Origin of the sequence: Catenulispora sp. GP43, assembly GCF_041260665.1 — a bacterium.
Classification (GTDB): domain Bacteria; phylum Actinomycetota; class Actinomycetes; order Streptomycetales; family Catenulisporaceae; genus Catenulispora.
In genome coordinates this window covers 338,893-428,669 of record NZ_JBGCCT010000005.1, presented here as the reverse complement: position 1 = coordinate 428,669, position 89,777 = coordinate 338,893, and the positions used below count along the sequence as shown (strand labels likewise).

Genomic DNA, 89,777 nt, shown 5'->3' with positions numbered 1-89,777 from the left:
TCTGGGGGGGTTTTGTGGGCCCCCCCGGGGGCGGCCCGGGGGGGCCCCCGTCCGGGCCCCGGCCCCGGGGGGGCCCCGGCCGGTGCGCGGGGCCCCCCACCGCAAAGCACGCGCACACCCACCGCGCGTCACCGCATCAGCGCGCAGCCGCTCCCGCCGTCGCCCGCTGCGCCACATGGCACGCGGCCTCGTGCTTCGGAGCAAGCTCCTGCAACACCGGCGTCTTCTCGTGGCAGATGGCCTCGGCCACCGGGCACCGGTCGCGGAAACGGCAGCCGGGCTTGGGGTTCACCACCTTCGGCGGCTCCGCCTTCGCCGTCTCCGCGTCCACCGACAGCGGAGCGCGCGGGTCGGGCACCGCCGACAGCAGCAGCTGCGTGTAGGGATGCTTCGGGTCCTGCAGCACCGACTCCGTCGGTCCGGCCTCCACGATGTGGCCGCCGTACATCACCATCACGCGGTCGCTGACGTAGCGGGCGCTGGCGATGTCGTGCGTGATGTACAGGAAGGAGACGTCCTCCGTCTCCCGCAGGTCCGCCATCACGTTCAGCAGGCCGATGCGGATCGAGACGTCCAGCATCGAGACCGGCTCGTCGGCCAGGATCAGCTTCGGCCGGTACGCCAGCGCCTGCGCGAACCCGATGCGCTGGCGCTGCCCGCCGGACAGCTCGTACGGATACCGCTGCAGGATCTCGGCGGCCGGGTTCAGGCCGACCGCCTCCACCACGCGCTCGGCCTCCTGCTCGCGCTGCGCCGCCGACAGCTCCGTGCGGTGCAGCTTCAGGCCGCGCTCGATGCCGTGGGAGACGCGGTAGGCCGGGTTCAGCGAGGCGAACGGGTCCTGGAACACCATCGGCACGTCGCTGCGGTAGCCCAGTTGCGCCTTGCGGCCCCGCAGCTCGCTCAGGGGCTTGCCCTCGAAGACGATCTGGCCGGAGGTCGGCTTGTAGACCTGGGCCAGCAGCCGGGCGATGGTCGACTTGCCGCTGCCGGACTCGCCGACCAGGGCCACGATCTCGCGCCGGTTGATGGTCAGGTTCACCTGGTCCACGGCGTGCAGGTTGTTGCGGGAGAAACCGCCGCCGATCCTGAAGTGCCGGGTCAGGTCGACCGTCCGCAGCAACGGGTCGCTCTGGGTCCGCACCGGGTTCTGGCTCACGACTCGACCTCCACGCTCACGGGCACCGGCTCGTGCAGCAGGCACCGGGCCTGGACGGAACCGACGGTGTACAGCTGCGGCGCGTCCACCTTGCAGCGGTCCATCGCCACCGGACAGCGCGGGTGGAACCGGCAGCCCGAGGGGGGCTTGCCCAGGTTCGGGGGCGCGCCGGGGATGCCGGTCAGGCGCTTCTTCTCGCCCCGGATCGAGGGGAAGGCGTCCAGCAGGCCCTGGCTGTAGGGGTGGGCCGGGGCGTCGAAGACCGACCGGGTGGCGCCCAGCTCCACGACCTGGCCGGCGTACATCACCATCAGCCGGTCGGAGAAGTGGCTGACCAGGGACATGTCGTGGGTCACGAAGATCACCGCGAAGCCCAGCTGCCTCTGCAGCTCCTTGATCTGCGCCATCAGCGAGCGCTGCGCCACCACGTCCAGGGCGGAGGTCGGCTCGTCCATGACGATCAGGTCCGGGGTGAACAGCAGCGCCATGGCGATCATCGCGCGCTGGCGCATACCGCCGGAGAGCTGGTGCGGGAACGACTTCAGGTGCACCGGGTCGATGCCGACCAGGTCCAGCACCTCGGCCGAGCGGACCCGGATCTGGGTCTCGGACCACTTGGCGTGCGCCTTGATCGCGTCCTTGAACTGCCTCCCGATGGTGTGGACCGGGTTCAGGGCGTTCATCGCGCTCTGCATCACGACCGAGAAGTCGCGCCAGCGCATGGTGTTCAGGGACTTGGCGGTCATCGCGACCATGTTCTGGCCCTTGAACCAGACCTCGCCGCCGGTCACCGAGGCCGGCGGGTTCAGCAGTTGGGCGATGCCGAACAGCATGGTGGACTTGCCGCAGCCGGACTCGCCGACCACGCCCAGGAACTCGCCCTGGGCCAGCGTCAGGTCGACGCCGGACACGGCCTCCACCGGGCCGTTGGAGGTGGCGTACTCCACCCGCAGGTCCCTGACCCGCAGCAGGGCTTCGGAGCTCGTCGGCTCGGGCATCAGCTCACTCATTTCCAGCACCTCCGCCGGCGATCGCGGCGGTCCGCACGGACCCGGGACGGCGGCGCGTACCGAGCTTCCTGCCGCGCTGCCTGCGCACGGGGCGCAGGGCCGGGTTGCTGATCTCGTCGAAGGCGTAGTTCATCAGGGCGAAGGCGACGCCGAGGACGGCGATGCCGATGGCCGGCAGGATGGCCCACCACGCGGTGCCGGACTCCAGCGCGGACTGCGAGTCGGCCCAGTAGAGCATGGTGCCCCAGCTGTCCGAGTTCGGGTCGCCCAGGCCCAGGAACTGCAGGCCGGCCGCGGCGAGCACAGAGTACAGGGCGGCACCGAGGAAGTTGGCGATGATCAGCGAGGTCATCGTCGGCAGCATCTCGAAGACGATGATGTAGGACCGGCGCTCGCCGCGGACCCGCGCCGACTCCAGGAAGTCGCGGTTGCGCAGCGACAGAGCCTGGGCCCGCATCTGGTTGGCCCCGTAGGACCAGCCGGTGACCACCAGGACCGCGATCATGATCGTCAGAGTCGGCTTGCCGGCGTACGCGGACAGCACGATGACCAGCGGGAAGGTCGGGATGACCAGCACCACGTTGGTGACGAAGGAGATGATGTCGTCCGGGATCCCGCCAAGGTAGGCGGCCGAGACGCCGACCAGCACCGAGACGATGGTCGCCAGTCCCCCGGCCACCACCGCGATGATCAGGGGTTCGCGGGCGCCGTAGACGAACAGCGCCCAGATGTCCTGGCCCAGCGAGGTGGTGCCGAACCAGTGCGCCCCGGAGGGGGTCAGCCGCGGCGTGAACCTGGCCGGCGCGGTCGGGTCGGACACCGAGGTGAACAGCGACGGGAACACCGCCATCACCAGGAGCACGAAGAACATGCCGAAGCCGACGTTGGCCTTGCGGTTGCTCAGGAACGAGCGCCACACGCCGCCGCGGCCGCGGCGCCGCCCGGGCGCCGGAGTGCCGGCCGGGGCCTGCGGGGTCGCGGAGTCCGCCGATGTCAGGGTCGTCATACGCTCCTCACCCCTTCGCCCGGGTACGCGGGTCCAGCCACACGGTGACCAGGTCGCAGATCAGCAGGGCGCCGAGCACCGCCACCGTGAACAACATGAACAGGGTCTGCATCATCGGGTAGTCGATGCTGTTGACCGCGTTGTAGAGCTGGTAGCCCAGACCCGGGTAGTTGAAGATCTTCTCGACCAGGATCGCGCCGGTGAGCACGAAGCCGATCGACATCGCGAAGCCGGACAGGTTGGGCAGGAAGGCGTTGCGCGCGGCGTAGTTCAGCATCACCTTGCGGTCGGACAGGCCCTTGGCCCGGCCCATCCGGATGTAGTCCTCGGCCAGCGTGGTGATCATGTTGTTGCGCATGGTCAGCACCCAGCCGCCGATCGAGGTGATCAGCAGTGTCAGCGCCGGCAGGGCCGCGTACTTCACGACGCTGCCGACGAAGCCCGGCGAGAAGCCCGGCACGATCGAGGTGTCGTAGTTGCCCGAGGACGGCAGCCAGGTGTTGTCGATCGTCATGAACAGGATCAGGAACAGCCCGACGACGAAGTACGGCAGCGCGCTGGTGACCACGAAGACCGAGGGCAGCACCGAGTCCACGACGCCGCCGCGGCGCCACGCCGCGATCGTGCCGATCAGCGAGCCGAGCAGGAACGCCAGCACCGTGGTGACGCCCACCAGGCCCAGCGTCCACGGGAGCGACTCGCCGATCAGTTTCGACACCGGCGTGCCCAGCGAGCTGCCCAGGGACACGCCCCAGTTGCCGGTGACCATGTTGCCGAGGTAGTCGAAGTACTGCGAGAACATGTTCGCGTGCGGCTTGTAGCCGAACGAGGTCAGGATCTGCTCCAGCTGGGCGTCCGAGACCCGGCCCTTGGTCTGGGCCCGCAGGGTGTTGATCGGACTGCCGGGCATGAAGTGCGGCAGGAAGAAGTTCAGTGTGAGGGCGGCCCAGAGGGTGAGAAGGAAGAACCCTACTCGGCGCAGAAGATATCTCAACCCTCTGTCCTTTCGTTGACTTAACGTATGCGCGGGGGTGGCGGGGAACAGCGGCGTCCGGGGGTACGGCTCCGGACGCCGCCTTCGGTCCCGCTCAGACGCGGGGCGGTCTCGCGGTTACTGGGCCGGCTTGTAGTACAGGTGCAGCAGCACCTGCTCGTTGTCCGGGAAGTTGTACGCCGAGGGCTGCGCGTACGGGTTGTCCGCCGTCGGCCAGCCGCCGAAGTTCTTGGTGTTGTACTGGAACCAGTCCGCGGACTCCGTCACCGGGATGAACGGCAGGTCCTGCAGCATGTGCGTGCTGATCTGCTTGATCATCGAGACCTGCTGGTCCTCGGAGCTCGCGGTGGCGTACGAGTCGAGCAGCTTGTCGACGTCGGGGTTCTTGTAGCGCTCGAAGTTGCCCGCCGACGCGCTCTGGCCGATCGGCGCGGTGTTCGCCGAGTGCAGCCACGCGCGCAGCTCGGTGTAGGGGGACGGGCCGGCGGAGGGCTGGGAGCCGTAGGCCAGGTCGAAGTCGCCCTTGTAGAGCTTGTCGAAGTAGGTCTGGTTCGTCAGCGAGCTCTCGGTGAGGTTGATGCCCAGCGGCTTGAGCTCGTCCTTGATGATCGCGATCGAGGCGTCCCAGTCGGTGTAGCCCTGGATCGAGATGATCGTCAGGTTCAGCGGGTTGCTCGGGCTGTACCCGGCGCCGGCCAGCGCCGCCTGGGCCTTGGCCATGTCGGGCTTGTCGTAGCCGGCCGCGGAGATCGCGCCCGCGTCGTTGAACTTGGTGAACGTCGGGGTGACCACGCCGCTCTGGTTGCCCGGCAGCTGCTGGCCGTCCTCGCCGATCGCCGAGACCTTGGCCTTGTCGATCGCGTAGGCGATGGCCTGGCGGACCCCGAGCTTGCTGGTGGCCGCGTGCGAGGGGTCCAGGTTCGGGATGATCGAGACGTTCAGGACGGGCGGGGACCAGGTGTGGTTGTCCTGCGACTTGCTCAGGTAGAAGGACTTGATGCCGGTGATGAACTGCGAGCCCCACTGCGCCTTGCCGCTGGCCAGGTCCTGGTTCGCCGGGCTGTTGTCCAGGTAGGCCGGGTACTCCAGCTTGGTCACGTAGGGCTTGCCGGGCTGCCAGAAGTTCGGGTTGGCCGTGTACTCCATGTTGTTCGGCGTGCACTTGACCGTGTAGGGCCCGGAGCCGATCGGGTCCGGGTCGGTCCAGGTGTCCGGGTGCGCGGCGGCGTCGCCGGTGGACCAGATGTGCTTGGGCACGATGCCGACCAGCGTGGCGAAGGTGTAGAAGTACACCTGCGCGTTCTGCTTGAAGGCCATGGTGACCTGGTTGCCGGTGGCCGTCACACTGGTCAGGCCGGCCGCGGACCACAGCGAGTAGTTGTCCAGCGCCGGGGTCTGCTTCATCAGGTTGTACGTGTAGGCCACGTCGTCCGCGGTCAGCGGCTGGCCGTCACTCCACTTCACCCCGTCGCGGATGGTGAAGGTGATCTGCGTCTTGTCCGCGTTCCACTGGTAGCTCGACGCCAGCATCGGCGTCTCCTTGGCGTCCTGCAGGATGTTGGTGTAGATCAGCGGCTCGTAGACGAAGCCGAGGGACTCCAGGTTGAAGCTGGAGTTGTACGGGTTGAACGAGCACGGCCAGGTCTGACCCTGCTCGTTGGAGATGGTGAGCGTCCCACCCTGCTTGTAGCTCGCGGCGGTCCCCGTGGACGAACCGCCGGCCGAGCTGGCCGCGGTGGAGCCGCCGCTGTTGGAATCCGAGGTGTGCTTGGTGCTCGCGCACGCGGATGCCGCCAGGCCTATGGAGACGGCGATCGCAAGGAGTGACGATTTCCTGCGCCTCATGCTGGGGTTCCTTTCCGGTAACTGCGGGATGTGGCGCCCGTGGTTGGCTTCGTGGTGTGGTGCCTTGCTTTTGTCGGTGGTGCGAACTGCTGTGGTGCGGTGTGCTGTGACGCGGTGTGCTGTGCTGCATGGTGCTGTGGTGCGCTTGCCGGTCGTGCGAAGTCCCTGATCGTCACAGAGAAGCAATGCCGTGTCATCAGGGGGATTTTGAGGTCGTGGAGGTTTCCAGAGCGGCCCGGGCCAGGGCCAGCGCGCCGGCCAACGGCGCGTCGAAGGGGAACGCGGCCTGCACCAGCTCCGGCGGGAACGGCACCGCGGCGTCCAGCGCTCGGCGCAACGGCGCGTAGAGCACGGGCCAGGACCGCACCATGCCGCCGCCGACCGCGATCCGCGCCGGGTCCACGGCGATGGCCAGGTTCACCAGATGGAACGCCAGCTCGTCGGTGAACTCCCGCAGGACCTGAGCGGCACGGGGGTCCTGGCTCACCGCGGCGAACAGGTCCTTGGCCCCGGTGGCGTCCGGCAGCAGTTCCTTGGCCCGGGCCAGCAGCCCGATCCCGCTCACCTGGTCCTCCAGGATCGACCGCTGCCCGGCCGCGACGCCGACGTCGGCCAGCGCCCGCAGGTTGTAGCCGATCTCCCCGGCGGCGCCGTTGCGCCCGGCGATGACCTCGCCCTTGGTGACGATGGCGACGGCCAGCCCGGTCCCGAGGTTGAGATACAGGCCGGGATCGGCGTCCTTCAGCGCGCCCTCGACGGCCTCGACCCGGGCGGCGGCCTTCACATCGGTCTCGACCCGGACCTCCGAAGCGGGGAACGCCGCCTGGATCTCCTTGGCCAGCGCCAGATCGGCCCAGCCCGGGATGTTCGGGGCCAGATCGACCCCGGAGTCCCGCGGGATACCGATGGTCGACACCCCGACCGCGACCGGCTCGCGCCCCGGCGCCACCCGGTCCAGCAGCGCCCGCGCGGCGCGCAGACCGCGGCCGAGCGAGGCCCGGCCGCCCTCGGCAGCGTGGGTCGGGACGGTGGAGGCCCCGAGGCGGGGGCCGGGCGTGGGCTCGGCGACCGCCATCGCGGTCTTGGTGCCGCCGAAGTCGATTCCCAGCACAACGGGCGGGTGCAAGCGTCCTCCTCAGAGGGTGTCGTGCCGTGCGGGTGGGGCTTGGGGGGGTGCTCGGGTGAAGCGGGGATGAAGCGCCGTGCGAGTTCGTCAGTAAAGTAAACTAAATATTGTCGCGACGGAAGGGGTCCGAGGGCGCGCGCGGGTAACCTTTCGGCAACGCCGGGATGGGGATCAGACGGGCGTTCGATGGCATTTCGGACGGCCGCGGGCAGCAAAAAACGTGACGTCCCCGGACCAGGGGGACGCCACGTTCGCCGCGGGCTCAGGACTCCTGGTTAATTGCTAGGGCTCCAGCACCATGAGCACCATCGCTACTCCCCCAACACCGGCAGCAGCTTCGCCGCGTCCGGCGTCCCGAGCCCGGTCACCGGATCCCACCCGGCCGTCGCCGGGTATCCCGGCACCGTGCTCGACACCGTGTTGTTCCCGGTGGTCACGTCGAAGAAGTACGTCCCGTAGTCCGGTCCGGACGCCAGGCTGTACAGCTTCGGCTGGATCAGACCCAGGTCGTGTCCGGCCATCTGGTCCGCGATCGCGACCAGGCCGGCCCACTGCGGGCAGGAGGAACTGGTCCCGCCGATCACGTACCAGCTGCCGTCGTTGACGTCCGAGCCGCCGTTGTCGCCGGGCGCCGTGTCGTAGATGAGGACGCCGGTGCCGGCAGAGGCCTGATACGCGATGTCCGGGACGCCGCGCATCGCGCCGATCGGCGTCGAGCCGGCCGGCAGCGTGTCCTGGTACGAGGGCCGCGCGAAGAGCGAGCTGTAGCCGCCGCCGGAGTCCGTCCAGCCGACATCGCGCTGGCCGGGGTACTTGCTGCACAGGCCGCCGGGACTGGTGCTGTCGACGGTGGTCCCGGTGGCGCCGTCGGTGCACAGGTAGGTGCCGCCGACCGCCGTCACCAGGGGGTCCGAGGCCGGCCAGCCCACGCTCGGGGTGTCAAGGGCCGCCGGGTTCTTGATAGGCGTCTTGGCGTTGTTCTCCGTGCCGCTGTCGCCGGAGGAGGACAGGAAGGTCACGCCGGCGGTCGTGCCGCTGATGAAGGCGTGCCGCAGGTTCTGGATCGCGTTGCCGTGGAAGTCGGGCTCGGCGGTGCTGAACGACTGCGAGACCACGTCCGCCAGGTGGTTGTCGACCAGGTACTGCTCGGCGTTCATCATCTGCGGCAGGCCCTGCACGCCCTGCGTCTCGGCGACGCTGGTGGACATCAGGATGATGTTCGCGCCCGGCGCGGTGGCGTGCGCCCACTGCGTGTCCAGGGCGACCTCCTCGGCCCAGGCGTTGCTGTCCTGCTGGCCGGTGCCGTGCGAGCCGGAGGGCGGCTGCTTGATAGGCCGCTTACCGTCCCACTGGTCCCACTCGAAGGTCGGCATCCCGGGGGCGCAGGTCACGTTCGGCATCCCGCACATCAGCGGCAGGCCGAACTGCTTGCTGAAGTTCTCCAGGTCGCTGGCCACGGTGTCGTACCCGAACGAGTCGATGATCGCGATCGTCTTGCCGTGGCCGTCGTTCCCGGCGTTCAGCAGCGGGCTGATGTCGTACGAGTTCTGCATCGACGTCGGCGTGAAGCACCGCCGGCCCACGGCGTTGCACGCCGCCTGCGTGGGCGGCAGGACGCCGGTGGCGACCTGGACGGAGTCCTGGGCGTTCGGCTGGACGACCGGATACCCGGCCGAGCCGGCCGAACCCGCGGATCCCGCCCCGGACAAGGCGAAGGCGGCTCCGGCCGCGGCCGCGGTGGCCGCGATCAGCAGCCGCCGTGCGGGGCTCTGCGCGAGAGCGATACGTGTCACTCGATGGTCCTCCTGACGCTTAGGGATGTGGCACCTACTGCGCAGTGACGAGGACACGGGCGGTGCGGGCGGGCCGCCGCACCGGTCGGGTGGGAGCCGCCGCGCCGACCCGGGTGGCAGGATCGCCGTCGGCCAATCAATCAAGCCGCTAAAGCGATCGCCGTCAAGAGCCGCGGCTGTCAGTAGCGCCCCCTAGCGTGAACTCCGTTGCCGCCGGAGCCACACGGAGAACACGAGGAGGGGCCGTGTACCGCCAAGGAGACGTGCTGATCGTCCCGGTCACGGAGAACGCAGTACCCGAAGACGTACGCGCCGCCGGACCGAAGCCGCGCCGCCCGCGCGAGTCCATGATCCTGGCGCTCGGGGAGAGCACCGGCCACGCGCACGCGCTGGTCGCCACCCGGGACGAGGGCGACTTCTACCCCGCGCCCAGCGAGAGCGAGGCCGCGTTCGCGTTCCTGCCGCTGGGCGGCAAGGTCGTGCACGAGGAGCACGGCACCATCCCGCTGCCCCCGGGCTGGTTCAAGGTGGTGCGCCAGCGTGAGTACGAGCCGCGGGCGCTGCGCTCGTTCCGGGTGGTGGCGGACTGATGACATCCCCCGCGACCCCCGCGACCCCCGCGACCGACATGACCACGCACCCCGACCTGACCGCCGACGGCATCGTCGCGGTCGCCGCCGCCGCACACGGCTCCTGGCGCGCCATCGCCTTGTCCACCGAGGCCGCGGACCGGCAGGCCGCCGAGGAGGAGGTGCTGCGGCTGTATGCCGAAGCGCTGCCCGACGCGCCGCCGCCGGAGATCATCTGGTGCCGCTCTCCGCTGGAGGCCGCCCGGCTGGTGCTCTCCGACACCGCGCGCCTCGGCGCTCCGGCCCGGGACCGCATCAGGGACCTGGCCTGGTCCCGGAGCCGGGCCCTGCTCGCCGAGCGGCTCGGCCCGCGCGAGTTCGGCCGGGTCTGGCAGGCGTCCTGCGGCCAGATCGCACCGCTGATCAGCACCCTGATCACGCGCATCGCCGCGGCCGTCGAGGAGCAGGCAGAGTCCGAGGACTCCTCGGAGCGCACCGCCCTGCGCATCGCCCTGACCCACGCGGTCCACGGGCCGTTCGACGCCGCCTGGCTCCCGCTCTACGAGGCCGCCGGCATGGCCTCGGGCCTGGGCCTGGGCCGGATGGCCCGCTCGGCGGGCTGGTGGTGGCCGTTCGAGAACGCGGTCATCCTCACCGAGCGCCCGCTGGCCCTGCGTCTGGACGACCAGGACCGCCTGCACCGCGGCGACGGCCCGGCCGTGGTCTGGTCCGACGGCTTCGCCGTGTACTCCTGGCGCGGCACCCCGCTGACCGAGGAGTTCGGCAAGCGCCTGGCCGCGACCACGCCGGAGTCCATCCGCGCGGAGGAGAACGCCGAGCTCCGCCGGATGATGGTCGAGCACTACACGCCGGAGCGGTTCCTGAGGGACTCCGGCGCACAGCCGCTCCAGCAGGACGAGGCCGGCAAGCTCTGGCGCATCGAGATGGGCGACGACGAGTCCATCGTCATGGTCGAGGTGGTGAACTCCTCGCCGGAGCCGGACGGCACCTTCAACGTCTACTTCCTGCGGGTGCCGCCCAGCACGCAGACCGCGAAGGCCGGTGTCGCCTGGACCTTCGGGCTCACCGAGGACGAATACCAGCCGCTTCAGCAGACCTGACCGGCACAGGCGTCTCGGCGGGGATCCGCGACAGGACCCCGCCGGCGAACGTCTCGTAGAGCCCAAGCTCCGGCATGTGCACATAGCCGATGTGGCAATCGCACTGTGTCAGAGGGCAGACGCGCGCACGCAGGGCCCTGCGATATGAACCGTTGTAGAGATTCCCGATGCGTTCCGTCGGATCGGTGCGCGGGACGAAGTGACAGCGGTAGACCTCGCCGTCGCCGTCGACCGAGATGACCGATTCCCCGGCCCGGCAGGCGTGGCCCCGCGAGGAATGCGGAAAGCGCGAGACCGGGAACAGCGGATCGATCTCGGTCCAGGGCGCGGCTTCGTCGTCGGTGTAGCTGTGGCCCTCGGCCGCGTTGACCCACAGGTAGACGTCGTCGGGCAGGTCCGCGCGCAACCGCCGCGCCGCCTCCAGATGCTCGGGCAGCCCGACGATCCCCGCGCTGAACCGCACACCGCTGTCCCGAAGTTCGTGGCACCGGCCGAGGAACCGCTCGTACGGAACCTGGTCCGGGTGGTACGTGCACCACAGCGCCAGCGAATCCAGGTCGGCGCCCACCGTCCACGCGGTCCGCGAGCTCAGGTTGGTCTGGATCGCCACCTCGGCGACGTGGTCGAGGCGGCTGAGGACAACCAACGCGCGCTGGTACCAGCTCCGCGTCAGCCCCTCTCCCCACGGCGTGAACAGCACGCTGATCCGGTCGTCGGTCTGCGCGCTCACCCATGCCACGAACCGCTCCAACGCCGCGCGGTCGGCCCGCAGCGTCTCCGGCGAGTCGCGGCGCTTGGCGAAGGGGCAGTAGCCGCAGTCGTAGTCACAGCTGGCCAGCGGGCCGCGATAGAGAATCGAGAGGTCCATCAGGGCCCTACCTCAGCTCGTAGGCACGCATCGCGGCGCGCACCGGCTCGGAGAAGAACATCGGGCCGACCGAATCCGACCAGGCCAGGCCTTCGTCCGTGAGCCGCAGCCGGCCGTCCGGTGCCGACGCCAGGAACCCGCGATCGCTCAACAGCTCCAGCTCGGCCCCGAACCGCTCCGCCGCGTCGCCCCGCTCCATCCCGTCCGCCTGGAGCAGCGACTGGATCAGGAACCTGCGAGCCTGCTCGTCCGCGTCCAGCCGGTACCCGACCTCGGCCCGGCTGAAGTCGCCGGTCGCGACGTACTCGTCGATGATCCCGCGCACTTCCGATGCCGAGACCGCGTAGTCGAAGGAGTAGTGCAGCGAGGCGGTGTACGACCGGGCGCCGCACCCCAGCCCGATCATGCCGTCCGTCTGGCACGCGTAGTCCTCGCCGCCCTCGACGGCCGGGGCGTCCAGGCGGCGGAACATCCGCATCGACACCTGCTCGTAGCCGTTCTCCAGCAGCAGATCGCGGCCGGAACGGTACAGATCCAGGCGCTGTGCGTCCCATTCGGCGTCATGGCCCAGGTTCAGACGGCCGAGGCCGGTCAGCGGCCGGACATAGAGCGGATAAAGGTAGATCTCCTCGGGCGTCCAGCGCAGTGCCGTCCGCAACGAGGCCTGCCAGGACTGGCGGGTCTGGCCGTCGATGCCGTAGATCAGATCGACGTTCAGCACCGGGATGGCCGCGTCCCGCACCGCGTCCAGGGCGGCGAAGACATCGGCCGCCTTCTGCGGCCGCACCGCCGATCGCGCCTCGACGTCGTCGAAGCTCTGCACGCCCAGGCTGAGCCGCGTAGTCCCGCGCTCGGCGAGCACCGCCAGCCGGTCCGGGGTCGCGGTGGCCGGCGAGGCCTCGACCGACAGCGGAATGGCGCCGAGGCCGACCCCCATCACCTTCTCAGCGATGTCGAACAACCGGGTCAACTCATCAGGACTCAGATACGTCGGGGTCCCTCCGCCGATCGCCGCATTGGCGAAGCGGGGCGCTGTACCGGATTCGTCCAGGGCCGCGCGGGCCGCGATCGCCTGACGCTCCAAGGCGTCCAGGTACGCCTCGGTCAGCGATGCGGACGCTCCGGTCCGGGTGAACAGGTTGCAGAAACCGCACCGGACTTCGCAGAACGGGACATGTGTATAGAAGGACAACGCATCACGCGCCTCGCCCCGCCACACGTCGGACAGCAGGGGCTTCGGTTCGAGCGGGCGGTAGGAGGTCTTGTGCGGGTAGGCGTAGACATAGGCCTCATAGGGACGGTCCAGCATCAGCCCTCGTATCCCTTCGGCAGCACGAAGTCCGCGTACGGCACCGTCCACACCACGTCGTGGCCGATGCGGTGCCCGACATGGCCGTCCTCGCCGTAGGCGGTCCCGTGGTCGGAGCAGACGATGGTGAAACAGGCCCGGCGCGCCGCCATCAGCGTGAACAGTCGCCCGATGTGCGCGTCGACATACCGCAGAGCTGCGGCATGAGACGCCCGCGTGTCACCGGCTCCTGCATCCTTGGTCGCGCCGTCGAGGTAGAACCAGTTCGGCTGGTGCAGCGCCGGGACGTTCACGAACAGGAACAGCGGCTGGTCCTCCGGCTGCGCCGCGACCACCTGCTCGACGACCCCGATCTGGTTGGCGAAGGAGTCCGGGTCGGCCACCCCGGTCGCCGCCGACCAGTACGCCTCGTCGAAATAGCCCGGCAGCACCTGCCCGAGCCGGCTCTCGGGGTTGAAGAACCCCACTCCCCCGACGCAGACCGTCCGGTACCCGGCCTTGCCCAGCCCGGCTACCAGGTCCGGCTCGTCGAACACCCAGGTGTCCTCGGCCGTGGTCTCGCTGCCGCCGAAGCGTGCGGCGAACAGCCTCGGATGCCGGCCCGGCGCGTCCGGCGTCGGCAGGAAGCCGGCGAAGAACGCCGAATGCGCGGCGAAGGTGAACGAGCCCGGCGTGTGCCGGCGCTCCCAGCCGCGCGGCAGCACCCGGGCCAGGTTCGGCAGCCGGCCGGCGGCCAGCTCTTCGACGGCGACGTCGTAGCGGAGGGTGTCGAGGGTGACGAACAGGAGGTCGTGGCTCCCGATGATGTCTTTCATGGTCATGGTGCGAAGCGGCCTGTCAGTGAACGTACTTGGGCGTGGTAGGTACCGACGGCTTCCCCGGGGGTGCCCGGAAGTCCCATCAGGTTCGGCAGGAGGTCGCCGTAGGCGTTGATCTCGCCGATCCGGTCGAGGCCGTCGGCGCCGGGCAGCACGTCGATCCCGAGGCAGTGCACGCCCGGGAAGCACACCGCCGCCGACTCCACGATGTCCAGGATCCGGTGCCACCGCTCCTCCCCGACCAGCGCCCGGAACCGTGCCAGATCGCCGCGTTGCCCGCCGAGGTGCAGGTTGGTCATCGGGGACGTGCTCGTCCGCACGACCGCGTGGGTCGCCCGGCCGCCGACGGTGACCACGCGCAGATCGCAGGACCGGCCGGCGATGCTCAGTTTGCGGACCCACTGCTCGGCGTGGAGGCCGTCGCCGGCGAGGACGCCCAGCAGGTCGTCGATGTCGGCATCGCGAAGGTAGGTACGGACCCGCAGCGAGTTGTAGAGCTCGATACCGGCCTCGGTACGCACCAGCTCGGCCGACGTCACCGCGCGCCGACGCGGCCCTCGCACCGTCAGTGCGACGACGCCGGAAGCCGAGGAACCGTGCCGGATCTTGATGAAGGCGGACTCCGTACCGTCGGTCGCGGCGGCAGGCGGCACCGGGACGCCGGCCTCGGTCAACAGCGCGTGCGTCGCCTGCTTGTCGAAGGCCGTGGCGACTTCCTGAGCCGTGAACAGCCGGGCCGCACCGGCGATGTCGATGGCGTGTTCCAGCTTCTCCAACGCGGTCGTAAAGCCCTGATACCACCGGCGTGTGCCCTCGACCCGATACATGTCGACCGGCTCGTCCGAGCCGTGCAGCAGCCGGGCCACCTCGGCGTCCTCACCCGGGGAGTCGACGCGGACCAGCTCACCGGCGTGGAACTCGGCGTTTCCGCGCAGGACGTCGAGCCACGCGACGACGCGCGGCTCGGGCAGTCCCGCTTCGCGGACGGCGTCGGCGAAGAGCGTCACCCGGCGGTTGTCCGGGTTTCCGACCACCGCGAACCGCGACGGGACCACCGGGTTGTGCGAGACCGTCATTCGGCCACCGCGATGTACCGGCGCCCCCGGCCGGCGTCCTGCCCGTCGGACAGGTCGATCTCGACGCCCGGCCAGGCCTGCCGCAGCCGCGTCTGCATCGCCGAGGAGAGATAGTGATGGTGCAGGTCCAGGGTGCGCAGATGATCGAGCGGCTGCCCGGCCAGCAGCGCCGCCGCGCCCTCGTCGCCGAGCGCCCCGAGCGCGAGGTCCAGCGACTCCAGCTGCGCCACGATCGGCGCCCGGGCGACCGCCGCGGCGATCTCGTCCTGGATCACCGAGTCCTTCAAGCCCAGGTACCGCAGGCGGGGGAAGCGGCCTGCTTCGAGGAACGGGGCGAGGTCCTCCACTGCCGCGTCGCCGCCGTAGTTCGGGTCGCCGAGGTAGATCTCCAGGTGCGTCAGCTCGGGGAATTCGCATTCGGCCAGTGCGCGGACCGTGGGCGCGGGCAGGCCCCCGGACTGCAGGACCAGCTTGCGCAGCCCGGCGTGCTTCGCCGGCTCGATCAGCGGCTCGGGGTCCGCACCCCGGGCCATGCCTTCCGGCGTCCCGCGGACCCAGAGCTCGGCCAGGTTCGGGAAGGCGTTCAGCAGCGGATTCAGCTGCGGCACATAGATCCAGGACGGCTGGCTCTGCTCGTCCTCCAGCTCGCAGACGAACAGCGAGCGCAGCGCCGGCAGCCGGTCGGCGACCGCGACGAGGTCGTCCACGACGGTGCAGTCGTCCTCGCCCCACTCCAGCCACTGCCCGGTGACCAGCGCCTCGACCGCCGCGCTCGGCACCCGGTCCAGGAAGGCCGCGAGCAGTTCGGGGAAGTCGCGGTCGTAGTAGCCGTCCTTGCCGCAGTCGAGGCGCCACGCCACGGCCCCGGGATCGGCGGCCTCGGCCGGCGTCTCCCGTTCCGGATCGGCGGGGAAGTCGACGACCGGCCGGCCGGCGAACTCGGTGATGTGCTCGTAGAAAGACATGGTTACTCCGCCACCGCTATCGAGCGGCGTCCTCGGGATTCGGTCTGGGCGTCGGACAGGTCGACGTCGACTCCCAGCCACGCGGAGCGCAGCCGGTCTTGCATCGCGTCGGAGAGGTAGTGGTGGTGCAGATCCAGCAGCGCGAGATGGTCCAACGGCTGCCCGTGCAGCAGCGCCTGCGCGCCGTCGTCCCCGAGCGCGCCCAACGACAGGTCGAGCACCCGCAGCCCGGCGACGACCGGCGCGTGCGCGAGCGCCGCCGCGATCCCGTCCTGGATCAGGGAATTGCGAAGGCCCAGGTGGTCGAGCTTCGGAAAGGCCTCGCCGGCCACGAGCCAGGCGAGGTCTTCCGGCTTGGCCCAGCCGCACCAGTCGGGGTGTCCCAGATACAGCTCCAGGTGCCGCAGCTCCGGGAGATCGCACCGGCTGATCGCACGGATCGCCTCGGGATGGAGACCGCCGGATTGCAGCACCAGGCGGCGCAGGCCCGGGTGCCGCATCGCTTCGAAGTACCGAGGCGTCTTCTGCGACAAGTCCGGGGTCCCGCGAACCCAGAGCTCTTCCAGCGCCGGATAGGCGTCCAGGATCGGGGTGAGGTCGGCGTGCTCGACGTACACGATCTCGTCGTCGACGTCGCCGAGGAACAGCGCACGCAACGCCGGGAACCGGTCCGCGCTCTGGGCCAGCAGCCGCCCCGGATGCCCCTCCGTCTGCGAGACGTCACCCCACCGGCCGACCACCAGCGCGGTCACCCGGGCCGTGTCGACGGTGGCCGCGAAGTCCTGGAAGACCGTCTCGAACGCGACGTCGCCGAGGCATTCGATCCGCTCCGCGAGGCCTCCCCCGAACTCCATCCCCGGTTACTCGGCCACCGAGACGAACCGGTGCTCCTCGCCGTCGTCCCAGTCGTCCGGCTCCTGCTGCTCCGACAGGTCCAGCTCCACGCCCGGCAGCGCCTCGCGCAGCCGCTCCTGCATCGGCTCGGAGATGAAGTGGTGGTGCAGGTCGAGCTTCTTCAGGTGGGTCAGGGGCTGCCCGGCCAGCAGCGCGGCCGCGCCCTCGTCGCCGAGTGTGCCCAGCGAGAGGTCGAGCACCTCCAGGCGGGAGACGATCGGGGCGTGCGCGACCGCGGCGGCGACCTCGTCGGCGTTCTCGGCGTCCCGCAGGCCCAGGTAGCGCAGCTTCGGCAGGCCCGCGCCGTCCAGGATGCCGGCGAGGTCGGCGATCTCCGCGCCGCCGAAGTACTCCTCCTCGCCGAGGTAGAGCTCCAGGTCGGTCAGCTCCGGGAACTCCGAGCCGGCGACCGCCCGGACCACCTCCGGCGGCAGGCCGCCGCTCTGGAACGTCAGCTCCCTGAGTTCAGGGTACGCGCGCTGCTCCCACCCCAGGTTCTCGCTGCCCCGGACGCCGAACGTCAGCAGCTTCGGGAACGCGCGCAGCAGCGGCGCCAGGTCGCTCTGGTGGATCCACGAGATCTCGGACTCCTGCGCCTCGATGTCCCCCAGGAACAGGTGCCGCAGGTTCGGGAACCGGTCGGCGGCGGCGACCAGCGGCGCGAACACGTCGCCCGCGGTGCGGTCGTGATCGTCGTCGGTGGCCCAGTTGCCGATGACGAACGCGCTGATCCTGGTGGTGTCCACAGAGCGCAGGAAGGCGTCGAAGAGCTCCGGGTAGTTCGGGCCGCGGTACCCGGCGACCTCGACGCGCCAGGCCCACTCCTCGACGTCCGAGGGGATCTCGACCCCGCCGGGCCAGTCCGGCATCTCGTCGAAATCCGTGCCGGGCAAAGTGATGACGGGCAGCCCGCCCCACCCCTCCAGCGCGACACACTCGCTTGCGATCACGGGGACCCCTCCAGGTGGCTGGTTTCAACGCGAGTCTTTCTACCAGCCACCACCGACTCCGGTCCGGCGGCACTACTCGAATTCGGCGTCCCGCAACCGGACGGACAGCTCGATCGGCCGTCGCAGCATCTGGTCCAGCAGCACGCCGCCGACCGTCATCGCGAGCACCGCCGCCACGACCGGCACGGTCCAGCCCCAGCCGATCGATCCGGTCGCCACGATCGAGTCCGCGGAGCCGCCGGCCGGACCGCGGTCCAGCGGGCCCAGCAGCGGCGAGAGCCCGGCTCCCATCCCGAGTCCGGCGGCGACGGCCAGCACCGCGACCGGCAGCGGCACCAGCGTGGCGACCAGCCGGCTGCGGACCGCGCGCAATCCGAACACCTGCAGAAGCAGAGCACTGTCACGACTGACGGCTCGCGTGGCGGACAGCAACTGCAGCAGACACAAGGCGAAGTAGGCGACGCAGAGTCCTTCGACGAGATGGAACACGTCCCGCGCCGCCGACACCCGGCCTTCGGCGTACACCGCGGATTGCGCGTCCGCCAGCATCGTGACGTCGAAGTCCTTCGTCACGCCGGGCAGCGCCCGCAGCGCCGAGGCGGAGACCGCCCCGGTGTCGGCGCTGAACCACGCGACGTTCGGCTTGCCGGGGTCGGCCATCGGCACCTCGCCGGCCGGCACCACGACGTACTCGGTCCCGCCCAGGTTCTCGACGGAGTCGGCCAGCGGCACGTCGGCGTAGGCCCCGATGACGGCCTTGAACGACCCGGCTGTCTCGGACACCGACACCGGCCCGGAGTACTGGCCGGCCAGCCCCGGCGAGGCGAGCACGGTCACGGTGCCGTCCGCCTTCGGCGGCACCGGCCAGCTCGCGGGAACCTGCTGCCCGCGCGCCGAGGCGTCGCTCAGCGCCGCCGCGGCGGCCTCGCGGAAGGCCTCGGGATCGACGGTGATCACGGTGAGCGGCCGCGGCTGGGGCGTGCCCTCCGGGGTGATCTGCGCGATCCCGCCGAAGTCCGCGCGGCCGGTGAACACGCCGCGCACCCCGGGTATCTTCGCGGCCGCGGCGGCGAAGCCGTCGGGGAACGTCACCCCGATCGGCAGGGCGTCGACCTGTGCCGCGGCGCCGACGGACCGGACCGTGTCGTCGCGCACCTTCTGCTGCACCGCGGCGTCGTAGCCGGCGGCGAACATCCCGGCCGCGACCACCACGACCAGTCCGGCCAGCGGCGCCGCCACCACGCGCACCCGCCGTCCGGACAGCGCGGCCGCGACGAACCCGACCACGCTGCGGCGCCGCGCCAACACCCGGACCGCCGGCCCGAACAACGCCGGCACCAGGCGCACCGCGGCGATCCCGGCGGCGAAGGCCAGCAGCGCCGGGGCGGCCACCGCGATCCAGTCGATGGAGCCGTCGGGATTGCCAGAACCCTGACTCCGGTAGATCGCCAGCGCGCCGCCGGCGGCCAGCAGCAGACCGGCGTCGCGCACGATCCGCCGGACCCGCGCGGTCTCGCCGACGGCCTCGTGGCGCGCCGACACGACGCGGTCCCCGGCCCGGAGCACCGAGTAGCCGACCACGCCGAACGTCAGTAGCGTCACCAGCACCACGCCGGACCACGCGGCCGGGTCGCGCAACGTCCCGCGCCCGGCCCGGACCGCGCCGAACGCCCCGAGGGCCGCGAACACCGCCACGACGGTCGCGGTCTGGGTCGCGTGGCGCAGCGCCAGCCGGACCGCGGAGGCACCGCGGGCCCGATAGAGCGCGACGAAACGGGCCCTGCGCATCACCGTCAGGCGCAGTGTGAGGAACAGCGCCGCCAGCGCGCCCGCGGACAGCGCGCCGAGCACGACGGCGGACAGTTGGTGGCTGTCGGACTGGGTGCTCTTGACGCTCGCGGCCAGGTCCTTGAGCCCGGTGTTCAGCTGGACGCCGCCCTTGAGATCGCTGACCCCCAGCGCCGCCTGGTCCAGCGCCGGGCCGACGGCCGACAGCACCGAGGGCGTCAGGCGGGAGGGGTCGACGACGTAGTCGTAGACCGTCGTGTACTCGCCGACGCGAGCGCTCCTGGAGATCGTCGCGATCGCCTCGGGACGGTCGACGAACACGTCCGATTCCCACACCGTGATCGACTGTTCGCACTTCTCGTTGAGGCATTCCGTGGTGAGCACCGGATCCCGCTTGGTGGCCACGCGCCACAGCGGGTCGTCCGGGCCGGTGCCGGCGGCGGGCGCGAAGATCCCGGCGACCTGGACGGACATCGTGAACGTGACGATGTTTCCCGGACCGGTGCCCCCGGAGGTGTCCATCTTCACCACGGTGCCGACGGTCAGGCCGAGCCGGTCCGCGGTCGCCTCGGACACGGCGATCGGAACCGTCAGCGTCACGCCGGTGAGGAACCCGTCGGCGCCGTCGAAGGTGTCCTGTTCCGCCTCCTTGCCGGGCGCTCCCCCGGCGACCCAGCGCACGCCGCCGGCCAGCTGCGGCTCCCAGTCGAAGCGCAGCCAGGCCTTGTTGGGGAGCTTGGCCGGCGGGTTCAGGGCCGGCAGCAGGTGATCGTACTGGCGCGTGATCGAGGTCTGCGAAACGAGCTTCTTGAGGGTGTCCGGCAGTGCCGCCAGGTTCGACGCCGCGACCGAGGAGATGTCGGACGCCGACTTCGGGTACGCGGCGTCGGTGGAGACCGGGAGCCCGGAGAGCACCAGATCGCGGTGCGACCACGGCGCCTTGCCGATCAGGGAGTTGACGGTGAAGGCGTCCGCCTTCTTGGTGTCGGCCGGGACCACCACCGCGGCGGCGGCCGTCCCGGCGGCCAACAGCGCCAGCGCGGCCAGCACCAGGCGGGCCGGGCCGAGTTCGGCGAACCAGCGCGGCGTCCTCATCGGCCGTCCTCCCCCAGGCGCAGCGTGCCGCCCACGCCGTCCGAGCGCCGGGCCAGCGACACCAGCGCGACCAGGCCGAGCAGCAGCACCGCGGCCGCCGCGCCGACCCCGGCCAGGGCCGGCAGGTCCACCACGGTCACCGGTTCGGGGATCGGCACCTGTCCGGAGTCGGTGAGGATCAGCAAGGGCAGTTCCGATCGGATCGTGAGCACCGCCAGCGCCCCGCCGCCGACCATGCCGAGGATCACCAGCAGCAGGTTCTCGGCCAGCAGCATCGCGGCGGTGCGGCGCTTGGACAGTCCCAGGGCGTTGAGCAGGGCCAGTTCGGTGGTGCGCTCGCGCAGCGCGATGACCGAGTGCAGCGCGAAGCCGATGAGGATGAACAGCAGCGCGGCGCCGGCCGCGATCACCAGCGTCAGCTTCATGCCGCTGCGGATCGGGTCGTCCCGGATCACCGCGGCCTGGCCGGTGCGGTCGGTGACGACCGGCGCGGAGACCAGCGCTCCGTTGCGCACGGCGCGATAACGGTCGGCGAGCTGCGCCGGCGTGGTGCCCCCGGCGGCCTTGGCCCACCACTCGGTCTGCTCGTTGACCGCCCGGCCCGCCAGGTCCGCACGGTCCAGCAGCCCGATCGGCACGACCAGCGCGGCGTTCTCGGCCGGGGCACCGGCGGCCAGGGTGCCGATCCGGTACGGCGCGGGCATCGCCGTCACCGAGCCGACGAAGTGCAGGCGCAGCGGGGTCCCGAACGCCTTGGTGGTGTAGGAGTCGCCGACCTTCAGACCGAGGGTGTTCAGCAGCTGAGTGGAGGCCAGGGCCGGCACGGCGGCGGAGGAGGCGTCGGACCGGGACAGGTCCAGGGTGTGGGTGACGATCGGCGCGGTGTCGGAGCCGAAGCCGGAGTACTCGGTGAAGTGTACGAGCCCTGATCCGGTGGTCGCGCCGACTTTGTAGGCGGCCTGCGCGGCCGCGGTCCCGGAGGTGTCCGAATCGGTGCCGCCGGGCTGCGCCTCGCCGAACGCGTGCGCCTGGATCCCGGCCGGCAGTGCGGCCGGCTGCCCGTCGGCGGTCAGGTCGCCGGCGTCCACGCCGACGTTCTCGGCGTTGCCCTGGCCGCCGGCCTGCACGGCACAGTTCGCGTTGACGTTGCCCGACATGTCGTAGACCGCGCACAGCGGTGCGTGGTACGTGATCGACAGGGCCGTGATCCGCAGCGGATAGGCGATGGTGCCGCCCTCGCCGCCGATCTGAGCGCTCAGGGTGTGGGTCTGGCCGTCCGCGGTGGCGACACCGCCGAAGTCCACGGTGGTGCCGACGCCGTACGCGTCCACCACCTCGGCCTCGACGTCGAGCGCGCCGAGGCTGCCGGGGGCGTCCGGGTGCGCGCGCTGCCCCTGGTACCGGACGTCGATCGTCAGCTTGGTCGGCTTGCCGGGCAGGGGCACGCCGCCGGACATGCCGTCCCGGTCCCAGCCGTCGGCGGCCAGCTGCGCGGACAAGTTCGGCCAGCTCTTGCCGGCCAGATCGGAACGCAGATCCACGACGCCCGCCGAACGCGCCGGATCGATACCCAGGACATTGACCGGCAGCTGCGTGGTCCCGGATCCGAAGAAGAGGTTCTCGCGGGCGGCGGCGAAGCCGGCAGCGGCTCCCGGCACGGCGGCGAACGACCCGCTGACGCCGAGATGCCCGCCGGGGATGTCGGCGGCGCGGACGTCGGTGCCGACCAGATGCGTGCCCTGATCGTCGGCGGAGCGGTCCACCGAGGCCAGGAACACGGTGGCCTGCGTCCCGACCGCGACCGCCATGATCAGCAGGGCCATCGGCGCGGCGTAGGTCCGGGCCATGCGGCCCACGCGCCAGCCGGCCAGCGCCACGACCGCGGCCCGGCGCCGCGCGGCCACGTACTCCAGCGGACCGACGATCAGCGGCAGCACCCGCAGCAGGACCAGCGATCCGGCCAGCAGCAGCACCGAGGGCGCGACCACCTGCGGCACACTGAGCGGTCCGTTGTGGGACGGGTCGTCGCCGAAGCGCGTCAGCTCCCACAGCGCGGCGGCGCCGAGCAGGACCACGACGACGTCCGCGCCGGTGCGCTGCACGGCGGTGCGCACCTGCGAGCGGCTGCGTTCACGCTTGACGCCGACGAAGCTGGCCGAGGACGTCACCGGCACCACGGTCAGCAGCAGCAAGGTGGCCAGCGCGCCGATCGCGACGACGACCCACAGGTCGGAGGAGATCGGCGGGGCGCTGTCGTGCGCGGCGGACCACCGGCTGGAGGTGAGGCCGTGCTCCAGAAGCCTTGCCAGGAAAGGCGCGACGGCCGCCACCGGGACGGTGAGCAGCAGCCCCTCGGTCATCCCGATGCGCAGCAGCCCGCGCACCGAGGCACCGCGCGCCCGCAGCAGGCCGTCGGTCTCCCGGCGGTGCTCGGACAGCAGGCGGGTGGTCAGGACGAGCGCGGTCAGCGCCAGCAGCCCGAGCTCGACCACCGGCAGCAGGTTCAGGCGGCTGCTGATGCTCAGATTGCCGTCGATGCCCTGGGTCTGCGCGGTGAGCGGGTCGATGACCGTGGTGTGGATGTTGGAGTCGACGGCGTTCGCCGCGTCGGCCAGGTAGGCATCGAGCGGGGCGAGCCGGTCCGGGAGGGTGGAGGCGGGTCCGGTCTGGATGGTGCTGAAGTCCGGGGCGGCGAGCACCGTCTCCTGGCGGACCTCCAGCAGGCGCCCGGCGGTGACACTCTGGTCCACGAACGCCGGCCCGAAGGTGGGCAGGTCCTCCTGGCCCTTGCCGGCGCCCTTGTAGGCCTCGGCCTGCCAGAAGTCGCTGGAGGTGTCGACCGGCGTGTAGACGCCGACGATTTTGAAGCGCTGCTCGACGCCGTCCATGCGCGCCCGGGTGTCGACCTCGTCGCCGACCTTCCAGTGCTTGGCCAGGGCGGCGACCTGCGGAACCGCGGCTTCGAACTCGGTGCCCGAGGCGGTGGCGGTGCCGGCCTGCGCGCCGGCGGGGGCCGGGGCGGGCCAGGTGCCGGAGACGAGGCGGGCGTTTTTCGTGGCCGCGCTGGTGCCTAGGAAGTAGATCGAGTACGTGGCCTGATTTGCGGTGCCGGTGCCGGTGCCGGCACCGGTGCCGGTGCCTGCACCGGTGCCGCCCGTGCCGGTGACACCGTACGGCGCGGTCGCGGTCTCGTGGACGACGTCGACGTCCACACCGGTGAAGGCGGCGTGGATCTGCTGCTCGATGCCGGCCAGGAAGGCCACACGCGTGGTCGGGTCGGCGGGGAAGCGCGAGCCGATGTTGTAGAGCGCTGTGACCGTGCGCTCGCTGTCGGGCAGCGTGCTCAGCGCCTTGCGGACGCCGTCGCGCTCGGCGGTGGTGCCGTGCATGCGGATGAGCGTGACCAGGACGAGCGCGGGCAGGAGCACCGCCAGGGCGGCCAGCAGGAGCATGCGTTGGGCGACCGCACGCTTGCCGACCAGACCCGGCAGCCCGCTGCCGGTTGCTTTGGGGACACGGCTCATACGGTGTAGAACGGGGTCCCCGAGCGGGGGCGTTGCGGTCGTTACCAATTGGTGATGTCGGTCAGCCGGTGGGGAAGTTGGTCGGCAGGTCGGTGGGGAAGTTGGTCGGGAAAACCGTCGGCAGAACACTGGGCAGGTTCTTCGGCATCCCGATCTTCCAACGGCCGTCCTCCTTCACCCAGTTGAGGCTGGCACCACCGCGGTGTCGCCAGTGACAGTGACCTGCGAAGCGTCCACGGTGGCGGCACTGGCGGCCCTGCGCTGATCGGCGAGCGAGGCACCGACCGTGGACACGAACCCGTTGGCACCCGCCATGATCTTCAGACACCCCTGCGGCCCGGAGTACATCGTGAGCATCGCCGCACTCATCTCGTCGCACATGGCCGCGTAGTCACCGCGCCCGAACGCGTGCAACGCCGACTCCTCCGCCTGCGCGACCGCGGCCCTCGGACCGCCACTGCCCGCCGTCGCCACCACGACCCCGGTCCCGGCCGCGGCGACCGTGACGGTGGCGACGGTGGCCGCGAGCGCCTTGCCGTGCAGAAGTTTGGTGCCACGCCGAGTCCAGCGCGCGGCCCGGCGGGTGTGCTGGGCCGCCTGCGCCGCATGGCCGCCGGCATCGACCTGACGGCCCTGCTGGCCTCGGTGATCGGCGGCGCCCCGAGCGCCGCCGTCGAAAACCTGGCACGCGCCGCCGTCGCCGCGTCCGACGAGGGGACGTTCCGCGCGTGTCTGGCGCATCGTGTCCTGGCGCAGCTGCTGTCCGCCGGCGACGATCCCACGCGGATCGCGGCGGTTTCGGAGCGTGCCCGGCTTCTGCTCGCGCTGGCGGACTGAAGCCTCACCCTCTCGCTGATGAACAGCTGCTTCGCGATGTCGCGGTTCCCGAGCCCCTGCGCCAGCTGCGCGAGGATGTCCTTCTCCCGGTCGGTGAGCGCGGGCTTGGGCGAGCGCATCCGGTCCAGCATGCGGCTGGCGACCGGCGGGGACAGCGCGGTGCGGCCCGCGGCGGCGCCCCGGATGGCGGCGTAGAGCTCGTCCGGTGCCGACGCGCGAGCTGGTGGTGCGCGGCGGGACGGTCGTGGCGCGGGACGGGGATCTGGTCAGCGACTGACGCCGCCCTCGGATTCGTCCTCTCCGCCCTCTTCGTCCCCTTCATCCTCCTCGGCCCGCTCGGCCCGGTGGCGTCGGACGGTCCACATGACCAGCCCGATGATCACGATCGTCGCGACGACCCCGGCCAGGATCCCGCCCACGAGGTGCTCGACCCGCGAGTAGGCGGCGCCGGCGAAGTAACCCAACAGAGTGAATCCGACACCCCACACCAACCCGCCGAGAGCGTTGAAGAACAGGAACCTCCGGTACGGGAGATGCGACATCGCGGCCAGCGGCGGCATCAGGGCCCGGAAGAAGGAGACGAACCGGCCGAGGAACACCGCCTCGGCCCCGCGGCGCCGGATCAGGGCCCGGGCCTTGTCCAGCCGGACCTGGTGCCGGCGCAGCGGGCGGGTCCCCAGCAGCCGCTCCCCGAAGTGCCGCCCCACCTCGAACCCGACGCTGTCCCCGGCGATCGCCGCACACACCACCACCGCGGCGAGCGCCCAGATGTTCACCGTCCCCCGGTTTGCCAGCACCCCGCCGATCACCGCCGCCGTCTCCCCCGGCACCACGAAGCCGACGAACAGCGCGTCCTCGACGAACACCAGCAGGCCCACGACGACGTAGATCAGGGCCGGAGGCAGATTACTGAGCCAGTTGAGCATCGGGCCTACTTACCCCCGCTCATCCGATCCATCATGCGGGACCGGGTCCGCGTCCTGATGGCGGTGATCCCGCCGACCAGGAACGTGAAGGTGTAGACGAGCTGCACGAGCACCACCGCGCGCCCCAGCTGCCCGCTCGGGTGGATGTCACCGTACCCGACGGTCGCCATGGTGACGCCGGTGAAGTAGAGCGCGTCCAGGCGGGTCTGGAGCCCGACGAACTCCCCGTGGCGGGTGGCCATGGCCCAGTAGCTCGCGGCGAAGACCAGGGTGGCGGCCCAGGACATGATCAGGATGGCCACTCCCGGATGGCGCAAGCGGCCGGACTGGCCGGCCAGGGTCCGGCTGGTGGTCACGACCATGCCGACTGCCAACAGGGTGAGGATGCCGACGAGGATCACCCAGGCCAGGACCGGGTGGTCCGGGCCGAGCACCTCGAAGGGGAGGGTGAAGTAGGCGGTGGTGAGGACGATGGGGCCGAGGACGCCCACGGCGGCACGGGTTGGGGAGGGGAACAGAATTCGCCAGCCCGAGTAAGCGGGCTCGCCGGGCTCGCCGGGCTCGCCGGGCTCACCGGGACCGCCGGGACCGCCGGGACCGCCGGGACCGCCGGCCCCGCCGGACTTACCGCTCGCAGCACCGCCACCCGCACCCGCACCCGGGCCATCGCTCGCAGCGCCGACGGAACGGCCGGCATCGCCGCGGCCCGCGCCGCCGCTCCCGCCGCCGTCACGTTCCTCCGGCCCCGCCGGTCCCGCCGGCTCGCCCTGCTCGCTCATCAGCTACTTGCCTTCCCGCCCGGCGTCCCCGCGACGCGGCCGGTGTCACCCGTCCAGCCTCTCGACCACCTGCTCGCACAGCTCGTGCGTGGCCAGCGCGTCCTGCAGGTCCGGGAACTGCGTCTGGCCCCGCACCGCAGCGAGGAAGTGCTCGCATATCTGCTCGATCCCCTTGACCCGCCCCACCGGTGTCCATCCGGTCGGGCCGTCGGTCAGATCGTGGACGTCGCGGCGGTGGCCGTCGCCGATGAGCTGCAGGCGCTCGCCCTTCGCGCCGGCTCGGCGGTTCATCACGCCGAAGCAGGTGAAGCCGGGTCCGGACAGGGTCAGGGCGACGTGCTCCAGCATTCCGTCCTCGACCCGGCCGGAGACTGTCACGTCCGTGACGTCGCCGGGTGCCAGGAAGCGCAGCGTGTCCGCCACGTGGATGAAGTCGTCGAACACGACGTCGCGCACCACGCCCGGCGCGTCCGCCTCGTTCTTCTGCAGGATCACGGTCTCGCGCGGGGACCGCGCCGCCTCGACGTAGGCCGGCGCGTGGCGGCGGTTGAAGCCGACCATCAGCGGCGTCCCGGTGCGCTCGGCGTGCTCGGCCAGCGTCCGCGACGCGGCGAGCGTGTCGGCCAGCGGCTTGTCGACGTAGGTGGGGATCCCGGCGTCGAGCAGCCGCGTGACGATCTCGACGTGCGCGACCGTCGCGACATGGACGAAAGCGGCCTGGGGCGGCTCCTCGCCGAGCAGCGCGTCCAGCTCGGTGAACCGGCATGCTTCGGGAACGCGGTAGGCGTCCCCCAGCGCGTCCAGCCGCGCCCGATCGCGCGTCATCAGCCGCAGCCGCAGATCGGCACGCGTCCCCAACACCGGCAAGTACGCGTTGCGGGCGATGCCGCCCAGCCCGATCACCGCGACCGCGAGCCCGTCATTCTCCATATATGCCATGGTCGCGCATGTTGACGGTCCCCGCCGCTACGGTGTGGCCCCATGACAGCCCCAGCCACCGACGCCGAAGCCGACACCGCCGCGTCCCGCATATCCACGGCACTGCGGAACGCCGTCGCCGCCCCCGGCGACCGCGCCGCCGCCTGGCACGTCGCCGAAGTCCTCGCCGCCGACTGGTCCGAGCGCCCCCTCACCCCCGCCGACGGCTACACCGACGCCGACCTCGACGCCGCCGCGGCCGAACTCGGCCACCCCCTGCCCGCGGCCCTGCGCGAAGCCCTGAAACTCTTCGGCCGCCGCGACGACCTCACCCGCAACCAGGACCCGCTCAGCACCCCGGAGGACCTGGAGGTCCACGAGGGCGCGCTGGTCTTCCGCGACGAGAACCAGAGCGTCTGCGCCTGGGGCATCCTGCTGGCGGACCTGGACCAGGAGGACCCGCCGACCTACCTGCGCCCCGACCTCGCCGACAAGAGCCAGGAGGAGTGGCTGCCCTGGACGGACAAGCTGTCCCTGGCCCTGGTCGAAGCCCTGATGGCGGAAACCGTCCTCGCCGAGGCCGAAGACCTGTCCGACGCCTGGGGACTCGGCGGCGACCCCGTCGACGACAGCACCCTCACCGAGCTCCCCCGCATCCAGCCCGAGTGGTACAAGACCACGTGGTACGTCGGCGACGACATCCTGGCCCACGTCTCCGGCGACGCCTGGATCAGCGTGCGGGCCCGCTCTCAGGAGGCCCTGGCCGCCTACACCGGATGACGCCGCCGACCGCCTCACCCCACGTAATTGAAATGCGCCGGGTCCGGCCCGATCCGCCCGTCGTCCCGCCGCAGCGAGGTGATCTCGTCCATCTCGGCGCTGCTGAGTTCGAAGTCGAAGACCTCGAAGTTCTCCTTGATGCGGGACGGGGTGACCGACTTCGGGATCACGACGTCGCCGAGCTGCAGGTGCCAGCGGAGCACGACCTGCGCCGGGGTCTTGCCGTTCGCCTCGCCGATGCGGATCAGGACCGGCTCCTTGAGCAGGTCGCCGCCCTGGCCCAGGGGGCTCCAGTCCTCGGTGACGATGCCCAGCTTCTCGTTCAGCTGGCGCATCGCCGGCTGCGGGAAGTAGGGGTGGAGCTCGATCTGGTTGATCGCCGGGACCTTCGTGGACTCCTTGACCAGGCGCTCGAGGGTTTCGGCGGTGAAGTTGCAGACACCCACGGCCTTGGCCCGGCCGTCGGAATTGATCTTCTCCAGGGCGCGCCAGCTCTCGATATACAAATCCTGTTCCGGGACCGGCCAGTGAATCAAATACAGGTCCACGTAGTCGGTGCCGAGGCGTTCCAGGCTCTTGTCGAAGGCGCGCAGGGCGGCGTCGTAGCCGTGGTCGGCGTTCCAGAGCTTGGTGGTGAGGAAGATGTCCTCGCGCGGGATGCCGGAGTCCCGGATCGCGCGGCCCACACCGGCCTCGTTCTCGTAGGCGGCGGCCGTGTCGATGTGCCGGTAGCCGATCTCGAGGGCGCTGCCGACGGCGGTGTGGGCCTGTTCGTCGGGGACCTGCCAGACGCCGTAGCCCAGCTGCGGGATGCTGACGCCGTCATTCAAAGTGATGTATTGCATTTCCTCATCCCTTCCAGGCTTCGACGGCCTGAGAAATCGGGGTCGACCCGGACACCAGTTCGAGGGTCTGGTGGATGGCGGCCCGCTGTTCGAGGAGCTCGGCGAGGACGTCCGCGACGTCGGCGCGCGGAACGGTCCCGCGGCCGGTGTGCGTGACCAGGTGCACCAGGCCCAGACCCGGTGTATTGAGCAGCCCGCCCGGCCGGATGATGGTCCAGTCCAGATCGCGGCGCCGCAGATCGTCCTCGGCCTTGGTCTTGGCGTCGATGTACGCCACCCAGATCGGGTCCGACCCCGGGGCCGCTGGCGCCCCGGCGCCCATCGAGGACACCTGCACGAACCGCCGCACCCCGGCCAACTCGGCGGCGTCGGCCAGCAGGACCGAGCCGCCGAGGTCCACGGTGTACTTCCGCTCGGCGGTACTCCCCGCGCCGGCGCCGGCCGCGAAGACCACGGCGTCGGCGCCGCGGATCACCTCGGCCAGCGACTCGGCGGTCGCGCTCTCCAGGTCGAAGACCACCGGCTCCGCCCCGGCGGCCACCAGATCGTCGGCGCCGTCGGGGCGCCGCAGCAGCCCCTGCACGGTGTGACCGTCCGCGCTCAGGCGCGCCTCCAACAGCAGCGCGATCTGTCCATGGCCGCCCGCAATCACAATACGCATGTGTCCTCCCTACCCCACCCGAGCCGGGCGCGGGAGGTCGAGGGCGACCGTTCGGATCACAGAGCGCTTAGGCCTCGGGCAGCCGCACCAGCATCTTGCCGGTGTTGGCTCCGCTCATCAGGCCGAACCAGGCGTTCAAGGCGTTGTCGATCCCGTCGACGACCGTCTCGTCCGTCCGGAGCGAGCCGTCCGCGAGCCAGCCGATGGCCTTCCCGATGTACTCCGGGAACGCCTTCATGTGGTGCCCGATCGTGAAGCCGCGCAGCGTCAGGCTCTTGCCGATCGCGTTCGTCAGATGAGCGGGCCCCGCCGGGCGGCCCTTCTCGTTGTAGACCGAGATCGCCCCGCACAGCGCGATGCGCCCGAACAGGTTCATGCGCCGCAGCGCTGCGTCGAGGTGGTCGCCGCCGACGTTGTCGAAGTACACGTCGACGCCCTCCGGCGCGGCCTTCTTCAGCTGCGCGTTCAGCTCGCCCTGGCGGTAGTCGATCGCGGCGTCGTAGCCGAAGTCCTCGGTGAGCCGCCGCACCTTCTCCGGCCCGCCGGCCGACCCGATGACCTTCGACGCCCCGAGCTTCTTGGCGATCTGCCCGGCGACCGAGCCGACCGCGCCGGCCGCCCCGGAGACGAAGACGACGTCGCCCTCCTTGACCGGCGCGATCTCGGTGAGCCCGACGTAGGCGGTCAGGCCGGTGATGCCGAGCACGCCCAGGAACGCCTGCGCGGGCACCTTCGACGTGTCGAGCACCTGCGTCGTGGCGGCCTCCAGCAGCGCGTACTCGCGCCAGCCCTCGAAGTGCGAGACCGTCGCGCCGACCGGCACCGACGACCCCTCCCCGGCGGCCACCACGACGCCGACGGCGCCGCCGGTCATCGGCTCCTCCAGCTGGAAGGGCGGGATGTAGGACGGGACGTCGTCCATCCGGCCGCGCATGTAAGGGTCGACCGACAGCCAGGTGTTGCGCACCAGGATCTGCCCCGGACCGGGGTCGGCGACCTCGGCCCGCAGCAGGCGGAAATCGGAGGCTTTCGGCTCGCCGACCGGACGTGCGATCAGCTGCCATTCACGACTGGCGACGGACACGGGTTGCTCCAAGAGAGTGAAGGTGGGAAGGGATGAAAGGATTTAAAGGGACGAGTCCGGCCTGCTCATCGTCGCTCAGCCGAGCGTCTTCAGCAGCTCGGCGGCCAGCGGCGCGGACGACATCGGGTTCTGGCCGGTGATCAGGTTCCGGTCCACGACGACGTGCGGCGTCCACGGCCCGGCCTTGTCGACCACCACGCCGTCGGCGACCAGGCGGTCCTCCAGCAGCCACTTCGCCTTGTCGGCGAGGCCGCCCTGGACCTCCTCCTCGTTGGTGAACGCCGCGACGCGGTAGCCGGCGAACGCCGACGAGCCGTCCGCGCCCTTCGCGGCGAGCAGGGCGGCCGGGCCGTGGCAGACCACCGCCAGCGGCTTGCCGGAGGCCAGGGCCGCGGTCAGCAGCCGGCCGGAGTCGGCGTCCTCGGCCAGGTCCTCCATCGGACCGTGGCCGCCGGGGTAGAACACGGCGTCGTAGTCGTCGAGGGAGACGCCGGCCAGCGCGACCGGGCTGCGCAGCTCGGTCATCGCGGCGACCGCGTCGGCCATCTGCCGCGCGCCGTCCTCCCCGCCGGTGAACTGCGCCGACAGGCTGCCCGCGTCCGGGGTGGGCACCACGCCGCCGGGGGTCGCGACGACCACCTCGTGGCCGGCGGCCGTCAGCGCCTCGTAGGGCACCACGGCCTCCTCGGCCCAGAAGCCGGTCGGATGCTTCGTGCCGTCCTTCAAGGTCCAGGAGTCGGCACCGGTCAGAACCATCAGGATCTTCGCCATGCCCACGACAGTAAACCTGGTGAACTTATCGAGACCAATGGGTACTCCGATGGCTCGTATCTGTTTTCCGATGGATCGGAGGTAGCCTCGGCCCATGGCCGATCCCCTGGACCTCAACCAGCTGCGCACCTTCCTCGCGGTGCACCGCTCCGGTTCCTTCACCGCCGCCGCGCACCTGCTCGGGCTGTCGCAGTCGACGGTCACCACGCAGATCCGGGCGCTGGAGACCCGGCTGGGGCGCGAGCTCTTCGAGCGCAGGGCACGCGGCGTGGCACCGCTCCCCTACGCCGACGAGCTGGCGGCGCAGGTCGCCTCGCCGCTGGACCACTTGTCCGGCCTCACCGACGAAGCCGACGCCCCGGAGGCCGAGCCCGTGCACCTGGCCGGGCCGGCGGAGTTCCTGGGCGCGGTGGGCATGGGTCTGGTGGCGCCGCTGATCGCCGACGGCGTCCAGCTCCGCGTCGCCACCGGGCTCACCGACGATCTGCTGGACGAGCTGCGCGCCGGACGGCACGACCTCGTGATCTCGACCCGCCGCCCGAACAGCAGGGGCCTGGTCTCAGAGCCCTTCGCCGACGAGGAGTTCGTCCTGGTGGCGGCACCGCTGTGGGCCGAAAGGCTGAAAGACAAAGCACTTCCGGCCGCGTTGTCCGATGTTCCGCTCATCGCCTACGACGCCGATCTGCCGATAATCCGCCGCTACTGGCGCTACGTCTTCAACGAGCAGCTGTCCGCCCCGGCACAGCTGACGACGATCCCCGATCTGCGCGGGATCCGCACCGCGGCGGTCGCCGGCGCCGGCTGGACGGTGCTCCCGAAGTACCTGTGCCGCGCGGAGCTGGACAGCAGTGCTCTGACACTGCTGCACCAGCCCGAGGAAGCACCGCTGAACACCGCGTATCTGGTCCGCCGGCCCGGCGGCTCGGCCAACCCGCACGTGGACCTGGTCCGGCGCCATCTGCTGGCCGCGGCCAAGGCGTGGTGGGCCGATCATGAGTGCTGAATTCGATCAACCCCTGTTGACACCACCCCCGCCAGGACAATACTGAGCGGACAGTTACCGACCGGTTGGAAAGCAAGGGTGCCGCCATTGATCACCCAGCACGACCTCGAGAACCGCATTCACGACTTCCTCGCCGCCCACGATCCCGGCAGCACGGACCGGCTCGACTTCCTCCGTGCGCGCTTCGACGCCGGGCTCGCCTGGCTGCACTATCCGCCGGGGCTGGGGGGCCTGGGCCTGCCGCGTGACCGGCAGCCGATCGCCGAGAAGGCGTTCGCCGCCGCCGGCGCCCCCGACAACGGGCCCCGGCGCATCGGCATCGGGCTGGGGATGGCCGCCCCGACCATCCTGGCCTTCGGCAGCGACGAGCAGAAACAGCGCTGGCTGCGGCCGCTGTGGTGCGGGGAGGAGGTGTGGTGCCAGCTGTTCTCCGAGCCCGGCGCCGGATCCGACCTCGCCGCGCTGGCCACCCGCGCCGTGCGCGACGGCGACGACTGGGTCGTCAACGGCCAGAAGGTGTGGACGTCCATGGCGCACGAGGCGCGCTGGGCGATCCTGGTCACCCGCACCGATCCGGACGTGCCCAAGCACCAGGGCATGACCTACTTCGTGCTGGACATGACCGCGCCGGGCGTCGAGGTGCGGCCGTTGCGGCAGATCACCGGCGAGGCCGAGTTCAACGAGGTCTTCCTGACCGACGTCCGCATCCCCGACAGCCAGCGCCTCGGCGCGGTCGGCGAGGGGTGGAAGGTCGCGCAGACGACGCTGATGAACGAGCGCGTCGCGATCGGCGGCGGGGCCTCCCCGCGCGAGTCCGGCATGATCGGCGTGCTGGCGAAGACCTGGCGCGAGAACGAGAAGGTGCGCGACGCGGCGCTGCACGACCGGCTGATGACGCTGTGGGTGGCCGCCGAGGCCGCGCGCCTGACCGCGCAGCGGCTGTCCGCGCAGCTCGCGGCCGGCCAGCCCGGCCCCGAAGGCTCGGCGGCGAAGTACGCCTTCGCTACCCTCAACCAGCAGATCTCCGGCCTGGAGCTGGAACTGCTCGGCGAGGAGGCGCTGCGCTACGACGACTGGACGATGCGCCGGCCCGACACCGTCGACTTCGTCGGCCGCTCGCCCGGCTACCGCTATCTGCGGTCCAAGGGCAACTCGATCGAGGGCGGCACCTCGGAGATCCTGCTGAACATCATCGCCGAACGCGTCCTGGGGCTGCCCGGTGAGATCCGGGCCGACAAGGACGTCGCGTGGAAGGACCTCCCCCGGTGAGCGACGAACTCCTGTACTCGGAGACCGAGGAAGAGCTGCGGACCGCGGTCGCCGACCTGCTCGCCGACCGCGCGCCGTGGTCCGCGGTGCTGGCCCGGACCGAGACGGCCGAACCGTACGACGCGCAGCTGTGGAAGGCGCTCGGCACCGGGATCGGCGCGGCCGGACTGCTGATCCCCGAGGAACTCGGCGGCGCCGGGGCGACGCTCCGTGAGGCCGCCGTGGTCGCCGAGGAACTGGGCAAGGCGGTCGCGCCGGTGCCGTTCCTGGGCAACCTGATGGCCACCGAGCTCCTGCTGGCGGCCCGGGAAAGCGGCAACGGCACCGCGGCCGCGGCCGAGGACCTGCTCCGCGGCATCGCCTCCGGCGAGGTGACCGCGGTGATCGCGATCCCCTTCACGCGCTCGCCGGACACGACGTACAAGGGCCGGGTCTCGGTCACGCCGTGGCCGCCCCGCGAGGCTCCGCACCCGGCGCGGCTCACCGGCAAGGTCACGAGCGTCGCGGGCGCGCAGACGGCCGACGTCCTGCTGGTCCCCTCAGACGGCTCGATCTATGTGGTCCAGGCGGCCGACGCGCGGATCACCCCGGTCACCACGCTGGACATGACGCGGGTCCTGAGCGACGTCGAGTTCGACGACACCCCCGGCCAACTGCTGGCGATCCGCTACGAACCGCTCTCGCAGGCCCTGCTGAGCGGGGCGGCGATCCTCGCCTCCGAGCAGCTCGGCCTGGCCGAGCAGTGCCTGACGACCACGGTCGAGTACGTGAAGACGCGGCACCAGTTCGGCCGCGCGGTCGGCTCCTACCAAGGGCTCAAGCACCGGCTGGCGCAGCTGTGGGTGCAGATCGCGCAAGCCCGCGCGGTCGCGCGCCACGCGGTCTCGGCCACCGGCGCTGAGCGGGAGATCGCCGTCGCCATCGCGCAGGCCCACTGCTCGGCGGTCGCGGTGCAGGCGGCCGAGGAATGCGTGCAGATGCACGGCGGCATCGGCTTCACCTGGGAGCACCCCGCGCATCTGTATCTGAAGCGGGCCAAGAGCTCGTCGATCGCGCTGGGGAGTCCGACGCGGCACCGGCGGCGGCTCGCCGAGCTGGTGGATCTGCCGGCGAGCTGATCGGGCTTCCCGCACCGACAGCGGGTCAGTGCTCATCAAACAGGTCAGTGCTCATCAAACAGGCCAGGGCTCATCGACATAGGTGGGCCCTGGCCCCAGGTCGCGGGTCGTGACCTCGTTGTCGGTGACGATGAGCTGCCAGTTGTCGTCGACCTCTTCGCCGTCCGCGTCGATGACGCCGTTCACGTGGTGGTCGAAAGTGAAGTGCGCGAACTCCGGTGCGTAGTAGTGCCCTTCGACACGGGAGGCCAGCTCCGCCGCGAGCGCCGCACCAGGCATCAGGAACGTCCTGATCAGGTACGCCATCCACTCCTCGGAGTCGTAGAACTTCTCGGACTGGTTCCAGCCGATCTGGCGGCCGTCGTCCGTCGTCTCCCACTTGCACCACAACCCCGGCTGCCCGAACCCGGCCTTGTTGTAGTCCCGGATGTCGGGCTCCTCGTCCTGCCCCATGAACCCCGTGCCGCAGTAATACGGCCCCAGCTCGCGGTCCATGCGCCGGGTGCCGGCGAAGCGCCGCAGAAACGAGATCTCGTGCGCGTTCAGCGGCGGCTCGACCGTGACCGCGCCGGTGAACTCCGTGGTGTAGCCCATGGCCCGGAGCCTATGCGGAGCCGCCAACAGGTTCGAGGCCCAGGGCCTTGATCCAGATCCGGTTCAGCGTCTCCACCAACCGCTCGAACGGCATCGGCGCCTTCTGCACGTACGCCACATACGCCATCCGCGAGACCATCCCCGACAGCGCGTGCGCCGTCAGCAACGGGTCCATTTCGGTGTCCGCGGCGCCGGACTCCTGCAGGGTCCGGATCATCTTCGCGTTGCGCCGCACGAAGGCGTCCGCGCGCTCGATCCGCACCGCGCGGAACTCCTCGTCGACCTGCGACACCTGCTCGAACAGCCCCATCAGCTTGGCGTTCTTCTTGTACGAGCGCAGGTACTCGCGGTTCGCGAGGTCGATCAGCTCGCGCGGGTCGGTGACCCCGGTCCGGGCCCGCAGGTGCGGGTGGACCATCTCCTCGGCCACCTGCTCGGCGACCGCGCGGAAGATCTCCTCTTTGCCCTCGAAGTAGGTGTAGAGCGAGCCGGACGCGACCCCGGCCTCCGCAGAGATGTCCGCCAAACGGGCGTCCAGATACCCGTCGCGCTCGAAGACCACACGTGCGGCCGCGACCAGCGCGTTCCGCGTGCGGATGCCCCGCGCGCTGCGCGGTGTGACGCGAACCTCAGTCTTCGCCATAGCGAAACGCCGTCTCCCTACTTGAACTTGACGCCGACCTCAACTATACCGGAACCATGTTCCCTGTCTCCGACCGCGCGAAGCGCTACCAGGACGATCTCCTCGCCTTCATGGACGAGCAGGTCTATCCCGCCGAAGAGGTCTACGAGGAGCAGATGCGCGCCTCCGGGGACCCGCACCACCAGCCCGCGGTCATCGAGGAGCTGAAGACCGAGGCCAAGAAGCGCGGGTTGTGGAATCTGTTCCACCCGCACGCCGAGTGGGGCCCGGGGCTCACCAACTTCGAGTACGCGCCGCTGGCCGAGATCATGGGCCGCAGCCATCTCGCGCCGGAGTCCACCAACTGCGCCGCGCCGGACACCGGCAACATGGAAGTGTTCACGCTCTTCGGGTCCGAGGCGCACAAGGAGAAGTGGCTCAAGCCGCTGCTGGACGGCGAGGTCCGGTCCGGCTTCGCGATGACCGAGCCGGCGGTGGCCTCCTCGGACGCCACGAACATCGAGATGCGCATGGTCCGGGACGACGCACGCGGCGGCTACGTGCTCAACGGCCGCAAGTGGTTCACGTCCAACGCCATGCACAAGAACTGCCGCGTGCTGATCGTCATGGGCAAGACCGACCCGGACGCCGCGCCGCACCGTCAGCAGTCGATGATGGTCGTGCCGCTGGACGCGCCGGGCGTCACCATCGTGCGCTCGCTGCCGGTCTTCGGCTACCAGGACCGCGAGGGGCACGCCGAGATCACCTTCGAGGACGTCTTCGTCCCGGCCGAGGACCTGCTCAAGGGCGAGGGCGAGGGCTTCGCGATCAGCCAGGCCCGGCTGGGCCCGGGCCGCATCCACCACTGCATGCGCACCATCGGCATGGCCGAGCGCGCGCTGGAGCTGATGTGCCGGCGCGCCACCGACCGCGTCACCTTCGGCCGGCCGCTGGCCGACCGCGCCAACATCCAGGACTGGATCGCCGAGGCGCGCATCGACATCGAGCAGACGCGGCTGCTGACGCTGAAGGCCGCCTGGATGATGGACACGGTCGGGAACAAGGCCGCGCGCACCGAGATCGCCGCCATCAAGGTCGCGGCCCCGGAGATGGCGCTGCGCATCATCGACCGCGCGATCCAGGTGCACGGCGGCGCCGGCGTCACCGACGACTTCCCGCTGGCCTGGGCCTGGGCCCACCTGCGCACGCTGCGGCTGGCCGACGGGCCGGACGAGGTCCACAAGCGGGCCATCGCGAAGATCGAGCTCGCCAAGTACAAGCACTGAGATCCGGGAGTCCCCTCAGCTCATGACCAGCCCCCTCATCCCCTCGCTGAACGGCCGCACGGCCATCGTCACCGGCGCCTCGCGCGGCATCGGCCTGGCGATCGCGCAGACCCTGGCCGCCGGCGGCGCGAACGTCATCCTCACCTCGCGCACCAAGGAGCACGCCGTCGATGCGGCCAAGCAGGTCGAAGGACCCGGCACCGCGATCGGCCTCCAGGCGCACGCCACCGACGAGGAAGCGGCCCGCACCTGCGTGGCGTTCGCGGTCGAGCGCTTCGGCAGCCTGGACATCCTGGTCAACAACGCCGGCACCAACCCCGCGTACGGGCCGCTGATCGACATCGAGAAGAGCCGCTTCGCCAAGACCCTCGACACCAACCTGTGGGGCCCGATCCTGTGGACCTCGCTGGCGGTGAAGGCATGGATGGGCGAGCACGGCGGCTCGGTGGTGAACACCGCCTCGATCGGCGGCATCCACGTCGCGGAGAACCTGGGCGTCTACAACGCCAGCAAGGCGGCGCTGATCCACGTCACCAAGCAGCTGGCCCTGGAGCTGGCGCCGAAGGTCCGGGTCAACGGCGTCGCGCCGGCGGTGGTGCGCACCAAGCTGGCCGCGGCCCTGTTCGAGCGCGAGGCCGAGGTCGCCGCCTCCTACCCGCTGGGCCGGATCGGCGAGCCGGAGGACGTGGCCGCGGCGGTGGCGTTCCTGGCCTCCGACGCCGCCGCCTGGATCACCGGCGAGACGCTGGTGATCGACGGCGGCGCGCTGCTGGGGCAGGCCGGTGTCTGAATCCTCCACCGGTCCCGCTCCCGACAGGCCTGGGACCTCCACCGGTCCGGCTCTGGAAGAGCTGCCCGGGCTTGTCTCGGGCTGGCTGGCCGGATCAGGGATCGAGCACACCCCGCCGCTCACCCTGACCCGCGTCGGCGTCGGCCAGTCGAACCTGACCTACGCCGTCACCGACGCGACCGGCCGTCCCGACCGCCGCTGGATCCTGCGCCGCCCGCCCTTGGGACACCTGCTGGCCTCGGCGCACGACGTGGCCCGCGAGGCCCGCATCCTGACCGCGTTGCAGGACTCTGAGGTACCGGTCCCGCACGTCTTCGCGGTCCGGACCGCGGACGGCGTCCCGATGGTCCTGATGGAGTTCGTCGACGGCCTGGTCCTGGACCGCGAGGAGGTCGTCGCGGGGGTCGACGAGCCCACCCGGCACGCCGTCGGCCTGTCGATCGCCCGCGCCCTGGCGCTGGTGCACGCCGTCGACCTGGACAAGACCGGGCTGGCGGATCTGGCCAGCCACAAGCCGTACGCCGAGCGCCAGCTGAAGCGCTGGACGACGCAGTGGCAGCACTCGAAGACCCGCGAGTCCGCGGATCTGGACACGCTGACCGCCCGGCTGGCCGCCGCGATCCCCGAGCAGCGCGAGCTCACCCTCGTGCACGGCGACTTCCACCTGCGCAACGTGATCGTCTCCCCCGATGACGGCTCGGTCGCCTCGGTCCTGGACTGGGAGCTGTGCACGCTCGGCGACCCGCTGGCCGACATCGGCACGCTGCTCGCCTACTGGCCCGCGGCCGGCGAGGCCGGCCAGGGCCTGCTGAGCTTCTCCACCCTCCCGGGATTCCCGGACCGCGACGAGATGGCCGCCGCGTACCTTTCGGCCGGCGGCCGGGACGGCTCCGCCCTGGCCTTCTGGCACGCGCTGGGCCTGTGGAAGATCGCCATCATCGCCGAGGGCGTGCTGCGCCGCGTCCAGGACGAGCCGCGCAACCGCGCCGCCGCCTTCGCCCCGACCACCGAGCAGATCGACTCCCTGATCGCCAAGGCACTAAGGACTCTGACATGACCGACCTCACCTCCGACACCCCGCGCACGGCGATCGTCACCGGCGCCGCCCGCGGCATCGGCGCGGCCGTCGCCGCCCGGCTGGCCGCCGACGGGCACGCGGTCGCCGTCGTCGACCTGGACGAGACCGCGTGCGCGGACACCGTCGCGGCGATCACCAAGGCCGGCGGCAAGGCGCTGGCCGTGGGCTGCGACGTCTCCGACGAGGAGCAGGTGGCCGCCGCGGTGGCGCGGATCGCCGCCGATCTCGGAGCGCCCACGATCCTGGTCAACAACGCCGGGATCCTGCGCGACAACCTGCTGTTCAAGATGACCGTCGGCGACTGGGACGCGGTGATGAACGTCCACCTGCGCGGCGCGTTCCTGATGGCGCGGGCCGCGCAGAAGCACATGGTGGACGCCGGGTTCGGCCGGATCGTGAACCTGTCCAGCACCTCGGCGCTGGGCAACCGCGGCCAGGCGAACTACGCCGCGGCCAAGGCCGGGATGCAGGGCTTCACCAAGACGCTGGCGATCGAGCTGGGCAAGTTCGGCGTCACCGCCAACGCGATCGCGCCGGGCTTCATCGAGACCGACATGACCAAGGCCACCGCGGCCCGGATGGGCGTCGACTTCGACGTGTTCCGGGAGGTGGCGATCAGCCAGATCCCGGTCGGCCGCTCCGGCAAGCCCGAGGACATCGCGGCCGTGGCCTCGTTCCTGGTGCGCGAGGACGCCGGGTTCGTGTCCGGCCAGGTGATCTACGCGGCCGGCGGTCCGAAGGACTGACGGCCGACCGGCCCGACACCGGCCGGAAACCGGCCCGACCGAGGAGACGCCATGACACAGAGCACTGACGCACCCGCCACGACCGATGCACCCGAGCTGGTCCTGGCCGAACGGCACGGAGCGGTCCTGCTGCTCACCCTCAACCGGCCGGACCGGCTGAACGCCTGGAACATCCCGCTCGAGGAGCGCTACTTCGCGCTCCTCGACGAGGCGGAAGCCGACCCCGAGGTACGGGTCGTGGTCGTCACCGGCGCGGGACGCGGTTTCTGTGCCGGTGCCGATATGGAGGACCTGTCGCAACTCGGCACCGTCGACCCGGACACCATCGCCGACGCACGGACCCGCCGGGCCCGCGAGCGGCCCCTGTCCTTCCGCAAGCCGCTGATCGCGGCGATCAACGGCCCGGCGGCCGGCCTCGGCCTGGTGCAGGCGCTGTACTGCGACCTGCGCTTCACGACACCGCAGGCCAAGTTCACGACAGCCTTCTCGCGCCGCGGCCTGATCGCCGAGTACGGCAGCGCCTGGCTGCTCCCCCGCCTGGTGGGACAGAGCCGCGCCCTGGACCTCCTGATGTCGGCCCGAGTGGTCCTCGGCGACGAGGCGCTGGCCATGGGCCTGGTCGACCGCGTCCTGCCCGCCGGATCACTCCTCACCGCCACCCTGGCCTACGCTGCCGACCTCGCCGAGAACTGCTCGCCGCAGTCGATGGCCCTGATGAAGCAGCAGGTGTATCAGGCCATGGATTCGGACCTGCCGACCGCGGTCGCGGTGGCCAACAAGCTGATGCACGACTCGTTCCGGCACCCCGACGCCGCCGAGGGCGTCCACAGCTACCTGGAGCGCCGTCCGCCACGCTTCGCGCCCCTGGAGTCGGCATGAGCACTCCCCGCGCAGTACTCACCGACTTCGGCGGCGTGCTGACGACGAGCATCTTCGAGGCCTTCGCCACCTACTCGACGACAGTCTCGGGCGATCCCCACCTGTTCGGGACTCTGTTCCGCTCCGACCCGGCAGCCGGCGCGCTGCTGGTGGAGCACGAGTGCGGACGCGTCAACCAGGCGGAGTTCGAGCTCGGGATCGCGGAGCTGCTGGCGCCGCGAGGCGTCGAACTCCCGGCACCGGGCTTCGTCGACGCGTTCCAGGCACTGCTGAAGCCGGATGAGGCGATGCTCGCGGCGATGCGCGCGCTGCGAGCCGCGGGCGTCCCGGTGGCGATCGTCTCCAACTCCCTCGGCGACGACGCCTACCGCGGCTACGACCTGACGGAACTCGCCGACACCTCGGTGATCTCCGGCGAGGTCGGAGTGCGCAAGCCGTCCCGGGCGATCTACGAACTCGCCTGCACCCGCCTGGGCGTCGACCCGACGGACTGCGTGATGATCGACGACCTGGAGCACAACCTCCAAGGCGCCGCCCGCCTCGGCATCGTCGGACTGCATCACACGGACTCCGCGAAGACCATCACCACGCTGGCCGAATGGTTCCCCATAACCGTTTGATCACCCGCACGCGGGCACCTACGGTCAACGGCATGACCGAGCCCTCGACCCCGTCGCCGTTGCGCGACCGCCTCCGCGCCGCCCTCCCGGCCGCCCTGAAGGCCCGCGACCGTGCCACCGCCTCCACCCTCCGCGCCACCATCGCCGCCATCGAGAACGCCGAAGCCGTGGACGCCGGCCAGGGACGCGCCGGCGCCATCGAGGCCAGCGCGGTCGGCATCGGCGTCGCCGAGGCCGTCCGCCGCGAGCTGAGCGAGGCGGACGTGGTCGCGATCGTGCGCGCGGAGATCGCGGAGCGCGAGCACGCGGCGGAGGTGTACGAGACTTCGGGGCGGGCAGAGAAGGCCGGCGAGCTGCGGGCGGGGGCGGCGGCGCTGGTGGACTTCGTGGAGGGGCGCCGCTGAACCACGAAGCGATCACGCAGTTCTGTCACAACCTGCCGTTCGAGATCGCGTTCGGCGAGGGGGCTCCGCTAGCTTCGATAGGTGCCCAATCCAGAACTGGAAGAGCAGGCGGCATCGGAGAGCCCTGAGACCCCGGCGTCCGAGCCGGAGTCGACGGCGTCCGGCGCCGCGGCGCCAGAGGCGGAGTCGGCTGAACCCCCCGCAAGCACCGATGAGCCCATTGAACCAACCGATAAGCGCTTCCGCCTTCGTCCCCGTCTGCGTCCCCGTCTGCGTCTCCGCACCCTCGCCCTCACCCTCGGCCTTGTCCTCGTCCTCGGCGGCGCGGGCCTCGCGGCCGTGTTCGCCGCCCACGGCTTCGACGACCCGCCGGCCCCCGACCTCAAGCAGGTCACGCCGGCCTACCACGACTTCGCCGCCTCCCTGCCCTGGCCGAACGACGGCGAGACCGCCCTGTGGGCCCAGGGCATAGGCAGCCTGGGCACCTGCGGCGACCAGACCCCGGTGCCGATAGCGAGCGTCGCCAAGGTGATGACCGCCTACGTCGTCCTCAAGGACCACCCGCTCACCGACGGCGAGTCCGGCCCGGACATCCTCGTCGACCAGCAGGCCGCGCTGGAGTCCTTCTCCCGCGACGAGAGCTCGGCACCGGTGCGCGCCGGCCAGCGCCTGAGCGAGCGCACCCTGCTGGAGCTGATGCTCGTCCCCTCCGCGAACAACGTCGCCCGCCTCCTGGCCCGCTGGGACGCCGGGACGCAGGACGCCTTCGTCGCCGAGATGAACGCCGCGGCGGTCTCGCTGGGCATGAAGGACACCACCTACACCGACCCCAGCGGTCTGGACTCCAGCACCCGCAGTACCGCGGTCGACCAGCTGCAGCTCGCCAAGGTCGCGCTCACCGACCCCACCCTGCTGGCCCTGACCGCCGAGCCCATGACCCAGGTCCCCGACGACCCGGACGTCCTGTCCAACACCGACGCGCTCCTGGGCGCCGACGGCGTCGTCGGCGGCAAGACCGGCTCCAGCACGCCCGCGGGCGGCGCCCTGATGTGGGCCGCGCACCGCACCCTGGACGGCGAGGACCACCTGGTGCTGGGCGTGGTGCTGCATCAGGCTTCGGGCACGTCGCCCGAACAGGGCCTGTCCAGCGCCCTGCTCGTGAGCCGCCGGCTGGTCGAGGCGATGGACTGAGGGACGCCGGGGACACCAGGGACCCCGGGGACACCAGGCACGGGGAAGGACCGACGCCGATCGGGGGGCACCGGCGTCGGTCCCGGCAAAGGCTGAGCGGTACAGCGTCAGCCTTCTTAGAAGGTAGGACCAGGGGATTGCGTGACGGTTGCGGGTGGCTTGCGGCTGCTGCCACGTCCTCGCGCCGCCTACGGCGCGAGGACCCGGTCCAGGAACGAGTGCAGGTTCGTGACCGACCGCGCGATCCGCCCCGGCGCATCCACCGACTCGTCCAGGTCGTGCCCGTTCACCGTGCTCTTGATCCCCCGCACGAACAGCGAGCACTGCAGATCAGAGCACAGATACTGCCCGACCGAGTTCCCGTTCCGCCCGGCCGCCCCGGTGCGCCGCGCGGTCATCAGCGCGACGCCGCCGCCGGTCCGGGTGGTCAGGCAGACCGAGCACATGCTCCTGGCCCCGAACCCGCGCGCCGCCCCGCCGGAAGCCCGCAACGAGATCCCGACCAGGCGCCCGTCCCGCTCGGCGACCAGGTAGGCACGCTCGGGCGCGCCGGGATCGCGCCAGCCCAGGAAGTCCAGGTCGGCCCACGGCGTCTCCTCCAGATCCCGGGGCAGCCCCATCCGCAGGGCCTCGCCCTTGGAGCAGTTGACGAAGCAGGTGCGGATCTGGCTTTCGGCGATCGGTTCCATGCTCGGTACGCTAAGCTTGCCTAAGTCACTTAGGCAAATCATTAACCACCAAAGGAGACGCATGGCACGCGCCGGACTGTCCCCGGAAGTCCTCGTGACCGCGGCCGCCGAACTGGCCGACGAGATCGGCTTCGAGAACGTCACGATCGGGGTGGTGGCGCGGCGGTTCGGGGTGCGGGAACCGAGCCTGTACTCGCACATCCGCAACGCGAACGACCTGCGCGTACGGGTCGCCGCCAAGGCCCTCGGCGAACTCGCCGACCGGCTCTCCGAGGCCCTGGCCGGCCGCTCGGGCCGCCAGGCGCTGCTGGCCTTCGCCGCCGCCTACCGCGACTATGGCCGCGCCCACCCCGGCCGCTTCACGGCCGCACGCATGGCCGTCCCCCTGGACTCCCCGGCCGCCGACGCCGCGCGCCGGCACTCCGATCTGACCCGCGCGCTGCTGCGCGGCTACGCCCTCGGCGAGCCGGCCGAGACGGACGCCGTACGGCTGCTCGGCGCGACGATCCTGGGCTTCGTCACGCTGGAGGCCGGCGGCAGCTACCAGCACAACGCCCGAACGGCCGACGCGTCCTGGAACGCCGCGATGGAAGCCCTCGACGTGGCGCTGCGGAACTGGCCGGAAACCGCGTCGGCCGGGGCGCCCCAGGTCTGAAGCAGGCCCTGGAAGTCGCCTCGGCCGACACGCGCCGGTTCACCCGGCGTCAGCGAATCAGGTCTTCGCGGATCAGGCCTTCGCGGATCAGGCCTCGACCTCCGGCCGCCCCTGCTCCGCCCACAGCGTGTGGAAGGCACCATCGCGGTCGGTCCGGTGATAGGTGTGCGCCCCGAAGAAGTCGCGCTGCCCCTGGATCAGCGCCGCCGGCAGCCGGCCGGCGCTCAGCGTGTCGAAGTACGCCAGCGCCGCCGAGAACGCCGGGACCGGGATCCCGCGGCGCGCCGCCGAGGCGATCACCTCGCGCCAGGACACCTGGGCCTTGGCGATCTCGCCGGCGAACTCCGGCTCGGACAGCAGGCTCGGCAGCGTGGCGTCGGCGGTGTAGGCGGCGCGGATCCGGTCCAGGAACGCGGCGCGGATGATGCAGCCGCCGCGCCAGATCTTCGCCACGTCCGCCAGGTCGATGTCCCAGCCGAACTCCTCGGCGGCGTCCCGGATCATCGTCCAGCCCTGGTCGTAGGCGATGACCTTGGAGGCGTAGAGGGCCTGCTCGACCGTGGCGACGTAGCGCTCGGCCTCGTGCGCGCGCAGCGGGTGCTCCGTCCCGCCGGCCTGCTGCCGGTACGCCTCGCGCAGCGCGGTCCGGCTGGAGGCCACGCGGGCGAACGTCGCCTGCGCGATCGCCGTCACCGGCGAGCCGAGGTCCAGCGCGGTCTGCACGGTCCAGCGGCCGGTGCCCTTCTGCTCGGCGGCGTCGCGGACGATGTCCACGAACGGCTCGCCGGTCGCGGCGTCGGTGTGGGCCAGGATCTCGGCGGTGATCTCGATCAGGTAGGAGTTCAGGCGCCCGGTGTTCCAGGACCGGAACACCTCGGCGATCTGCGCCGGGCTGTACTGCGCGACGTGCCGCAGCAGGTCGTAGGCCTCGGCGATGAGCTGCATGTCGGCGTACTCGATGCCGTTGTGCACCATCTTGACGAAGTGCCCGGCGCCGTCGGTGCCGATGTGCGTGCAGCACGGCTCGCCGTCCACCTTGGCGCTGATCGCCTCCAGCATCGGCCCGAGCACGGCGTAGGACTCGGCGGAGCCGCCGGGCATGACCGACGGCCCGTGCAGCGCGCCCTCCTCGCCGCCGGACACGCCGGAGCCGACGAAGTGGATGCCGCGCTCGCGCAGCGCCTTCTCCCGGCGCCGGGTGTCCGCGAAGTGCGCGTTGCCGCCGTCGATGATCATGTCGCCGGGCTCCAGCAGCGGGGCGAACGCCTCGATCACCGCGTCGGTGGGCTCGCCGGCCTTCACCATGATCATCAAGCGGCGGGGTTTCTCCAGCGCCGCGACGAACTCCTCGGCGGTCTCGGTCGGGACGAAGGTGCCCTCGCTCCCGAACTCCTCGACGAGGGCGTGGGTCCGTGCGGCGGTGCGGTTGTGAAGTGCGACGGTGTAGCCGTGACGGGCGAAGTTGCGCGCCAGGTTGCGGCCCATGACGGCCAATCCGGTAACGCCGATCTGCGCTGATTCCTGCATGCGTGGCACCGTAACACCACAGAGCATTGATGAGGACGACCGTGTGAGGAAGAATTCCGGCGGCGCCCCTACCCTGCGGTTTTGACGCCCGGCGACGCGGCCGGACTCACCCCCAGCGCTTGGCGTCCTCGGCCAGCCGCGCCATCTCCTCCTCCAGCCGGTCCGCGGCCGACGACGAAGCGCCGGCGGACTGCGAGGCCTTCAACCGCACGATGATGGCCTGGAACTCGGAGATCCGGCCCTCCAGATCGGCCTTGGCCTTCAAGAGGTTCGCCTCCTCCTTCGAACCGGGCTGCACCAGCAGCAGCCGGTGCTCCAGATCGCCCTGGAGGTCCAGCTGCCGGCGCCGGGCCAGCTCGAACTGCTCCAGCGGGTCCTCGAACCGGCTCAAGAACCGGTCTGTGCTCTTGCGGAGCCAGCCACCGACACCCATCCAGCGCTCCCTTCCAGGGCTCCCTTCCGGGACTCCCCCGTTCAACGCCTATTCTGCCTCCGCCGTGCCCGCCAGCCACGCGGAGGCGGCGGCGAGCATCAGCCGCACCCCGATCTCCAGCGTCGGGTCGACCGCGGGGGCGAACTTCGGGGAGTGGTTGCTGGGCAGCGTGGCCGGGATGCCGTCCTCCAGCAGGGACAGGATGTCCTGCTCGGTGAAGTCGGCGAGGTCCAGTCCGCCGAAGTGCCAGAACACCGACGGGACGCCGAGCACGGTGCCGAAGTGCCCGAAGTCCTCGCTGCCGGTGAGCGTGGCCGGCAGCACGAACACCTGGTCCGGGCCGAGCAGCTCGCGGAACGCCCCGAGCACGACGTCGGTCGCGGCCTGGTCGTTCACCAGCAGCGGCAGCTCGTCCACCGGCGTGATCTCCGGCATCCGCGGCGCGCCGGACGCGGCGGCCTCGGCGTTCACCACCCGCGTGATCGCGGCCAGCACCTTGTCCCGGACCGCCGGCGTGGTGGTGCGCACGGTGATGCCGAGCTCGGCCTCGTCGGCGATGACGTTGGCCCGCGAGCCGGCGTGCAGGGAGCCGACCGTCACCACCGCCGACCGGCCGGCCGCGATCTCGCGCGAGACGATCGTCTGCAGCCGCATGACGATCGCGGCGGCGATGACCACCGGGTCGATGGTCGCCTCCGGCATCGAGCCGTGGCCGCCCCGGCCGAAGACCTTCACCCGCAAGGTGTCGCAGGCGCTCATCACCGGGCCCGGACGCGTGCCGACCAGCCCGGCCGGAGCCGGACCGACGTGCTGGCCCAGGCAGACCTCGGGCCGCGGGAAGCGGCCGAGGAAGCCGTCCTCGATCATCTTCGGCGCGCCGCCGACCTCCTCGGCCGGCTGGAACACGGCCACGACGGTGCCGCCCCACGCGGCACGGTTCGCGGCCAGCAGTCCGGCGGCGCCGAGCAGGCAGGTGACGTGGACGTCGTGGCCGCAGGCGTGCATCACCGGGACCTCGGTGCCGTCGAGCTCGGTGCCGGTGACCGCGGAGGCGTAGGGCAGGCCGGTCTCCTCCCGGACAGGGAGAGCGTCCATGTCGGCCCGCAGCAGGATCACGGGGCCCGGGACACCGTTCGGATCCAGCCCTTCGCGCGCATCCAGCCCACCGTGCAGGACGCCGACGACGCCGGTGCCCGGGACGCCCTCCGGCCCGCCGAGGCCCTCGGTGACCTCCCAGCCCGCCGCGCGCAGGCGCTGCGCGACGATGCCCGCGGTGCGGGTCTCCTGGAAGGAGAGCTCGGGATGCGCGTGGAGGTCCTTATAGAGGTCGCGCAGGCCGGGCAGGAGGCCGTCGAGCCCGCGGAGCAGGTCTGCCGGGCTGGCTGTGGCGGGCTGGGTCATGCGCGGCTCCGTTCCGAGGTGGATGTCTCCACCTTGGTCATCGCGGGGCCCGCGGGCAACTGGCGGGTAACTACTTCTTACTTCTTACTTCTTACTTCTTACTTCTTGCGTCCGAGGGCCCCGTACATCCAGATGTCGTCGGCGTCCCCGGGCACCGGCCCGTCCGGCCGCCACCGCGGCAGCAGCACCACACCGGGGTCGAGCAGGTCCAGACCGTCGAAGAACGCGGCGGTCTGGTCGGCACTGCGGACCGTGAGCTTGGCCGTGGACTTCTCGTAGGCCCGCGCCGACACCGCGAGGCGTTCCTGGTCGAAGTCGCCGGTGACGTGGGTCAGCGCCAGGAAGCTCCCGGGCGCCACCGCGTCCATCAGGGCCTTGACGATGCCGTACGGATCCTCGTCGTCGCCGACGAAGTGCAGCACCGCGATCAGCATCACCCCGATCGGCCGCTCGAAGTCGAGCATCCCGCGCACGCGCGGATCGGCCAGTATCGAGGCCGGATCGCGCAGATCCCCGGCCACGATCGCCGCCGCCCCGTCCCCGGAATCGGCCGGCCGGGCCCGCGCGTGCGCCAGCACGATCGGATCGTTGTCGACGCCCACGATCCGCGCGTCGGGCCGCGCCGCCAGCGCACTCGCCACGGTCCCGCCGGGGCCGGGCAACCCGATCCCGATGTCAAGGAACTGCGACACGCCCTCCGCCGCGATCCCCCGCACGGCCCGCCCGAGGAACGCCCGGTTCGCCCGCGCGAAGGCCCGCACCTTCGGCATGTTCTTCAGGACCTTCTCGGCCGCCTCGCGGTCGGCGGCGAAGTTGTCTTTGCCTCCCAAGTAGTAGTCGTACATCCGCGCCGGCGTGGCGACTTCGGTGTCCACCTCCGGCGAACTCCAACCCGTCTCAGACATGTCGCCTCTCCGTTCCGTCGTCGATGGGGAGCGCCCAGCAGGTCAGTTCCCCGCCGTCGCGGGCTATGACGTGGTCGTTCGCGGTGTGATGGATGGCGCCCGGCACGTTGAGGGTTCTGCCGGTGGCGGCGGTCATCGATGCCGCGACCGGTGCCGACAGCCCGCCGCCGGCCAAGGATTCATGGCCGGCACCCGGCGTGGGCCGCTCTGCGCAGCCGCCGATCCCGAGCCCGCCGAGCCGCCCTCCCCCGCCCCCCCTGTCCGCCCTCATCGCCCGCCGCTCACCGCCTGCTCTCGTCCCCCACGGCGGCCTCCGCTTCGGCAGCGGCCTCCAACAGCCCGTCCAGAATCCGTCGCCGCTCGTCGACGAGCGCCTTGAGCTTGTCGGCCATCGAGTCCAGCCGCCGCATCGCGGCCGGCATGCCCGCGTCCTGCCCCGGCGCGAACACGATCCGGCCGAGCTCCGACTCCCGCGCCGCCGACAGCTCCTCGCGGATCCGGTCCAGGCGGTTGTGCACCGAGGACAGTGCCTGCTGCAGGTGTTCCTTGAGCTTTCGGCGCTCGCCCGGGTCCTTCGGCGGGGCCGAGGAGGACGCGTCGCCGCCCTCCGCCTCCCACTCGCGCGACAGCTGCGCCAGCAGGCCGATGTCGCCGCGGGTGTAGGCGTCGTTCACGCGCGCCATGAAGACCTCGCGGCGCTGGCGGTCGGCCTCGTCGTCGGCCAGGTCCGGGTGGCAGCGGCGGGCCAGTTTGCGGTACATGCGCTTGGCCTCGCCGGTCGGGGCCGGGCGGGGCGGCTCGGCGCGGGTCGCGCGCACCTTCTCCTCGTCCGCCTGGCGCGCCGACTGCTGCGCGCGCTCGCGCGCCGTCTCGGCGTCGCGCCGGTCGTCCGCGCGGCCGCTGCGCGCCGCGTGCACCTCGGCGATGCGCGCCTCGATCTCGTCGAGTTCGGCCAGCAGCGGGGCGAACATGCGCGCGTGCGCGCGGCCGAACACCGCGAGCTGGTTGCGCACCTCGGCGAGCTCGGCCTCGGCCTGCGACAGCTCGTCGGCCAGGCCGGCCAGTTCCCGTTCCAGGTCCCCGATCTCGGGGTCCACCCACACCTCGGCCTCGGCCTGCCCGGCGTACGGGCCGACCTTCGACACGACGCGCATCACCAGCGTCTCGTCGTCGACCCAGACCGCGCGGATCTTGCCCTCGCCGAGCACCTCCACGGCCTCCGGCCCGCGCGCCGTGAGCTGCACGCGCGCCGCCAGCTTCTCCTGTCCGAGCTCGCCCGGGGCCACTTCGACGCAGATGTGGAACGTCCGCGTCTCCGGCCCCCACGCGCCGGTCGGGAAGCCGACCGTGCGGACCGCGTCGCCCGGGATCCGGTTGTCCGTCAGGTCCCGCAGCACCGGATCGACCTGCTTCACGTACCGGATCACCGCGCCGCTCGGCGTCCACACACTGAGTTCCACGTCGGCGACCCGCTTCGCCGCCGCGCCGACCGTCGCCTCGTGCACCGCCTCCGGCAGCGCCGCGGGCTCGGCGACCAGCGCGACCGTCCCGGACAGCTGCTCGGAGACCAGGCGCATCTCGTGGACGTCCCAGTCGTCACCCAGGCCCAGGCAGTCGGCCGTGAACAGCCCGGTGCAGGCCCGGGCGGTCATCGCCAGCCGCGAGGGGTGCAGGCCCTCGTCGCGGCCGTTCACGATGATGATCGCGTGCCGCACCGGCCCGGACCCGAGCGCGAACATCCGGGCCGCGCGGCTGAGCCACAGCCCGATCTCGCGCCCTCCGTAGGCCGTCAGCCGGTCCACCGCCGCCTTCGCCGCGGCCCGCGAGGCCGCCGTCACGGGCTCGGTACCGCCGTCCTCGGGATAGACCGCCTGGCTGTCGGCGCGGCCGGCGATCACCGCGAACCGCGCGCCCTCGGGCAGGCCGTCGATCCCGGCGTGCAGCGCGGCCTTGACGCCCGCCAGCCGCCCCGGCTCGGCCAGCGAACGCGAGCAGTCGGCGATGAAGACCACGGACGGCGGGCCGTCGGCGGCGGCCACCGGCGCGGGCTTGGTGCCGTAGCTGCGGTCGGCACGCCGCGCCGCGGCGCCCGCGATGGCGTGCGTGGGAGCCCCGCTCCCGGAGTCGGCGGTGCTGACCGACACGATCGCGTGCACCTCGCGACCGCCGGCCGCCAGGTACTCGTTCTGGTCGACCCCGATCGCGGTCCGGATGCTGCCGATCACCTCGAGCGCGTTGGACGTGCGGGCGCCCCGGCCGGCCGCGACGTCGTCGTTGCGCAGCCGCTCGTTGACGAACGCGAAGTGTTCGACCCACTCCACGCCGAGCTGCACGTCCTGCGCCAGGGGCGAGCGCGCCGACCCGGGCGCCTCGACGGTCGGCGGCGGCGTCCAGTCGCCGACCAGCGCGAACGCGGCGGCCACGTCGGGCCGGGTCGCCGGGTCCTTGTCCAGCAGCCGGGTGATCAGCGCGGTCAGCCGCCCGCCGCGGCGCATCGGCGCCGGCTGCCCGGCGACCACCGACCCGATGATGTCGGCCCGGAAGGCCGGGATCCCTTCCACCGCCTCATAAAGCGTGGCCCCGAGGGAGAACAGGTCGCCGATGGCCCCGGCGTCCTGGGAGATCACCCGCTCGGGGGCGACATACCCGGGCGAGCCGATGAAGGTCCCGGTGCGCGTGACCCGCGCGTCGTCGAAGCGGACGGCGATGCCGAAGTCCGCGAGCAGCGCGGTCCCGTCGGCGGCCAGCAGGACGTTGCCCGGTTTCACATCCCGGTGCACGATCCCGGCCGCGTGCGCCGCGGCCAGCGCGCGTAACAGATCGCGCGCGAGCGCCACGGCGTTGTTCTCGGTGAGCGGCCCGCGGTGCGCCAGCCGCTCGGCCAGGCTCTCGCCCTTCACCAGCTGCATGACGATCCACGGCGCGCCGTTCTCGATGTGCACGTCGTGCACCGTCACGATGTTCGGGCAGTCCCGCAGCCGCGCGGTGTTGCGCGCCTCCCGGGCCGCCCGCGCGACCCGCTCGGCGGCCTGCGGGCCCTTGCCCTCCATCGGCAGCAGGACCTGCTTGACGGCGACATCCACCCCGAGGTGCATGTCGTAGGCCCGCCACACTTGTCCGAACGCTCCGGAACCCAACCGATCCACCAGTCGGTAGCGTCCCCCGATCACCCGTCCTGGCTCGGTCACGCACTGAGCCTACGGGGATCGGCGCCTCCGCGCGATGGTCGTTTCCCGGATTGTCAGACTTCGGCAACGGCCCTCAGCGCGGCCGCGAGGCGGGTTTTCGCTTCCGCGGCCACGTCTTCCAGCTCCGGGTTCCCGGCGACCCGCACCATGATGTCCGGATCCAGCGCCTCGACGAGCGTGCGGTCGCCGTCCGCGCGGACCACGACGTTGCACGGCAGCAGTAGCCCGATCGACGGCTCCGCGGTCAGCGCCCGGTACGCCAGCGGCGGGTTGCACGCGCCGAGGATCAGGTAGGGGCCGGTCTCCTCGCCGAGCTTCTCGCGCATCGTGGCCTGCACGTCGATCTCGGTGAGGATGCCGAAGCCCTGCTCGCTCAACGCTTCGCGGACTCGTCCGACGACCTCGGCGTGCGGCCGGTCGACGGTGACGGCGGTGCCGTAGCTCATGGTGCTGCCTTCCGTGCTGTGGTGCTTGGTGCTTATAGCGCCGTGGTGCTCAAGCCAGGGAAAGGAACAACTTCTCCATCTGCGCCACACTCGCGGCGCGCTCCTCGGCGTCGTCGGACTCCAGGCACTGCTGCAGCCCGCCGGCGATCACCTTGAACCCGGCCCGGTCCAGCGCCCGGGACACCGCGGCCAGCTGGGTCACGATCTCGGCGCAGTCGCGCCCCGACTCCAGCATCGCGATGACGCCGCGGATCTGCCCCTCGGCACGGCGCAGCCGTTTGGTCACATCGGCGACGGTCTCGGCCTCTACCTGCATCAGGCACTCCTTCCGAGGGGATCTCCACTCGTCAGTATACCCCACCGGGTATTTTTCATACCCCCGCCGGTATCCACCGACGCCGGCTCGGGCCATATAATAAGCAACGCTAAGTATCGTTATTTTCCGGGGAACATATCCCCGGAAGATGCGTTACCCTGCACAGGGGGCCTGGTCCCCCACGAGGATCCCTCCGCAGGTCGATCCTTGGAAAACGGCCGTCGCGCCCGAGTACGCACCCCCTCCGTGTCTCGTGCGCGGCGGCCTCCACCGTTCATCGGAAAGCGCGCCGACCGTCCCAAATCAGGGCATTTCTAAAGGTTAGGATGGTGCGGCCCGCATCCCCGCCCCGACCGCCCAGGAGGAACCGTGGACGTCGTGGCCACCGCGAACCGCCGCCCCCAGAGAGCCCGAGCCCCCCGTGTCGACGCCCTGCGCAACCGCGAGCGCATCGTCTCCGCGGCCCGCGACCTGTTCACCGAGGTCGGTTCGCAGGCCCCGATCGACGAGGTGGCCCGCCGCGCCGGCATCGGCAACGCCACCGTCTACCGGCACTTCCCCGACCGCGACGCGCTGGTGCTGGCCGTGGTCCGCAGCGTGCTCAAGCGGACCGGCGACCGCGCCGAGTCCGCGCTGGCCCAGGGCGACGACCCGTTCGACGCGCTGACCCGCTTCGTCCTGGCCGCCGCCGACGAGCGCATAGGCGCGATGTGCGTGATGCTCGACGGCGCCTACGACCCGGGCGATCCCGAGGTCAAGGCGCTGGAAGGACGGCTGAACGGGCTGGTCGAGACCATGCTGGCACGGGCCCGGCGGGCCGGGATGCTGCGCGCGGACGTGGATCTGGCCGACATCATCGTGGCCGTCGCGCAGCTCACCCGGCCGTTGCCGGACCTGGTCACGGTACGGCGCGGTCCGCGGCGCTATCTCCAACTGTTCCTCGACGGGCTGCGCACGCCGGCGCACTCGACGCTGCCGGTCGAGAGCTGATCCTCAACACCTCAAGTCCCCACAGGCCTCAGAGCCTCAGAGCTTCTTCAGGGCTTCAGGGCTTCAGGGCCTCAGAGCTTCAGGGCCGGTGCACCAACAGCATCGCCAGATCCCGGGCCCGCTCCCCGTGCGTCCGCGCCGTCACCTCGGCCTCGATCGCCGACAGCACGTAGTCCGGCGCGGCGTCCGCCAGCTCCTCCAGGAGCGCCGCCAATGGCAGCGGCTCCACGTCCGGACCGCCCGAGTCCGTCACGCCATCGGTGTACAGCAGCAGCGAATCCCCGCTGTCGAACGGCGTCACCACCAGGGGCGGCCGGCCGTCCGCGCCGGGCGCCAGGGCGCTCAGGCCCAGCGGCAGCCCGACCGACTGGCCCTGCACCGCGGACACCGCGCCGCAGCGCACCAGCAGCGGCGGCGCGTGCCCGCAGCTGACGTGCTCCAGCCAGCCGTCCGGCCGGATCGACACCACCGCGACGCTGGCGAACTCCTCGCGCACGTCCGCCACCGTCCGGGGCGGCGCCACCGCGAGCGAGTTCGAGGTCTCCCACAGCCGCGCGCCGTCCGCGAGTGGCACGTGCGCCGCGGCGGCGTCCGCGTCCCCGAGGTAGCGGCGCAGGCTGATCTCCAGGCGCCGCACCAGATCCCGCAGGTCCGGTTCGTCGTAGGCGGCCTCCCGGAAGGAGCCGAGCAGCACCGCGGCCACCTCGACCGCCCCGAGGCCGCTGCCCCGCACGTCCCCGATGACCGCGCGCACCCCGTAGGGGGTGTCCACTATGTCGTAGAAGTCGCCGCCGACCGACGCGCCGGCCGAGGCCGAGGCGCTGCGCGCGGCGACCAGGACGTCGCCGACCTCGGGCCGCGGCGGCCGCAGCAGCACCCGCTGCGCCACCTCGGCGACGGCCCGCACCTCGGTCAGCTCGCCGAGCGTCCGCTGTCTGCGCACGGCGATCACGTAGCTGGTGGCCACCACGGACAGGATCGCCGCGAACGTCCCGATCCGCTGCGCCTCGCCGCCGGAGCCGTTCCCCGGCGACCCGGGCAGCAGCGCGACCAGCGCGCACAGGCCCGCCATCCACACGCACTGCCGCCGTCCGGTACCCGCGCACGCGATCGCGGGGGCGGCGGCCAGAAGGGGCGCGAGCTGGATCCGCGCCGGGAGCAGAACCTGGAGCAGGAGCACGACGGCGACCCAGATCCCGGGCAGCACGAACAGCAGAAGGGCACGTCCGGCATCGGCCGGACGGCGCGCGCCCGCGCGGCTCGTCCGGACCCATCGTGTCAAAGGACCACCCAACGCGTGCCCACGCCCTTCAGCGTCCTTAATCCGACACGACGGAGCATAACGCGGCGAGCCTCGAAGATGTCGAGGAATCACCCGATTCGCACGTTTGGGCTATCGCTCGGGCTGTCGCCTTCAGCAGGGCTCGAATATCATCCGCTACGCGTTGTTCACCGTTTGGCAACCCTCAAGCCACTTCGAGGAGACCGCATGAGACTCTCCAGGCCGGGCCCGCGAACGCTGCGCCACCGGAAGAAGCAGGCCGCCGCCGGACTGCTGGCGCTCGGCGCCGCCGCGGCGATGGTCGCGACCACCAGCGGCACCGCGCAGGCCGACTCCGAACGCGGCCGGACACCGAAGATCGGCCACGTCTGGACGATCATCCTGGAGAACAAGTCCTACGAGGCGACCTTCTCCGGGCTCAACCAGAACAGCTACCTGTGGAAGACGCTGCCGTCCTATGGAGAGCTGCTGACGCAGTACTACGGCACCGGGCACTACAGCCTGGACAACTACCTCAGCCTCGTCGCCGGCCAGGCCCCGGCGCCGGACAACCAGAACGACTGCCCGACCTACAAGAACATCTCGCCCGGCACCCCGGCCGCCGACGGCCAGGTCGACGCGGCCTCCGGCTGTGTGTACCCGGCGTACGTCAAAACACTGTTCAACCAGCTCGACGACAAGCACGTGCCGTGGAAGATCTACGCGCAGGACATGGGCAACACGCCGGGCCGCGAGAACGCCTACGCCTGCGGCGTGCCGGGAGACCCGTCGGGCGCCGGCGTCCCGGACCCGGGCAGCGCGACCGCGGAAGACCAGTACGTGCCCAAGCACAACCCGGCGGCGTTCTTCCACGCCGTGAGCGACAATCCGGGCGACTGCAAGAACGTCGTGCCCCTGGACGGCCTCGCCGCGGCCCCCGGCCACCCGGCCGAGAACAGCCTGGCGCAGGACCTGAAGTCCATCACGACGACGCCGGCCTTCACCTGGATCACCCCGGACAACTGCTCGGACGCGCACGACGCCACCTGCAAGGGCGACAACCTGTCCGGCGACCCGAACAACCACCAGGGCGGCCTGTACGCCTCGGATCTGTTCCTGGAGAAGGTCGTCCCCGAAATCATGGCCTCCCCCGCCTTCCAGAAGGACGGCCTGATCCAGATCGTCTTCGACGAGGCGTTCCCGCCCTACAAGATGTACGGGAACTCCATCGCCGACTACACCGGCAACCCGCCGAACTCGGGCCTCAACACTCCGACCGACACCGCGCAGTCGGTGGTGGCGTGCTGCAACGAGCTGCCCGGACCGAACACCGCGCAGCCGGGCGACCAGGCTTTCGGCCAGGACACCACGCCCGGCGGCGGGATCACCGGCGCGGTGATGATCTCGCGCTTCATCAAGCCGGGATCGGTGAGCGCGCAGCCGTACAACCACTACAGCTGGCTGCGCAGCATGGAGGACCTGTTCGGCGTGAAACACGGCGGGACCGACGGCCGGGGCCACCTCGGCTACGCGGCGGCCGACGGCCTGCGCCCCTTCGGCGGGGACGTGTACAACAACCCGTCCGGCCGCGCCCTGCCGCCGGCGCCGTCGGGGTCGATCACGTATCCGGCGGTGGCCGGTGTGAATGACGTCGGCCGTCCGGAGATCCCCGCCGGCAGCGTGTACGCCCACTGAGGAACCCCGTGAAGACACCGCAAACCGCGGCCTCGCGCCGGACCGGCCTGCTCGGCCGGTCCGGCGTCCGCCGCCTCGCCTCGGCCTTGGCGGCCGTCCCCGTCGTTCTGCTCGCCGCCGGCTGCTCCAGCACCTCGGGCGGCTCCGACCAGTCGGCGGCTGACGTCGTCAACAAGCTCGGCGCCGTCCCGATCCCCAGCGCCCCGAAGAGCCAGCCGACGCCGTCCGCCGACGAGTCGCACCCGCAACTGGTCGCCGTCGGCTCGCCGGTGGCGCTCACACTGCCCTCGGGCACCGGCGTGGTCACCGCGCTCGGCCCGACCGAGGACCTGCCGACACCGCTTCCGGCCACGATGCCGACCCAGGTGGCCGGCACCATCACCCTGCGGGTCGCGACGAAGACCGGCACGATGAAGGTCACCGCCGCCGATCTGTCCTCCCGCGACGACCACGGCACCGACATCGTGCTGAGCCCGGTCGGACCGGCTCAGGCCGCTGCGACCGGCGGCGGCACCGCGGACCTCGTCGTACGCGGCACGTTCGCCTCGGGCGCGGCGCAGATCACGCTGCGCGAGGACGGGCATGTGGTCGCCGTGTGGGACTTCAACATCGAGCTCGACTGAGTCACAGGCGTACCGGGTGCAGGCGGAACTCGTCCGCCGCGAACGAGACCGCCGCCCCGACCGACACCCCGCGCCGGGCCTGCTCGCCCGGCTCCACCATGATCAGGCCGCCGAACACGCTCACCGTCACCACCGGGTCGTCCCCCACACCGACGGCGACCACGGTTCCCACCACGCGCAGTCCGCCGGATCCGCCCTCCAGCACGTCGGGCGCACCGCCCTCGACGACCGTCCAATCGGTCACCTCGTCCACATCGATCTCGACATTGTGTCCCACATCACACCTCCGCCCCGTCACACCCCGTCGATCTCCGGCATCTCATGTTCGACCTCACCGAGACGAACCGGGAAACGCAGGAGGACGGGCCATGACCACGACCCTTGAAAACCTCAGCCGTGACTTCAGCGGCGACATCATCGAGCCGGGACACCCCGAGTACGCCGCGAAGTCCGGCACGATCATGGCCTCCGGCGCGCCGGCCGTCATCCTGCGGCCGAGCAGCGTCGGCGGCGTGCAGGCGGCGGTGAGGTACGCCGCGGTGGCGGGCCTGCCGCTGGCCGTGCGCGGCGGCGGCCACTCCTTCTCCGGCTTCGGGACCAACGACGGCGGCGTCGTCATCGACCTGAGCGTGCTCTGCGGCGTGGAGATCGTCGGCGGCGGCTGGCACGTGGTGCGGATCGGCGGCGGCGCGACGTGGGGGCAGGTGGCCGAGGCACTGGCGCCGCACCGGCTGGCGATCTCCTCGGGCGACACCAAGGGGGTCGGGGTCGGCGGGCTGACGCTCTCCGGCGGGATCGGCTGGAAGGTGCGCGAGTACGGGCTGGCGTTGGACAGCCTGGTGCGGGCCGAGGTGGTGACCGCCGACGGGCGGGTGCTCACCGCCGACGAGGACGAGAATCCCGACCTGTTCTGGGCCGTCCGGGGCGGCGGCGGGAACTTCGGGATCGTGACCGCCTTCGAGTTCGCCGCGCATGCGACGACCGACGTGTTCCACGGCCGGATCGCCTTCCCGGCCGCCCAGGCCCCTCAGGTGGTCCACGGCTGGGCCGAGCACATGCGCGGCGCGCCCGAAGCCCTGACCGCGATCGCCGCTTTCGCCAACCCCTTCGCCGGCGGCCCCGAGGCCCCGGTCGAGATCTTCGTGACCTTCGACGGGGACTCCGCCGAGGACGCCGACGCCGCCCTCGATCCGATCCGGCGGCTCGGGACGGTGACCGGCGACTCCGTGGCGCTCAAGCCGTACGCGGACATTCTGGAAGAGACCCAGACCCCGCCGCCGGCGATCACCTTCCACACCCGCGACGCCTTCGTCGAACGGGACGGCGTGGACGCCGCGCTGCGGATCCTCACCGAGGTCGGGGCGAGCGACGGCGCGCCGTTCATCACCATCCGCAGCATCGGCGGCGCACTCGGCCGAGTGGCCGAGGACGCGACGGCGTTCGCGCATCGTCGCGCGGAGCTGATGATCGGCACCGTCGTGATCGGCCCGGCCCCGGTGGTCCAGGCCGCCCTGCCGGCCCTGGACGCGACCTGGGAGCGGCTGGCCCCGCACGTCAGCGGCACGTACTCGAACTTCAACTCGGCCGCCGACGAGGCGGACGTGGCCGCCGCCTACCCCGCCGACACCTACAAGCGGCTCGCGGCCGTCAAGCGCCAGTACGACCCGGCGAACCTGTTCGCAGCGAACTACAACGTGCGTCCTCTGTAGGCATGATTGAGCCGGTGGCACCCCCGCGCCCGGCACCGGGGAAGGCGCCACCCGCAACAGCGACGCGGCCCAGCCGGGCAGCCACCAGTTCCACCGGCCCAGGACCCCGACCAGAGCGCGCTCGCGCTGTGTGATCGCGGCCAGCGGATCGGCGCCCGGTACCGGACGGCTGCGGGGGCAGGTGCTGACACTGGTCGGCACCGGCCTGTCCAACGACGAGATCGCCGCGACGCTGCACCTGTCGCCGCTGACGGCGAAGACGCATGTCAGCCGGCTTCTCACGAAGCTGGGAGCCCGGGATCGGGCGCAGCTCGTGGTGACGGCGTACGAAACCGGGCTGATCGTGCCGGGCACGACTGCGCTGTGATCGTAAAGCGTTCGTCTCCGGGCCGGGCGATAGCTAGGGTCCCGGGCCATGAAGCATCGCGCCCTTGGCACCACCGGCATGTTCATCAGTGAGATCGTCTACGGCAACTGGCTCACCCACGGCGAAAGTGTGGAGCGCGACACGGCGACGAAGTGCGTACGCGCCGCGCTCGACGCCGGCATCACGACGTTCGACACCGCCGACGTCTACGCGCTGGGGGCGGCGGAGGAGGTCCTGGGGTTGGCGCTCAAGGGCGAGCGCCGCGAATCGCTGGAGATCGCCACGAAGGTCTGCCTGCCGACCGGACCGGGCCGCAACGACCGCGGGCTGTCCCGCAAGCACATCATCGAGTCCTGTCACGCCTCCCTGCGGCGCCTCGGCATGGACTACGTCGACCTCTACCAGGCCCACCGCTTCGACGGCGAGACTCCGCTCGAGGAGACGCTGATCGCCTTCGACGACCTGGTCCGCGCGGGCAAGGTGCGCTATCTCGGCGTCTCGGAGTGGCGCGCCGAGCAGATCGAACGGGCCCTGCGCCTGGCCGAGGAGCTCGGGCTGCGCAGCCGCATCGTGGCGAACCAGCCGCAGTACAACATGCTGTGGCGGGTGATCGAGCCCGAGGTCGTCCCGCTGAGCCTGCGCGAAGGCGTCGGCCAGATCGTGTTCCAGCCGGTGGCGCAGGGCGTGCTGACCGGCAAGTACCTCCCCGGCGCGCCGGCGCCGGCCGGATCCCGGGCCGCGGTGGGCGGCCGCCCCACGCAGTTCATCGGACGCGTCATGGGCGACGTCCTGCTGACCCGGGTCCAGGAGTTGCGGCCGGTGGCCGAGGAAGCCGGCCTGTCCATGGCGCAACTGGCGATCGCCTGGACGCTGAACCAGCCCGGCGTCACCGCGGCGCTCATCGGCGCGACCAGGCCGGAACAGGTGACGGAGAACGCCGGCGCCTCCGGGGTGGTGCTCGACGCCGAGGTGCTGGAGCGGATCGACGGGATCCTCGGCGACGTCGTCGACCGGGACCCCGGCAAGACCGCGCAGTTGACGACGGTGAAGCCGGAGTGGCGGAACAGGGCAGGCGTCTGAACGCTCAGCTCCCGTCGAACACCATCCGCCGGAACGCATTGCGCACCTCGGCCATCGGCCCGCGATCCCGGCTGTAGTAGAGCTTGTTCGTGAGCAGCAGGGCCCAGCGATCCCGCGTCGGCGACACCCACATCGCGGTGCCGGTGAAGCCATAGTGGTACCAGACGTCCCGGTCGGCGGCCGCCACCCAGAACAACCCGCGTTCGGGATGCAGTTCGCCGGTGTGCAGGCGAAGGGACTCGCTGATCCAGCGCTGACCGAAGCCCACAGGCGCCGCCGGGTTCAGCAGGTATCGCAGGAAGCGGCTCAGGTCCGGCGCGTTGGAGAACGTGCCGGAGATCCCGCAGACGCCCAGCAACCGGCCCGAGTAGTCGTGGACAGACCCGCGCACGTGCGCGCCGGCCTCCTCGTCGAACTCGGTCGGCGCGCACTGCTCGACGAGGCCGGCCGGGAGCGGCCCGTAGCGCGTGGCCGACATCGCCAGCGGCGCCCAGACCGCGTCCCGCGCGACCTCGTCCAGGCGCCGGTCCGTCAACTGCTCGACCAGGAAACCGAGGATCAGCGCCGACCGGTCGGTGTACTCGACGGCTTCGCCGGCCGGCCGCCGCATCGCCTCGCGCAGCACGCCGAACCGCACCGCCTCGGGGTCGGTCCCGTATGACGCGCGCAGGTTCGCCCGCAGCGGGACCCCAGACGTGTGGGTCAGGAACTGGCGGATGGTGACAGCGCCCAAAGGGAAGCCGACCGAGTCCGGGAGGTGCTTGGCCAGCGGGTCGTCGAGGTCGATCCGCTCCTGTTCCCAGAGCAGGCCGACGCCCGCCCACACCGCGATGATCTTCGTGAGGCTGGCGAGGTCGAACAGCGTGTCGGCGGCCATCGGCCGGGTCGCGTCCGCCGCATCGAGCAGGCCTGCCGCGCCCTGCTCGATCACCCCGTCCGGACCGCCGACGGCCCACACGGCACCCGGGAAGACCCGCCGCTCGATCCCGCCCTCGAGGAGATCGCCGACCTTTGTGGCAAGACTGTTCATCGGGCCAGGCTATTCACCTCCGAGCCCGGTGCCGAGGAACGGGACGCCGAGTTGGCGGCGCACCAACGCCAAGTGATGGTGCGGCATCTGCTCCCGGGTGAGCTTGAGCAGCGACGGGAGCGTCCCGTCGGTCGCGGCCACATCCCGCACCGCCGTGCCGAAAGCCTCCGGGTCCCACGGGGTGCCCTCCGCGACGACGCTTCCGGCCACGATCCCCTCCACGTCGCGATCCGTCAGCGCGGTGCTGATCCCCAGCCGCGAGGTGAGCCGGTCGCCGACGATCAGCCCGGCCACGTAGCTCCGCGCGGCGGCCGGACCGCGCAGCGGCCGCGGGTCCTTCCCCCCGGCCCACGCGCTGACGACGTCCAGCATCAGCCGCCCCGCGAGGTGGCTGGGGCGTTCGGACGAGCCCTGGTCGCCGAGATCCCACTGGTTGACCGACGCGGTCACCGCGATCCGCTGTTCGGGCCAGAACCGGGAGACCTGGTTCCAGCCCCACATGTACTCGCCGCCGTGACCGACGTGGTAGCCGGGGCTGCCGTGCTGGAAGACGTTCCAGACCAACCCGATCGCGCTGTCCGGATCGGGTCCGCGGCCGGCCTGGGGCGTGACCATCGCCGCGGCGGTCTGCGGTCGCAGAATGCTGACGTCGCCGAGCCGGCCGCCGCCGGCCATCGCCAGCAGGAAGCGCACGTGGTCGGACGGCGTGGTCAGCGCCGTCCCCGCCGGGTGGAGGCCGGCGTGGATCTGCGGCAGCCGGAACTGGAAGCCGTCGAGCGTGGCGTAGCCGGTCGAGCGGCGCTCGAGCAGGTCGGCCGGGACATGATCAGCGTTCTGCGACGGCGGGAAGCAAGTCGATGTCATGGCCAGCGGCGCGAACAGGTTCCGCCGCAGCCACTCGGAGAACGGGACGCCGTCCGGGTTGAGCCGCTCGACCAGGTATCCGACCAGAGCGATGCCCACGTTGCTGTACTGGTAGTGCGTTCCGACCGGCGTCGCCCACAACGGCAGGAATCCGCCGTGGTAGGCGTCGGTCCGCCCTTCCTCGAAGATCTTCTTCAGCAGGTCCCCCAGCGGCATCGGCGGCACGCGGTCGCAGAAGCCGAGATCAGTCCCCAGCCCGCTGCGGTGGGTCAGCAGGTCCCGCAGCGTTATCTCGCGCGGGCCGTGGGGGTTGGCCACGCGCAGGCCGCCGAGGTGGTCCGCGACCGGGTCGTCGAGCCCGAGCAGGCCGCGGTCGACGAGCTGCAGCACCGCGGTGGCGGTGTAGGGCTTCGCATCGGAGCCGGTGGGCCCGACGGTCGCGGTCGTCATCGGCCGGCCGGTGGCCAGATCGGCGCGGCCGTAGCCCTTCGCGAAGACGACCTGGTCGTCCACGCCGATGGCCAAGGACATGCCAGGGGCCTTGCACAGGGTGAGGATCTCCGGGACGAGGGTGTCGAGGGCTTCGGCCAGATGCGTCACGTTCATGCGTCAAGGATTAGTTGACGCATGCAGCGATGTCAAGGAAAGAGTTGACGCTTGCCTACCCGGCAATCGCTCGGTTGACTGCCAGAATGGCCGGGTGCCCGACCTCCCCGACCTCCCCGGCCTGATCACCGAGCTGGACACGCGCACGGCCGGCGGCGACGGCGACAACGATCTGGACCGCCTCGCCGCCGCCGAGCAGATCGCGGACGAGCTCTCGGCGCTCGGCGCCCGCCTGGTCGGGTACTACGTCGAGCAGGCGCGCACGCACGGGAACTCCTGGGCCGACATCGGCAACCACCTGGGCATCAGCCGGCAGGCCGCGCAGCAGCGCTACGCCCCGGCGCGCTTCCAACTGACACTCGGCGACCTGATCGGCACCGGCGGCCTCAGCCGGGTCACCGAACGCACCCGCGCCACGCTCCTGCGCGCCGAACAACACGCCGGGCGGCTGGGCAGCACGACGGTCGAGCCCGGTCACGTGCTGCTCGCGATGCTCGACGACCACGACACCCTGGCGGCTCAGGCCCTTGATCTGCTGAAAGTGGACACCGCCGGCCTGCGCGCAGCGCTCGGCTCACCCGACGACGCCGCATCCCCGCGCACGATCTCGCCGCTGCTGGGCACCCCGGCACGCCGCCTCCTGGAGACCGCGCTCACCCAGGCGCTCAAGCTGAATCACAACTACGTCGGCACCGAGCATCTGCTGCTGGCGCTGGCCCACACCCCCAACGACCCCGCCGCGCAGGCGCTCGCGGACCGCGGAGTGAGCTACGAGCGGGCCCGCGAAGCCGTCCACGCGGTGATCGACGAGTACCTGCGCCGGCGCTAGACCGCTCGACACCGCCTTCACCGCCTTCACCGTCTTCACTGACTTCACTGACTTCACTGACTTCTGAACTTTCCCGGCCGCGGCGACAACCTGACGGCGCCGGCATCCGTGGGAGTGGTCGGAAGAGTCCGGACACCCGGGCGCAGCATGGGGATGAGGGGCGGAACGGATGCGCAGACCCGACGAGAAGGAGTTCGGCGAACTGGTGGCCGGCCGCTCGCACGAGCTCAGACGCGTGGCGTACCTGATGTGCGGCGACTGGCACCAGGCCGAGGACCTGGTCCAGACGGCGTTCGTCAAGCTCTACTGCGCCTGGGGCAAGGTCAACCGCCGCGACGACCTGGACGCCTACCTTCGCAAAACCCTGCTGCACGTCTGCATCGACGAGAAGCGGCGGGGCTGGCGGCGCCGGGAGTGGCCGACCTCCGCGCCGCCCGATCTCCCGGACCGCTCCCCCGTCCCGGTGCACGACCGCGACCTGCTCGTCACCGGGCTGCGGCGGATCGCCCCGGGCCAGCGCGCGGTCCTGGTCCTGCGCTACTGGGAGGACCTCGACATCGAGCAGACGGCACGGGTCCTCGGCTGCTCGACCGGGACGGTGAAGAGCCAGACCGCCCGCGGGCTGGTGGCGCTGCGCGCGGTGGTCGCCGACCTCGTGCCCGCGGACGCCCCGGGCCCCGAAGACGTCGCCGCGATGAAGGGGTACTCATGAACACCGGCCAGGAGTGGAACACCGCCCAGGAATGGGCACGGGAACTGTTCGAGCGCTCGCGACAGGGCGAGGAGCCGATGTGGGTCGCCGACCACGCCGCGATGATGCGCGCCGGGCAGCGGCGGAACCGGGTCAGGGCTCTGACCGCCTCAGGCAGCGTGGTCGCCACCGCGGCCCTGGTGGCCGCCGTCGGGATCGGCGTGTCCGGAAGCGTGGGCGGCACGGCCCCGACACCGGGGCCGGCACCGGGGCACAATGCGGCGCCCCCGACACAGCCGCCGGTGGCGGTGGATCCTTCCAAGGTCCTCGACTACGCGCGCTTCGTCAGCTATTCGCCAGGAACCGGCGGCAGGGCCCCCGGCGGCTTCCCGAAGTACCTCGCCGTCCCGGCCTCGACGGCCCGCGACACCATGCAGCTGCTGAGCAAGCTGGACCCGGCCCTCACCCACATCGCGAAGGCCGAGCCGGGCGACACCTTCGTCCGGCTGGTGGCGGACGACGACCCCCAGGCCGAGAACGAGGCCATGGTGGAAGCGAACGTCCTGTGGACGGACAACGGAGCCTCGGTGCGCGCCCTGGCAGCGCCCCAGGCGACAGCCCCGGCCGGCACGCTGAGCATTTCGTTCATGAACTCCTCCGACGGAGGGGCGGACGGGATGCCCGGCTGTGCGGCGAAAACCTTCGCTTCGCTCGTGGTACTGCATCCCGAGCAGACTCCCGAGGGCGGCTGGACGGACGCGGCGCAGTGGACTCCATGTACTACATCGACTCTGTCCGACGGTTCAGTCCTGGTGACTTCCACCAAGGACTACGGGCCCTTCTCCGCCGTCTCCGCGGTCCGGCTGTTCCCCGGCCACCGCGGCGCGATGGGGGTCACATGGCAGAACTTCGCCTCCCCGACGCCCAGCGGCGGGCTCCAGCAACCGGCGCCGGACCCCAAGCGGGCCCTGTCTCAGAACCCGGTGTCCGAGGCGAAGCTGTCGGCGGCGATGTCCAACCCGGGCCTGGTGCCGCCCCTGACGCAGACGAAGGCCGTTTTCCCGTCGCCCCCCACTGCCGCGCCGCCGACCATGCCCCAGCCGTCCGACTTCGGTACGGGCTGGACCACCGCCGCCGGGCCCCAGGGCACGACCAGCGACCTGGTGGTGGACAACGGCTGCACAAACCAGCAGAACCCTGTGGCGTCCCCCCAGGCGATCTACGGCTACACCGGGACCACGCCCAGCGGGATCAAGGTCACCGCCACCGCGCAGCTGGACGTCATGAAGTCCGGCTCGGGCCCGGGCTGGATGGCCGACCTGCGCCAGCACGGAAGCGGCGGATGCGACACGGCCGGACTGCCCTACAGCCGCGACACGACGGCGCCGCTGCCGGCCGGGACCGGCGACGACGCGTTCGTCGAGAACTGGTACGGGCAGGGCCGTGAGACGTTCTTCATCCGGTTCAAGGACGACATCCTGCGGGTGGACGTGACGACCACGGATCAGAAGATGCCGGCCTTCACTCAGGCGGACAAGAACTGGTTCACGGGACTCGCCGCCAAGGCCGCCGCGCGGCACGGTGGCAAGGGCTGAGGCAGCCAGATAGGCAGCTGGACAGGCAGCTGGATCGAGCGCGGGGCGAGCCCGGGCTGTCCTGGCGGACAGTCCGGGCTCTGTCATGCCGGACCATTCCCGCGGCCCGCTCGCGAGCCGCGAAGCATTCGCCGATTTCGCCGCATTCGCCATGGACTATCCCGCCGCCGGTCGGGAAGGCTCTCCGTGGGGTGGTGTCGAGCCGAGGGGTGTGGCTGGAATGGACATGGGTTCCGGCGGCGGTTCGGCGCTGGTGGTGCTGGCCGAGCTCGCGTTGTTCTGGGCGGCGACGGTCGTGCATGTGCTGCGCCTGTTGTCACCGACACAGCTTCCTGACACGGACCGGCCGGCCGATGCCGGGCACGCGGTGATGGGCGCGGGCATGACGCTCATGGTGTTTCCGGGGGTGTCGGCCGGCGCGCTGCACGCCGCCGCTGTCTGCTACGCCGTTCTGGGCGCGGCCTACTTCGCGCGCGCCACCCTGCGCCGGGGCCCGACGCAGCACCGCTGCCAGAACGCGGCGATCGGCGCCGGTCAGGCCGCGATGGCGTACATGCTCACCGCGCCCACGCATCCGCCGTCGTGGGTGCCGCTCGGGGTCGCGGCCGTGCTGGCGGGGTGCGCGGTGGTGCACGGCCGGCGACTGATCGACGCGCGGCACCGCCACGGCGGCGCGGCCGGTGCGCCGCGGATGCTGGTCACGGTGCCGCATGTCGGGGCGCTGCTGATGACGCTGACGATGGCGGCGATGGTCGGGATCATCTGACCTCTGATACCGACCGCCGCCGCCTCGCTCCTGCTACCGACCGCCGCCGCCTCACGGCTGACGCCGACCACCGCCGCCTCACGCCATCGGGACCTCAGCGGATCGTGACCGGGATCGTGACCGTCGTCTCGTCGATGTCGTCGGTCCGTACGGTCACCGCCAGTTTCCAGCCGCCCGCCAACGGGATCGTCGCGTTCCCGTAGTAGTGCGACGTCCCGGCCCCGCTCAGCGTGATCGGCAGCGGCCCGAGCTGCCGATCGGGCAGCGACAGGGTCGCGGTCAGCTCCGGCACCGCCTCCGGCTCCCCCGACGGCGAGACGACCTCGATGTGCACGAGATCGGTGCCGGCCTTCGCGGGCGAGACGAAGACCTGCACGGTCCCCTTCCCGTTGGGCCCGCCGGTGTCGAAGGCGGCGGTCGTCGAGACCGGCGCCGCGAAGGCGGTACGCGCAGGCGGGGCGTTCACCAGCATCGCCGTGACGGTCAGCACCCCGATCGCGAGCACCGCTTCCAGGCCGGTCGAGCGGCGCAGCTGCCGGATGGCGACCTCGTCGGGCGTCGCGCGATCGGCGAGGTAGTGCGCGATCCACACCCGAGCGAGGTAGCCAAGCGCGACGACCAGCCCGACACCGAGCAGCTTGACCAGCAAAAGCTTGCCGTAGACGGTGCCGGTCAGCGCACCCAGCGTCCCGACCTGGCGCCACGCCTGGTACGTGCCGCTGGCGACCAGCACGGCGATGCAACAGGCCGCGATGGTCGAGAACCTGCGGATCGCCGGTGCCAGGACTGCCGGATCCACCGCGGATCTGGTTCCGGGCTTAGCTGCGGTCTTGGTCCCGGAATTGGCTCCGACCCCGGCCCCCGCCGGACGCAGCAGCACCGCGACGACGACCGTCAGCCCGCCGAGCCACACCGCCATCGCCATCACGTGCAGCACATCGAGCGGCAGCGCGAGGGCGACCTGCGAGCCGGTCCCGGCGTGGTCGGCGGCGGCCCACGTCGCCGCCATCCCGACGGCCACCGCCGCCCCGACGCCGGCGGCCGCGATCCGCAGCCGGACCGAGGCCTGTTCCAGCCTCGGCAGCAGCATCGCCAGGCCCGTGCCGAACGCTCCGAGCAGGAGCAGCCGCACCGACAGCGCGGTACCGAGGCGCGTTCCCATCGTCGTACGCAGGACCGCGCTGTCGAACACCCGGCCCAGCCCGAAGCCGCCGTCATAAGGACCCTGCAACCCGAGTACGGCGAGGGTGGCGGCCACCAGGGCCGCCCAGCCGACGCCGATCAGGGTCTGCACCCGGCGCGAAGCGGCTCCGGCCGGCCAGCAGCACAGCAGGAACGCGGTGGCGCCGACGGCCAGCGCGAAGCCGCCGTAGGCGACGCCGCGGGCGATCCCGTACAGGACCCCGACGGTCGTGCTCCCGGCGGCGTTCAGCGTGTCCTGGGACACCGAGGTCGTCGAGGAGGCGCCGACGCTGAACGTGAACGCCCCCGACACCGGGTGCGAGTCCGCCGAGATCACGTGCCAGGCCACGGTGTAGGTGCCGCGGCCCAGCTTCGGGGCCAAGCCGACCTCGACGGTGTCGGAGTGGCCGGCCGGGTGCGAGGGACTGCCTTCGTCCACCCGCGACCCGGACGGCGAGAACACCCGCAACGCCCCGAACTGCATCTGGACCGGCTCGTCGAAGCGCACCGACACCACGCTCGGCGCGGTGGCGACCACCTGGCCGTCCCCCGGCGCGGTCGAGACCACGGTGGCATGCGCGGACGCGCCCGGCGCCACGGCGACGAGCACCGCGACGACGAGCGCGGCCACACATGCGAGGCGACGCATCATTCCGGTGTCCCGGCTCCCTTGCGCCGCGCCGCGGCGACGCCGAACGCGCCCGCGCCGAGACCGAGGACGCCGATGACGATGCCGGCGATGCCGAGGGCGCGGGCCGTCGAGTCGCTGGTCTTGGCCGCTGCGGCGGTGGTGGCCGAGCCGGCGGAAGTCGAGCCGCCGGAGATCGGGGGCGCCGAGGCCGTCGCGGTCACCTGGGAGCCCGGGCTCGAGGACGGTGCCGAGGACGCCCCGTCGGGAGCCGCCGCGGTCAGGGTCAGGACCGGCGCCGGGTGGTCGGGCTCGGGCTGGCCCGGCTGCTGGACGTCGATCCAGCGGACGACGTCGCCGTTGGAGTAGGTCTGCAGGGCTTTGAAGGTGAGGCTGTCGGCGTCGTCCGGCAGGGCGCCGAGCATCACGCGGAAGCCCTGGTACTGCCCGACCGGGATCTGGCCGCCGGTCCAGGTGATGCGCTGCACGACCTGGGTGACCGTGCCGTCGTCGGTCTTGATCGGGGTGGCGAGGGTGAGGTCGTCGACCTTCACGGTCCAGCCCGGGGTCGGCTCGGGAAGCACGCCGGTGATCGGCTTGTCGGTCGGGAAGTCGACCTCGACCTGGGTGGTGCTCGCCTGGGCTTCCTCGTTGGGGACGCGGAAGGTCAGCTCGACGTCGCTGCCGCCCTTGGGGGACGTGTTGGGGCCGATGGTGACGTGCGCGGACGCCGGACCGGCGATGGCCAGGACGATGAGCGCCGCGCCGGCGACAGCCGCACTGCGCGAGAACTTGGACATAGTGGTATCTCCACGGTGATTGAGAGCACAGCAAAACGGAGCCCCGGACGGAGCGGGGCCGATGCGATCCGTGTAATCCGTTACCGACCGAAGGCCGGCGGCGGTCCTCTCCTGATCACCGTGAACAACAATGCGCGTGCTGTGACCGGTCGGCGGGCGTCCCGGCCGACCGCGGGCAGCGTCGGGGGCGCCGAGCGGATCGGCCGCATGCCCAAGGCCCACCACGCCAGCATCCGCCACGACGCGCCGAGGACCACGCGGGCCCGCTCGACGGCGGCGAACAACGCGGCCTCACCGCGGCGCAACCACCACGCGGCGCAAGCAGCGGCGAGAACGTGGGCGATCGTCATGCCGGATGAGGTTCCGGACATATCCCCCACGCCCGACATAGCGGGCATAGTTGGTGCCTGCACCGCGTGGAACAGCAGGTGCAACCCGATCTGCGAACCGCCGACCAGCAGCGCGATCGAGCCCAGGCCGCGTTCGCCGGGCGCCGCGGCGATCCGCGCGAAGCAGAACACCGCCACCGCGCCGAGCGCCTGCGCCGCGACGGGGATGGCCGTGGCCGACATCAGCCGGTGTGCCGCGACCGCCAACAGCGTGCAGACCGCTGCGAAAACAGCGGCCCGCGCGTTCGGGGCGACACTCCGGAGGTCCATGGCGGACACATCATCGCACCGGTTCCCCACTCCGTCCGTCATGCCCCGCCCGGTTTCGGCCCAACCGGGACACACCGCCCGCGGAGATCGTCAGGCGGTGTGGGACGATGGGCCCCTAACCGGGCCACCGACGGCCGGAATCCGCCACTCCCCGGTCAGCAACCACTCACGAGGAGCACAAGGAGCACGCCCATGGGCGACGGGATGAGCGGCCCCGGCTGGATGCCCGAGGCCCCGGTCTCGCTCGGCAGGCTGCTGGCCTGGCACCCGCAGCCGATCCCCCTGGTCCCGGCGGTGGGCCTGCTGGCCGCGCTGCTGTACGTCCTCGGGGTGTGGCGCCTGCACCGCCGCGGCGACCGCTGGCAGCCCGGCCGCACCGTGGCCTTCCTGCTCGGCATCGCCACCATCATCGAGGTGACCGCGACCGGCATCGGCGGCTACGGGATGCAGCTGATGAGCGTCCACATGGTCCAGCACATGGTGCTGTCCATGGTGAGCCCGGTCCTGCTCCTGCTCGGAGCGCCCATCACCCTGGCCCTGCGCACCCTGCCCGCCGCCGCCCACGGCCGCCTCGGGCCGCGCGAGGTGCTGGTGCACGTCCTGCACTCGCGCTTCGCCAAGGTGATCACGGCGCCGTGGTTCACCCTGCCGGTGTTCGTCGCCAGCCTGTACGGGCTCTACTTCACGTCGCTGTTCACGACGCTGATGAGCACGTGGTGGACCCACGAGCTGATGCTGGTCCACTTCCTGGCCGTCGGCCTGCTGTTCTTCTACCCGATCCTCGGCGTCGACCCGGGCCCGCGCCGCGCCAACCCGGTGCTGGGCATCCTGGAGCTGTTCGGCGGCATGCCGTTCCACGCCTTCTTCGGCATCGCGGTGATGATGGAGAGCGCCCTGACCACCACGGTGTTCACGCACCACCCGGCCAGTTGGCCCGGGACGGCACTGTCGGACGAGCACGCGGCGGGCGCGATCGCTTGGGCGTTCTCGGAGATCCCCAGCGTGTTGGTGCTGCTCGTGTTGTTCCTGCAATGGCGCAAGGCCGACACCCGGGCCGCCGCGCAGCGCGACCGGGCTGCCGACCGGAACAATGACGCCGAGCTGAATGCCTACAACGACTACCTGGCCGGGCTCAACCGCTGAACCGTGCGTGAAAAGCGCATCCCGCGAAGCCGCCTGAACAGCTCGCGGGATGCGGTCCGTCACACAGAAGCCTTAGCCCTGCTCAAGAACCAGCCACCTGCTCCGGGGTCAGCGAGTTCCCCGCGGCGATCGACCCGCAGTCCGAAGGCGCCGTGCGCCCCGCGAAGCGGTCGTTCAGCCACAGCAGCGCCAGCGGCGCCCAGGCGGCCGCCGTGCCGATGTGGCTCAGCAGGTCGAACTGGTCGTACTTGATCGAGGCGTCGCCGGTGGCGCAGTACTGGCGGGCCAGGGCGCGGACGTCGCCGGCGACCATCACGCCGTCGCCGGTGCCGATGCCGGGCGGGTTCGAGAAGGTGCCCTCCAGGACGCCGCCGTCGCCCTGGCCGAGGTAGCCGGGGATGGTGGGGGTCGGGGCGGAACCGAGGTTGATCTTGTTGACGGCGTTGACGAACTCCGGGACCGAGTCCGGGTTCGCGTACTGCGGCTTGGCCATCTTCGCCCACGTCAGCCCGGGGTACTCGCCGAGGGCGTTGATGATCGAGCCCTGCTGCAGCTGGTTGTAGACCTGCATGCCGTAGGCGTTCAGATACTTGCTGAAGTCGATGCTGTAGGAGCGCGCGACGCCGATGATGGCCATCGGGATGACGCCGGACCAGACCAGCGAGCCCGAGACGTACTTCAGGTTGTGCGCCGGGTCCACCAGCAGGCCGCCCTCGGCGAAGCCCACCAGGTTGCGGTTGACGTCGGGGGCGTACGACGGGGCCAGGGCCGCGGCCCAGTCGGTCGCGATGGCGCCGCCGGAGTAGCCCTCCAGCGCGAACTTGGTGCCGTCGTTCATGCCGGTCCCGGCCGCGCCGCTGGTGGCCGCACGGATCGAGTCCAGGGTGGTGGTGCCGTATTCCGGGCCGGCGGCGAAGTCGGCGGTCTGGCCCTCGGTGTCCGGGATGACGACGTTGTAGCCCTGCAACACCAGGGGCGCCAGGAACAGGGCCTCGGCGTTGGCGATGGTGCCGCCGAGCGAGAGGTCGCCGGCGATGGCGCGCGAGGGGCTGTCGGCCGGGTTCAGCGAGTCGTAGAACGAGTCGTAGGACACGGCCTTGCCGCTGTCGCCGGTGATGCTGCGGATCACCGACGTCACACCGGCGGTGGCGCGCCCCTGGGCGTCGGTGGTGCGGTACAGGATCTGGATCGCCGTGACCGGCGTGGGGATCCCGAGGACGTGGTACTGCAGCGTCCGCGTCTTCAGGACGGTGCCCGGCGCGTACGACGCCAACGGCGCCGAGCCGCTGTAGCTGTAGAACGAGTCGGACGAGGAGGCGGAGGACGTCGCGGCTGTGGCCGTGCTGATTCCGGCGGCCGCGAGGGCCACCACAGCGGCGGTCGCGAGGGCACGCCGAACTGGTCTTCTGCGCATGGCACTCCTTGGCGGGTGAAGTGGATCACAGACCTGACTCGGAGTAAGTTACCAACGGGTAATGCCGGTGTACAGACCTGGAAACAAGCAGTTCACCGCGAGCTCATGACACTGAGGCAGCACCGCGCCACCGGCGAATCGTCAATACGTCACAGTCCCCATCGGCGGTGATCAGACCAGCCAGCGGACACGCCGGTTACTGTGGCCTCCGATGACTGAGCACATAGCGGACACCGAACCCACCCAGCCGGCCGACGACGAGATCCTTCTCGACGACGAGAGCCCCTTCGAAGACCTGGCGCGATTCATGGAGATCCCCAGAGTCGGCGGCCTCGCACTGGCCCCGGACGGCAGCCGTCTCGTGGTCGGGGTGCAGCATCTGTCACCGGACGGCAAGAAGCACGTCTCCTCGATCTGGGACGTGGACCGCGACGGCGGCGCCCCGTTCCGGCTGACCCGGTCGGCGGCCGGCGAGTCGGCCCCGGCGTTCCTGCCCGACGGCTCGCTGTTGTTCGCCGCCAAGCGCACCGACCCGGACGCGCAGGACGGCGGCGACACCGAGAACGGCGGCGGCCAGGGCCTGTGGCTGCTGCCGGCGCGCGGCGGCGAGGCCCGGCTGCTGGCGGCGCCGCCGGCCGGGATCGGGAGGGTCCAGGTCGCCGCGAAGACCGGCCGGATCGTCCTGGCGGCCAAGGTCATGCCGCAGGCCGGGGACCTCGAAGACGACGCGGCGCGCCGCAAGGCCCGCAAGGACGCGAACGTCACCGCGATCCTGCACACCCAGGCGTGGGTCCGGCAGTTCGACACGCAGATCGGCCCGGACGGGATCCGCCTGTTCGCGGCCGAGGCCCCCGGTCCGGACGGAAAGCTGGAGCTGCGCGACGCCACCGGGGACCTCGGGCCGGCGGTGGACTCCTTCGCCGTCACCTCCGACGGCTCGAAGGTCGTCTACGGCATCACGGCCGCCCTCGCGAACAGCGAGCACGCCGCCGAACTGCGGGTGCTCGACGTCGACTCCGGGAAGTCGGCCCTGTTCGCCGGCGACCCGGGACACCAGCACTTCGACCCGACCATCTCCCCCGACGACACCACCGTCGCCTTCGTCCGCAGCGAATCCGCCACCTTCGACGCGGCCGGCAAGCCCACCATCCACCTCCAGCCGCTGGCCGGCGGCCCGAGCCGGGCCCTGGCCGAGCGTCTGGACCTGTGGCCGCAGGGCCTGGTGTGGGCGCCGGACTCCTCAGCCCTCTACTTCACCGCCGACCAGCTCGGCCGCGCGCCGGTGTTCAAGGTGGACCTGGTCGGCGGCGAGGTCACCCGGCTCACCGGCGACCGCGCGGCGTACACCGGCCTTCAGGTCTCCCCCGACGGCCGGACCCTGTTCGCGATCCGCACCGCCGTCGACGCCACCCCGCGTCCGGTCCGCCTGGACGCCGCGGCCGAGGACCAGGAACCGGTTCTGCTGTCGGCGCCCGGCGACACGGTGCGGCTGCCCGGCTGGGTCGAGGAGGTGACCGCGACCGCCGAGGACGGCACGGTCATCCACTCCCGGCTGGTGCTGCCGAACACCGCCGAGGGCCCGGCCCCGCTGGTGGTGTGGATCCACGGCGGCCCGCTGATGAGCAGCAACTCCTGGAGCTGGCGCGCCAATCCGTGGGTGCTGGTGCAGCGCGGATATGCCGTCCTGCTGCCGGACTACTCGCTGTCCACCGGCTACGGCCAGACGTTCGTCGACCGCGGCAAGGGCGAGGGCAGCGGGGTCCCGTTCCACGACATCATGGCCGCCACCGACGCCGTGATCGACCGGCCGGACATCGACGGCACGCGCACGGCGGCCATGGGCGCCTCGTTCGGCGGCTACCTGACCAACTGGATCGCCACGCAGACCGGGCGTTTCAAAGCCCTGATCTCGCACGCCGGCGTCTGGAACGCCTCGCTGCGCACGGTCTCGGACGTGCCGTGGTTCTTCCGGCAGGCGTACGGCGACGTCATGCTCCGGCCCGAGCACGCCCTGCGCTGGTCGCCGCATCTGTACGCGGACAACGTCACCTCCCCGATGCTGGTCATCCACGGCGACAACGACTACCGGGTGCCGGTGTCGAACGCGCTGTGGCAGTGGCAGGACCTGCAGCGGCGGGGCAAGGAGGCGAAGTTCCTGTACTTCCCGGACGAGAACCACTGGATCCTGCGACCGCAGGAGTCGAAGCTCTGGTACGAGACGGTGCGGGCGTTCCTGGCCGAGCACGTGCTCGGCGAGGAGTGGCAGCAGCCTGATTTGGTGTAGGCGGCCGCTTCAGTGGTGACAGGCCTGGGCCTCGGCCCGGGCCTTGAGGTCGGCCAGCCACTCGTCCAGCCCCGGCGCCAGATACCGGATCGCGGTGGCCGGGTCGGCCTCGATCTGCGCGCCGGTCCAGCTCTCCTCGGTCCGGACGATCACGCCGCCGGGGACCTTGATGAAGTTCCAGACGTGGGTGCCGCGGTCGATGCGCAGGCCGTCGCCGATCGCCGGGCCCATCCAGCGGATGCACTGGCCGGGGCGGACGTCCTGGACCGTGGAGGTGACGACCAGCGTGGTCGCCGGCGTCGAGGCGGTGGCCGGGGCCGGCGTCGTCCAGCGGAACTGCGATCCGGGGCGCAGCCGGCCCGGCGTCAGCGGCTCCATGGTGCTCACCGCGCGCTGCCACCGCGGCCAGGCCGCGACGTCGGTATGGACGCGCCACACGGTGCTCAGCGGGGCCTTGATGAAGATCTGCGTCTGGTAGTGCAGCTGCGCGGTGGGGTCGATGCCCTGGCCCTGGCAGGTCAGGGGCCGCTGCGCGGCGGCCTGCGCTTGCGGTTGCGCCTGCGCCTGCGCCTGGGCCGGTGCGGCGAGGCCGCCGACCAGCGCGGTGGCGGCGAGCGGGAGCGCGAGCAGGGTGCTGCGGAGGCGGGCGGGGCGGCGGACGGCGGTCATGGTACGGCTCCTCAGTTAGCTGCTATCGCTTGAGTTAGAAGTTATAACCGTCGCACGCGAGAGTCAATAGGAAGCGTGAGAGGTTCTAACGAAAGGCGCTCCGCCGGAAACTCACCAGAATGGCAGCCATGATCACCTCAATAGCCCTCCTCAAGGCCCGAGCCGGCCTCAGCCGCGCCGAGCTGGTCGACTACTACGAGAACCACCACGTCCCGCTGATCCTCAGCCTGGCCCCGACACCGGACCGCTACGTCCGCGCCTACCTCCCCGAAGCCGACGAACGCGGATTCCCCGCCGACTTCGACGTGATGACCCGGATGGAGTTCGTGGACGAGGCCGCGCGCCGCACCTGGCTGTCGCTCGTGCTCGCGGAGGGCTCGGGCGTCGCCGAGGACGAGGCGCGATTCCTGGACCGTTCGGCCACTCGGTCGTGGGTCGTGGAAGAGCACGTCAGCGCTTAGACCACGCTCGGCGCCGGACGACATACGCGTACGCACCCTGGTGAAAACGCTCAGCACTACTCTTTCGCGGATGACCGTTCTATCCTTTATTCAGCAGATATGTCTGTCCCTTCCCCTGTAGGAAGGAGTCGCGAAATGAGCGAGACGACACCTACCGGTCGGCCGGCGCCTCCGGCGCCCCCCGTCTCGGGAATCGCCGATCCCGCCCCACTCGGACTCGCCGGCTTCGCCATGACCACGTTCGTGCTCAGCTTCCTGAACGCGAACCTCATCAAGGAGACCGGCGCGGTGCACGTCGTGCTGGCTTTGGCCTTGTTCTACGGCGGCATCACGCAGCTGTTGGCCGGTATGTGGGAGTTCAGGCGCGGAAACACCTTCGGTGCCACCGCGTTCGCCTCCTTCGGCGCGTTCTGGCTCAGCTACTGGGCGCTGGTCAAGCTGACGCCCCGGGGCGCGGGCGACATCCACCAGGCTGTCGGGCTGTTCCTGCTCGCCTGGTGCATCTTCACCCTGTACATGACGCTGGCGGCCCTGAAGACGAACCTGGCGGTGCTGGCAGTGTTCGTGCTGCTGACCCTCACCTTCCTGTTCCTGGCGATCGGCGCGTTCCAGAACAGCCTGCCGGCCCCGGACACGATGACCAAGGTGGGCGGGTGGCTCGGCATCGTCACGGCGGTGGTCGCCTGGTACGCCTCGTCGGCCGCGGTGGTGAACGCCACGCACGGCAAGACCCTGCTCCCCACCTGGCCGCGATGAGCGGTCGGGCCAGAGCCACCGGGCGCGGTGTGCGGACGCCGGGACGGGCCGCGGGAGCGGTCCGTCCCGCACACCCGCGTTCGCATCTGCGGCGCAAAACGGAGCGCGGAGCGGCATCCCGGGCTGCTCCCGCCTCCTCCGGCGCAGCCGTCCGCGGACCGGTCGACGACGTGATCAACGTCGCCGGCCACCAGCTGAGCGCCAAGCACCTGGAGGCGGCGGCCCTGACCGTCGAGGACGTCGCCGAGGCGGCAGCCGTCCCGGTCCACGACGCGGAACACGGCTGGCTGATCGAGATGTACGTGGTCCTCCAACCGGCGGGCGAACCCGGCGAGGAAACCGACACCGTCGCCCGCATCACCACGGCGATCGAACGCGAGACCGGACGCATAGCGGGCCCGAAGAACGTGTGGATCGTCGCCGGCATGCCGAAGAACCGAGCGGGCGAGATCATGCGCCACGTCCTGGCAGCCATCTCGAACTTCACGGACGCCGGCGACACCGGCACCCCGGCGACGGACATCGAACGGCACGTCCACGCCGCGAAACTGGAACGCGGCGAGAAGCCCGCGAAGCTGACACCGAAGCAGATCGAGGAGATCAGAGCCTTCGGCCGCCCCGACTAGCCCACTCGCGAACCCCCTGCATCAAGCCCCTGGCTCGAGGGCCCGCCGGGCCCTACCCTTGGCACGCATATCCGAAGCCATGGGGGACGCATGAATCAGCCCGAACCGCAGTACGGCCAACCCGCACCGCAGTGGCAGCCGCAGAACGAGCCGCCGCAGCAGCAGTACCAGGCGCCGCCGCCGTATCCCGGGCAGCCGGTGAATCCGTACGGATCGGGGAAGAAGGCCCACGCGCCGCAGCAGCAGTATCAGCAGCCTTATGTGGCGCCGCAGGGGTGGCAGGAACAGCAGCAACAGCAGCAGGGGCAGGGGCAGCAGTATCCGGCGGCGAATCCGGGGTGGCAGCAGCCCGCCGCGCCGCAGGCTCCGGCCGCCGCTTGGCAGCAGCCAGCTGAGGCTTCTGCTGCACCGGCGTGGCAGCAGTCGCAGTCGCCGCAGGCCCCCGCCTGGCAGCAGCCCGCCGATGTGCCGCAGGCCCCCGCCTGGCAGCAGCCCGCCGATGTGCCGCAGGCTCCCGCGTGGCAGCAACCCGCCCCCGCCGCACCGCAGGCCCCCCTTGCCGCCCCCGCCTGGCAGCAGCCGCCCGCAGCACCTCCCGCCCCGGCCTGGCAGCAGCCCGCCGCCCAGCAGTACCCGGCCCCGCCGGCCGCCCCCAACCAGCCCTGGCAGCAGCCCGCGCCCTACCAAGCGCCCCCTGCCGCCCCGAACCAGGGCTGGCAGCAGCCCCCTGCCCCCGCCTACCTCCCCCAGCAGCCCCAGCCTCAGGCCCAGCCTCAGCTCACCAGCTTCCCGCCCCCGCCAAACCTCGCCACGCCACGCGACCGCCTCGTCGACGGCGCCGCCCCCTTCCTCGAGCCCGGCGAGAGCGTCTACTACGGCTTCATCCTCAAGCTCGACGACACCATCCCCGAGACCCCGCGCGAGCTCATGATCGCCATCGAGGGCCAGCACCGGGTCCTGGGCGGCATCAGCCGCGCCGACAAGAAGATGAACAAGGGCCTGAAGTGGGCGCTGAATCCCATGGACGCGATGAACGAGCGCATCGCCGAGAAGAGCGTCGAGGCCCTCAACCGCAAGCTCGCCGGGCCGGTCTTCCTCGGCGGGTGGGACAGCCAGGCCGGCTGGTTCATCCGGTTCGCGCGCGCCACCCGCGAGGACTACGGTCCCGGCTCCTGGGGCGTGCTCACCGACCGGCGCTACCTCGTCTTCCGCGCCGGGCGCGCCGGCGGCTCGTCCATGCGCCTGGTGCACGCCGTGCCGCGCACCCTCATCGCCGGCGTGCGGACCGAGGGCACCAAGGACGCCGCGCTGCACGGCCGCACCCCGCGCGCCGAGCTGCACTTCACCGACGGCTCGATGGTCGCGACCATGATGCCCACCAAGCAGGGCCAGAAGGTCCAGGCGATCCTCGCCGTCCAACAGCAGCAACAGCAGCAACAGCAGCAGGGTTACTGAGTAACCGAGCACGGAAAACGGCTGGGCCGCGAGGTCCCACCCGCATCGCGGCCCAGCCCAGACGCACGCCACACACGGCGTCAGTCCCAGATGATGTCCTTCTTCATGGCCACAGCGGTCACCTCCTCCGCCCCGTGAGTCCCAAGGGGTACGGAAAGAAGTCGACCATCGCGCCGTTCAGGGCACTTGAGTAATCGGTACTCAAGTGGTCGGTACTCAAGTAGCCGTACTCAAGGATTCCAGCGCCCCGGAGCCCTGATCCCCCAGCGCAGAAGCCAACTCGCCCCGCGTCGTCACACCGAGCCGCGCATAGGCGTTCTGCAGATGGTTCTCCACCGTCCGCACCGACAAGTGCAACTGCGCCGCGATGTCCTTGCTCGCCACCCCTGCCGCCGCGAGCACCGCGATGTCCCGCTGCCGGGCCGTCAAAGGCGCCGCCGCCTCCGCGGCGGTCAACGGCGTCCGCGCCCCCTCGCACAGCACCGCCAGGTCCGCGGCCAGACGCGCCGCCACCGGCGCCCGCCGCGGGCTCCCGACCCGCCGGAACGCCCCGGCCGCCGCGCTCGCCGCCTCGGCCGCGTACAGATCGGCGCCCATCGCCGCCAGTTCGCGCGAGGACGCCAGCAGCCGCTCGGGATCGTCGGCGGCGAGCGCCCGCGCCAGCTCCGTCACGGCCGGGACCAGCTGCCCCTGCGCGGTCGCGGCGAGCTCCGTCAGCCACTCCAGGGCCGTCTGCGCGCCGCCGAGACGCGCCAGGTCCGTCAGCAGCCACGCCGCCATCGGGACGTTCCCGACGGCCCGGGACCGCTGCGCGCCCTCGATCAGCTCCCTGCGCGCGCCGGGCAGATCCCCTCGGCCGACCCGCAGCCAGGCCTGGGCCAGGGCCCCGAACTCCCCGCAGATGCCGAACGCCGGATACTGCCGCGCCCGGTCGGCCGCCCGCTCGGCGGCGGCCAGGTCGCCGCGCAGCGCGGCGGCCACCGCCAGTCCGTTGAGTCCCGGATTCAGGGGCCTGATCTGCCCCTGGGAGCGGGCCCGCCGCACGGTTTCGGCGAACCAGCGGCGCGCGGTCGCCGGGTGTCCGCAGGCCAGCTCGATCTGGCCGCGGCTGAAGGCGACCCAGGTGCGGGTCAGCTGGGTCGCCGACGTCCCGAGCTTGGAGTGGGCGAGTTCGCCCGCCGCCCGCGCCTCGGTGAACCGCCCGGCGTCGCGCAGGGCCACCGACAGCGAGATGAGCTGCGCGGACGGGTGCGGGTACAGGGCCCGCCCGGCGATGTCGAGATGCGTCCGATAGGAGTGCTCGGCCCACGCCGAGGCGTCCGCCGTGCGCCCGAGCATCGTCAGGCCCATCGACTTCATCATGGCCGCGGTCAGCCAGCCCGTCGGGTCGCCGTGGTCCCCGGCCTCGTCGGGCATGTCAGGCATCTCGGGCATGTCATCCAGGAGCGCGAGCGCCGACGGGTCGCCGTCGGACAGCCGGATCGAGGCCTGGTGGTACCGCAGCATCCTGCGGCTCTCGGGGCCGGTCATGGTGGCGTCGGCGTCGGCGATCTGCGCCAGCGCGTCCTTGGTCCGGCCGGCGCCCCAGAACAGGTTCCAGGACCGGACCACCGCGACCGCCAGCTTCTCCTGGTCGTCGCGGGCTCCGGCGTCGGCGGCCGCCAGCACGGCCTCGGCACCCACTGGGGCCCCGAGTTCGAACAGCGCCTCGCCGAGCGCCAGGCGGGTCGCGGTGGTCTGGTCCTCCTCGCGAAGCGATTCCAGGAGGGTCTTGGTCTGCGCGTAGTCGTGGGCGTACCGGGACAGCGCCGCCGCCTCGACGAGCAGAGCCGGGTCGGCGGTGCCGGTCGCCGCCAGCTGCCAGGCGGCCATGCGGCGGGTGTCGTCGGCCCGCCGGCCGCCCGCGGCCCTGGTCCGCTCGATCTGGTCCAGCAGCAGCCTGGTGCGCCGCAGCAGCGAGATACCCGCCCGCAGAGCCTCGCCGTACAGGGGATGCGCCAGCGCGACGGTGGTCCGGCGGTGGCTGATGACCACCCGCACCAGCCCGGACTCCTCCAGCGCGGTCAGCGTGTCCAGGTCGGTGGCCGCCAGCACGTCGGCGACCGGGACCGGTTCGCACAGCGCCAGCAGCTCCAGCGCGGGCCGGGCCCGGACCGGCGCGGCGGACAGGCGGGCGTCGATCATCTCGGTCAGCCGGCGCGTCCCGGCGGCGAACGGGCCGGTCTGCTCCCAGATCTCGCCGTCGTGCACGAGGCTTCCGGCGGCGAGCGCGCCGAGTACCAGCTCCCTGAGAAACAGGATGTTGCCGCCGGAGGCCTCCTGCAGATCCTCGACGGTGCGCCGGACCACCGGGCCGCCGAGCGCCGCCTGAAGCGCCTGCTCGGTGGCCCGGACGTCGAACGGCTCCAGGTCGATGCGGTGGACCGCGTCGCGCCCGCACAGCGCCCCGACCGCCTCACCGACCGGCTCACCGCTGCGCACCGTGCCGATCAGCCGCACCACCCCGGCGTCCATGAGCTGCCGCAGCAGCACGGCCGAGGCCGCGTCGAGCCACTGCAGGTCGTCGACGAGCAGCACCCAGCGCCGCTCCCCGCGCGCCCCGGCCAGCTCCCGCGCCACGGCGGCGAACCCCCGCACCGGATCGGCCAGGTCCACGCCCGGCGGAATGAGGTGCGCGATGGCGCCGAGCGGCACAGCGGCCGCCGGCGCCGAAGCCGTGGCGCGCCCGGCCTCGAACCCGGCCCGCACCGCGCGCGGCAGGAACTCCTCGGCCAGCCGCGACTTCCCGATCCCGGCCGGCCCGTGGATCACCACGCCCTGACGCCCCCGCGCGGCCCAGACCGCGTCGAAGCAGGCCAGCTCCAGATCACGCCCGACCAGCGGCCACGGCTCGGCCGTGTCGGGCACGCTCATCTGGCCTCCGCGCACATGACTTGATGTAGGGCGTTCCGATGATGCGCTGTCAGCGCCGGGGTGGCAAGGCGCGCCCTATACGGGGAAACCTGCCGCAACCCCTCGCCACGGCACGTAGTTCGGATTGCGCTCACAGCCGGTGAGGATCTCGGTCTTGGTCTGGAGGTCCACCGGGCAGCCGCCGACGATGAACTTGGTGTCGATGCCGCCGGGGAAGGCGACCTCCATCTGCGAGGCGTACTTGTGCTGGTAGCCGATGGTGGCGTTCACGTCGATGCCGCCGGGCGCGTCCACGTAGTAGTTCCAGCCCGACTTCCACTTCTTGTACAGGTCGTGGTCGTAGGACGTGCTGACGAACGGGGACGGCTGGTTGTTGGCGACGTACGCCGCCAGGTCGTACTGCCCGGTCACGACGTCCTTGGGCCGGAAGCCCTCGGCGAAGACGATCTCGGGCCCGCGGCCGTCGGACCGGTAGAGCTCGTCGCAGTTGGAGCGCCAGGACGGCACGGGAGCGATCCGCTCCAGCTCGACGTCGCGCTCGGCGGCGTCGTACAGGTGGTCGGCCGGGACGGGACAGCTGGCGGCGACCGTCGTCTGGGCGGCGCGCGCCTGGCCGGCGGCCTGCGGAACGAGAACGAGGGACAACGCCAGGGCGGCAGCGCCTGACAGGACTCTCATACGGTTGTTGATCATGAGCCATGGATACCGGCTCGCAGGTCAACTCCCTGGGAGCCTCACCCGACCGTGGTGTGTCGCGCGCTCACGAACTCCAGCAACGCGCGCGTCGTCTCCTCCGGACGCTCGATCGACGGCAGGTGCCCGGAGTCCAGATCGATGCGCCGCGCGCCCGGGATCCGCACCGTCAGCAGATCGGCGATCTCCTGAATGGCCGAGGGGTCGTGGACGCCGTTCACGATCAGCGTCGGCACGGCGATGTCGCGCAGCCGCTCGATGATCGGCGGCTGCAGGAAGCGCTCCTGGTACAGCGGAACGCTCCATTCGCGCGTGAAGCTGTGCCGGCACATCTCCAGCGCCAGCTCCCGGATCGCCGGATCCAGCTCCTCCAGGCTGCGCCCGGGCCCGGCGACCATGTACCGGACGTTGACCTCGGCGACCGCCGCGACGTCGGCCGGGTCGATGCTCTCGGCCGTCCGGTTCCAGTAGCGGGCCATCCGGTCGGCCGGCACGGCCTCGGCGATGAGGTGCCCGACCTCGGCGGTCATCTCGGCGGGCCAGTCGTATTCGGTCAGCCCCGAACACACCAGTGCCAGAGCGCTGACACGTTCGGGTGCCGAGAGCGTGGCTTCGATGGAGTACGCGCCGCCGACGGAGTTGCCCACCAGGACGGCGCGCTCGATGTCGAGCGCGTCCATCAGGCCCAGCAGATCGTCGCAGCGCGAGAACTCACCGCGGGCGTCGTCGGATTCGCCGGCGCCGCGCAGGTCGTAGCGGACCACGCGGCAGTGCCGCGCCAACGCCTGGAACTGGTGGTCCCACATGCGCCGGTCGCCCAGGCCGCCATGGGTCAGGACGACCGTCGGCGAGGCACCGGCGCCGACACTGGCGCCCGCGCCCGCGCCGACCGCGTCCGCCGGACCCGCCTCGTCGTAGGCGAGCCGGACGCCGTTGCTCATCGCGAAGGACATGCCGCAACGGTACCGTCGGCGGCGCCGGGAGATCTCCGCCTAGGCCGCCTACGCCGCCTGCACGTCCGGGTTCGCGAACTTCGCGTACAGCGCGTCCGCACGCTGCCGCGTCCCGTCGAACACCGCGCACACCAGCAGTCTGCCGCCCTCGCTGCGCGCCTTGTCCTCCGCGACGTCCTCGGCGGACAAAGGCGAATCGGCGAGCACGTGGTCGCAGAACCGCTGCCCGCCGGTGTGCTCGTTCCACCGGCGGTCGTTCAGGGACTCGATCAGCCCGAGCACCGTCCACGTCTCGTTCCGCAGACCCGGCACATCGGGGTCGAGCCCTTCGGCATCGAGGTTGCGGACGTCGCGCGGATCGACGAAGAGCGTGTAGCGGTCGACCGAGGCGACGACGCCCTCGAAGACGCCCGCGACCCGCAGCGCGGCGCCCCGTTCGCGCGCGTACATCTGCGCCAGGTCCTCGGCCGCACGCGCCGACGTCGCCTGGAACACCTCGCCCCAGCGCTCCGTGGTGTGCGGCCAGTAGCCGTAGACGGAGAAGTCCCGCAGCATCACTTCTTGCCCCCTCGCAACGAACCGCCGCCGGTACCGCCGGACTTGGAGTGGCTGGTCCCGGACTTCGAATGGCTGGACTCCTCGTCGCCGCCGGACGAACCACCCGACCCACCCGAGGCACCGCCGGAAGACCCGCCGACGGATCCCCCGCTGGATCCGCCGCGCAGTGAACCGCCGCCCATCATCGAGTTCGACCCGGAACCGGTCGAGAACTTCATCTTCGCCGTGTCCACCTGCGACCCGGACACGGTCTTGCCGTTGGAGCCCTTCCAGGACGCCGTCTTCGCCGCCGCGTCGATCACGCTGGCGTGCTGCACGTAGTAGGTGTGGTAGGTCCCGATGTAGTTCGAACGGTAGGGAACCGGCACATAGGTGTTGTAGTAGGCCGGGGAGTCGTAATACGCGAAGTACTGGTTGAGCCACGACTGCGGCATAGGCGTCGGCACCGAACCCGGCGGGCACAGGCCTTCGGCGATCAGCGTCTGCGCCTCGGCGGGACTGTCGACGTAGTAGCACTGGAACACGCCGCCGACCTGCTGACCATAGGCGGCCGGTGCGTAGGCGACGGGCTTGGGTTTGGAACACCCGCTGAGTGCGAGCAGGACGGCGAAGAGCCCTGCTATCAGGATCGCGAGACGTCTTGTCATGAGATGAATCTTGGCGGGCCGGTGTCATCGGTGCAGGACCTTTTCGGCGATCAGGCCAGCCGCGCCGGCCAGGCCGACTCGCCGACAAATTTTCTTGTCTTGACAAAATTCCTTGTCGGCCAGATCCTGGAACCATGCTCGATGTCGCCGTCATCGCCTCCCCCGCCGCGGCCGAGGCCTCGCTGGATCCCATCCGGTCCCGCATCCTCGCCGCCCTGGCCGAGCCCGGCTCGGCCGCCATGCTGGCGGCCCGCCTCGGGCTGCCGCGCCAGAAGGTCAACTACCACCTGAAGGAACTCGAGCGGCACGAGCTGGTCGAGCTCGTCGAGGAGCGCCGCAAGGGCAACGTCACCGAGCGCGTCTACGGCGCCACCGCCGCCTCCTACGTGATCTCGCCCGGCGCGCTGGCCGCCGTCAGCCCGGACCCCGACCGGGCGCCCGACCGGCTGTCCGCGCGGTGGCTGCTGGCCCTGGGCTCGCGGCTGATCCAGGAGGTCGGCACGCTGCTCAGCGGGTCGGCGCGGGCCGGCAAGCCGGTCGCCACCTTCGGGATGGACGCGCGGGTGCGCTTCGCCTCCGCGGCCGATCGGGCGGCGTTCGCCGAGGAGCTGACGCAGGCCGTGACCGCGCTGGTCAGCCGCTACCACGACGAGCAGGCCGCCGGGGGACGGGAGCACCGGCTGGTCGTCGGCCTCCATCCCATACCCGGCCCCCAGCCCGAAACCCCCGCAGAACAGGAGGATCCGCGATGACGCACCCCTTCGAGATCGAGCTCGAGACCACGCTGCCGGCCACGCCCGAGCAGGTCTGGGAGGCGATCGCCACCGGACCGGGAGTCGATTCCTGGTTCATGGGACGCAACGAGATCGAGGCGCGCGAAGGCGGAACCGCCTCCATGGACACCGGCGGCCACCGGGAGGAGGCCGTGGTCACCGCCTACGACCCCGGCAAGCGCCTGGCCACCCGCACCGCCCCCGCACCCGACGGCCGCTTCATGGCCTTCGAGTACCTCCTGGAGGGCCGCGAGGGCGGCAGCACCGTGCTGCGCGTCGTGCACAGCGGCCTGCTCGGCGACGACTGGGAGAACGAGTACGACGCCCTGCGCCGCGGCTGGCCCTTCCACCTCAACACGCTGCGCGAGTACCTGGCGCACTTCCCCGGCCGCACCGCGGTCCCGGTCTTCGGCATGGCCCCGGCGGCCGGTCGCTCGCCGGAGGACGTACAGGCCCTGCTGGCCGGCGCGCTGTCCCTGACCGCACCCGTCGCCATCGGCGCCCGCGCCGACGGCGGACCGGCCGGAGCGCCCCTGGTGGACGGCGAGGTGGTCTGGGCCGACGGCGAACGCTTCGGCGTCCGCACCGCCGACGGGCTCTACACCTTCCACCACGGCTCGGGCCTGGCGCTGATGTTCCACCACCTGTTCGCGTCCCGAGGCGGACCGGACGACGCCGTTCCCGAAGCCGACGCCGACGCCGTTCCCGAAGCCGATGCCGATGCCGAGCAGGCCTGGCAGCAGTGGCTCACACACGCCATCGGCAACAACGACATCGCAAACTAAGGAGTCTGATATGCGTACCCTGATCAGCACCGCGTTCATCTCGCTCGACGGCGTCGTCGAGGGCCCCGGCGGCGAGCCCGGCTACCGGAACTCCGGCTGGACCTTCAAGGACGTCGAGTTCGTCCCCGAGGCCTACGCCCTCAAGGGCACCGAGCAGGAGGAGTCCACGGCCATCCTGATGGGGCGGACCAGCTACGAGGCCTTCAGCCCGGTGTGGCCGGGCATGAAGGAGTTCTCCCTGTACAAGGACATGCCGAAGTACGTCGTGTCCACCACCCTCACCGAGGCGGACCTGGTCGACGACTGGGGCCCGACCACGATCCTGCGCACGCTCGACGAGGTCGCCGCGCTGAAGCAGACCGAGGGCGGCCCGATCATCGTCCACGGCAGCGCCTCCCTGAACCAGGCGCTGTCCGACGCCGGCCTGATCGACCGCTACCACCTGCTCGTCTTCCCGCTGCTGCTCGGCGCCGGCAAGCGCCTGTTCAGCAGCACGGACAAGGACGTGCAGAAGCTGAAGCTGGTCGAGAGCCAGACCTACAGCAACGGCATCCAGAAGAACGTCTTCGACGTCGTCCGCTGACGTTGCGTCCGGCCGATCAGCCCTCTGTCACCGTGAAGACAGAGGGCTGATGCGCGTCGCCGGTGTCACGAACATGGTGTCGAGCACAAGCTGCGCGGCACCGACCGCCACCGCGTCCTCCCCGGCGGGGGTCAGCGACACCTGCACGTTCTGCCAGGCCGGGTCGGGAAGATGTGCGGCGATCTGGTCGACGACCGCGCGCAGATACAGGTCCGGCGCGGCGAAGATCTGGTGCCCGCCAAGGAGAATCCGGTCGATGTCGAGCAGCCGGACGAGATTGGCCGCACCGAGGCCGAGCCAGCGCGCCGCGGTCTGCGGATCGCCCTCCGCGAGCGCGGCCAGGCACAGCGCCTCCAGACAGCCGCGCGCGCCGCAGGTGCAGACCGGACCGTCGGGCTGGACGACCTGGTGACCGAACTCACCGGCATTGGTCCTCGCGCCCCTGTAGAGCGCGCCGTTGAGCAGCATCCCGGCACCGAGGCCGTCGGCGAAGTGCAGATACGCCGTGTTGCCGGGCGCCGGTGCGGCAAGCGCGGCGGTGTTGGTGTCCTTGTCGAGCAGCACGGTCGGCACGTCCAGGTACGCGTCCACCTCGTCGCGCAACGGATACCCGTCCCACGCGGGCAGTCCGGCAGGACGGTGCAGCACCCCGGTCTCGTGGTCCAGCGGCCCGCGACAGCCGATGCCGACACCGAGCACCCGGGCTCCGGCCGAAGCCGAGCCGATGAGCCCGCGCACCCGCTCGCCGAGTTCGACGGCCACCCGCTCGGGCTTTCCGCTCGCCAATCCGAACGGCAGCGTACGGGCGCCCAGCGTCCGGCCGGCCAGGTCCACGAGCAGGATGGTGCCGCGCCGGCGGTCCAGCTCGACGCCGACGGCGCAGCCGGCTTCGGGGCGCAGGGCCAGCAGCGTGCGCGGCTTGCCGCCGGTCGACGCGCTCCGCCCGGCCTCCTCGATCAGCCCCTCGGCCAGCAGCCGGGCGGTGATCTTGCTGATCGCCTGCGGGGTGAGGCCGGTCTGGGCGGCGAGCTGGACCCGGCTGCTGCCCCCGGCCACGGCCCCGGCGTCGGCATCGGTGTCGGCATCGGTGTCGGTGTCGGTGTCGGCCCCATCGCCGGCGGCCCGAAGCAGCCCCAGCACCAAAGCGGTGTTGTGGTCGCGCAACCCCGTGAGGTTGGTCCCGGCCTGCCGTCGTTCCATGCGTCCCATTGTGCGACCTCGTTTTGCGCTTTGCCAACAGTGTTGCTTAACTCGGTCCCATGAGCGCTCCCGAGAACTCGCTGCAGAACCCGCTGCGCGTCGGCCTGATCGGCTACGGACTGGCCGGGCGTGCCTTCCACGCGCCCCTCATCGCCACCACCCCCGGACTGCGGCTGCAGACCGTGGTGACCGCCAACCCGGAACGGCGCGAGCAGCTGAGCCGCGAGTATCCGCAGGCCCGCGCGGTCGACAGCGTCGAGCAGCTGCTCGCCGACCCCTCGGCGCTGGACCTGGTCGTCGTCGCCTCCCCCAACGACACGCACAGCCCGTCCGCGCGCGCCGCGCTGGAGGCGGGACTGCCGGTCGTGGTCGACAAGCCGCTGGCGCCCACCGCCGCCGAGGCCCGCGAGCTGATCGAGCTCGCCGAGGCGCGCGGCGTGATGCTGACGGTGTTCCAGAACCGGCGCTGGGACAGCGATTTCCGCACCGCGAAGCACCTGATCGCCGAGGGCGGACTCGGCGACGTGCACCGCTTCGAGTCGCGCTTCGAGCGCTGGCGCCCGCAGATCGCCACCGGCTGGCGCGAGTCCGCCGACCCGGCCAAGGCCGGCGGCGTCCTGAACGACCTGGGCAGCCACCTGGTCGACCAGGCCCTGCACCTGTTCGGCCCGGCCACCCGCGTCTACGCCGAGGTGGACGTCCGCCGCCCCGGCGCCGTGGCCGACGACGACGCGTTCATCGCGCTGACCCACGCCTCCGGCGTCCACTCGCATCTGTGGATGAGCGCCGTGGCCGCCCAACTCGGCCCGCGTCTGCGCGTCCTCGGCAATCAGAGTGCTTACGTGGTCCAGGGCCTGGACCCCCAGGAGGCCGCACTGCGCGCCGGCGAGCGCCCCGGACCCGGCTGGGGCGAACCGGCCGAGAGCGAGTGGGGCCTGCTCGGCACGACCGAGGACGCGCGGCGGTACCCGTCGCTGCCCGGCGACTACCCGGCCTTCTACGCGGGCGTCGTCGCGGCGCTGCGGGACGGCGCGCCGGCTCCCGTCGATCCCCGCGACGCGCTGGCGACGCTCACCGTCCTGGAAACCGCCCGCCGCTCGGCCGCGGAGGGCAGGACCCTGTAGCGTCCCCACCACCACAGGTGGAGGGGGACATCATGGGCAAGAAGGATCCGCTGCCGGCCGGCACGACCCGCATCCACGGCTCGGACGGCTCGATGACGTTCGACGGCCAGTACGTGACCGTCATGCACAAGTGGCTCTCCGACGAAGGCCGCGGCGAGGCGCAGTTCCCGCTCGGGGTGATATCGGGCGTCAACGTGCGGAACGGACTGATCCTCGCATCGGTGACCTTGGTGATCCAGGGCGGGATTCCTCCGCGCAAGAGGAAGGGCGACCCGCTGACCGTCCACGGGTTCGGCAAGGAGGAGGCCGCCTTGTTCCGGGACATGGTGGTGAGGGCTCGGGCGGCCGTGGACGCGGTACCCATGCCGGAGGTTCCTGAACACCCGGCCACGCCGGGTCTGGTCGGCGAACTCCGGCAGCTGGCGGATCTGCACGCACAGGGCATGCTGACCGCCGAGGAGTTCGGCATCGCCAAGGCCAAACTCCTCGGGACCAGCGCGCCGGAGGATTCGTACTGACTGCTGCTGACTGCTGCTGACTCCCGGGCGGTCAGCTCCACGCCATACGAGAACGCTGCGTCCAGTACTCCTCCGGCGGCATCGCCAGCGCGGTGAGCTGATCGAGCTGATCCGGTGCCAGGCTGAGGTCGGCGGCGGTCAGGTTGCTCTCCACCTGGGCCACGGTCGCCGCGCCC

Annotated in this window: 86 protein-coding genes and 2 pseudogenes (1 of these 88 running past the window's edge); 37 read left to right on the top strand and 51 right to left on the bottom strand. The window is 71.4% G+C overall.

What is annotated here, in order from left to right; translation table 11 throughout:
* Positions 1 to 136: 136 nt before the first annotated feature.
* The 7 genes from ABH926_RS14105 to ABH926_RS14075 form a co-directional block, all read right to left on the bottom strand.
* On the bottom strand, positions 137 to 1,159 hold the full coding sequence (locus ABH926_RS14105) for an oligopeptide/dipeptide ABC transporter ATP-binding protein (RefSeq protein ID WP_370365953.1): 1,023 nt from the start codon (positions 1,157 to 1,159) through the stop codon (positions 137 to 139).
* Positions 1,156 to 2,169 carry an ABC transporter ATP-binding protein gene (locus ABH926_RS14100; RefSeq protein WP_370365952.1) on the bottom strand — a complete coding sequence of 338 codons (1,014 nt, stop codon included), beginning with the start codon at positions 2,167 to 2,169 and terminating at the stop codon, positions 1,156 to 1,158. Before ABH926_RS14100 ends, ABH926_RS14105 begins: the two co-directional genes overlap by 4 nt.
* A complete protein-coding gene (locus ABH926_RS14095; protein ID WP_370365951.1) occupies positions 2,162 to 3,175 on the bottom strand; it encodes an ABC transporter permease in 1,014 nt (337 codons plus the stop codon). The genes ABH926_RS14100 and ABH926_RS14095 overlap by 8 nt, the downstream gene beginning before the upstream one ends.
* A gap of 7 nt (positions 3,176 to 3,182) precedes the next feature.
* On the bottom strand, positions 3,183 to 4,169 hold the full coding sequence (locus ABH926_RS14090; RefSeq protein ID WP_370365950.1) for an ABC transporter permease: 987 nt from the start codon (positions 4,167 to 4,169) through the stop codon (positions 3,183 to 3,185).
* 117 nt (positions 4,170 to 4,286) lie between these two features.
* Positions 4,287 to 6,014, bottom strand: a complete 1,728-nt coding sequence (locus ABH926_RS14085) for an ABC transporter substrate-binding protein (RefSeq protein ID WP_370365949.1) — start codon at positions 6,012 to 6,014, stop codon at positions 4,287 to 4,289.
* A 196-nt stretch (positions 6,015 to 6,210) separates the two neighbouring features.
* Positions 6,211 to 7,140: an ROK family protein gene (locus ABH926_RS14080; protein ID WP_370365947.1), complete on the bottom strand. Its 930-nt coding sequence runs from the start codon at positions 7,138 to 7,140 to the stop codon at positions 6,211 to 6,213.
* Between the two features lie 311 nt (positions 7,141 to 7,451).
* Positions 7,452 to 8,933, bottom strand: coding sequence for a S8 family serine peptidase (locus ABH926_RS14075; protein ID WP_370365946.1), 1,482 nt, complete (start codon positions 8,931 to 8,933; stop codon positions 7,452 to 7,454).
* Between the two features lie 245 nt (positions 8,934 to 9,178).
* Here ABH926_RS14075 and ABH926_RS14070 point away from each other — a divergent pair, with 245 nt between their 5' ends.
* Together ABH926_RS14070 and ABH926_RS14065 are read left to right on the top strand one after the other, a co-directional pair.
* Positions 9,179 to 9,523 carry a hypothetical protein gene (locus tag ABH926_RS14070; RefSeq protein ID WP_370365945.1) on the top strand — a complete coding sequence of 115 codons (345 nt, stop codon included), beginning with the start codon at positions 9,179 to 9,181 and terminating at the stop codon, positions 9,521 to 9,523.
* On the top strand, positions 9,523 to 10,623 hold the full coding sequence (locus ABH926_RS14065) for a DUF6745 domain-containing protein (protein ID WP_370365944.1): 1,101 nt from the start codon (positions 9,523 to 9,525) through the stop codon (positions 10,621 to 10,623). Before ABH926_RS14070 ends, ABH926_RS14065 begins: the two co-directional genes overlap by 1 nt.
* Here ABH926_RS14065 and ABH926_RS14060 read toward each other — a convergent pair.
* The 10 genes from ABH926_RS14060 to ABH926_RS14015 all read right to left on the bottom strand — a co-directional run bounded on the left by ABH926_RS14060 (position 10,586) and on the right by ABH926_RS14015 (position 24,387).
* Positions 10,586 to 11,491 carry an STM4011 family radical SAM protein gene (locus tag ABH926_RS14060; RefSeq protein WP_370365943.1) on the bottom strand — a complete coding sequence of 302 codons (906 nt, stop codon included), beginning with the start codon at positions 11,489 to 11,491 and terminating at the stop codon, positions 10,586 to 10,588. The genes ABH926_RS14065 and ABH926_RS14060 overlap by 38 nt on opposite strands.
* A 7-nt stretch (positions 11,492 to 11,498) precedes the next feature.
* Positions 11,499 to 12,800: an STM4012 family radical SAM protein gene (locus tag ABH926_RS14055; RefSeq protein ID WP_370365942.1), complete on the bottom strand. Its 1,302-nt coding sequence runs from the start codon at positions 12,798 to 12,800 to the stop codon at positions 11,499 to 11,501.
* Positions 12,800 to 13,615, bottom strand: a complete 816-nt coding sequence (locus tag ABH926_RS14050; RefSeq protein ID WP_370365966.1) for an STM4013/SEN3800 family hydrolase — start codon at positions 13,613 to 13,615, stop codon at positions 12,800 to 12,802. Before ABH926_RS14050 ends, ABH926_RS14055 begins: the two co-directional genes overlap by 1 nt.
* A gap of 2 nt (positions 13,616 to 13,617) precedes the next feature.
* Entirely contained in the window at positions 13,618 to 14,694 is a 1,077-nt protein-coding gene (locus tag ABH926_RS14045; protein ID WP_370365941.1) for an STM4014 family protein, read from the bottom strand.
* On the bottom strand, positions 14,691 to 15,659 hold the full coding sequence (locus ABH926_RS14040; protein ID WP_370365939.1) for an STM4015 family protein: 969 nt from the start codon (positions 15,657 to 15,659) through the stop codon (positions 14,691 to 14,693). The genes ABH926_RS14045 and ABH926_RS14040 overlap by 4 nt, the downstream gene beginning before the upstream one ends.
* A 2-nt stretch (positions 15,660 to 15,661) precedes the next feature.
* Positions 15,662 to 16,513, bottom strand: coding sequence for an STM4015 family protein (locus ABH926_RS14035; protein ID WP_370365938.1), 852 nt, complete (start codon positions 16,511 to 16,513; stop codon positions 15,662 to 15,664).
* A 6-nt stretch (positions 16,514 to 16,519) separates the two neighbouring features.
* A complete protein-coding gene (locus tag ABH926_RS14030; protein ID WP_370365965.1) occupies positions 16,520 to 17,422 on the bottom strand; it encodes an STM4015 family protein in 903 nt (300 codons plus the stop codon).
* Positions 17,423 to 17,575: 153 nt separating this feature from the next.
* Complete coding sequence (locus tag ABH926_RS14025; protein ID WP_370365937.1) at positions 17,576 to 20,386, bottom strand: hypothetical protein; 2,811 nt, start codon at positions 20,384 to 20,386, stop codon at positions 17,576 to 17,578.
* The gene (locus ABH926_RS14020; protein WP_370365936.1) at positions 20,383 to 23,910 is read right to left on the bottom strand and encodes an FtsX-like permease family protein; all 3,528 of its coding nucleotides are present in this window, start codon (positions 23,908 to 23,910) and stop codon (positions 20,383 to 20,385) included. The genes ABH926_RS14025 and ABH926_RS14020 overlap by 4 nt, the downstream gene beginning before the upstream one ends.
* Before the next feature lie 174 nt (positions 23,911 to 24,084).
* Positions 24,085 to 24,387, bottom strand: coding sequence for a hypothetical protein (locus ABH926_RS14015; RefSeq protein ID WP_370365935.1), 303 nt, complete (start codon positions 24,385 to 24,387; stop codon positions 24,085 to 24,087).
* Positions 24,388 to 24,447: 60 nt separating this feature from the next.
* Here ABH926_RS14015 and ABH926_RS14010 point away from each other — a divergent pair, with 60 nt between their 5' ends.
* The gene (locus ABH926_RS14010; RefSeq protein WP_370365934.1) at positions 24,448 to 24,747 is read left to right on the top strand and encodes a hypothetical protein; all 300 of its coding nucleotides are present in this window, start codon (positions 24,448 to 24,450) and stop codon (positions 24,745 to 24,747) included.
* A gap of 11 nt (positions 24,748 to 24,758) precedes the next feature.
* Here the strand turns inward: ABH926_RS14010 and ABH926_RS14005 are convergent.
* From ABH926_RS14005 to ABH926_RS13990, 4 genes and pseudogenes are all read right to left on the bottom strand, one after another.
* A pseudogene (locus ABH926_RS14005) lies at positions 24,759 to 24,965 on the bottom strand (LuxR C-terminal-related transcriptional regulator); the annotation flags it as partial.
* A 48-nt stretch (positions 24,966 to 25,013) separates the two neighbouring features.
* The gene (locus tag ABH926_RS14000; RefSeq protein ID WP_370365933.1) at positions 25,014 to 25,673 is read right to left on the bottom strand and encodes a DedA family protein; all 660 of its coding nucleotides are present in this window, start codon (positions 25,671 to 25,673) and stop codon (positions 25,014 to 25,016) included.
* Between the two features lie 5 nt (positions 25,674 to 25,678).
* Positions 25,679 to 26,452: a potassium channel family protein gene (locus ABH926_RS13995; protein ID WP_370365932.1), complete on the bottom strand. Its 774-nt coding sequence runs from the start codon at positions 26,450 to 26,452 to the stop codon at positions 25,679 to 25,681.
* A 45-nt stretch (positions 26,453 to 26,497) separates the two neighbouring features.
* A complete protein-coding gene (locus ABH926_RS13990) occupies positions 26,498 to 27,382 on the bottom strand; it encodes a Gfo/Idh/MocA family protein (RefSeq protein ID WP_370365931.1) in 885 nt (294 codons plus the stop codon).
* Between the two features lie 51 nt (positions 27,383 to 27,433).
* Here ABH926_RS13990 and ABH926_RS13985 point away from each other — a divergent pair, with 51 nt between their 5' ends.
* On the top strand, positions 27,434 to 28,150 hold the full coding sequence (locus ABH926_RS13985) for an SMI1/KNR4 family protein (RefSeq protein ID WP_370365930.1): 717 nt from the start codon (positions 27,434 to 27,436) through the stop codon (positions 28,148 to 28,150).
* 14 nt (positions 28,151 to 28,164) lie between these two features.
* On the opposite strand, the gene ABH926_RS13980 is transcribed toward ABH926_RS13985, so the two are convergent.
* The 4 genes from ABH926_RS13980 to ABH926_RS13965 all read right to left on the bottom strand — a co-directional run bounded on the left by ABH926_RS13980 (position 28,165) and on the right by ABH926_RS13965 (position 31,511).
* Complete coding sequence (locus ABH926_RS13980; RefSeq protein WP_370365929.1) at positions 28,165 to 28,995, bottom strand: aldo/keto reductase; 831 nt, start codon at positions 28,993 to 28,995, stop codon at positions 28,165 to 28,167.
* A gap of 4 nt (positions 28,996 to 28,999) precedes the next feature.
* The gene (locus ABH926_RS13975) at positions 29,000 to 29,656 is read right to left on the bottom strand and encodes an SDR family oxidoreductase (RefSeq protein WP_370365928.1); all 657 of its coding nucleotides are present in this window, start codon (positions 29,654 to 29,656) and stop codon (positions 29,000 to 29,002) included.
* A 67-nt stretch (positions 29,657 to 29,723) separates the two neighbouring features.
* Positions 29,724 to 30,740, bottom strand: coding sequence for an NADP-dependent oxidoreductase (locus ABH926_RS13970; RefSeq protein ID WP_370365927.1), 1,017 nt, complete (start codon positions 30,738 to 30,740; stop codon positions 29,724 to 29,726).
* 75 nt (positions 30,741 to 30,815) lie between these two features.
* The gene (locus tag ABH926_RS13965) at positions 30,816 to 31,511 is read right to left on the bottom strand and encodes a type 1 glutamine amidotransferase domain-containing protein (protein WP_370365926.1); all 696 of its coding nucleotides are present in this window, start codon (positions 31,509 to 31,511) and stop codon (positions 30,816 to 30,818) included.
* Between the two features lie 94 nt (positions 31,512 to 31,605).
* Here ABH926_RS13965 and ABH926_RS13960 point away from each other — a divergent pair, with 94 nt between their 5' ends.
* The 3 genes from ABH926_RS13960 (at position 31,606) to ABH926_RS13950 (ending at position 34,901) form a co-directional block, all read left to right on the top strand.
* Positions 31,606 to 32,514, top strand: coding sequence for a LysR family transcriptional regulator (locus ABH926_RS13960; protein ID WP_370365925.1), 909 nt, complete (start codon positions 31,606 to 31,608; stop codon positions 32,512 to 32,514).
* Between the two features lie 78 nt (positions 32,515 to 32,592).
* Complete coding sequence (locus tag ABH926_RS13955) at positions 32,593 to 33,783, top strand: acyl-CoA dehydrogenase family protein (protein WP_370365924.1); 1,191 nt, start codon at positions 32,593 to 32,595, stop codon at positions 33,781 to 33,783.
* Entirely contained in the window at positions 33,780 to 34,901 is a 1,122-nt protein-coding gene (locus ABH926_RS13950; protein WP_370365923.1) for an acyl-CoA dehydrogenase family protein, read from the top strand. The genes ABH926_RS13955 and ABH926_RS13950 overlap by 4 nt, the downstream gene beginning before the upstream one ends.
* Positions 34,902 to 34,955: 54 nt before the next feature.
* Here ABH926_RS13950 and ABH926_RS13945 read toward each other — a convergent pair whose 3' ends face one another.
* Positions 34,956 to 35,495: a hypothetical protein gene (locus tag ABH926_RS13945; RefSeq protein ID WP_370365922.1), complete on the bottom strand. Its 540-nt coding sequence runs from the start codon at positions 35,493 to 35,495 to the stop codon at positions 34,956 to 34,958.
* 10 nt (positions 35,496 to 35,505) lie between these two features.
* Complete coding sequence (locus tag ABH926_RS13940; protein ID WP_370365920.1) at positions 35,506 to 36,138, bottom strand: TetR/AcrR family transcriptional regulator; 633 nt, start codon at positions 36,136 to 36,138, stop codon at positions 35,506 to 35,508.
* A 56-nt stretch (positions 36,139 to 36,194) separates the two neighbouring features.
* On the opposite strand from ABH926_RS13940, the gene ABH926_RS13935 reads away from it, so the two are divergent.
* The 8 genes from ABH926_RS13935 (at position 36,195) to ABH926_RS13900 (ending at position 43,111) form a co-directional block, all read left to right on the top strand.
* A complete protein-coding gene (locus tag ABH926_RS13935) occupies positions 36,195 to 37,403 on the top strand; it encodes an acyl-CoA dehydrogenase family protein (RefSeq protein ID WP_370365919.1) in 1,209 nt (402 codons plus the stop codon).
* A 22-nt stretch (positions 37,404 to 37,425) separates the two neighbouring features.
* Entirely contained in the window at positions 37,426 to 38,193 is a 768-nt protein-coding gene (locus ABH926_RS13930) for an SDR family oxidoreductase (RefSeq protein WP_370365918.1), read from the top strand.
* A gap of 52 nt (positions 38,194 to 38,245) precedes the next feature.
* A complete protein-coding gene (locus tag ABH926_RS13925) occupies positions 38,246 to 39,250 on the top strand; it encodes a phosphotransferase family protein (RefSeq protein WP_370365964.1) in 1,005 nt (334 codons plus the stop codon).
* Positions 39,247 to 40,017: a 3-oxoacyl-ACP reductase FabG gene (gene fabG / locus ABH926_RS13920; protein ID WP_370365917.1), complete on the top strand. Its 771-nt coding sequence runs from the start codon at positions 39,247 to 39,249 to the stop codon at positions 40,015 to 40,017. The genes ABH926_RS13925 and fabG overlap by 4 nt, the downstream gene beginning before the upstream one ends.
* A gap of 51 nt (positions 40,018 to 40,068) precedes the next feature.
* Complete coding sequence (locus tag ABH926_RS13915) at positions 40,069 to 40,896, top strand: enoyl-CoA hydratase-related protein (RefSeq protein ID WP_370365916.1); 828 nt, start codon at positions 40,069 to 40,071, stop codon at positions 40,894 to 40,896.
* Positions 40,893 to 41,516 (top strand): HAD-IA family hydrolase, encoded by a 624-nt coding sequence (locus ABH926_RS13910; protein WP_370365915.1) that lies wholly within the window; start codon positions 40,893 to 40,895, stop codon positions 41,514 to 41,516. Before ABH926_RS13915 ends, ABH926_RS13910 begins: the two co-directional genes overlap by 4 nt.
* A 32-nt stretch (positions 41,517 to 41,548) precedes the next feature.
* Positions 41,549 to 41,920 carry a hypothetical protein gene (locus ABH926_RS13905; RefSeq protein ID WP_370365914.1) on the top strand — a complete coding sequence of 124 codons (372 nt, stop codon included), beginning with the start codon at positions 41,549 to 41,551 and terminating at the stop codon, positions 41,918 to 41,920.
* An 81-nt stretch (positions 41,921 to 42,001) separates the two neighbouring features.
* On the top strand, positions 42,002 to 43,111 hold the full coding sequence (locus tag ABH926_RS13900; RefSeq protein ID WP_370365913.1) for a D-alanyl-D-alanine carboxypeptidase family protein: 1,110 nt from the start codon (positions 42,002 to 42,004) through the stop codon (positions 43,109 to 43,111).
* 188 nt (positions 43,112 to 43,299) lie between these two features.
* Here the strand turns inward: ABH926_RS13900 and ABH926_RS13895 are convergent, their stop codons facing one another.
* Positions 43,300 to 43,800, bottom strand: a complete 501-nt coding sequence (locus ABH926_RS13895) for an FBP domain-containing protein (RefSeq protein WP_370365912.1) — start codon at positions 43,798 to 43,800, stop codon at positions 43,300 to 43,302.
* 61 nt (positions 43,801 to 43,861) lie between these two features.
* Here ABH926_RS13895 and ABH926_RS13890 point away from each other — a divergent pair, with 61 nt between their 5' ends.
* On the top strand, positions 43,862 to 44,455 hold the full coding sequence (locus tag ABH926_RS13890; protein WP_370365911.1) for a TetR/AcrR family transcriptional regulator: 594 nt from the start codon (positions 43,862 to 43,864) through the stop codon (positions 44,453 to 44,455).
* Positions 44,456 to 44,542: 87 nt separating this feature from the next.
* Here the strand turns inward: ABH926_RS13890 and gndA are convergent, their stop codons facing one another.
* The 7 genes from gndA to ABH926_RS13855 form a co-directional block, all read right to left on the bottom strand.
* Positions 44,543 to 45,982, bottom strand: coding sequence for an NADP-dependent phosphogluconate dehydrogenase (gndA, locus tag ABH926_RS13885; protein ID WP_370365910.1), 1,440 nt, complete (start codon positions 45,980 to 45,982; stop codon positions 44,543 to 44,545).
* A 106-nt stretch (positions 45,983 to 46,088) separates the two neighbouring features.
* Positions 46,089 to 46,415: a hypothetical protein gene (locus tag ABH926_RS13880; protein WP_370365909.1), complete on the bottom strand. Its 327-nt coding sequence runs from the start codon at positions 46,413 to 46,415 to the stop codon at positions 46,089 to 46,091.
* 48 nt (positions 46,416 to 46,463) lie between these two features.
* Positions 46,464 to 47,816, bottom strand: a complete 1,353-nt coding sequence (locus tag ABH926_RS13875) for an amidohydrolase (protein ID WP_370365908.1) — start codon at positions 47,814 to 47,816, stop codon at positions 46,464 to 46,466.
* Positions 47,817 to 47,914: 98 nt separating this feature from the next.
* Positions 47,915 to 48,721, bottom strand: coding sequence for an SAM-dependent methyltransferase (locus ABH926_RS13870; protein WP_370365907.1), 807 nt, complete (start codon positions 48,719 to 48,721; stop codon positions 47,915 to 47,917).
* A 281-nt stretch (positions 48,722 to 49,002) separates the two neighbouring features.
* Positions 49,003 to 51,909 (bottom strand): protein kinase, encoded by a 2,907-nt coding sequence (locus ABH926_RS13865; RefSeq protein WP_370365906.1) that lies wholly within the window; start codon positions 51,907 to 51,909, stop codon positions 49,003 to 49,005.
* A 53-nt stretch (positions 51,910 to 51,962) separates the two neighbouring features.
* Entirely contained in the window at positions 51,963 to 52,355 is a 393-nt protein-coding gene (locus ABH926_RS13860) for a DUF302 domain-containing protein (RefSeq protein WP_370365905.1), read from the bottom strand.
* Positions 52,356 to 52,404: 49 nt separating this feature from the next.
* Positions 52,405 to 52,671 (bottom strand): metal-sensitive transcriptional regulator, encoded by a 267-nt coding sequence (locus tag ABH926_RS13855; protein ID WP_370365904.1) that lies wholly within the window; start codon positions 52,669 to 52,671, stop codon positions 52,405 to 52,407.
* A gap of 369 nt (positions 52,672 to 53,040) precedes the next feature.
* On the opposite strand from ABH926_RS13855, the gene ABH926_RS13850 reads away from it, so the two are divergent.
* The gene (locus ABH926_RS13850; RefSeq protein WP_370365903.1) at positions 53,041 to 53,661 is read left to right on the top strand and encodes a TetR/AcrR family transcriptional regulator; all 621 of its coding nucleotides are present in this window, start codon (positions 53,041 to 53,043) and stop codon (positions 53,659 to 53,661) included.
* A gap of 79 nt (positions 53,662 to 53,740) precedes the next feature.
* Here ABH926_RS13850 and ABH926_RS13845 read toward each other — a convergent pair whose 3' ends face one another.
* Positions 53,741 to 54,943 carry a PP2C family protein-serine/threonine phosphatase gene (locus tag ABH926_RS13845; protein WP_370365902.1) on the bottom strand — a complete coding sequence of 401 codons (1,203 nt, stop codon included), beginning with the start codon at positions 54,941 to 54,943 and terminating at the stop codon, positions 53,741 to 53,743.
* A gap of 207 nt (positions 54,944 to 55,150) precedes the next feature.
* Here ABH926_RS13845 and ABH926_RS13840 point away from each other — a divergent pair, with 207 nt between their 5' ends.
* Positions 55,151 to 56,617, top strand: coding sequence for an alkaline phosphatase family protein (locus tag ABH926_RS13840; RefSeq protein WP_370365901.1), 1,467 nt, complete (start codon positions 55,151 to 55,153; stop codon positions 56,615 to 56,617).
* Between the two features lie 8 nt (positions 56,618 to 56,625).
* Positions 56,626 to 57,240, top strand: a complete 615-nt coding sequence (locus tag ABH926_RS13835) for a hypothetical protein (protein ID WP_370365900.1) — start codon at positions 56,626 to 56,628, stop codon at positions 57,238 to 57,240.
* Between the two features lies 1 nt (position 57,241).
* Here ABH926_RS13835 and ABH926_RS13830 read toward each other — a convergent pair whose 3' ends face one another.
* Positions 57,242 to 57,517, bottom strand: coding sequence for a hypothetical protein (locus ABH926_RS13830; protein ID WP_370365899.1), 276 nt, complete (start codon positions 57,515 to 57,517; stop codon positions 57,242 to 57,244).
* Positions 57,518 to 57,608: 91 nt separating this feature from the next.
* Between ABH926_RS13830 and ABH926_RS13825 the strand changes: the two genes are divergently transcribed.
* The 3 genes and pseudogenes from ABH926_RS13825 to ABH926_RS13815 all read left to right on the top strand — a co-directional run bounded on the left by ABH926_RS13825 (position 57,609) and on the right by ABH926_RS13815 (position 60,396).
* Positions 57,609 to 58,949, top strand: coding sequence for an FAD-binding oxidoreductase (locus ABH926_RS13825; RefSeq protein ID WP_370365898.1), 1,341 nt, complete (start codon positions 57,609 to 57,611; stop codon positions 58,947 to 58,949).
* 178 nt (positions 58,950 to 59,127) lie between these two features.
* Positions 59,128 to 59,316: pseudogene (locus ABH926_RS13820) on the top strand (response regulator transcription factor); the annotation flags it as partial.
* 48 nt (positions 59,317 to 59,364) lie between these two features.
* Entirely contained in the window at positions 59,365 to 60,396 is a 1,032-nt protein-coding gene (locus tag ABH926_RS13815) for an aldo/keto reductase family protein (protein WP_370365897.1), read from the top strand.
* Between the two features lie 4 nt (positions 60,397 to 60,400).
* Here ABH926_RS13815 and ABH926_RS13810 read toward each other — a convergent pair whose 3' ends face one another.
* The gene (locus tag ABH926_RS13810) at positions 60,401 to 61,426 is read right to left on the bottom strand and encodes a serine hydrolase domain-containing protein (RefSeq protein WP_370365896.1); all 1,026 of its coding nucleotides are present in this window, start codon (positions 61,424 to 61,426) and stop codon (positions 60,401 to 60,403) included.
* A 9-nt stretch (positions 61,427 to 61,435) separates the two neighbouring features.
* Positions 61,436 to 62,896, bottom strand: coding sequence for a serine hydrolase domain-containing protein (locus ABH926_RS13805; protein ID WP_370365895.1), 1,461 nt, complete (start codon positions 62,894 to 62,896; stop codon positions 61,436 to 61,438).
* A gap of 94 nt (positions 62,897 to 62,990) precedes the next feature.
* Here ABH926_RS13805 and ABH926_RS13800 point away from each other — a divergent pair, with 94 nt between their 5' ends.
* The 4 genes from ABH926_RS13800 (at position 62,991) to ABH926_RS13785 (ending at position 66,777) form a co-directional block, all read left to right on the top strand.
* Complete coding sequence (locus tag ABH926_RS13800; protein WP_370365894.1) at positions 62,991 to 63,725, top strand: Clp protease N-terminal domain-containing protein; 735 nt, start codon at positions 62,991 to 62,993, stop codon at positions 63,723 to 63,725.
* A 169-nt stretch (positions 63,726 to 63,894) separates the two neighbouring features.
* Positions 63,895 to 64,437 carry a SigE family RNA polymerase sigma factor gene (locus ABH926_RS13795; RefSeq protein ID WP_370365893.1) on the top strand — a complete coding sequence of 181 codons (543 nt, stop codon included), beginning with the start codon at positions 63,895 to 63,897 and terminating at the stop codon, positions 64,435 to 64,437.
* A complete protein-coding gene (locus tag ABH926_RS13790) occupies positions 64,434 to 66,011 on the top strand; it encodes a hypothetical protein (RefSeq protein ID WP_370365892.1) in 1,578 nt (525 codons plus the stop codon). The genes ABH926_RS13795 and ABH926_RS13790 overlap by 4 nt, the downstream gene beginning before the upstream one ends.
* Positions 66,012 to 66,231: 220 nt before the next feature.
* Positions 66,232 to 66,777 (top strand): DUF5134 domain-containing protein, encoded by a 546-nt coding sequence (locus ABH926_RS13785; protein WP_370365891.1) that lies wholly within the window; start codon positions 66,232 to 66,234, stop codon positions 66,775 to 66,777.
* Positions 66,778 to 66,871: 94 nt separating this feature from the next.
* Here ABH926_RS13785 and ABH926_RS13780 read toward each other — a convergent pair whose 3' ends face one another.
* The 3 genes from ABH926_RS13780 to ABH926_RS13770 all read right to left on the bottom strand — a co-directional run bounded on the left by ABH926_RS13780 (position 66,872) and on the right by ABH926_RS13770 (position 70,046).
* On the bottom strand, positions 66,872 to 68,590 hold the full coding sequence (locus tag ABH926_RS13780; protein WP_370365890.1) for a copper resistance protein CopC: 1,719 nt from the start codon (positions 68,588 to 68,590) through the stop codon (positions 66,872 to 66,874).
* Positions 68,591 to 68,607: 17 nt separating this feature from the next.
* Positions 68,608 to 69,387: a YcnI family protein gene (locus tag ABH926_RS13775; RefSeq protein WP_370365889.1), complete on the bottom strand. Its 780-nt coding sequence runs from the start codon at positions 69,385 to 69,387 to the stop codon at positions 68,608 to 68,610.
* A gap of 80 nt (positions 69,388 to 69,467) precedes the next feature.
* Positions 69,468 to 70,046: a hypothetical protein gene (locus tag ABH926_RS13770; protein WP_370365888.1), complete on the bottom strand. Its 579-nt coding sequence runs from the start codon at positions 70,044 to 70,046 to the stop codon at positions 69,468 to 69,470.
* Positions 70,047 to 70,238: 192 nt separating this feature from the next.
* Here ABH926_RS13770 and ABH926_RS13765 point away from each other — a divergent pair, with 192 nt between their 5' ends.
* Positions 70,239 to 71,189: a cytochrome c oxidase assembly protein gene (locus tag ABH926_RS13765; protein ID WP_370365887.1), complete on the top strand. Its 951-nt coding sequence runs from the start codon at positions 70,239 to 70,241 to the stop codon at positions 71,187 to 71,189.
* An 82-nt stretch (positions 71,190 to 71,271) separates the two neighbouring features.
* Here the strand turns inward: ABH926_RS13765 and ABH926_RS13760 are convergent, their stop codons facing one another.
* A complete protein-coding gene (locus tag ABH926_RS13760; protein ID WP_370365885.1) occupies positions 71,272 to 72,603 on the bottom strand; it encodes a lipase family protein in 1,332 nt (443 codons plus the stop codon).
* A gap of 211 nt (positions 72,604 to 72,814) precedes the next feature.
* Between ABH926_RS13760 and ABH926_RS13755 the strand changes: the two genes are divergently transcribed.
* The gene (locus tag ABH926_RS13755; protein ID WP_370365884.1) at positions 72,815 to 74,887 is read left to right on the top strand and encodes a prolyl oligopeptidase family serine peptidase; all 2,073 of its coding nucleotides are present in this window, start codon (positions 72,815 to 72,817) and stop codon (positions 74,885 to 74,887) included.
* Between the two features lie 9 nt (positions 74,888 to 74,896).
* Here the strand turns inward: ABH926_RS13755 and ABH926_RS13750 are convergent, their stop codons facing one another.
* Positions 74,897 to 75,556: an SRPBCC family protein gene (locus tag ABH926_RS13750; RefSeq protein ID WP_370365882.1), complete on the bottom strand. Its 660-nt coding sequence runs from the start codon at positions 75,554 to 75,556 to the stop codon at positions 74,897 to 74,899.
* 128 nt (positions 75,557 to 75,684) lie between these two features.
* Between ABH926_RS13750 and ABH926_RS13745 the strand changes: the two genes are divergently transcribed.
* The 4 genes from ABH926_RS13745 to ABH926_RS13730 all read left to right on the top strand — a co-directional run bounded on the left by ABH926_RS13745 (position 75,685) and on the right by ABH926_RS13730 (position 78,854).
* A complete protein-coding gene (locus tag ABH926_RS13745; protein WP_370365881.1) occupies positions 75,685 to 76,017 on the top strand; it encodes an EthD domain-containing protein in 333 nt (110 codons plus the stop codon).
* Positions 76,018 to 76,152: 135 nt separating this feature from the next.
* Positions 76,153 to 76,773 carry an acetate uptake transporter gene (locus ABH926_RS13740; protein ID WP_370365880.1) on the top strand — a complete coding sequence of 207 codons (621 nt, stop codon included), beginning with the start codon at positions 76,153 to 76,155 and terminating at the stop codon, positions 76,771 to 76,773.
* Between the two features lie 170 nt (positions 76,774 to 76,943).
* On the top strand, positions 76,944 to 77,399 hold the full coding sequence (locus ABH926_RS13735) for a hypothetical protein (RefSeq protein WP_370365879.1): 456 nt from the start codon (positions 76,944 to 76,946) through the stop codon (positions 77,397 to 77,399).
* A 90-nt stretch (positions 77,400 to 77,489) separates the two neighbouring features.
* Positions 77,490 to 78,854, top strand: coding sequence for a hypothetical protein (locus ABH926_RS13730; RefSeq protein WP_370365878.1), 1,365 nt, complete (start codon positions 77,490 to 77,492; stop codon positions 78,852 to 78,854).
* Between the two features lie 216 nt (positions 78,855 to 79,070).
* On the opposite strand, the gene ABH926_RS13725 is transcribed toward ABH926_RS13730, so the two are convergent.
* From ABH926_RS13725 to ABH926_RS13705, 5 genes are all read right to left on the bottom strand, one after another.
* Complete coding sequence (locus ABH926_RS13725; RefSeq protein WP_370365877.1) at positions 79,071 to 81,767, bottom strand: AAA family ATPase; 2,697 nt, start codon at positions 81,765 to 81,767, stop codon at positions 79,071 to 79,073.
* 75 nt (positions 81,768 to 81,842) lie between these two features.
* Entirely contained in the window at positions 81,843 to 82,460 is a 618-nt protein-coding gene (locus ABH926_RS13720; protein ID WP_370365876.1) for an ADP-ribosyltransferase, read from the bottom strand.
* Positions 82,461 to 82,501: 41 nt separating this feature from the next.
* Positions 82,502 to 83,413, bottom strand: coding sequence for an alpha/beta fold hydrolase (locus ABH926_RS13715; protein ID WP_370365875.1), 912 nt, complete (start codon positions 83,411 to 83,413; stop codon positions 82,502 to 82,504).
* A 48-nt stretch (positions 83,414 to 83,461) separates the two neighbouring features.
* Positions 83,462 to 83,971: a hypothetical protein gene (locus tag ABH926_RS13710; RefSeq protein WP_370365874.1), complete on the bottom strand. Its 510-nt coding sequence runs from the start codon at positions 83,969 to 83,971 to the stop codon at positions 83,462 to 83,464.
* On the bottom strand, positions 83,968 to 84,618 hold the full coding sequence (locus ABH926_RS13705) for a hypothetical protein (protein WP_370365873.1): 651 nt from the start codon (positions 84,616 to 84,618) through the stop codon (positions 83,968 to 83,970). Before ABH926_RS13705 ends, ABH926_RS13710 begins: the two co-directional genes overlap by 4 nt.
* A gap of 134 nt (positions 84,619 to 84,752) precedes the next feature.
* On the opposite strand from ABH926_RS13705, the gene ABH926_RS13700 reads away from it, so the two are divergent.
* From ABH926_RS13700 to ABH926_RS13690, 3 genes are read left to right on the top strand one after another with little or no spacing between them, the layout of a single operon-like run.
* A complete protein-coding gene (locus tag ABH926_RS13700; RefSeq protein ID WP_370365872.1) occupies positions 84,753 to 85,370 on the top strand; it encodes an ArsR/SmtB family transcription factor in 618 nt (205 codons plus the stop codon).
* The gene (locus ABH926_RS13695) at positions 85,367 to 86,176 is read left to right on the top strand and encodes an SRPBCC domain-containing protein (RefSeq protein WP_370365871.1); all 810 of its coding nucleotides are present in this window, start codon (positions 85,367 to 85,369) and stop codon (positions 86,174 to 86,176) included. Before ABH926_RS13700 ends, ABH926_RS13695 begins: the two co-directional genes overlap by 4 nt.
* 10 nt (positions 86,177 to 86,186) lie before the next feature.
* Positions 86,187 to 86,759: a dihydrofolate reductase family protein gene (locus ABH926_RS13690; protein WP_370365870.1), complete on the top strand. Its 573-nt coding sequence runs from the start codon at positions 86,187 to 86,189 to the stop codon at positions 86,757 to 86,759.
* Positions 86,760 to 86,786: 27 nt separating this feature from the next.
* Here the strand turns inward: ABH926_RS13690 and ABH926_RS13685 are convergent, their stop codons facing one another.
* A complete protein-coding gene (locus ABH926_RS13685; protein WP_370365869.1) occupies positions 86,787 to 87,959 on the bottom strand; it encodes an ROK family protein in 1,173 nt (390 codons plus the stop codon).
* A 59-nt stretch (positions 87,960 to 88,018) separates the two neighbouring features.
* Here ABH926_RS13685 and ABH926_RS13680 point away from each other — a divergent pair, with 59 nt between their 5' ends.
* Positions 88,019 to 89,083, top strand: a complete 1,065-nt coding sequence (locus ABH926_RS13680; protein WP_370365868.1) for a Gfo/Idh/MocA family oxidoreductase — start codon at positions 88,019 to 88,021, stop codon at positions 89,081 to 89,083.
* 32 nt (positions 89,084 to 89,115) lie between these two features.
* Entirely contained in the window at positions 89,116 to 89,601 is a 486-nt protein-coding gene (locus ABH926_RS13675; protein WP_370365867.1) for an SHOCT domain-containing protein, read from the top strand.
* Between the two features lie 31 nt (positions 89,602 to 89,632).
* On the opposite strand, the gene ABH926_RS13670 is transcribed toward ABH926_RS13675, so the two are convergent.
* A protein-coding gene (locus ABH926_RS13670) for an aldo/keto reductase (protein WP_370365865.1) crosses the window boundary here: on the bottom strand, positions 89,633 to 89,777 show its 3' end. Its footprint extends 851 nt past the window's final position; the window shows 145 of its 996 coding nt (coding positions 852–996); the start codon falls outside the window, past its right edge; it ends in the stop codon at positions 89,633 to 89,635.

Excerpts from the sequence above, each read along its gene's own strand:
- ABH926_RS14100 (WP_370365952.1), bottom strand. The coding sequence starts at position 2,169 with ATGAGTGAGCTGATGCCCGAGCCGACGAGCTCCGAAGCCCTGCTGCGG.
- ABH926_RS14095 (WP_370365951.1), bottom strand. The coding sequence starts at position 3,175 with ATGACGACCCTGACATCGGCGGACTCCGCGACCCCGCAGGCCCCGGCC.
- ABH926_RS14085 (WP_370365949.1), bottom strand. The coding sequence starts at position 6,014 with ATGAGGCGCAGGAAATCGTCACTCCTTGCGATCGCCGTCTCCATAGGC.
- ABH926_RS14065 (WP_370365944.1), top strand. The coding sequence starts at position 9,523 with ATGACATCCCCCGCGACCCCCGCGACCCCCGCGACCGACATGACCACG.
- ABH926_RS14060 (WP_370365943.1), bottom strand. The coding sequence starts at position 11,491 with ATGGACCTCTCGATTCTCTATCGCGGCCCGCTGGCCAGCTGTGACTAC.
- ABH926_RS14055 (WP_370365942.1), bottom strand. The coding sequence starts at position 12,800 with ATGCTGGACCGTCCCTATGAGGCCTATGTCTACGCCTACCCGCACAAG.
- ABH926_RS14050 (WP_370365966.1), bottom strand. The coding sequence starts at position 13,615 with ATGAAAGACATCATCGGGAGCCACGACCTCCTGTTCGTCACCCTCGAC.
- ABH926_RS14045 (WP_370365941.1), bottom strand. The coding sequence starts at position 14,694 with ATGACGGTCTCGCACAACCCGGTGGTCCCGTCGCGGTTCGCGGTGGTC.
- ABH926_RS14040 (WP_370365939.1), bottom strand. The coding sequence starts at position 15,659 with ATGTCTTTCTACGAGCACATCACCGAGTTCGCCGGCCGGCCGGTCGTC.
- ABH926_RS14035 (WP_370365938.1), bottom strand. The coding sequence starts at position 16,513 with ATGGAGTTCGGGGGAGGCCTCGCGGAGCGGATCGAATGCCTCGGCGAC.
- ABH926_RS14030 (WP_370365965.1), bottom strand. The coding sequence starts at position 17,422 with ATGCCGGACTGGCCCGGCGGGGTCGAGATCCCCTCGGACGTCGAGGAG.
- ABH926_RS14025 (WP_370365937.1), bottom strand. The coding sequence starts at position 20,386 with ATGAGGACGCCGCGCTGGTTCGCCGAACTCGGCCCGGCCCGCCTGGTG.
- ABH926_RS14020 (WP_370365936.1), bottom strand. The coding sequence starts at position 23,910 with ATGAGCCGTGTCCCCAAAGCAACCGGCAGCGGGCTGCCGGGTCTGGTC.
- ABH926_RS14000 (WP_370365933.1), bottom strand. The coding sequence starts at position 25,673 with ATGCTCAACTGGCTCAGTAATCTGCCTCCGGCCCTGATCTACGTCGTC.
- ABH926_RS13995 (WP_370365932.1), bottom strand. The coding sequence starts at position 26,452 with ATGAGCGAGCAGGGCGAGCCGGCGGGACCGGCGGGGCCGGAGGAACGT.
- ABH926_RS13990 (WP_370365931.1), bottom strand. The coding sequence starts at position 27,382 with ATGGAGAATGACGGGCTCGCGGTCGCGGTGATCGGGCTGGGCGGCATC.
- ABH926_RS13985 (WP_370365930.1), top strand. The coding sequence starts at position 27,434 with ATGACAGCCCCAGCCACCGACGCCGAAGCCGACACCGCCGCGTCCCGC.
- ABH926_RS13980 (WP_370365929.1), bottom strand. The coding sequence starts at position 28,995 with ATGCAATACATCACTTTGAATGACGGCGTCAGCATCCCGCAGCTGGGC.
- ABH926_RS13975 (WP_370365928.1), bottom strand. The coding sequence starts at position 29,656 with ATGCGTATTGTGATTGCGGGCGGCCATGGACAGATCGCGCTGCTGTTG.
- ABH926_RS13965 (WP_370365926.1), bottom strand. The coding sequence starts at position 31,511 with ATGGCGAAGATCCTGATGGTTCTGACCGGTGCCGACTCCTGGACCTTG.
- ABH926_RS13960 (WP_370365925.1), top strand. The coding sequence starts at position 31,606 with ATGGCCGATCCCCTGGACCTCAACCAGCTGCGCACCTTCCTCGCGGTG.
- ABH926_RS13945 (WP_370365922.1), bottom strand. The coding sequence starts at position 35,495 with ATGGGCTACACCACGGAGTTCACCGGCGCGGTCACGGTCGAGCCGCCG.
- ABH926_RS13940 (WP_370365920.1), bottom strand. The coding sequence starts at position 36,138 with ATGGCGAAGACTGAGGTTCGCGTCACACCGCGCAGCGCGCGGGGCATC.
- ABH926_RS13935 (WP_370365919.1), top strand. The coding sequence starts at position 36,195 with ATGTTCCCTGTCTCCGACCGCGCGAAGCGCTACCAGGACGATCTCCTC.
- ABH926_RS13930 (WP_370365918.1), top strand. The coding sequence starts at position 37,426 with ATGACCAGCCCCCTCATCCCCTCGCTGAACGGCCGCACGGCCATCGTC.
- fabG (WP_370365917.1), top strand. The coding sequence starts at position 39,247 with ATGACCGACCTCACCTCCGACACCCCGCGCACGGCGATCGTCACCGGC.
- ABH926_RS13915 (WP_370365916.1), top strand. The coding sequence starts at position 40,069 with ATGACACAGAGCACTGACGCACCCGCCACGACCGATGCACCCGAGCTG.
- ABH926_RS13910 (WP_370365915.1), top strand. The coding sequence starts at position 40,893 with ATGAGCACTCCCCGCGCAGTACTCACCGACTTCGGCGGCGTGCTGACG.
- ABH926_RS13905 (WP_370365914.1), top strand. The coding sequence starts at position 41,549 with ATGACCGAGCCCTCGACCCCGTCGCCGTTGCGCGACCGCCTCCGCGCC.
- ABH926_RS13895 (WP_370365912.1), bottom strand. The coding sequence starts at position 43,800 with ATGGAACCGATCGCCGAAAGCCAGATCCGCACCTGCTTCGTCAACTGC.
- ABH926_RS13890 (WP_370365911.1), top strand. The coding sequence starts at position 43,862 with ATGGCACGCGCCGGACTGTCCCCGGAAGTCCTCGTGACCGCGGCCGCC.
- gndA (WP_370365910.1), bottom strand. The coding sequence starts at position 45,982 with ATGCAGGAATCAGCGCAGATCGGCGTTACCGGATTGGCCGTCATGGGC.
- ABH926_RS13880 (WP_370365909.1), bottom strand. The coding sequence starts at position 46,415 with ATGGGTGTCGGTGGCTGGCTCCGCAAGAGCACAGACCGGTTCTTGAGC.
- ABH926_RS13875 (WP_370365908.1), bottom strand. The coding sequence starts at position 47,816 with ATGACCCAGCCCGCCACAGCCAGCCCGGCAGACCTGCTCCGCGGGCTC.
- ABH926_RS13870 (WP_370365907.1), bottom strand. The coding sequence starts at position 48,721 with ATGTCTGAGACGGGTTGGAGTTCGCCGGAGGTGGACACCGAAGTCGCC.
- ABH926_RS13860 (WP_370365905.1), bottom strand. The coding sequence starts at position 52,355 with ATGAGCTACGGCACCGCCGTCACCGTCGACCGGCCGCACGCCGAGGTC.
- ABH926_RS13855 (WP_370365904.1), bottom strand. The coding sequence starts at position 52,671 with ATGCAGGTAGAGGCCGAGACCGTCGCCGATGTGACCAAACGGCTGCGC.
- ABH926_RS13840 (WP_370365901.1), top strand. The coding sequence starts at position 55,151 with ATGAGACTCTCCAGGCCGGGCCCGCGAACGCTGCGCCACCGGAAGAAG.
- ABH926_RS13825 (WP_370365898.1), top strand. The coding sequence starts at position 57,609 with ATGACCACGACCCTTGAAAACCTCAGCCGTGACTTCAGCGGCGACATC.
- ABH926_RS13815 (WP_370365897.1), top strand. The coding sequence starts at position 59,365 with ATGAAGCATCGCGCCCTTGGCACCACCGGCATGTTCATCAGTGAGATC.
- ABH926_RS13810 (WP_370365896.1), bottom strand. The coding sequence starts at position 61,426 with ATGAACAGTCTTGCCACAAAGGTCGGCGATCTCCTCGAGGGCGGGATC.
- ABH926_RS13805 (WP_370365895.1), bottom strand. The coding sequence starts at position 62,896 with ATGAACGTGACGCATCTGGCCGAAGCCCTCGACACCCTCGTCCCGGAG.
- ABH926_RS13795 (WP_370365893.1), top strand. The coding sequence starts at position 63,895 with ATGCGCAGACCCGACGAGAAGGAGTTCGGCGAACTGGTGGCCGGCCGC.
- ABH926_RS13790 (WP_370365892.1), top strand. The coding sequence starts at position 64,434 with ATGAACACCGGCCAGGAGTGGAACACCGCCCAGGAATGGGCACGGGAA.
- ABH926_RS13785 (WP_370365891.1), top strand. The coding sequence starts at position 66,232 with ATGGACATGGGTTCCGGCGGCGGTTCGGCGCTGGTGGTGCTGGCCGAG.
- ABH926_RS13775 (WP_370365889.1), bottom strand. The coding sequence starts at position 69,387 with ATGTCCAAGTTCTCGCGCAGTGCGGCTGTCGCCGGCGCGGCGCTCATC.
- ABH926_RS13770 (WP_370365888.1), bottom strand. The coding sequence starts at position 70,046 with ATGGACCTCCGGAGTGTCGCCCCGAACGCGCGGGCCGCTGTTTTCGCA.
- ABH926_RS13765 (WP_370365887.1), top strand. The coding sequence starts at position 70,239 with ATGGGCGACGGGATGAGCGGCCCCGGCTGGATGCCCGAGGCCCCGGTC.
- ABH926_RS13760 (WP_370365885.1), bottom strand. The coding sequence starts at position 72,603 with ATGCGCAGAAGACCAGTTCGGCGTGCCCTCGCGACCGCCGCTGTGGTG.
- ABH926_RS13755 (WP_370365884.1), top strand. The coding sequence starts at position 72,815 with ATGACTGAGCACATAGCGGACACCGAACCCACCCAGCCGGCCGACGAC.
- ABH926_RS13750 (WP_370365882.1), bottom strand. The coding sequence starts at position 75,556 with ATGACCGCCGTCCGCCGCCCCGCCCGCCTCCGCAGCACCCTGCTCGCG.
- ABH926_RS13745 (WP_370365881.1), top strand. The coding sequence starts at position 75,685 with ATGATCACCTCAATAGCCCTCCTCAAGGCCCGAGCCGGCCTCAGCCGC.
- ABH926_RS13740 (WP_370365880.1), top strand. The coding sequence starts at position 76,153 with ATGAGCGAGACGACACCTACCGGTCGGCCGGCGCCTCCGGCGCCCCCC.
- ABH926_RS13730 (WP_370365878.1), top strand. The coding sequence starts at position 77,490 with ATGAATCAGCCCGAACCGCAGTACGGCCAACCCGCACCGCAGTGGCAG.
- ABH926_RS13725 (WP_370365877.1), bottom strand. The coding sequence starts at position 81,767 with ATGAGCGTGCCCGACACGGCCGAGCCGTGGCCGCTGGTCGGGCGTGAT.
- ABH926_RS13720 (WP_370365876.1), bottom strand. The coding sequence starts at position 82,460 with ATGATCAACAACCGTATGAGAGTCCTGTCAGGCGCTGCCGCCCTGGCG.
- ABH926_RS13715 (WP_370365875.1), bottom strand. The coding sequence starts at position 83,413 with ATGTCCTTCGCGATGAGCAACGGCGTCCGGCTCGCCTACGACGAGGCG.
- ABH926_RS13705 (WP_370365873.1), bottom strand. The coding sequence starts at position 84,618 with ATGACAAGACGTCTCGCGATCCTGATAGCAGGGCTCTTCGCCGTCCTG.
- ABH926_RS13700 (WP_370365872.1), top strand. The coding sequence starts at position 84,753 with ATGCTCGATGTCGCCGTCATCGCCTCCCCCGCCGCGGCCGAGGCCTCG.
- ABH926_RS13695 (WP_370365871.1), top strand. The coding sequence starts at position 85,367 with ATGACGCACCCCTTCGAGATCGAGCTCGAGACCACGCTGCCGGCCACG.
- ABH926_RS13690 (WP_370365870.1), top strand. The coding sequence starts at position 86,187 with ATGCGTACCCTGATCAGCACCGCGTTCATCTCGCTCGACGGCGTCGTC.
- ABH926_RS13685 (WP_370365869.1), bottom strand. The coding sequence starts at position 87,959 with ATGGAACGACGGCAGGCCGGGACCAACCTCACGGGGTTGCGCGACCAC.
- ABH926_RS13680 (WP_370365868.1), top strand. The coding sequence starts at position 88,019 with ATGAGCGCTCCCGAGAACTCGCTGCAGAACCCGCTGCGCGTCGGCCTG.
- ABH926_RS13675 (WP_370365867.1), top strand. The coding sequence starts at position 89,116 with ATGGGCAAGAAGGATCCGCTGCCGGCCGGCACGACCCGCATCCACGGC.